Below are 115,343 nucleotides of genomic sequence, written 5' to 3'. Positions count from 1 at the left end.
CGGCGAGCCAGCCCCGGGTCTGCTCCATCACGTCGGCGAGCGCGGCCGGGGTCAGGTCGACGCCGTGCAGCGCGAACAGCGCCCGCGCCTCGCCGGCGTCCAGCGCCAGCTCGGCCCAGCGCAGCTCGCTGAGCTGGTCGGTCAGCCGGTAGCGGTGCAGCGGGAACCGTGGCCGGTGCCGGCCGACGAGCACCAGGCGGAGGTGGCTCTGCGCGTGCCGCAGCAGGAACTCGATCTCGCCCAGCTGCTCCGCGTCGAGCCAGCAGGCGTCGTCGAGGACGAGCACGATCGAGTGCTGCTGGTGGGAGAGGACGGCCGCCAGCTCGGTGACCGTCGCGTGGTCGGGCGCGCCGGTCAGGTCCAGCAGCGTCGCGGGCAGCAGCACCCCGGCGCCGCGCAGGGCCGCCAGCAGGTGCTGCCACAGGCGAGCCGGCTGGGCCTGGTCGTCCTGGTCGACGGTGAGCCACGCGATCGAGTCCCAGCCCGGACTGTCGTCGGCCCACGCGGCGACCAGGCGGCTCTTGCCGGATCCGGCCGGCCCCGTGACCACGGTGACCGGCAGGTCGGTCAGGCTCCACAACAGGTCGATGAGCTGCTCACGCGGCAGCGCCCGGTCCACCGGCTCGGGCCTGGTGAGCTTCGCGGACAGCAGTGGCGCTCCCTCCATGGAGGCCTCCATCTGTTTCGATACCCGACAGCATATGCGGAGAAGCTTGACCTTCCACCTACTGGAACAGGTTCACTCAATGGCATGACACGGGGCATGACACCGGGCGTCACCATCGGCGAGTTCTCGCGGCTGTGCCATCTCAGCGCGAAGACGCTGCGGTACTACCACGATATCGAGCTGCTGGTGCCGGCCGGTATCGACGAAGACACCGGTTACCGGCGGTACGCGCCGGGGCAGGTCGACGACGCGCACCTCATCCGGCGGCTGCGGGACCTCGACATGCCGATCGCGGAGATCCGCGGGGTGCTCGCCGAGCCCGACCCGTCCGCGCGGCACGAGGCCCTGGCCCGGCACCTGGACCGGATGGAGGCCGAGCTCACCCGTACCCGTGACGTGGTCCTGTCGCTGCGCCGCCTGCTGGGGCCCGAGCCCGAGCTGCCGGTCCGGCACCGGCTGTCGGCGGGATCGCCCGTGCTCCGGGTGTCGGCGCGGATCACCCGCACCGAGGTGACGGACTGGTGCGGGCGGGTCTTCCCCGAGCTGTACGCGACGCTCGCCGCGCTCGGCACCGATCCGGCCGGCCCGGCCGGCGCGACCTACTCCGCCGAGTTCTTCGAGGGCGAGATCGGGGAGGTCGTCGCGTTCGTGCCCGTTTCGGCGGACGTGGTGCGGGCGGGCGACGACCGGTTCGCGACCCTGCCGCCCGCCCGCTACGCCGTCGCCGTGCACAACGGCCCGTTCGCCGACTGCGACATCACGTACGGCCGGCTCGGCCTGCACGTCGCGTCCCACGACACCGCCCTGCCCGACCCGATCGTCGAGGTCTACCTGGTCGGACCCGACGAGACCACCGACCCGGCCGAGTTCCGCACCGAGATCTGCTGGCCGATTTCCGCCTGACCTTCGATTCCTCAGGAGAGAGAGCACATGACCGACCTCGCCATCGCCCACGTCACCGTCGACTGCACCGACGCGGCCGCCCTCGCCGGCTTCTACGCCGCGCTGCTGGACCGCACCGTCGACCCGGAGGCGACCCCGTTCTTCGCGACCGTGGGCCGCTCGACCGGCGCCCAGCCCGTCCTCATGTTCATCCAGGTCCCCGACAAGACCCCGGGCAAGAACAGCATCCACCTCGACCTGCACACCGCCGACCTGCCCGGCGCCGTCGCCCGCGCCGTCGGCCTCGGCGCGAAGCAGGTCGGCGACTTCAACGAGTACGGCGCCGTCTGGACGACGTTGTCGGACCCCGAGGGTAACCTCTTCGACATCGGCGCCGGCTGATCGTCTTCAGGGGGTTTCGCGATGGGCGGGGACCGGCGGCAGCAGTTCGTGGATCTGCACCGGGAGGGCTGCTTCCTGCTGCCCAACGCGTGGGATGCGGGCAGCGCCCGGGTCCTCGAGTCCGCCGGCTTCCCCGCCGTCGCGACCACCAGCGCCGGGATCGCGTTCTCCCTCGGCCGCCCCGACCACGACTTCTTCGCCGACCACGGTCCGCAGGCCCGCCTCGACCGCACCACGATGCTCGACCGGGTCCGCGAGATCGTGGCCGCGGTCGACGTGCCGGTGAGCGCCGACCTCGAGGAAGGCTTCGGCACTTCCCCGGAGGACGTCGCGGCCACCATCTCGCTGGCCGTCGCCGCCGGCGCCGCGGGCGGCAACATCGAGGACTTCACCGGCTCGCGGGCCCGGCCCCTGCACGACCAGGCGCTCGCCGTGGAGCGGATCCGGGCCGCCCGCGCCGCGGTCGACTCTTCCGGCGAGCCGTTCGTCCTCGTCGGCCGCACCGACGCGCTCATCGTCGGCGGCACCCTCACCGACGCCGTCGACCGGGCCAATGCCTACCTGGCGGCCGGCGCGGACTGCGCGTTCGTGCCGGGCGCCGCCGACCCGGCCACGATCGGCACGCTGGTCCGCGAGCTCACCGGCCCGCTCAACGTGGTCATGGGCCTGACCGGCGGCACCCTGTCCGTGGCCGCCCTGCGCGACCTCGGCGTCCGCCGCGTCACCGTCGGCGGCAGCATCGCCCGCGCGATGTATCACCACCTGCGCCGGGCCGCCCGCGAGCTGGCCGAGCACGGCACCTTCGCGTATGCCGACACCCAGCTCTCCCAGTCCGACCTGAACGACCTCTTCCGCCGTCCGTAGGCCGCCGCGGGCGCGTCGCGGTGACGCGCCCGCGGCAGCGCGATCAGGCGGGTCTGCCGAACCAGCGGGCGAGGTGGTCGTCCAGGTCCTGCTGGTCGTCGCCGACCCAGGCGACGTGGCCGTCGGGGCGGAGCAGGACGCACGGGGCGTCCAGCGCCGCGGTGGGGTCCCCGAGGTGGTCCACCCGGTCCGACCAGCCGCCGGCGGTCAGGCGTCCGGTGCGGTCCAGCAGCAGGCCGCGGCCGCGGTGCAGCAGGTCGTACAGGCGACCCTGGTGCACGTCGAGGTCGGGCAGGCGGCGGCCGAGCAGGTCGGGGCCCGGCCCGAAGTCGTAGCGGACGCCGATCGCGGTGATCTTCTCCATCAGGTGGCGGTTCACCTCGTCGAAGTCCATCAGCTCGGTGAGCAGCCTGCGCAGGGCCTGGGGGCCCGGTTCGGTGGAGAACAGCTCCATCTGGGCGCGGGTGTTGTCCAGCACGTCCGCGGCGACCGGATGCCGCTCGGCCTCGTAGGTGTCCAGCAGCATGTCCGGCGCCCAGCCGCGGATCTGCGCGGCCAGCTTCCAGCCGAGGTTGAACGCGTCCTGGACGCCAAGGTTGAGGCCCTGCCCGCCGATGGGTGGATGGATGTGGGCCGCGTCGCCGGCCAGCAGCACCCGCCCGACCCGGTACCGTTCGGCGAGCCGGGTGGCGTCGCCGAAGCGGGACAACCAGCGCGGGGAGTGCACGCCGAAGTCGGTACCGGCCATGGCGCGCAGCTGACGCTGGAAGTCCTCGATGGTGGGTGGCTCCGCGCGGTCGCTGACTCCCGCGCCGGGGATCACGACGCGATAGACCTCGCCGAAGGGTCCGAAGGTGAACCGCTGATCGATCTTGCGGACCTCGGCCACCCTGGCGGCGATCTCCTCCGGCGGCGCAGCCGCCTCCATCTCCCCCATCAGCGTGTCGGTCCGCGAGGGCTCGCCGGGGAAGCCGACGCCGAGCAGCTTGCGCACGGTGCTGCGGGCGCCGTCGCAGCCGACGAGGTAGCGCGATCGCAGTTGTTCCCCGCCGGCCAGCTCGACGGTCACGCCATCGCCGTCCTGTTCGAGGCCGGTCACCGCGCAGCCGCGCCGGACCTGCGCGCCCAGTGCGATCGCGTGTTCTTCGAGCAGGTGCACGATGACCGGCTGCGGGATGCCCAGCAGGTAGGCGTGCGCGGTGTCCAGATTCTCGGGCGCGGGCTTGTCGATGGCGGCGAAGAAGCCGGCGGCCGGACGCCGCCGTGCGCGTGCGGCGATGCGCTCCAGCAGCCCGCGCATCGCCATCAGCTCGATGCTGCGGACATGCAGGCCGACGATGCGGACGAACGACGCGGGCTCGGTCTCCTTCTCCAGGACGAGCACCCGCACGTCGTGCAGTCGCAGCTCGGCGGCCAGCATCGCACCGGCCGGGCCACACCCGGCAATGATCACGTCGAACATAGGTTGTTGCCTTTCGGGAGTGCCTGGTTGGCGGGGCGCTCCCGGCGACACCTACGTCAATCGCCCGGCCGTGACGGCAAGGGGGAGCACCCACTTCGATACAGCGTTCATGGGTCTCACCTCCTCGGGCGGTGTCACGGACAGCAGCAAGGTACAAGCCCGATCCTCATCCCGTCCAGTCCATTCCGGCCGCGACACCCGGACCGACCGCATGCCGTCCGCGTGTCGTGCGGCGTGTCGATCTGGTGTTCGAAGTCGGGTCGTGTCGGTGCTGTCGGCCGGGCGGGCGGTGGCCTACGTTCGGGACGTCGCCGGTCGTCGGGGGCCGGCGCGGAAACCGGACGGGGTGGAGCCATGGCTGGTGTTGTGCCGGGGCCGCGGGAGCGGCGGGCGGACGGGTGCACGGTGGAGTTCGCGATCGGCGGGGTGCCGGGGGCGATGACGACCGGGCACGGGATGGACGGCGGGCTGCGGCGGGTGGACCTGCGGGCGGGGGTGCACGGTTCCGAGCTGGCCGGGCTGGCCGACGCGCTCGCCACGGCGATCACGCTCGGGCTGCAGCACGGAGCGCCGCCGGCCGCGTACATCGACGTGCTGCGGCGGCTTGAACTGGACGCGCCGGTCGAGGACGGCAACCCGCTCGTCGAGGCGCTGGGGTCCGCACCCGAGTAGACGGCACGACAGATGGCGTCGCGAGGGGTACCGACGCGGAAACCCCTCGCGACGCGACCTGCGCCGACCTGAGCAGGCGCGACCTGCGCCGACCTGAGCGGGCGCGGCCTGCGCTAACCGAGCAGGAAGGTCATCTCCCGGCCGGTGGTGACGATGCCCCGGTCGTGGCGCAGGAACGTGCCGGGCGCCCCGGCGAGCTCCAGCGTCACGCCCGGGCCGCGGGTGGTGCGGCGGAACGCGGTGCCCGGGCCCGGTTCGAGGCGCACGCCGCCGCCGGCGACCGTGACGTGGCGGTCCGGGTAGTTCACCGACTGCAGCGTCTCCGTGCCGTCGGCGGCCGCGACGAACCGGAACTGGCTGTCGGCGAGCTCCCGCACGTCGGCGTCGACGCGCAGCACGAAGGAGCTGTGGCGCAGGAAGCCGCGCGGGACGTCGGACGGGGTGAGCCGGACGATCGGGCCGCCCGCGCCGACCGGCACGCCGAAGAGGGGCGTGCCGTCGCGGTGCCAGTACAGCTGCTGCACGCGGGTGTGGCGGTTCGGGTCGTAGAGCGGGTCGCCGGCGATGTCGCGGTAGTCGCGGGCGTGGTAGACCAGCAGGTCGGTGCCGTCCGGGGTGACGGTGAAGCTGTTGTGCCCGGGGCCGAACTGCCTGGTGTGCTCGTTGGAGACGAACACCGGGTCGGGGTTCTTCACCCACGACGCGCGGTCGAGCAGGTCCGCGCCGTCGTCCGCGGTGAGCAGGCCCATGCAGTAGCGCGAGTCGGTGGCGCTGGCGGAGAAGGTCACGAACACGCGCCCGTTGCGCACGATCACGGCGGGTCCCTCGTTGACCCGGAAGCCCTGGATCTCCCAGCCGCGGGTCGGCGTCGCGATCCGCGTCGGCTTCGTCGCCAGGGCGAAGGGTGAGGCCATCTCGGCGATGTACAGGCTGGTGTTGACCGCGATCTCCGGCTCGCTCTGCGCCCACACCAGGTATCGCCTGCGGCCGTGCTCGAAGGTGGTGGCGTCGAGGGAGAACCCGTCCCACTCGGTCTCGATCCGGCCGCGCAGGACCCAGCCCGACGGGTCCCGCGGGTCGGCGAGCGGCGACTCGAGCACATACATCCGGACCCGGAACACGTCGTCGGAGTCGCCGGCCGCGAAGTAGATGTACCAGCGGCCGTCGATGCGGTGCAGCTCCGGCGCCCAGATGTGCCCGGCCATCCTGCCGCCGGCGGGGCGCCGCCAGACGACGGTCTCGGCCGCGGTGGCGAGCCCCTCGATCGTGCCGGCGCCGCGGACCACGATCCGGTCGTACTCCGGGACCGACCCGGTGAAGTAGTACATGCCCCGCACGGGATGCGTGATGAACGGGTCGGCCCGCCGCTCGATCAGCGGATTTCGCGTCGGTACGAGCGGCAGCTCGCGCTCTGCGTGGGCGGAGGAGGCGAGGCCGGCCACGGCCCCGGTGGCGGCGAGCCCGCCCAGCATCAGCGTCCGCCGGCGGATCTGGAACGACATGACGGCCCCTTACCTGGTCCGGATCCGGATGAACGTGACGGAGTTCGGCGCGAACGTGTGCGTGAAGGCCGGCGCCACCTTCAGGTCGGTGGTGACCGGCTGGATCGGCTCGGCGGAGCGGGTGTTCTGCTCGCCGGGGTCGCCGCTGATGACGGTCATCCGGGCGGTGCCGCGGACCTTGCGCCGGCCGAGGTCGATCTTCGTGACGGCGGACGTGTCCTGCGCGTTGACGACCTTCACGATGAGGTCGCCGGTCGCCTCGTCCTGCGTGACCACCTGGGCGAAGGGCTCCGCGACCTTGTCGTCGTCGAAGCCGCCCCACAGCTCGCCGTTGAGGTAGAGCCTGACGCTGGTCCCGCGGACCTCGATCTTGATGTCGTACGTGACGCCGGTGGCGATCGTGTTGGGCTTGGAGATGACCATCTCCTTGCCGCCGCCGGCGCCCTTCTGGATGGCGCCGAGGGTGTTGTTCCAGCCGCCGAGGTTCCACCAGTACAGCTCGCCGGACTCCTGCACCCCGAAGGCGACGAGGAACCCTTCGGCGCCGGACCGCTTCGTGGCCTTCAGGGTGTAGTCGTAGTCGGTGGCGGTGATGTGGCCGGCCTTGATGAGCGTGTCGAGCGCCGCCGTGTCCGACTGCAGGAACCCGCCGTCGGCGACGGACCAGGTGCCGCGCGGCTCGACCGGCGTCCACTGCCCGGAGCCCGCGGAGAAGTCGTCGCTGAAGAGCACGGTCCCGTCGGGCGCGGTCACCTTCACGTCGTCGTACACCGCGGCGGTCGCCCACGTGGAGAGGCCGAGCGCGCCGGTGATCGGCTTCGGCTGGGCGAGCTTCCCGGTGGCCCGGCTCGGCACGACCCGGTCGCCGACGTTGTTCATGAAGAGCTTCTGCACCTGGTAGCTGGTGGTGCCCCACGACTCGTCGTTGTCGAACCAGATCATGTCGGGCCGCCACTGCACGTGGTCGATGTTCGCCAGCAGCGGCGCGTAGGAGGCCATCTTGACGACGTCGGCGTTGCGCTCCAGGCCGGTCATGTAGGCGGCCTCGGCGAGCGCGTTGTAGAGCTTGCCGTCCAGCGACGCGTACTCGCCGAGGAAGACCTTCGGGCCGTTGCGGTCGTAGGCGTCGTAGCGCTTGTTGTTCTGCAGGAACCAGGCGGGGCTGTTGTAGTAGTGCTCGTCGACCATGTCGACGCCGGCCTCGCGGTTGTAGCGCCACAGCAGGTCGAACACGAAACCCTGGTCGTCGGGGCCGGAGTTGCTGATGACCGTGATGTCCGGGTACCTCGCCTTGATGGCCGCCTCGTACTTGACGAAGTTCGCGAAGTACTCGTTCGGCAGGTTCTCCTCGTTGCCGACCGCGACGTGGGTGAGGTGGAACGGCGCGGGGTGCCCCATGTCGGCGCGTAGCCGGCCCCAGGTCGAGTCGGCCGGGCCGTTGGCGAACTCGATCAGGTCGAGGGTGTCCTGGATGTGCCGCCGCAGCAGCGCGTCGTCGACCGTGGCGCGGTTCTGCCCGCAGCCGGTGACCAGCGCCGGCACGACCGGCAGCGGCATCGCGCCGATGTCCTCGGCGAACTGCAGGTACTCGAAGTAGCCGAGGCCGTAGGACTGGTTGTAGCCCCAGAAGTTCGCGTTCGCCGCCCGCGTCTCGACCGGCCCGACGGTGTCCTTCCACTGGTACGCGCGGGCCCGCGGGAAGCCGGACGCGGCGTCGTAGCCGTACATGCTGCCGGTGTTGACCAGGCAGCCGCCGGGGAACCGGACGAACCCGGGGTGCAGCGCGGCGATCTTCTCCGCCAGGTCCTTGCGCAGCCCGTTGCGGCGGCCCTTGAACGTGTCGCGGGGGAAGATCGAGACCTCGTCGAGGCGGACGGTGCCCGCGCCGCCGCCGCGCAGCGTCAGCCGCCCGGCGTCGGTGGTGCGACCGGCCTTCAGGGTGCCGGTGTACTGCTTCCAGGCGTCGCCCTGCACGGCGATGGCGACCTCGTCGCTCGCGTCGCCGAGGCCGACCGTCAGCTGGGTGCCCGCCGGGGCGGTGCTGCGGGCCCAGACGGAGAAGTCGTAGGTGGCGCCGGCCCTGACCGCGAAGCCCTGGTCGTAGCCGGCGTTGGTGAGCGTGAACGGCGCCTCGACCTTGAGATAGGTGCGGTTGCGCTCGTTGAGCCGGGCGTCGTCGCTGGTCACCACCGCGGTCGCGCCGGTCCCGCCGGTCGCGGTCCAGGCGGTGAGGCCGGTGTAGGAGCCGTTGTCGGCGGGCAGGAACTCGAACGAGCGGTTGCGCACCAGCTCGGCGTAGAGCCCGCCGTCGGCGGCGAAGTTGATGTCCTCGAAGAAGACGCCGTACATGCTCCTGTCGATCCGCGGCCCGGTGGCGGCGGGGTCGACGGTGATCGTGTAGTCCGCCGGTGCCGCCGGCGGCTGCGCGACCGCGGGCGTGACGCCGGCGACCGAGGCGACGAGCAGCAGCGTCACCGACGCTCGTGCTGCTCTCTTGGCGCGGGCAAGGGACATCCGTCCTCCTGAGGGGCGTGGTGTCGGTCCGAGCGCGCAGCGGGCGTCAACACTGCTACGTGAGCGCTAACATTCCACTCACGGAGATTCCCTCCGTCCAGGCGGGAGTGCGATGTTAGCGGTAACGCGGGTCGAGTATGGTCGATCCACCCGCGGCGGTCAACCCGGCCCAGCCCGGCCCCAGCCCGGCCGGTCAGGCGGCGGGCTGGAACAGCTCGATCACGTTGCCGGACGGGTCCTGCAGGAGGATCTGGTGGCCGCCGGGGCCGCTCACGATGTCGTTGCGGAAGGTGAGGCCGGCGGCGCGCAGGCGGGCGACCTCGGCGGCGAGGTCGTCGACGAGGAGATGGATCCGGTTCCAGCCGCCGGGTCCGGGCACCGCGCCGTCGGGCATGGGGCGGCCGGCGGAGCTGGCGGGGCCGCTCAGCAGGAGGCGGAGCCGGCCGCGGACCACGTCGGCGAAGGCCGGCGCGGCGTCGGTCCTGACCGTGAAGCCCAGGTGGGTGGTGTAGAACGCGACGGCGGCCGGGACGTCGCCGACCATGTACCGGACGTGGACCAGATCCTTCAGTTCGAGGCTCATCACTGCGACCTTTCGAGGGTGCTGTCGATGGCGTGCAGCAGGAAGGTGATGCGGGTCGTCAGGTCTTCGGCGGTGCGGGCGAACGGCGACGGCTCGGTCGAGGTCGCCGGGTCGGGCAGGCTCCAGTGGGCGAGGGTGGGCGCGCCGGCGAACGCGGGGCGCAGCTCGCGGACGCGGTCGCACAGGCTGATCACGTGGTCGAAGGGCTCGTCCGCGAAGACGCTCAGGTGCTTCGGGTGGCGGCCGGCGATGTCGATGCCGGCGGCGCGCATGACGCGGACCGCCTCGGGGTGGACGGGCTTGGGGGCGCTGCCGGCGCTGGCGGCCCGGACCCTGCCGCCGCCCAGCCGCTCCAGCAGCGCCTCGGCCATCTGGGAGCGGGAGCTGTTGCCCGTGCACAGGAACAGCACGCGGACGGGGGTGCGGGGGAAGGACGGCGGCGGCTCCGCGGGGGCGAGGCGCACGCCGGGATGCAACGCCAGACCGGCCGAGGCGAGCTGTGAGCGGTACTCGACCAGGTCGAGGCTGTAATACGTGTCGCGCTTGTCGGCGGAGCTGCGCCGGGTCCGGACCAGGCCGCCGGAGCGCAGCTGGGCGAGGTGGTAGGAGGTCAGGCTCTGCCGCTGGCCGACCAGCGCCGCCAGCTCGCCGACCTGCCGGTCGCTGCGCGACAGCTCCCGCAGCAGCTGCCACCGCACGGGATGCCCGGCCAGGCGCAGCACGCCCGGTGGTGAATCCTCCACGAACACAGACTACATCAAATCAAACTGATGGTTACGCCGATCGCGGCGGCGATGAGGAGGGTGGGGACGACGCCCCGGCGCAGGGGTAGCAGCAGGACCGCGGCGCCGGCGAGGACGGCGTACTGCCACGGCTCGTGCAGCGCGAGGGTGAGCAGGATCGCGGAGCCGAGGATCGCGCCGATGGCGGCGGGGCCGGCGCCGTCGAGGAACGCCCGGACCCGCGCGTCGCCGCGCAGGCGGTCGAAGCGGTGCGCGCCGAGCAGGATGAACGCGAACGACGGGCTGAACGCCACGACCGAGGCGAGCACGCCGCCGCCGATGCCCGCCGCGGCGTAGCCGACCACCGCGACGGTGTGCACGACGGGGCCCGGCGTGATCTGCCCGAGCGCGACCGCGTTGAGGAACTGCGCGTCGGTCATCCAGTGGAAGCGGTCGACGGCGTCGGCCCGCATCAGCGGGATGATGACGAAGCCGCCACCGTACGACAGCGCACCGACCTTCAGCGCCACCCAGGCGATCGACAGCAGCACTCCCCCGCCCGCGCCGGCCGCGGCCAGCAGCGGCAGGCCGGGAGCGCTCCGGGGGCCGGCGACGGTGAGCGCGGCCTCCAGCACGCCGCAGGCGAGCAGGACGAGGACGAGCCACGGTCCGAGGGTCGCCGCGGCCACGATCCCGACGGCGACGTACAGCACCCAGCGCACCTTGCTGCCCGTCTGCCAGGCCCGCTGCCGGCTCGCCGGGAGGAGGCTCCAGCCGGCCTGGACCGCGACCGCCGCGACGGCCGCGCCGGCGCCGGCCCCGGCACCACGCACCCACGCGGGCGGCGACCCGGCCAGGAACAGCACGGACAGGGCGAGGATCAGGACCAGGCCCGGCACGATGAACGCGGCCCCGCCGACGAGCGCGCCGACCCGCCCGCGGACCCGCCACGCGCAGAAGATGGCGAGCTGGGTCGAGGCCGGGCCGGGCAGCAGGTTGCAGGCCGCGACCGCGTCCTCGAACTCGGTCGCGTCCAGCCACCGGCGGCGGTCCACGCACAGCTGCCGCAGCAGCGCGATGTGCGAGGGCGGGCCGCCGAAGCCGACGCAGCCGATCCGCCCCCACTCCTTGAGCACGGTGAGCAGTCCGACCTGAGGGTCCACGACGAGCACCATACACCAGTCCAGTTTGATGTACTTGCGCCCCGACGGCCGTCTGTCGCGGTCGGCCGGCCACCCCCGGCGGCGAGGTCGTCAGGCCCCGAAGGAACGGGCTGACCAGGGCGTTGAGGTTCCCGCAGGGTTTCGGCAGGGTCCCCGCGGCAACATCGCCGGTGACCACTGATCCCAGTGGGTCATCGGGGGAACGCGCGCCGGTCCCGGCCGGCGCGCGTTACGACCACGGGGATGCCGATGTCGTTCTCGTTCCAGATCCTCGGGCAGCTCACGGTGCGGTCCGGTGCGGTCCCGGTCGAGCTGCCCGCCGGCAAGCCGCAGGCGCTGCTCGCCGCGCTGCTGCTCAACGCCAACCGCCTCGTCCCGGTCGACCGGCTCGTCGCCGCGCTGTGGGACGAGGCGCCGCCCCGCTCGGCGGTGGCGAACGTCCGCACGTACGCGGTCCGCGTCCGCAAGCTGCTCGCCGACCCGGAGACGGTCGCCGGCTCGCGGCTGCTCGGCCAGGAGCGGGCCTACCGGATCGCGGTCCAGCCCGGCGAGCTCGACCTGGCCGAGTTCACGGAGCTGGCCGCGCAGGGCCGCGCGGCACTGCGGGCCGGCGACGCGTCGCGGGCGGTCGAGCGGCTCATCGCCGCCCTCGCGTGCTGGCGCGACGACCACGCGGGCGTCGGCCTGCCCCGGCCCGGCGGGCTCGGGCAGCGCCTCGCCGCGGTCGACGACGAGCGGCTGCGCACCGTCGAGGACCTCGTCGACGCTCGGCTCGCCCTGCAGCACCACGAGGTCCTCATCGGCGAGCTGCGGCGCACCGTCGTGGAGCACCCGCTGCGCGAACGCACCTGGGGGCAGCTGATGCGCGCCCTGTACCGCGCCGGCGACGTCTCCGGCGCGCTGCACTGCTTCCTGGAGGCGCGGGCCGCGCTGCGCGAGCGGATGGGCGTCGACCCGGGCCCGGAGCTGCGGCGCCTGCACGCGGCGATGCTGGCCCGCGACCCGGCGCTCGACGAGACCGCGCCGTGCCAGCCGTTCGCGGCGCATCCCGGGACGCCGGTCTTCGCGGCGCCGCCGACGCTCCCGGTCCCCGCGCACCGGCCGCGGCCGGAACCGCCGCGGCAGCTGCCGCCCGGCCCCGCGGTGCTGGTCGGGCGCGAGCCGGCGGTGGACGCCGTCCTCGCGGCGGTCGCCACCGGCGCCCGGGTCGTCTGCGTCTCCGGGCCGCCGGGCGTCGGCGCGTCCGCGTTCGCCGTGCACGCCGCACACCTGCTCGCCGACAGGTACCCGGACGGGCAGCTCTTCGTGCGGCTGGGCACCGCCGACCCGGCCGCGGCCGCGGCGCACCTGCTGCACTCGCTCGGCGTCGCCGACGAGACGGTCCCGCGCGGGCTCGCCGCCCGCACCGCCCGCCTGCGGACCGCGCTCGCGAGCCGCCGGGTGCTGCTGCTCGTCGACGGCGTCGACGACGTCGCGCAGGTCCGGCCGCTGCTGCCCGCCGCACCCGGGTGCCTCGCGGTGGTCGCCGCCAGCCGGCCGTTGCCGACGATCGACGGCGTCGCACTGGTGCCGCTGGACCCCCTGTCCCGGTCCGATTCCGTCGCGCTGCTGCTCGGCTCGCTCGGGCCCGCGGAGGATCCGGTGGCGCTCGACGAGGTCGCCGCCCACTGCGAGGGCCTGCCGGCGGCGCTGCGCATCGTCGTGGCGCGGATGCTGGGCCGCCCGGACCGGTCCGCGGCCGCGTGCGCCCGGCGGCTGCGGGCGCCGGAGCGCCGGCTCGACGAGCTGCGCGCGCACGACCTGTCGATCCGGGAGAGCCTCGCCGCCCGCTGCGCCACGGTCAGCGTCGCCGCGATGGACGCGCTGCGGACCCTCGCCAGTCTGCCGCAGCCGGTGACGACGCACGACCTCGCCGCCGCGTCCACGCTGAGCCCCGACCGGGCCGGCGACGCGCTCGACGAGCTGGTCGACGCGCGGCTCGTCACCGCCGACGGCACCGGCGGCCACCGTGCCGGCGACCTCGTCCGCCTGTTCGCCGCGCGGATGGCCCCGGCCGATGTATAGCGGTGCCGGGGACGTTGTATCCGCCCTGGACCCGCTCCGTCCGTAAGCCCCGCCGGGACCGGCCGCCGGACGGCCAGAACTGGCCGGTCAGGCGGTGGGTGCCGTGGCCGCCCGAGACGCACGGTGCCGTCGTCCCGCGGGCGATGCGGTGCTTCGCCGGCGCCGTCGCCCGCGAGGCCGGGCAGCCGGAAAGTGTCGTAGCCCGCGAGGCCGGGCAGCCGGTCGCCGATCTTGCGGGCGGCGCACGCACCGCCGTCCACCTCCCCCGATGCCGCGCCGGCGGTCTCCGCGCCGCCGGCACCTGCCGTAGGATGCGTCGATACGCCGGACCGGCATCGCCGATACAACGGGGGACGGGGAGGTCCATGGAGTTCCGGCTGCTCGGACCGATCGAGGCGTGGACCGCAACCCGACGGCTGGACGCCGGGCCGCCGCGCCAGCGCCTGGTGCTCGCGGCGGTGGCGGCCGACGCCGGCCGGCTCGTGCCGATCGAGACCATCATCGACCGGGTCTGGGCCGGCGACGCGCCCGACCGCGCCAGGCACGCGCTGTACGTGTACGTCGCCCGGCTCCGCGGCGCCCTGCAGGACGACGGCGCGTCGCCGCTGGTCCGCCGCTCCGGCGGCTACGTCCTCGACGTCGACCCGGAGGCCGTGGACCTGCACCGGTTCCGGGCCCTCGCCGAGCGGGCCCGCGACCCGCGGACCCCCGACCCCGCCCGGGTCGCGGCGCTGCGGCAGGCCCTGGACCTGTGGCGGGGCGCGCCGCTCGCCGACGTGGCCGGCCCGTGGGCCGAGCGCATGCGCGAGAGCTGGCGCCAGCAGCGCCTCGACGCCGCGGTCGCCTGGGCGCAGGCAGCGCTGCGGCTCGGCGAAGGCGGAGGCGCAGGCGGAGGCGCAGGCGGAGGCGCAGGCGGAGGCGCAGGCGGAGGCGCAGGCGGAGGCGGCGGCACGGGCGCGGTGGAACCGCTTATCGGACCGCTGACCGAGCTGGCCGCGGAGCACCCCTACGCAGAGTCCCTCGCCGCGGCCCTCATCGAGGCGCTGCACGAGAGCGGGCACCAGGCGGAGGCGCTCGACCGGTACACCAGACTCCGCCGCAAACTCGTCGACGACCTGGGCACCGAGCCGGGCGCGGAGCTGCGCGACCTGCACGCCCGGCTGCTGCGGCAGGCCGGCACCCCCGAAACCCCGGCGCCGCAGCCCGCCGCGCCCGTGCCGGCCGCCGCGCAGCTCCCCCTCGACCTGCACAGCTTCACGGGCCGGACGGCCGAGCTCGACCGCCTCGACGCGATCCTCGAGGAGGCCGTCGTCCTCGCCACGGTCACCGGCACCGCGGGCGTCGGCAAGACCAGCCTCACCGTCCACTGGGCGCACCGCGTCGCCGGCCGCTTCCCCGACGGGCAGCTCTACGCCGACCTCAACGGCTTCGGCGGCGCCGACACCGTCGTCACGCCCGCCCAGGCGGTCCGCGGGTTCCTCGACGCGCTGGGTGTGCCGCCGCGGCGCGTCCCGGCCGACCTGGCCGCGCAGACCGCGCTGTTCCGCAGCCTGACCTCGGGCCGGCGCATCCTCATCGTGCTCGACAACGCCCGGGACGCCGACCACGCCCGGCCGCTGCTGCCCGGCGGCCCCGGCTGCCTCGTCGTCGTCACCAGCCGGACCAACCTCGCGGGGCTCATCGCCGCCGAGGGCGCCCAGCCGGTCCCGCTCGACCTGCTGACCCACGGGGAGGCGACGCGCCTGCTCGCCCGGCGGCTCGGCCGCGCCCGCCTCGACGCCGAGCCGTCCGCCGTCGACGAGATCGTGGCCGCCTGCGCCGGCCTGCCGCTCGCCCTGGCGATCGTCGCCGCACGCGCCGCGCTGCGCCCGCACCAGCCGCTCGCCGACCTCGCCGCCGAGCTGCGCGACGACCTCGACCAGTTCGACGTCGGCGACACCCGCGGCGACGTGCGGGCCGTGTTCTCCTCGTCGTACCGCACCCTGAGCGACGCCGCGGCCCGCCTGTTCCGGCTGATCGGCCTGCACCCCGGCCCGGACATCAGCGCGCCGGCCGCGGCGAGCCTGCTCGGCGTGCCGGTGAAGGAGGCGAGGACGCTGCTCGCCGACCTCGTCCGGGCGCACCTGCTCACCGAGCCGGCCGCCGGCCGGTTCGCCGCGCACGACCTGCTGCGCCGGTACGCGGCCGAGCTGGCGGCCAAGGACCCGGCCGGCGAGCGCACCGCGGCGGTGCGGCGGCTGCTGGAGTACTACCTGCACACCGCGTTCGCCGCGACCACGCTCCAGCACCCGTTCCAGGTCCGCGTCCCCGACCCGGCGCCGCCGTCGGCCGGTGTCGTGCCGCCCGCGCTCGCCGACCAGGCGGCCGCGAGCCGGTGGATCGCCGCCGAGTACCCGGTGCTCATCGCCGCCGTCCACGCGGCCGCCACGACCGGGTTCGACTCGCTCGCCTGGCAGATCGCCTGGACGCTCACGAACTTCTTCCAGCGGCAGGGCCGCCACCACGACTGGATCGCCACGCAGCGCGTCGCGCTCGCGGCGGCGCACCGCTGCGGCGACCGGCACGGCGAGGCGCACCTGCAGCGGGTCCTGGGCCGCGGCCACCTCGCCCTGGCCAACTACGACGACGCGCACGCCGCGCTCACCGCGTCGCTGGAGCTGTTCCGTGGGCTCGACGACCCCGTCGGCCGGGCCGCGACCCACCTGAACCTCGGCGAGGTGCACGAGGCGCAGGGCGACAACGCGGCGGCGCTCGACCACGCCGAGCAGGCCCTCGCGCTGTACCGCACGACCGACCGGCCCTCCAGTCTCGCCTACGCGTTGAACGCGTCCGCCTGGTACCACATCGAGCTCGGCGACCCGGGCCAGGCGGTCGGGCACTGCCGGCAGGCGCTCGCCCTGCAGCAGAAGATCGACGACCGGCACGGGCAGGCCGCGACCCTCGACACGCTCGCCTACGCCCACCACCGCATGGGCGCGTTCGCGGACGCGATCGCCTGCTACCGCCGCGCCGTCGCCCTCACCCACGCCCTCGCCGACAGCCCCAACGAGGCCGGCATCGGCGACCGGCTCGGCGACGCCCTCTTCGACGCCGGCGACCTGCCGGCCGCGCAGGCCGAGTGGCGCAAGGCGATGAAGATCTACGACGAGCTGACCCACCCGGCGGCCGACAAGATCCGCGCCAAGCTGGCCGCGCGGCTGCCCCAGGGGGTGACCGGATGACAACGCACGACCGCGCGCCGCGGCGGCTCACCCTGGTCGCGGCCGGCTCGACGCTGCTGGCCGCGCTGCCGGTCGGCACGCTCTTCGACCACGCCACCTGGGCGCTGCACGCCGCCCTCGTCGTGGCCGCGATGTGCGCCACCGGCCTGCTCGTGCGCAGCGTCCGCGCGCCGTCCTGGGCGCCGACCCCGGCCATGGCGCTCGCCGGCCTGCTCGTCCTGACCTGGTCGTTCCGCAGCGGCCACGAGTACGCGGGGGTCATCCCCGCACCGGGCACCTTCGCCCACTTCCGTGACCTGCTGCGGACCGCCGCCGCCGACCTGGCCAGGTTCGCGCCGCCGGTCACCGACCGCGAAGGCCTCATGTTCCTGGCGGCCCTCGGCGTCGCCGCCGTCGCGCTCCTCGTCGACCTGCTCGCGGTCGTGCAGCGCCGGCCCGCCCTCGCCGGCCTGCCGATGCTGGCCGTCTACGCCGTGCCGGTCACCGCGAGCAGCGCGAGCACCAGCTGGCTGCCGTTCGTCCTCGGCGCCGCGGGCTTCCTGTGGCTGCTCGGCACCGACAGCCTCGACCGGGTCGACGGGTTCGGGCGCCGGCTCGGCAGCGCCGGGCCGCGGACGCCGTCGCCGCTCGCCGCGGCCGGGCGGCGGCTCGGCGCCGCCGGGGTGGGCCTCGCCGTCCTCGTGCCGCTGGTCCCCTTCGCGCTGCCCGGCATCGGCCTCGACCGGCTCGGTGGCGCCGGTGCCCCCGGCGGCGGCGAGGTGAGCATGGTCGCCGCGTTCGCCGCGCGGCTGCGGCAGGGCCCCACGACCGACATGGTGCGGGTGACGGGCGCGACCGACCCCGACCCGTACTACCTGCGCCTCGGCGTCCTGGAGCAGCTGACCCGTCAGGGCTTCACCGCCCGCCCGCCCGGCGACACCGGCCGGCTCACCGGACCGGACTGGGGCGCGTCGGTCCGCAGCACCGCCTACCGGGCCGACATCGAGATCGTCAGCGGTCTCGGCGATGGTCTGCTGCCGGTGTACGCCTGGCCGACGAGCATCACCGGCGCGGGCGCCGGCTGGCGCTTCGACGGGCGGACCGGCGTCGTGCACGCCGAGCGGCGGGCCGCCCCCGGGCTGCGGTACACGGTCGGCTACGTGCGGCCCGACGTCACGCCCGGCGACCTGCGCGGGGCCGCCCCGGTCGACCCCGGCGACCCGGCATTCAAGGACACCCTCGCCGTGCCCGACGACCCGGCCGTCCGGTCCATCGTGGAGCGGCTGGTCCAGGGCCGGGCGACGCCGTACGACCGGCTCGACGCGATCCACGCGTTCTTCGCGCCGTTCACCTACGACACGCGGGTGGACGCGGACCTCGACCTGGCCGGGTTCCTGCGGACCAGGCGCGGGTTCTGCGTCCAGTACGCCGCCGCGTTCGGCTGGCTGCTGCGCGCCGCGGGGATCCCGTCGCGGGTCGTGATCGGCTTCGCCCGCGGCACCCGCAGCGGCGGCACGACCACGATGACCAACCGCGACCTGCACGCCTGGACCGAGGCGTACTTCCCCGGCTTCGGCTGGCTGCCGTTCGACGCGACCCCGGCGGGGGCGATCGCCGGCTCGGCGTCCACCGCGTACCTGCCGGGCCCGGCCGCCACCGCCGCCCCCACCGCCGCTGCCACCGACGGGCGGCCGGGCGGCTCCGTGGCCCGCCCCACCACGTCCGCGGCGCCCGCTCCGACCGCCGCAGCGGAGCCGTCGGCGCCCGCCCCGGACGCTTCCGGCCCGGCGACGGCGGTCGTCCTGTGGGTGCTCGGCGGCGCGATCGCCGTGCTGCTCCTGCTCGTCCCGGCGGCGCTGCGCGGGCGGGTCCGGCGGGCGCGGCTGGCCCGCGCGTCGGCCGCGACGCCGGGCGAGGAGGCCGCGAGGGCGCGCGCCCACCACGCCTGGGACGAGCTGATCGACACGATGCTCGACTACCGGGTGCCCGTCCACGACGGCGAGTCACCGCGCGCCACCGTCGCCCGCCTGGTCGTCGACGGCCGGCTCCGGGTCGAGACCCGCGCCGGTGTCCGGCTGCTCAACGAGGTCGAGGAGCACGCCCGGTACGCCCGCCGCCCCCTGCCCACCCCCGAGCTGCGGGCCGCGCTGGGTGCGGTCCGCGCCGACCTGGCCGGGCACGCCACCGCCGCGACCCGGGTGCGGGCGGTCCTGCTGCCACCGTCCCTGCTCCGCCGCCGCCCACCGGCCGGCGCGGCAACCGCGCGGTCGTTGCCCCGGACCCCACCGCACGCGACCTCGCGCCACCGTCCGCCGCCTCGCTGACCGCCGCACTCGGTCGATCGCGCGCCTCGGCCCGCGACAGCAACGGCGCCAACGAGACCGCCACCAACCGCTGATGCGGTCGCCGCGCGGGGAGCCAAGGCTGCTTCAACCGTGCGGTCTCGAAGCGCCACGCGGAGCGCAGGCTGCCGACCCCGGTGCCCCGGCCCTCACCGGCGACGGACACCCGACGGCACCCCACGACCGATGGCCACCCCGGCAGCGACACCCGCGGACGGAGCCGTCGCGGCAGCGACGGCGGCGGGTGGGGCCGTCGTGGTGGCGGGTGTGAAGCGCGGTGGCGGCACGAGCAGCGGCAGCGTCGCCAGCAGGCGCTCGGGCGGGGTCAGCCGGCCGCCGCCGCGGGCCGCGCACCCGTCGCACGGCGGCAGGTGGCGGGCGATCCGCTTGCGCCACAACGGGTCCGGGCGGCCGTCCCAGGACGCCGTCAGGTCGGCCAGCGCCGGGCACCCCGGCCGGGCGTGCAGCACCGCCACGACCCGCCGGGCGGTGTCGAGCTGTTCGCGCATGCGCTGCACCCGCACCGCCACGTGCGCGACCGGCAGGGCCACCGCCGCCGCCACGTCGGCCCGGCTCAGGTGCCCGCCGACCTCGAGCCACCACAGCGACAGCAGGTCCCGGTAGGACGGGTCCAGCCAGCGCGTCGCGTCGGCGACGTCCCGCTGCTCGTGGGTCAGCGCCTGGCGCAGCATGACGAGGCCGATGAAGTCCGAGGCCGGGTCGGGCCGCTCGGCGAGGTCCCCGAACCGGCTCTCCCGGGCCAGCCGCCGGCGGCGCGCGGCGGCGCGGGCGTCGGTCAGGTGCCGCAGCGCGACCGTGACCACCCGGGCGCGTAGCCGGGCCGGTTCCCGCGCCACCACCGGCCCCGCCGCGAGGCCGGTCATCGCGTCCCGGACGATGTCGTCGACGTCCAGGTCCCGGTCCGCGGCCCGGCCCACCACGCTGTACACCAGCGGCAGGAACCGCGCGGCCAACTCCCGCATCGCCGCCCGGTCCCCGTCGCGGGCCGCCGCCGCGAGCTCGCCCTCGTGTCGTGCCGCTGTGTCCACTGCCGGCTCCCGGTCCGTCGCGCGCTGCCACGGGCGCCCGCGGACGCCCCCTTCGCGCACAACAGACCGGAACCGGGCCCACTGGATAACAGTTTCTTGCGCACGACGACGGCACCGGGGGCGCGTGCGGCAGGATGCGTTCGTGGGCGAGCAGGCATGGGACGGCACGACCAAGGCAGACACCACCGCGGGCACGACGCCGGCAGGCATGGCGCGACGGCAGCGGCTCGCCGACTGCGCGAAGCGCTACGACTGGGCCGGTGTCTTCGCGGTACTGGCGGACGAGCCCGGACTGGTGAACTCGGCCCGCCCCGGCGGCGCGTCCTGGTTCGCGCCGCTGCACCAGGCGGCGCACGGCGGCGCGCCCGTCGAGGTCGTGGAGCGGCTCGTCGCGCTCGGCGCCTGGCGCGGGCTGCGGACCGCCGCCGGGGACCGCCCCGCCGACCTCGCCCGGCGCGCGAACCACGCGCACCTCGCCGCGGTGCTCGAGCCGCCGCGGCGCTTCGACGTGCCCGCCGGGACGCTGCGCCGCATCCAGGTGTTCTTCCACGCGGTGGTCCGGGCCCGCGTGCAGCACCTCGTCGACCAGCACGCCCTGCGGCTGCCGGAGCTGGAGGTGCTGCTGGAGCTGGCCGAGCCGCGGATGTCGTTCCAGGTGCCGGGCATGCACGGGCGGTTCGAGCTCCGCCTCGACCCGGCCGGGCCGGACACCAGGTTGATCGTCGACGTGTTCGCCGAGCGGCACGAGGTCACCGCGCGGGAGGTGCGCGTGCGGGAGCGGCCCGACCCGCCGCTCGTCGCGGTGCCCGGGGAGGGTGCCGGGTTCCCGGAGCTGGTGACGTTCGCCCACACGTACAACGGCTACGACCTGCACGGTGGCTCCGAAGGCCTCGCCGAGGTGGTCGCCCCGGCGCGCCGCGACTGGGAGCGCACCGGCGACCTGCCCGGCGACCTCGACGTGCTGCGCGCGTGCCTGTTCTTCCAGCAGCGGTCGCACTACTGGGACGGCGGCTCGTGGGACTTCGGGACCGACCGGTTCGTCGTCGCGCTCCTCGCCCGCATCCGCGAGCTGTCCGGCGGCACGGTGCCGCACCGTTCCCTGAAGGACCCGGGCTGAGCGACGCCCTTACGCGGCCTGCCGCTTGCGGAGCGCGGCGACGGCCTTGTCGGCGTGCACGTCCATCCGGATCTCGCTCTTGATGACCTCGAGGATCGTGCGGTCGGTGTCGATGACGAAGGTGATGCGCTTCGTCGCGGTGAGGCCGAGGGGGCCGCGCCCGACGCCGAACAGGGCCCGCACGACGCCGTCGCGGTCCGACAGCAGCGGATAGCCGAGGCTGTGCTTCTTCGCGAACTCCGCCTGCCGCTCGACCTCGTCGCCGCTGATCCCGACCGGGTGCCCGCCGACGGCCTTGAGCTCGGTGTACACGTCGCGGAAGTGGCACGCCTCGGCGGTGCAGCCGGCGGTCAGCGCCGCCGGGTAGAAGAACAGCACCACCGGCCCGTCCGCGAGCAGGCCGGTGAGCGACCGGGTCACCCCCTGCTCGTCCGCGAGCTCGAAGTCCTCGACGACGTCCCCGACGTTCATGCCGACCATCCCCTCATTGAAGATCCGCGCTCATCCTGTTCGCCGCGCGGGGCGGGCGCAACCGGCGGCTCCCGGAAAGATGCCACACCCGCGGCGGCGGGCCGGCGGGCGGGAGCCGCGCGGCTACGGTCCGGACGTGACCCGATCCCAGTGGACGCGACGGATACGGCAGGCCGACCCGCGCCACGGCGCGCTGCTCGTCCTGTCCGTCGCCGCCGTGACCGCGTTCGCCGTGCTTCTCACGTTACTGGTGCCGCCGGCGCCCACGGCGTACGGTGCCGGAATCGCCCTCACCGGGCCGGTCGTCCGACCCGACGAGAACCCGCTGTTCGCGATCCAGGAGGTCCTGGCCCAGCAGTCGGCGGCGCTGCTGCGCGGCGACCGCGACGGCTACCTGCGGGCGATCGCCGCCGACGACGCGGCGCTGCGGGAGCAGGCCGGGCAGCGGTTCGACTCGCTCACGGCGCTGCGCGTGCGGCGCTGGACGATGGAGACCGCCGACCTGCCGTCCCGCACCGACGACACGTGGCGGGTGCCGGTCGACGTCGGCTACTGCTTCGCCGACGACGACTGCACGCCCGTCCGGCTGCGCGTCGCCACGACGTGGTCGGTGGCGCACGGCCGGCTGCGGCTCTCCGGATACGAGCAGACCCACCGCCCCTGGGACGCGACCACCCTCGCAGTCAAGGAGGGCAGCCGGGTCACCGTCGCCGGCCCGGCCGGCGACGCCGCGGGTGACCCGGTGGTGCTGGAGCAGGTGCTGCGCGCGGCGGAGGCGGCCACCGTCACCGACGACCGCTTCGCCGCCTCGTTCGGCGGCCCGCCGCAGCGGTACTTCGTCTACGTCGCGGGCGAGGAGCAGTGGAAGGACTGGTATGCGGGCGGCGCCGCCAACGCCGGTGCCTACACGATCCCGCTGCAGCCCGGCGCGGCCGACGTCGTCGTCGACCACAAGACGATGACCGACTCGTGGCTGCCCACCCTGATCACCCACGAATTCGCCCATGTCGTGACCCTCGGCGGGATCGCCCCGCCCGGCCCCGCGTGGTGGCTGACCGAGGGCGTCGCCGCGTACATCGCCAACGGCGAGGGTGGCGAGCTGCGCAACGACCTGCCGTCGGTCCGCCGGTACCTGGCGGCCGGCAAGTGGGACGGCTCGCTGATCCTCACCCGCCCGCCGGCGGACGCCACGTTCGACGAGACCGCGGCCCGCTACGGCATCGCCCTGCTCGCCGTCACGTACCTCGCCCAGCGTTACGGCGAGGCGAAGATGCTGGCCTTCTTCACGGAGGTCGTCCGCAAGCGCCGCACCGTCGACACCGCCGCCCAGTCGGTGTTCGGCACCCCCTGGCAGACCGTGTCCACCGACGCCACCGCATCCGTCCGTGCCGCAGCGAACTGAAGGGACATCGCCATGCGATCCGTCGCACCCGCGCTCCTGCTCACCGTGACCGCGCTCGCCGCCTGCTCAGGCACCGCCACCCCCGCACCGGCCGCACCGCGGACGACTGCGGCCGCCACCTCCAGCGCGACGCCAGCGGCGGCGTCACCGGTCGCCGGCTGCGAGTTCTATCAGGCGGCCGACGCGAAGGCCGTGCTCGGCGCCGAGCTCAAGCCCGCGCCGAAGTTCACCGACAACGAGCCCGGCAAGACCGACACGAAGTTCACCTCGTGCGTGTACTGGACCGCCGACGACCAGCGCTACGCCAACGTCGGTTACCGCCGCGCCCTCACGCCGGCCGGCGCCGCCGACAACCGCTCGCAGTTCACCCGGCAGCGCACCGCCGACGCCGTCACCGTCGCGGGCGTCGGCAGCGACGCGTACTGGGACACCCCCAACGGCCAGGTCCTCGTCCTGGCTGCCGGCGACGCCCTGCTCGTTATCTCCACCGGCGTGAAGGACGCGCCGAAGGCCGGCCGGAGCCGGTCCGACACGGAGAAGCTCGCCAGGCTCGTCGTCGACCACCTGCCCGGGTAGCCGTCAGGGGCCTCTCAGGGGCGCAGGGCGAGCTTGCCGGTCGTGGCCCGAGCCTGCAGTGCGGCGAGGACCTCCGGCCCGTCGGCCAACGGGTGTACGGCCGGGGTTCCGGGGGTCAGGACGCCGGCCTCGCGGAGTGCGGTGAGCTCGGTGAGCAGCGCCGCGTACAGGTCGGGTGCGGTCTCGATGAGGACGCCGAGGTGCAGGCCGATGACGTGGACGGGGTGGGTGAAGTTCAGCTCGCGGTTGCTGACCGTGGCGTCGCCGCCGGCCACGCCGTAGACGACGACCCGGCCGGTGACCCGGCGGGCCGCGGCGAGGGCGGCGCGGAACGACGCGCCGCCGGCCGACTCCAGCACCAGGTCGGCGCCGCGGCCCGCGGTGAGCCGCAGCGTGCCGGCGGCGACGTCGGCGGTCCGGGCGTCGAGGACGTGCGCCGCGCCCAGCTCTCGCACCAGGTCGTGCTTGCCGGCGGAGGCGGTGGCGATGACCGTCGCGCCGTAGTGGACGGCGAGGCGCGTCGCGGCCTGGCCGACGGCGCCCGCGGCGGCCGTGATCAGCACGGTCTCGCCGGCGGTGACGCGGCCGAGGGGGCGGAGCGCGGCGAGGGCGGTGGCCCAGTTGAGCACGAGCCCGAGGGCCTGTTCGTCGGTCCAGCCGGCCGGCACGGGCGTCAGCGCGGCCGCGTTCAGCAGCATGTACTCGGCGAAGGCGCCGGCGCCCGTACCGGCGACACGATCGCCGACATGGACGGCGGTGACGTGCGGTCCGGCCGCGACGACCTCACCCGCCGCCTCGAGCCCGGCGACGAACGGTGCCGCCGGGCCGCCCTCGTAGGTGCCGTGGGACCGCATGACGTCGGCGTAGTTGACGCCCGCAGCGCCGACGCGGATCAGGACCTCACCGGCGCCCGGGACGGGCACGGGAGCGTCGGTGACGAGCCGGAGGCCGGCGGGGCCGTGCAGGGAGGTCTGGAGAAGCGCTCGCATGGCGCGACCGTAGAACCCTCACGGTTGCGTGAGGGTCAAGCCCGCCCGCAGGTATGCGACGAGCGCGTCGTGGTTGCGGGTCAGGCTGTGGATCCGGCGTTCGAGCAGGTCGGCCTGCCGGGCGACCTCCTCGAGGAGGTACGCGCACGGCCGGACGGGCATGGTCTCCGACGGCCCGTCGAGGTACGGCAGCACCTCGCGGATGATCCGCACCGGCAGGCCGCTGTCGATGAGCGCCTTGATCTGCAGCACGGCGTCGACGGCGTCCTCGGCGAAGTCGCGGTAGCCGTTGCTGCGGCGGTCGGGCCGCAGCAGGCCTTCGTCCTCGTAGTGCCGCAGCGCTCGGACGCTCACCCCGGTCCGCCGCGACAGCTCCCCGATCTTCATTCCTCGAACATAACGCTCCGCAGGTAGGCGAGGCCGTCGAGCGCCAGCCGGTCCTGGGTCTCGGCGAGGGGGCGCCAGATCGACGCGGCGGTCGCGATCGTCGCGTTCTGCGCGGTGAACGACTCGATGCACAGCGCGCCGTTGTAGCCGGCCTTGTCCAGCGCCGCCAGGAAGCGCGGCCAGTCGAGGTGGTCGCGGCCCGGTGCGCCCCGGTCGGTGCCGCTGACCTGGACGTGCTTGATGTGCGGGCCGGCGACCGCCACGGCCGCATAAGGGTCACGTTCTTCGATGTTCATGTGGTACGTGTCGAGCATGATCCCCACGTTGGCCGGCAGGCCTTCGATCAGCTCGACGGTCTGCTCCATCGTGTTGACGACGCTCGTCTCGTAGCGGTTCAGGGCCTCGACGCCGATGGTGACGCCGAGCTCCCCGGCGTGGTCGGCGACGGGCGCGAGCCCTTCCCGGAAGTCCCGGTAGCAGGCCTGCCGCTCCGGCGGGGTCATCCGCCAGGTGCGGCCGACGGCGGCGTAGACGGGCCCGCCGACGCAGGGCGCGCCGACGGCCGCCGCCGCGTCGACGCAGGCCCGCAGGTAGGCCCGGGTCGACGCGACGGTGGCGTCGTCGGTGCAGACCAGGTCGCGGCCCGGCGGCGTGACCGCGCAGACCCCGGCGGCGTGCAGGCCGTGCGCGGCGAGAAGGTCGCTCGTGCGCGCCGGGTCCCAGTCACCGACCTGCTCGATCGGCAGTTCGACCGCGTCGAAGCCCCATTCGGCGAGGCGTGGCACGAGCACCGCGAGGGCGGCGTCGTCGACGGGTGAGGACCAGATCCAGGGGTTGGCACCGATGGCGCGCACGAGCGGCTCCTTCTACTTCCAGCGTTGGGGGTAGCCGGGCAGGTCGGTGCAGCCGCACATGGCGTAGTGCAGTGGCGGCATGTTGGCGTCGACGTACTTGTCGAGGTTGTCCTGGGTGATCGTCGGCTGGGGCAGCTTCCACGGGCTGGACACCTGCTCGCCGTTGAGGATCTTCAGGGCGGCGATGATCGGGGTGCGCCACTGGTAGGTCGGGTAGGTGGGCGCGATCGCGGTGAGCTTCTTGTCCTTCCACAGCTTCAGGAAGTCGAGCTGGTCCTCGCCGTTGATCGGCGGGACGGGCTTGCCCGCGTCCTGGAACGCCTCGACCGCGGCGACGGCGGTGGCACCGGCGTCCATCCAGATGCCGTCGATCGTGCCGTACCGCTGGATGTAGTCGTTGACGATCTTCTTCGTCTTCGCCGGGTCGCCGTCGGTGAACTCGACACCGACGACGTTGACCTTCGCCTTGTCGAACTGGACCTTCGCCGCCGACCAGCGGGTCTCCAGGACATCGACGCCCGGCAGGATCCGCAGCGCGAGAACCTTACCGCCGGGCTTGACCTTCTCCGACAGGAACGACGCACCGACGTGCCCGAAACCGTAACCACCGATCGGGTTGATGAACGTGACCGGGCACTTGGTGTCCACGCCACGGTCGAACACGATGACCGGCAGACCCTTCGCGCAGGCCGCCTCCACAGCGGGCGTCAGCGTGGCGGTCGTGTTGGGCGAGACGATGAGCGCGTCACAGCCCTTACCGAGCAGATCGTTGATGTCAGCGATCTGCTTGCTGTCCTTACCCTCCGCATCAACGTGCACGAACTCCTTGATGAGACTCTTCTGCTTCTCGACCTCGGCCTGCATCACCTTGAACCCGACCTGCCGCCACGGGTTGTTCAGCGCGGCATTGGAGAAACACACCTTGTACGGGCCGGCCTTCTTGTACTTCGCGGTGTCGACCAGCTTCGGGTTGAGCACCTGCTCCCACGGCTTGTCAGCCGGGCCGGTCGCCGTGGCCTGCAACAACGACAGCTCGTTGTCGTAATCGGCCTGCACGAAGAACTTCGACTGCTCACCAGTGCCGGACCCGGCGGCCGCGGTCGACGACGCGGCGCCGGAGGCGGTCGTGGTGGGCTCGTCGGTGGCACAACCGGTCAGAATCAGCAACGCAGCGCTCATCGCCGCGACGACGGACGTGGATCGTCTCACGTGTTCTCCTATGGATGGGGTGTGGAGTGCGTGCCTCAGCGGCGGCGCAGTGATCCGACTGCGACGGCGATGAGGATGATCAGGCCCTGGACGGTTGACCTGAGGGCGCCGGAGACGCCGTAGAAGTTGAGGAGGGCGAACAGCGTCTCGAGGGTCAGCGCGCCGAGCATGGCGCCCGCCACCGCCCCGCGGCCGCCGCCGAGGACGACCCCGCCGAGCACGACGGCGGTGATCGCGCCGAACTCGAGGCCGGCGCCGGCCTGGAACGACACGCCGCTGTAGCCGCCGAGCAGGATCGCGGCGACGGTGGCGAAGACGCCGCTGAGCACGAACGCGATGGTCTTGGTGCGCCACACGCGGACGCCGGTGAGCTCGGCGGTGCGCGGGTTGCCGCCGACGGCGACGAGCGTGCGGCCGAAGTCGGAGCGGGTGACGGCGACCGCGACGGCGGCCACGCCGAGGAGGATGAGCAGCGCGTAGGGCACCCGGCCGAGCAGCGGCACGTCCTCGAACGCGCGCCGGCCGAAGCGGCGGAACTCCTCGGACAGGCCGCCCTTGGGGGCGCCGTCGGACCACAGGTAGACGGCGCCGACGAGGATCAGATACATGCCGAGGGTCGTGATGAACGACGGGACCTTCAGCAGCGTGGTGACGAGGCCGTTGACGAGCCCGACCACGACGCCGAAGGCGAGCACGACGAGCACCACCGGCCACGTCCGGGACGGGTCGCTGTCGATGAGCCGGGCCGCGACGACGACCTGGGCGGTGACGAGCGAGCCGACGGAGAGGTCGAACTCGCCGGAGACGATGACGAAGTACTGCCCGGCGGCGAGCAGGATGATGGGCGCGGACCGGCCGACGAACGACAGCAGCGACGCCGGGGCGAAGAAGTCGGGCTGCCGGATGGCGACCAGCACCAGCAGGATCGCGAGGATCCCGACGATCGGCGCGATCCCACCGGGCTTGGTGAGATTGGCCCACCGACGCGGGCTGGTCTCGACAACGGTGGCCGTCATGCTGCCGCCTTCCGGGACGTCGTGCGGCGGCGGTGCATCCGCCGGGCGTAGACGGCCACCGCCGCGATGATGATCACGCCGCGGATGACCTGCTTGAAGAACGCGTCGACCTCGAGCTGGTTGAAGATGCTGTCGATGCTGGCCAGCAGCAGCACGCCGCCGACGGTGCCGAGGACGCCGCCGCGGCCGCCGGCGAGGGCGGTGCCGCCGAGCACGACGGCGGCGATCGACTCCAGGTCGTAGAGGCCCTCGACGCCGACGCGGGGCGCGCCGGAGCCGAGCCGGCTGGCGAGGTAGATCCCGGCGAGGCCGGAGCACAGCGCGCACAGCACGTGGGCGACGATGAGGATGCGGTCGTTGCGGACGCCGGAGAGCCGGGCCACGTCGGGGTCGCCGCCGACCGCGATGAGGTGGTGGCCGAAGCGGGTGTTGCGCACCGCGAACCAGGCCGCGGCGGCGACGGCGAGCAGCAGCAGGAACGCGACCGGCACGGGCCCGATCCGCTGGTAGCCGAGGCTCTGCACGAACGCGGGCGCGGTCTTGCCCGCCGGGCCGTCGTAGCCGTTGTCGAGGTACCCCTTGATCAGCAGCCCGACGCCGACGGTGGCGATGAACGCGTTGATCCGCAGCTTCGTCACCAGCAGCCCGTTGAGCAGCCCGATGGCGGCGGCGACGAGCAGCACGAGGCCGAGCGCCGGCAGGATGTTGCCGTCGCTTCCCGCCATCGTCTCGGCCGCGACGAGCGTGCTGATGCTGATCACGTACGCGACGGACAGGTCGAGCGAGCCGGCCAGGATCACGATGGTCTGGCCGACGGCGACGAGCCCGAGGCCGGTCGCGACGTGCAGCAGACTGACCACTGTGGACTGGTTGAACAGCGACCCGCCGTCGATCGCGACGACGATCCAGCCGATCACGAGCGTCAGCGCGAGGGCGATGTAGACCCCGCGGGCGGGCCCGGCGGCCGACATCTTGAGTCTGATCGTGGGGGCTTTCGCCGGTACCGGCGGAGCTACGGTCACGCGGTCACCTCTTCAACGGTCAACGCGCCGGTGGCGAGCCCGACGACGTCCTCTTCACTGGCGCCGGCGGGCAGCTCCCCGGCGATGGCCCCGTCGCGCATGACGACGATCCGGTCGCTCATGCCGAGCAGCTCGGGCAGCTCGGAGGAGATCATCAGCACGGCGGCGCCCTCGCGGGCGAGCTTGCGGACGAGGTCGTGGATGGCGGACTTGGCGCCGACGTCGATGCCCCGGGTCGGCTCGTCGAAGAGCAGGATCTTCGGCCCGAGCGCGAGCCAGCGGGCGAGGACGACCTTCTGCTGGTTGCCGCCGGACAGGAAGCGGATCTCCTGATCCTCGCCGGCGGCGTGGACCTCGACGGCGGCGAGCAGGTCGCGCACCTTGACGGTGCGGTCGGTCCGGCCGCGCCAGCTGGGGAAGACGGCACGGCCGGCGAGCAGGGCGTTGTCGAGCACCGACTGGCCGGCGACGATGCCTTCGCCCTTGCGGTCCTCGGTCACGTACGCGATGCCGGCCCGGATCGCCGTGCGGGGCGAGCGCAGCTGGACCTGGGTGCCGTCGAGCTCGACGGTGCCGGCGGTGAACGGGTCGGCGCCGAAGATCGCGCGGGCGAGCGCGGACCGGCCGGAGCCCTGCAGCCCGCCGATGCCGAGGATCTCCCCCGCGCGCAGCTCGACGTCGACGCCGCGCAGCTTGTGGTTCGCTCCACTGTGGACGGCGAGGCGGACCGCGCCGATGTCGCCGGGCTCGGCCCGCGGCGGGTAGTAGCTGGCCAGGTCCCGGCCGACCATGTGCTTGACGAGCTGGTCGCCGGTCGTGTCGCGGGTGGCGAGGGTGGTGACCCGGCGGCCGTCCTTGAGCACGGTGATCCGGTCGGACAGGTCGAAGACCTCGGTGAGGCGGTGCGACACGTACAGCAGCCCGATGCCGCGCTCCTGCAGCCGGCGGACGAGGGCGTAGAGCAGGTCGACCTCATGGTCGGCGAGGGCGGCCGTCGGCTCGTCCATGATGAGCAGGCGCGCGTCGAGGGCGAGCGCCTTGACGATCTCGACGACCTGCTGCTGGGCGACGCCGAGCCGGCCGACCTTCACGGCGGGGTCGAAGGACGTCTCGCCGGCGGCGGCGAGCAGCTCCGCGGTCCGCGCGTGCATGGCCCTGCGGTCGACCAGGCCGCGGCGGACCGGCTCGTGGCCGAGGAAGACGTTCTCGGCGACGGTGCGCTCGGGCAGCAGGTTGAACTCCTGGTGGATGATCCCGATGCCGGCGGCCTGCGCGTCGCGCGGGCCGCGGAAGGTCACGGCGCGGCCGTCGAGCTCGATCGCGCCGCCGTCGGGCGTGTACACCCCGGAGATGATTTTCATGAGGGTCGACTTGCCGGCGCCGTTCTCGCCGACGACGGCGTGCACTTCGCCGGCGCGGACGTCGATGTCCACATCGGACAGCACGCGCACGCCGAGGAAGGCCTTGCCGATCCCGCTCAAGCGGAGGAGCGGGTTCACGTCAGGCACCGGAGGTGTTTCGGGCATCGCAAACCCCTAACTGACCGTAACCATCGAAGGCGGCCGAGATTGCGGTCGAGCATCGGTGGAGCACGTAGCGTGGGGACTTTCGCCTTTGAAGTCCGTAACTTTTGCTGATTTCGACTAAAGGTCGCGGAGAGCAGAGTAAATGTTTCGATGATCGGCCGCAACGGCGCAACGTCACCGAAACAAAGCCGTTGCCTCACCTCCACCGATCAACTGATCTCGATCAGCCGAACGGAGGAGGGGCGCAGAGAGCGCTTCCCCGCCCCGTCGGCTCACAAGATGGCTTGCGACCTGCTGGTACGGGCCAATATATTGACATCCGAAGATGGCTCTACCACGCTTGGCGTCGCAGACAATGCTCGGGAACCATGAGTGTGACTGTCCGTCGCGGCGGGCGACAGTCGATCCGACCGGAATCTCACGCTTCGCGCAACCCTGCGCAGCCGCAGGGTCGATGTGTCGTGCGCCCGCGACTGCATCCCGTTGTCCCGCCGGGAGGAAACGTTCGAGACGTCGCCGAATCGCTCCCGGAAAAATTGTTATGTCCATCCGCCCAATGGACCGCTCTGCGGTGGGATCTTGACACCATCGCCTTCCGTCGCCACTGTGATGGGCCGATGCACGACCTGCGCATTCATGACAGCGATTGTGGGAACCTGATATGCACAGACAGCGAGCTGGTAGGTGCTCCATCGGCAGGCCGACAGCTGTCTCACTCGCCGCGCCGTGAACCAGGGCGGACCGGCACCCCGGCTGCGGAAGCCGTCATCTGTACCGCCCCCGACCTTCCGGGGCGACTTTGCGCCGCTGGTCATCGCCGCGCAGGCCGGCAGCAGGGACGCGCGTGACGAGTTGATCTCGGCGTGCCTGCCTCTGCTGTACAACATCGTCGGCCGGGCCGTGGGCAGCCCCGCCGACGTGGACGATGTCGTGCAGGAGACATTGTTGCTGGTGCTGCGAGACCTGCCGGGCCTGCGCAGTCCCGAGAGCTTCCGGCCGTGGCTGGCCGCCGTGGCGATGCATCAGATCGGCCGGCACAGGGACCGCTGGCAGTCCGCGGCAGCGCGGACCACCGCGATCGAGGAGGCGGCCGGCGTCGCGGACAGCGCGGCGGACATCGAGCGCACGACAGTGCTGCACATGCAGCTCGCCGAGCAGCGACGCCGGTTGTCCGAGGCGAGCCGATGGCTGGATCCGGACGACCGGACACTGCTGTCGTTGTGGTGGCAGGAAACGGCGGAACTCATGAGCCGCGCCGAGGTGGCCGAAGCCATGGGGGTGAACGTCGCGCACGCCGGTGTCCGTCTGCAGCGGATGCGCGAGCAGCTGGAGCGGTGCCGGGGGATCGTCAGCGCTCTGTCCGCCGAGCCTCGCTGCGCCCGCCTGGACACCGTCGTGTCCGAATGGGACGGGCAGCCGTCGACCGTCTGGCGCAAACGGATCGCCCGGCACATCCGCGACTGCGCCGTCTGCACCGCGACCACGGCAGACCTGATCAGGATCGACAAGATCATCACGGCCCTCGCCGTGCTCCCCGTCCCGGCCACGCTCATCGCCGCCCTCATGGCCAAAGGCCTGCTTCCGGCGGCCGCCACGGGCGCGGCGAGCTCGTTCGCGCACGCCGCCTCCGGCGCCGCCGCGACCGGCACCGTGAACTTCTCGCTGACCGGCAAGCTCGCGACTGCCGTAGCGGCACATCCCATCGTCTCCCTCGTCGCGGGCACGGTCATCGTGGCCGGTGTCGTCATCACGCCGATCGCGGTGTCCACGCCACCGGCGGAACCCGCACCCACCCGCGTCGCGGTGGCACCGCCCACACCGCCGCGACCACCGGCCACCGCCGGATCCACGACCAAAGGACCGGCACCGGTCACACGCGGGCCCACCGCATCCTCGACATCGGGACCAAGCCCTTCGGGCACCATGCCGGTCACCGGGCGGACGTGGACGCTGACCGCGGAGCACAGCGGCAAGCTCATGGACGTCGAGGCGCAGTCCGGCGCCGATGGAGCCCCGGTCGTCCAATGGCCCGGGACCGGCGCCGACAACCAGCGGTGGCAGGTCATCGACGCCGGCGGTGGCACCGTCATTCTCAAAGCCGTCCACTCCGGCAAGTGCCTGGACGTCGACGCCCGCTCCACCACCACAGGGGCGTACCTGCAGCAGTACCGGTGCCACAACGACGACAACCAGAGGTTCACCATCACACCGGTACCTGTCGCAACGCCGGCACCGACCCCGACGGCGACCGCGGGTGTCTACGTCATCAGGAACGTCCTGAGTGGACTGTGCGTCGACGTCTTCGGCAACGCGGCGACCGACGGCACACGGCTGGTCCAATGGACCTGCCAGGGCACCACCAACCAGCAGTGGCGATTCACGCAGGTCTGATCGGCGTCCCGACCCGACCTTACTTCCAGCGTTGGGGGTAGCCGGGCAGGTCGGTGCAGCCGCACATGGCGTAGTGCAGTGGCGGCATGTTGGCGTCGACGTACTTGTCGAGGTTGTCCTGGGTGATCGTCGGCTGGGGCAGCTTCCACGGGCTGGACACCTGCTCGCCGTTGAGGATCTTCAGGGCGGCGATGATCGGGGTGCGCCACTGGTAGGTCGGGTAGGTGGGCGCGATCGCGGTGAGCTTCTTGTCCTTCCACAGCTTCAGGAAGTCGAGCTGGTCCTCGCCGTTGATCGGCGGGACGGGCTTGCCCGCGTCCTGGAACGCCTCGACCGCGGCGACGGCGGTGGCACCGGCGTCCATCCAGATGCCGTCGATCGTGCCGTACCGCTGGATGTAGTCGTTGACGATCTTCTTCGTCTTCGCCGGGTCGCCGTCGGTGAACTCGACACCGACGACGTTGACCTTCGCCTTGTCGAACTGGACCTTCGCCGCCGACCAGCGGGTCTCCAGGACATCGACGCCCGGCAGGATCCGCAGCGCGAGAACCTTACCGCCGGGCTTGACCTTCTCCGACAGGAACGACGCACCGACGTGCCCGAAACCGTAACCACCGATCGGGTTGATGAACGTGACCGGGCACTTGGTGTCCACGCCACGGTCGAACACGATGACCGGCAGACCCTTCGCGCAGGCCGCCTCCACAGCGGGCGTCAGCGTGGCGGTCGTGTTGGGCGAGACGATGAGCGCGTCACAGCCCTTACCGAGCAGATCGTTGATGTCAGCGATCTGCTTGCTGTCCTTACCCTCCGCATCAACGTGCACGAACTCCTTGATGAGACTCTTCTGCTTCTCGACCTCGGCCTGCATCACCTTGAACCCGACCTGCCGCCACGGGTTGTTCAGCGCGGCATTGGAGAAACACACCTTGTACGGGCCGGCCTTCTTGTACTTCGCGGTGTCGACCAGCTTCGGGTTGAGCACCTGCTCCCACGGCTTGTCAGCCGGGCCGGTCGCCGTGGCCTGCAACAACGACAGCTCGTTGTCGTAATCGGCCTGCACGAAGAACTTCGACTGCTCACCAGTGCCGGACCCGGCGGCCGCGGTCGACGACGCGGCGCCGGAGGCGGTCGTGGTGGGCTCGTCGGTGGCACAACCGGTCAGAATCAGCAACGCAGCGCTCATCGCCGCGACGACGGACGTGGATCGTCTCACGTGTTCTCCTATGGATGGGGTGTCGGGAGCTCTTGCCATGAATGACCTTGGACAACACTTCGGAGCGTGAGCAACGAATGCGATGCCGCGGCGATTTCCCCTAACGCCGTGTCACCTCCGGCGCGACCGCGTCGACGTTCGCAGCCCGATGCAGCACTCAACGTAAGCAGCAAACTTCAAGTTGCTAGATCTTCCGGTCACCGGTGCAGCACTTCTGCTGGATGAGACAAAAGATCGTGTCCGTCACGTTAAAGGTCTGAGCGTCGGCTGGCAATGACGTAACCCGATCAAGACGAAACAGCTACGAAACCGTGCTCTCAGGGCGCAGAACTGAGCTGCAAAAAAGCGTTATGAGCTGCCTGTTTGTTGTCCGTATTGACTTCAAAAGGTTCGCCAGAGCACGCTTGGCGCCGCGAGCCATGACAGAAGAACCCATCGTTGTGACTCTTCGTCACGGCAGCTGACGCGTCTCCATCCAGCCGATGTCACTGTCCGTCGCGGCGGACGGCAGTCGACTCGACCGGATCACTCACACGTCACTCAACCCTGTCCACGGGTGGTGCTGTCGTGCGCCCATGGCCCGCATCGCGTTGTCCCGCCGAGAGGAAACGGCATGCGAAGAAGCACGTTGATCCTGGGCACCATCGTCGGCATGCTGCTGTCGATGGCGCTCGTCCAGCCCGCGCAGGCGGCACCCGCCTTCCGCGCGCTGGTGTTCACCAAGACCGTCGGGTATCGGCACGACTCGATCCCGGCCGGCATCCAGATGATCCAGCAGCAGGCCGCCGCCAACAACTTCGAGGCGGTGTTCAGCGAGGACTCGGCCGTCTTCACCCCGGCCAACCTCGCCACCTACGACGTCCTCGTCATGCTGCAGACGTCGGGCATGGCGTTCACGACCGCGGCCCAGCGCTCGGCCGTGGAGGGCTACCTGGCCAGCGGCAAGGGGATCGTCGCGATCCACAACGCCACCGACATGGGCATCGACACCGAGTACCCGTGGTGGGACCAGACGGTCAACGCGGGCGCGCACATGCCCGAGCACTCCCCCGGCGTCCTGGCCGGCCAGGCCATCGTCGCCGACAAGTTCCACCCGTCCACGGCGGGCCTGCCGGACCGGTGGAACCGCAGCGAGGAGTGGTACAACTTCGACAAGAACCCGCGCGGCGACGTCCACGTGCTCGTGACCGCCGACGAGCGCACGTACAACCCCGGACCCCGCGCGATGGGCAGCGACCACCCGATCTCCTGGTGCCGCAACACATCCGGCGGCCGGGTGTGGACCACCGCCATGGGCCACGCCATCGAGTCCTACAGCGAGACGTTCTTCCGCAACCACGTCCTGGGCGGGATCCGGTGGGCGGCGGGCAACCTCGCGGGCGACTGCGGCGGCACCGTCTGGGGCAACTTCGAGAAGCGCACCCTCGACGACAACACCGCCGACCCGATGGCACTCGCCGTCGCGCCTGACGGCCGCGTCCTGTACGTGCAGCGCGCCGGACAGGTGAAGGTCTTCAAGCCGAGCACCAACACCACCGTCACGGCCGGCACGCTGAGCGTCTACACCGGCGGCGAGGACGGCCTCACCGGCCTGGCCCTCGACCCGGCCTTCGCCACCAACGGCTACGTGTACCTGTACCACTCGCCGTCCAGCAGCACCACGGACATCAACCGGGTCTCGCGGTACACGCTGACCGGCGACACGCTGAACATGTCCAGCGGGGTCACCATCATCGACATCCCCGCGACCCGCGACCGCACCTCGCCGGAGCCCGGCCACACCGGCGGGTACATCGCGTTCGGGCCGGACGGCAACCTGTACATCGGCACCGGCGACGACGTCGCGCCGAACCTCGACAGCAACTGGCAGGGCTACGCCCCGCTCGACTGGCGGGCCGGCAAGTCGCACCTGGACGCCGCGAAGACCGCGGGCAACACCAACGACCTGCGCGGCAAGCTGCTGCGCATCCGGCCCGCGGCGGCCGGCGGCTACACCATCCCGGCGGGGAACCTCTACCCGCAGGGCACCGCGCAGACCCGCGCCGAGGTCTACGCGATGGGCTTCCGCAACCCGTTCCGCTTCTCCATCGACCCCGCCAACGGCTGGGTCTACCTGGCCGACTACGGCCCGGACCGGGGCCTGCCGACCACCAACCGCGGGCCCGAGGGCCTCGTGGAGCTCAACGTCATCAAGGCATCCGGCAACTACGGCTGGCCGTTCTGCCACGGTGACAACCAGCCCTACGCGCCCTACAACCCGGACACCGGCGTCGTCGGCGCGAAGTTCAACTGCGCCGCGCCGGTCAACAACTCGCCCAACAACACCGGCCTGGTCAACCTGAAGCCGGTCGTCGCGCCGAACATGTGGTACGGCTACGGCGCGTCGCCGAACTTCCCCGAGCTCGGCTCGGGCGGCTCGGCGCCGATGGGCGGTCCCGTCTACCGGTACAACGCCGCCAACCCCTCCTCGACGAAGTTCCCGCAGTACTACGACGGCGTCAACTTCTTCTACGAGTGGTCCCGCAACTACGTCAAGGAGGTCCACTTCGACGGCAACACCGCCGTCACCCGGACCAACACGTTCCTGCCCGGCGGCAACTTCAACAAGCCGATGGACATGGAGTTCGGTCCCGACGGCTCGCTGTACCTCCTCGAGTGGGGCTCGGCGTTCGGCGGCGGCAACAACGACTCCGGCCTCTACCGCATCGACTACGTCCAAGGTGGACGGTCGCCGATCGCCAAGGCCAACGCCACGCCCACCAACGGCAACGCCCCGCTGAACGTCCAGTTCTCCAGCAGCGGCTCGATCGACCCCGACCCGGGCAACACGATCAGCTACCTGTGGACGTTCGGTGACGGCACCACGTCGACGGCGGCGAACCCCGCCAAGACGTACACCGCCAACGGCAACTACACCGCGCAGCTGAAGGTCACCGACAACACCGGCAAGACCGGCTTCGCCAACGTGCAGATCACCGTCGGCAACACCGCGCCGACCGTCACGGTCAGCACCCCGGTGAACGGCGGCATGCTCAACTTCGGCGACCAGGTCGCCTACACGGTGACCGTCACCGACCCCGGCGGCGCCGCGATCGACTGCTCCAAGGTGTACGTCAACCCGGCCCTCGGCCACGACGACCACCTGCACGAGACCACGGAGTACCCGGGCTGCTCCGGGACCATCTCCACCGACCTGCTCGGCGGGCACCCCGACGGCGCGAACCTGTTCTACGCCCTCGTCGCCCACTACACCGACAACGGCGGCGCGGGCGGCGCGGCCCCGCTGACCGGCTACGGCCAGGCCATCCTGCAGCCGAAGCACAAGCAGGCGGAGTACTTCACCGCACAGTCCGGCATCCGGGTCATCGACCAGGCCGGCGCGGAGAGCACGAAGCGCATCGGCGACATTTCCAACAACGACTGGATCTCGTTCAACCCGATGAGCCTGCAGGGCATCACCAACGTCACCTACCGGGTCTCCTCGCCGACCGGCGGCGGCTCCATCGAGCTGCGCGCCGACTCGCCGACCGGCACCCTGCTGGCGACGACGACGATCCCGAACACCACCGGGTGGGACAACTACCAGAACACCGCGACGGTCAACACCGCCGCGCTGTCCGGCACCCACACGCTGTACATGGTGTTCAAGAACAGCGCGAACAACGGCTTCGACCTCGACTCGTTCACCTTCGGCGGGGCCGGCGTGGGCACGCCCGGCACCGGCGGCGTGGCCGGGAAGACGTGGACGATGACGGCCCAGCACAGCGGCAAGAACGTCGACGTCAACGGCGTCTCCACCGCCGACGAGGCCCAGATCATCCAGTGGGCCCCGACCAGCGGCAACAACCAGAAGTGGCAGGCGGTCGACGCCGGTGGCGGCGCCGTCTACCTCAAGGCGGTGCACAGCGGCAAGTGTCTCGACGTGGTCGGGGGCTCCACCACCGCGGGCGCCTTCCTGCAGCAGTTCACCTGCAACAACGGCAACAACCAGAAGTTCATCGTGACCCCGACCGGCACCTCCGGCGTGTACACGGTGAAGAACGTCCAAAGTGGACTCTGCATGGACGTCAACGGCAACTCCGTCGATGACGGCGCCCGCCTGCTCCAGTGGACCTGCCACGGCGCCACCAACCAGCAGTGGAGGTTCACCCTGGCCTGACCCCGCTGATCCCGGCGCCGGCCCCCGCAATGACGCGGGGGCCGGCGTCGTGCCTTAACGGGGCATGAAAGAACCATGCAATTTATTGCGGTCAATGCCGTTGATGCGTACCGTGCGGGATCGGTAACCCACGGAAGGAGCTCAACTGTGTCGATGCGATGGTGTGCGGGCCGCCGGGCGCTGCTCGCCGGGGCGGGTGCCACGGCCCTGCTCGCGGCCTGCGGCTCCGAGCCTGCCTCGTCCGGGGCGGCGGCCGCCCCGGCGACGTCCGCCCCTCCCGCCGAGGGCACGGCGCCCGCGCCCGCGGCCAGCCTGGCGAGCACCGCCGAGATCCCGGTCGGCGGCGGGGAGGTCGTCGGCGACGTCCTGATCGTCCAGCCGGTCGCCGGCACGTTCAAGGCGTACAACGCGGCCTGCCCCCACAAGGGCGTGAAGGTCACGGCGCCGAAGGACGGCGTCGCCACCTGCCCCGCGCACAACTCGACGTTCGCGATCGCCGACGGCGCCCGGATGAGCGGGCCGGCGACCACCGGACTGAAGGAGATCGCCATCAAGGTCGACGCCGGCCGGATCACCCAGGCCTGACCGGCGGGACCCCTGAGATGTCGTTCTGGTCGTCGTCGGCGCCGGCCAGCACGGCAGTTACAGATCCCGCTTCATGCCCTCGTGGCTGGCGACGAAGCCGAGCCGCTCGTAGAACCGGCGCGCGTCGGTGCGGCGCTTGTCGGTGGTCAGCTGCACCAGCGCACAGCCACGCTCGCCGGCCCGCGTCACGACCCACGTCATGAGCTCCGCCCCGAGCCCCTGCCCCCGCCGGTCGGCGCGGACCCGGACCGACTCGACGAGCGCCCGCTCCGCACCGTGCCTGCCCAGCCCCGGGATGTACGTCACCTGCAGCGCCGCCACGATCTCGCCGCCGTCGTCGGCGACGACCAGCTCGTTGCGCGGGTCCTCGGTCACGGCCGCGAACGCCCGCTCGTACACCTCGTCGACCACCGCCGTCTCCCGGTCCTTGCCCAGCACGTCGTCGCCCAGCAGCGCGACGATGGCGGGCAGGTCGTCGTGGACGGCTTCGCGGAACAGCACCCCGAAATCCTAGACGGGCGCCGGTACGATCCGTGCGGCAGAATCGGCAAGATCCTCCCTTCTCGCCCCGCTGGAGCGGCCCCGTGTCTTCCCTCCTCGTCCGGGCGCGGGTCGCGACCGCCCTGCTGTTCATGCTCTTCGGCGTCACGCTCGGCGTGTGGACGGTCCGCATCCCGGCGATCAAGCGGGACCTGGGGCTGGACGACGGAGCGCTGAGCGTGGCGCTGCTCGCCTTCGCCGCAGGGGCCATCACCGGCATGCAGGCCACGGGCCGGCTGGTGGACCGGTTCGGCAGCCGGCGGGTGATGCTGCCGGTCGCGGTCGCCGAGGGCCTGGTGCTCATCCTCCCCGCGTACGCGCCGGGACTGGTGACCCTCGCCGCCGCGCTGTTCGTCTTCGGAGCCGTGCACGGCACGCTGAACATCGCCATGAACGCCAACGCGATCGACGTGCAACGGGCCTGGGGCGCACCCATCATGTCCTCGTTCCACGCCGTGTACAGCATCGGCGGCTTCATCGGCGCGAGCACCGGCGGGCTCTTCGCGCACGCCGGCGTCGGGCCGCGGACGACGTTCACCGCCGTCGCGGGCGTGACGGTGGCCCTCGCCGCCTGGTCCGCGTGGTGGGCGCTGCCCGACGGTTCTTCGACCTCGTCCCGCACTTCGCCGGAAGAGGCTCGCGGGCCGGTCCGAGGCGTGCTCTTCCTCGGGGTCCTGGTCTGCTGCGCGCTCGTCGGTGAGGGCGCCGCCGCCGACTGGAGCGCCGTCTACCTCCGCGACGACCTGCGCAGCTCGGCCGGGTTCGCCGCGGCCGCCTTCGCCGCGTTCTCCGTCGCGATGACGCTCACCCGCCTCGTCGGCGACCGGCTCACCGCCCGCTTCGGCCCCGTCACCGTGGTCCGCGCCAGCGGGCTGCTCGCGGCGGTCGGGCTCGGCACGGCGCTGCTGATCGCCGAGCCGGTCGCGGGCGTCGCCGGGTTCGCCTGCCTGGGAGCGGGGATGGCGCTCATCGCGCCGCAGGTGTACTCGGCCGCGGGTGACCGCAACCCCGACGCCGCCGGCCGGGCCCTGGCCCGGGTCGTGGGCCTGGGCTACCTCGGCTTCCTGCTCGGCCCGGTGCTCATCGGCGCGGCCAGCACCGTCACTGGCCTGCCGGGCGCGCTCGCGATCCCGGTCGTGCTGTCGCTCTTCGTCGCCGCCACCGCGACCGCCCTCCGCCCCGCCTCCCGCTGACCTTCCTGGCGTCGTCAGGCATTGCATCCGCCCGCGGCGGTGTCTGAGTGGGTGAGGCACTGCCACGACGGAGAGGAACCTCGATGAGCCCGGAGGACGAGCGGGAATTCCGCGAGTTCGTGGCCACCCGGTCGGCCGCGCTGCTGCGCACGGCGTACCTGCTGACCGGCGACACCCATCTCGCGCAGGACCTGCTGCAGACGGCCCTGCTGGGCACCGTCCGGCGGTGGGCCGCGATCCGCCGGCGGGAGCATCCCGAGGCGTACGTGCGCACGGCGATGTACCGCCATCAGATCAACCGCTGGCGGCTGCGCTCCCGGCGGCCCGAGACGCTGGTGCCGGCGGCACCCGACCGGGCCGCGGGCGACGACCACGCCGCCGACACCGTCGTGCGGCACGGTGTCTTCGACGCGCTGCGCACCCTGCCGGCGCGGCAACGGGCGGTCGTGGTGCTCCGGTACTACGAGGACCGCTCCGAGGCCGAGGTCGCCCAGCTGCTCGACATCTCCCTCGGCACCGTGCGCAGCCAGGCGTCCAAGGCCCTGGCGAAGCTGCGGGCCGCATACCCCGACCTCGCGACCACCCCGATGGTGAGGACCGCGCCATGATGCACCTGCGAGACGTTCCGTTCCCCGCCGACCTCGTGCCGCCGCCGGGCCTGGCGGACACCGTCCTCGACACCGCCCGCCGGCGCCGCCGCACCCGCACCGTGGCGATCGCGGCCGCCGTCGCGGTCACCGCCGCCCTGGCGGTCCCCGCCCTGCTGCTGCGCGGGTCGGGCACGCCGATGGACCCCGGCGCGCCCGCGCCCGCCGCGCCCGGCGGCGGCCCTCAGGTGGCGCACGTCTACACCCGCGAGGAGCGCTCCAGCATCCTCGACCCGGCCCTCGGCAAGTACCGCGAGCTGCCGTTCACCGTGGTCCTGTCCCCCGACCTGACCCGCGCGGCGGTGAACGACAACGGCCGGCTGGGCCTCGCCGACCGGGCCGCGTTGCTGGACCGCGGCCGCGATGCCGTCGAATGGGTCGACGTCCCCGCCGGCAACGGCCCGTCGTGGTCGCCGGACGGCACCGCGGTGCTGTGGACCTCGATCGAGAAGGACCCAACGGTGCACTTCACCGCCCACCGCGTCGACGTGGCCGACCGGCACGTCACGAACACCCCTGTCCCGCTGGACCTTTTCGGCGCGACGGTCGGCTGGGCCGCCGACTCGCGCCGCTACCTGGTCCTCGTGCGCGGCACGCAGACCGACAACACGGTCGAGCCAGGCCCGCTGCAGTACCTGTCTCCCGACGGCACCCCCGGCGCGCGCCTCGACGGCACGGGCGGGTCGGTCGAGGGCGCCACGTGCTATTCGCCGTCTCGCCGGTACGTGCTGACGGACGCCTCGACCATCATGTCGGCGCAGCCCCACGCGTCGCCGGTGTACGACGCGACGTCCGGGAAGGTCGTCGCGACCGTGCCTGCCGGCTCGACGCCCGTCGGCTGGTACGACGAGACCACCGTCGCCGTGCTCGGCCGCGCCACGGACCGCAACGCCGTCATCGAACTGCTGGACATCACCACCGGCACGGTCGGCCGCAGCGTGCGCCTGCCCGGCTCCGCCGACGTGACCGCCGTGCAGCTCGGCCCGTCGGCCGGCCTCACCGGCGCGGCGGCCGCACTCAGCTTCTGACGCCGGAGGGGTCGGCCCGCACTGCGGGCCGGCCCTTTGCGGACGGGGCGGACGTCAATGGACCCGGTAGCCGCCCGTGGTGGCGGCCGACTCGTTGAAGCCGGCGAACTCCTCGACCCAGTCGCGCAGCTGCGTCGGCTGCTCGGGGTAGAAGAGGGCCATGTCGCCGATCAGGTCGGCGTCGAGGGCGGCCCGCAGCCGGCCGGCGATGAACGCGCACTGGTCCGGGGTCACCTGCCAGCCGCCCGGGGAGCTGAAGTGCGCGACCGGCAGCGACTCGGGCGACGGCGCGAACCGCTCGTTGCCGAACAACCGCTCCTGGCCGCCGCCGGCGATCGCACCGGCCTCCAGCATGACCAGCCGGACGGATTCCATCTGCCAGTCGTCGAGCGCATAGTCGCCGAAGTCGTAGCCCACCACGACCACCCTAGTGGCACCTTCAGTAGGCGGAGCGGCGAAGACATGTTCCGTGTCGGCAGCGGAGCTCATGACCTCACGGAAGCTGGTCGCTGCAGCCTGTCGCCTTCCTACGCTGCCGTCCGTTGTGTCCTGGTGGTGGGAGCGGGCGTACCCTGGGTGACCGTTTCCCGGAAACAGAACGTCAGGAGGAACGAGAGGCAGAAGGTGTAGAGCACCGGATACCAGATCAGGACATCGAACAGGACCGGTACAAACGCTGATCCGCTTTCTTCGCTCCATCCGCGGTACGGCAGCATGCTGACCCAGTACGCCAACCATGGGTTGCCCGTCGGCCCGCCGCCATTTATCAGCACCAGCATCGTCGTCGCGAGCTGGGGCAGCGCGAAGGCCCCGATCACTGCGGCGGTCAGCGCGGCCATGCGCCGGTTGCGGCGCACCAGGGCGACCACCAGTGCCGCCAGTCCGGTTGTGGCCGCAACGAACGCCGCCGTGCTCGCGACCTCCGCTGTTCGATCGATCCGCCCGACCAGCAACTGGACCAGGTGGGGCGAGGTGAAGAGCGCCAGCGTGGCGCCAGCGTGGCGCCGATGACCACGGCCGCCGAGCCGAATCCGCCGCCCCTTCTGGCGCACAGCATGCCGCCGGCGAGCCCGACGGGGACGATGACTGACGGCACCGCGCTGAACCCCAGCAGCGGCACTGCCAGGCACGCCAGTACGGCGACGGAGGCGACCGTCAACCGTCGGGGGGTGCGCTGTAGCGCATCGGGTAGGTCAGCGGTCATCATCTTCTCCGCTCGATCGGTCAGCGCGGACCAGGCCACGTCGGTGAGGTCGCGCACCGGGGTGCGCGACTGTTCCAGCAGCGCGGCGATCTCCTCGCCGTAGCGCTTGCGTACGGCTGGGGGGGTACAGCGCGAGCACAGCCGCGTGCAGCCGGCGCATCAAGTCACCGCCAGGCGACGCAGGCCCACTGCGGCCACCGACCTGGTGCGCTCCAGTTCCGCCCGCAGCATCCGCCTTCCCGCAGGAGTGAGCTGACAGGGCTTGCGTCTGTCCTGGGCTGCCAGGGCCTCGATGAGCCCACGCTCTTTCAGGCGCTTGATCGCCCCGTACAACGTGTCCGGTCCGGGGAGGTCGCCGGTAAGCATGCCGATGTCCTCCTGGATGGCATAGCCGCGCTTCGGCCCGTCTGCCAGGCTGACCAGGACAAGCAGCCTGCGTTGAGGCCTTCGGTGAGGCTGCTGCACTGTCCGTGGTGGATGCTTCGCGGTTGCGGTGGATGGCCGTCGTCAGCACGCCTCTTCGATGACGAGCATGACGTGACGCTGGTCGTTGCGGAACTCGGCCAGCCAGAACGCGCTATGGGCCGCAGCTTCGCCAGCGGAATATCGCTCTACTCGCAGGAGCAGCGCTTCGCGCTCCCGGCCGGAGACCTCACGCGGTTGGGGACCATACGCGTGCAAGATGCGCAGGTCGGGGTGCTTGAGGAGTCGTCGCAGGGCAGGACCGCCAGGCTCGACACCTCGCCCGCGGATGTGCCAGCAGGTGCCATCATCGTCGATCCACCGGCCGTCCTTGATCGGCTGCGGCCACGCCTGGGTAGCGGGCTCTTGGTCCGCGTCGCGCGATTGCGCTGTGCGGAGAAGTTCGGCGAACGACTCACTCTCCTGGCGGTGGCGACCCATGGCGCCCAGCTTGTCATGTTCGACCGCTGGTCGCCCGGCTAATCGATTGGGAGTCGGTGCGGCTGTCGGTCCTGCCGACGGGTCAGGAGGTGGGCCGAGGTTGCCAGGACGAAGGCGGCCAGGGTCAGGAAGCCCACGAACCGGACGGTCCACAGTGGACCGTGGTCGGGGCCGGCGAGGGGGAAGGCGGCACCGGCGGTCAGGAGGGCGGCGGCCAGCCAGCCGAGGGTAATGGTGGCCAGCGGGGCGCGGGCGTGGCGGAGGAGGGTCGCGGCGGCGGCGGCGAACACCGCGGCGGGGAGGCCGATGAGGGCGATGCCGGCGCTGTTGGCGTACAGGAGGGCGGTGACCGTCGAGTCGTCGAGGCGGGTGTCGCCGTGGGCCATCGCGACCGCGTCCAGGAACGAGGTGGCCGTGCCGCCGACCGTGACGAGGGCGGCGACGGCGCCGGTGGTGACGTATGAGCACAGTGGACGGTCGGGCAGGTGCAGGGCGCGCGGCAGGAGGGCGCCGAACGGCAGGAGGAGCAGCATGAAGGCGCAGCCCGCGACGTAGTCGCCGGCCAGGTAGCGGGTGCCGTGGGCGTGGAAGAAGGCGCGGACCTCGGCGACGGGGGCGCCGGCCGGGGGTGGCTCGCCCTGCAGGACGGCGGCGACGAGCAGGAACAGGACGAACCAGCCGATGCCGAGCAGGCCCACCCAGCGGCCGTTGGCGAGACGATGCATGCGACCCATGCTCAAGGCCGGAACTGTCGGGCGCGTCGTGCCGTGGTCTACATCGGACGGTCGTGCGCTGGTCGTACACCTGCCGCCGCCGCATCAATCGCGCGACGGACGTGGCCGGTCAACGGCTGCGACCGTGGTGGCAGCACGTGGACGGTCCCCCGGCCTGACGACCCCGCGGGGGCGGGCGGGCCACGATGCGGGGCATGAAGAATGCCATCAGGACACGCGGGCTGACGAAACGGTACGGCGGCCGGGCCGTCGTGGACGGGCTCGATCTGGACGTCCCGGCGGGCGTGGTCGCGGGGCTCATCGGGCCCAACGGCGCCGGCAAGACGACGACGCTGCGGATGCTGCTGGGGCTGGTACGGCCGGACGCCGGCGACGGCAGCGTGAACGGCGCGCCGCTCGGGCGGCCGGCCGCGTACCTGCCGTGGGTCGGCGCGATGATCGAGGGCCCGGCGTTCTACCCGGGGCTGTCGGGCGCGCGGAACCTCGCCGTCCAGGCCGCGCTCGGCGGTCTCGACCCGGCCGGGATCCCGGCGCTGCTCGCGCGGGTCGGGCTGACCGGCGACAAGCCGTTCCAGCGCTACTCGCTCGGCATGAAGCAGCGGCTCGGGATCGCGGCGGCGCTGCTCGGCGACCCGGCGCTGGTCATCCTCGACGAGCCGGCCAACGGCCTCGACCCGGCCGGGATCCGGGACATGCGCGGGATCGTGCGGTCCATCAACGACGACGGGCGCACGGTGCTGATCTCCTCGCACCAGCTGTCCGAGGTCCAGCAGGTCTGCGACTGGCTGATCGTCATCGGCGAGGGCCGGCGGCTGTTCCAGGGCCCGACGAGCGAGCTGCTCGCCGGTGGTGGCGACCTCGAGGAGCGCTACCTGTCGATGTTCACCGCCACGTTCACTGCCACGGAAGGGCGGTCGTCATGATGCGCGCGTTCAGGTCGGAGCTGCTGAAGCTGCGCCGGCCGCGGGTGTTGTACGGGGCGCTCGGCGGCCTGTTCGGCTTCACGGTCCTCGTGACGGTGCTGACGTTCGCGACCGCGCCGGTGCCGCCGGCCGGACTGACGGCGGGGTTCACGAACGCGTCGCGGCTCGTCGGCGTCGTGGTGCTCGTCGTGTTCCTCACCAGCTTCACCACCGAGCACGGCCTCGGCACGCTGCGGACGCTGCTGCTGCGCCAGCCGTCGCGGGACCGGCTCCTCGCCGGCAAGCTGCTCGCCCTTGCCGCCTGCACGGCCGGCGCGCTGCTCGTCGCGCTGGTGGTGAGCCTCGCGGCGGCCGCGGTCGTCACCGGCATCCGCGGCACGCCCACCGAGCCGTGGCTGGCGGACGCCGTGACCGGCTACCTGAACACGGTGCTCGCGGCCATCCTGTACGGCACCGTCGGGCTGGCGCTCGGGGTGCTGCTGCGCTCGACACCGATCGCGGTCGGGGTGGCGCTGTTCTGGTTCATCATGGTGGAGAACATCGTGCGCAACACGGTCCCCGCCGCCGGCCATTGGCTGCCCGGCCTCCTCGCCGGCGCGGTCACCGGCGCACCGGGCAGCGTCCCCTACAGCCACGGTCTCGCCGGGGTGCTGGTGTACGGCGCCCTCGCGCTGACCGCCGCCTTCGTCACCTTCGCCCGGCGGGACGTCACCGCCTGAACCGGTCACGTCATCCAGCCGGGTCGGATCAGGCCGGTCTCGTACGCCATGATGACCAGCTGCGCGCGATCCCTGACGTGCAGCTTGGTCATCGCCCGGCTGATGTGCGTCTTCGCCGTCGCCAGGCTGACGAACAGCCGCGCGGCGATCTCGTCGTTGGTGAGGCCCTGCGCGGCCAGCACCATCACCTGCCGCTCGCGTTCGGTGAGGCCGGCGAGCCGCTCGGCGGGCCTGGCCTCCTTGGCCCGCGACGCGAACTCCCGCACCAGCCGCCGGGTGACGCTCGGCGCGAGCATCGAGTCGCCGGCGGCCACCACCTGGATCGCCCGGATCAGGTCGTCGGGCTCGTTGTCCTTGAGCACGAAGCCGCTGGCTCCGGCCCGCAGCGCGTCGAACACGTACTCGTCCAGCTCGAACGTCGTCAGGATGAGCACCTTGACCTCGTCGAGCCTGGGGTCGGCGGCGATGCGGCGGGTCGCCTCGATGCCGTCCATCACCGGCATGCGCACGTCCATGAGCACGACGTGCGGGACCAGCTCGGTGGCCTTCTCGACCGCGACCCGGCCGTCGCCCGCCTCCGCCACGACGTCGATGCCACCGTCGTCCTGCAGCAGCGCCCGGAGCCCGGCCCGCATCAACGCCTGGTCGTCGGCGAGCACCACCCTGATCACGCGGTCCCCCGCGCAGACGGGCGTCTCATGGCAGCGGGCGGCACTGAGGTCGCGGCAAGCGCGACGGCAGGACGGGGCACGGTGGGACGGGAGCCGAGCCGATGTACAGCGCTTCGCCGTCCGGCCCGGTTCACGACGGTGTCCGGTAGGGCAGCTCGGCGTACACGCGGAAACCACCGCTCGGCGTCGGGCCGGACTCGAACGTGCCGGCGAGGCCCACGGCGCGCTCGCGCATGCCGGTGATGCCGTCGCCGTCGGGGTTGGGCAGGGTGGCGGCGGGGCCGTGGTCTTGGACGGTGACCGTCACGGCGTCGTCGGTGAACGCGATCCGCAGCGTCGCGGCGCCGGCGGCGCTGTGCCGGCGGACGTTGGTCACGGCCTCCTGGACGATGCGGAACGCGGCCAGGTCCACCGCCGTCGCCAGCTGCCGCGGCTCGCCCTCGACGGTCTTCGTGACGCGTAACCCCGCCTCGCCGGAGCGGGTCAGCAGCTCGTCGACCTGGGAGAGGCCCGCGCTCGGCCGCCGTGGCGCGTCGGTGTCGCGGCGCAGGACGGCGAGGGCGGCCCGCAGGTCGTCGAGGGTCTCCCGGCTGACCTCCTTGATCGCCGCGACCGACGCCCGCGCCTGCTCGGGGTCGCGGTCGAAGAGCCGCAGCGCCACGTTGGCCTGCATGTTGACCAGCGACACGTGGTGGGCGAGGACGTCGTGCAGGTCCCGCGCCACCCGCAGCCGCTCGTCGCTGACCCGGCGCCGCTGCTCGGCGACCCTGGCCCGCTCGGCGTCGGCGCGGCGCTCCCCCGCGACCCGGACGGCCTCGCCCACGGCGAGCACGAGCCCCAGCACGGCGGCGATCGCCACGACCGCGACCGGACCCGGCGCCGCCTGACGCCCGACGGCGGCGCTCACCAGCAGATACGTGGGCAGTCCGGCCGCCGTCACCACCCACGCCGCGCGCCGCCGCCCGGTCGCGACGGCGACGACCATCGCGACCGCGAGGCTCAGCGCGGCCGGCCCGAAGCGGTAGCCGAGCGTGTAGTAGGCGGCGGTCGCCGCGAAGTTGCCGGCGAGGACCAGGACCGGCGCGCGGTGCCACAGCCACAGCAGCGCCGGCCCTACCGCGAGCAGCGCGATCGCGAGTGCGTCGACGGGCCGCCGCTCGGTGACCCGTTGTGCCGCCGCGACGGTCGTGGCGATCTGCAGCACCCCGACCAGCACGGGCATCCACGGCCGCCGGCACCACCGCTCCCACGCCGCGCTGCTCCCGCCCCCGTCCACGGCTCCACGCTATGGGCGCCCGCCGCGCCGGTCGTCATCCTCGGGTCTTCTCGTCACCTACGACCCCAGGAGTACCAGGAGCCGCCCGGCTACGACTCAAGTCGCATTGCGCGTCAGGGTCTGATTCGTGTAGTACTTCATTATGCAGTACGGAACTGATGACGACGGCCTGCTGTACGACGAAGGCACCCGGGCCGCACTCACCGCGTTCGCGGGCGAGGAGGCACTGCCGCTGCTCGAAGCCGCCTCGGCAGTACGGTCGGCGGCGGGGGCGATCGAGCACCTCCGCTCGGCCGGGGCGGAGGGGCGCGGGCTCAGCGCCGGCGCGTTCGACCTGCTGGTGCGGCTGAGCCTGAGCGGCGAGGACGGCCTGCCGCTCGGCGAGCTGGCGCAGGCGCTCGGCGTCACCCCCCGCAACGTCACCGGGCTCGTCGACACCCTCGAACACAAGGGCCTGCTGCGGCGCGTGCCGGACCCGGCGGACCGGCGGTCGGTGCGGGCCGTCGCGACCGACGACGGGCGGGCGTGGCTGGCGACGTTCCGGGCGCCGACGCGGATGGCGATGGAGGCCGTGTTCGCCGGCTTCAGCGCCGCCGAGGCCGATCAGTTACGCGACCTGTGTCTCCGGCTCGTCCAAGGCGTTCGAAGGGTGCGATCACGATGAACACTGTCGATGTGGTGCGGGCGTATCACGAGGCCCGGTTCCGCGGGGACGTCCCGGCGGCCGTGGCGCTGACCGGCACGCCGTTCCGGTTCGAGAGCCCGATGCTGCGGTTCGACGACCCCGCCGCGCACCTGGCCGGCCTGCCGGACTTCCTGCGGATCGTCACCGGTGTCGACCTGCTCAGCGAGTTGTACGGCGCGGACGAGGCGACCCTCGTCTACGACGTCCACACGGCGACGCCGGTCGGCACGCAGCGCACGGCCGAGCACTTCCGCCTCACCGGCGGCCGGATCACGTCGATCAGGCTGATCTTCGACGCGACCCCGTGGCAGGCGCTGCACGCGGCGGTCGCGGGATGATCACCCCGCGACGATGATCGACTCCATGGTGCGGGCGACCGCCTCCGCGTCCGCACGGGACAGGAACGCGGTGTCCACATCGACGGTGAGCACCAGCGCGCCCGGCTCGTCGTCGATGTGCAGGAACAGCGGCTCGGTCGGCCCGCTCGACGCGCCGACCCACTCCAGCACGCCGTCGGCGGTCGTCGCCTCCACTGTGGAGGCCCGCTGCATGCGGCGGTCGTTGTAGCAGACGGTACGGGTGACGTCGGTGTCCGCGCCGGCGAGCACCTCGGCGAGCCGCATCGGGTCGTAGTAGGCGTGCTTGTGCGCGGCGAGCGACGCCCGCGCGACCCGGCCGAGGGCCTCGCCGAACGGCACCGACACGTCCGCGACGCACAGCCCCAGCTGCGCCAGCGGCGTGACGACCTCGGCCAGCCCCGAGCGGAACCGGTTGCCCACCAGGTGCCGCACCGCGACCTGGTCGGTGCCGGCGACCCGGCCGACGGCCATCATGAACGCGGTCGACAGGATCGTCGCCGGGTCGACCCCGGTGCGCGCGGCGACCAGCGGCAGCGCACCCGCCATCGCCGGCGAGGTGAACCGCGCCTTCGGATACCGCACCGGCTCCGGCGTCCGTGCCGGCGGCAGCACCGTCACCGACGGCAGGTGCCGCTCCCAATGGCGGACCGCGGCGGCACTCTGCCGGACCCCGGACGGCGAGCGCTGCCACTCGGCCAGTTCGAGCGGCTGCGGGCCGGTGACGGGCGTGGCGACGCGGGCGCTCGCCTCGGCCACCATCACCCCGGCGCCGATCGCGTCGGTCACCAGGTGCGGCATGATCGCGACGAGCCGCTCCGGCCGCCCGTCGCGGCACACGATCGCGGCGCGCAGCGGCCAGTCCGCCGCCAGGTCCGGCGCCGCGATCCGGTAGCCGTGCTCGACCTCGGCGGCGAGCCCGAGGGGGTCGGCCGTCTCGTACACCTCGACGGTCAGCATCCCCTCGGCGTGCACCTCCTGCAGGGTGCCCGCGCGCAGCCGCGTCCGGAAGGACTGGTAGCGCTCCAGCGAGTAGCGCAGCTCGTCGAGCACGTCCGCGACGGTCGCGCCGGGCGCCACCGGCTGGTGCCCGCCCATCGGCAGCCACGACCGCTCGCGGTCCATCGTCAGCAGCATCGACTGCTGGCCCCAGGTCAGCTCGGCCACGCCACTGCCCTCGCCGCGGAACGCGACGTCGACCCGATCCACCACGTCAACCATCGACGGATCCATTCTCGTCCGGCTCGCGACCAGAGACAGCGTAGCGGTCCGCGCTCACGGCACCAGATGGATACGGATCTTTCTTGCGGTCACCGCGGCCTCCTCGAGGACGGTGAGCCGCGGCTCGGCGACTTCGAGCAGGTGGGGGTGGCGCAGCGCGGCGACGGGCGCCAGCCGCGGATCCTCCAGGACGTGGTCGATCATCGCGCGGTCGCCGCCGCAGACGACCGAGGCGAGGCCCTCACCGCCGGACAGGACGCGCACCGCGATGTCCGCGGCCTCCTCGACCGCCGCGTCAGTCTGGTTGCCGCGGCGTCTGGCGTACCGCTGCTGCGACCACCCACCGGCAGCGGTGCGCCCCTGCACGTAGAACCGCTCGACCTTCGACGTCTCCAGCGTCGTGCCCTCGGCGACCCCGACGGCCGCGGCGCCCCTGCGCACGAGCAGCAGCCCGATCCTCGGCGGCCGGGCGATCCCCTGCAGCAGCGCGTCGATGTCGGCGACCCCGTCCAGGCCCGGCGGCGGGTGCAGCGTCGCGGTGTCGCCGTTGCTGGCGCCGGTCAGGGTGAGCGCGTCCTCGGTCGCGCCGTCGTGCCGGCCGTAGAACCCGTCGAGCCAGCCCTTGAGCCGCTCCGGGGAGATCTCGACCCAGCGTCCCCCGCCGGCCGCGGGTCTTGCCTTCACCATGTCCCCAGTTTGCCGTTGTGTCGCATGTACGAACAGCAGCGGGCCGCTCCGGTCTGTCCCGCGCCTCTGGTGGCGGCGCTGTCAGGTGCCGTGCACGAACAGCAGCGGGACCAGCACGACGACGCTGACGATCGCGACGGAGGACAGCACGCCGCGCCAGGTGCGCAGGAACCTCCGGATCCGCCGCCGCAGCCCGCCCCGGCGGGGGCGTGGGCTGGGGTCGTCGCCGGTGACCGCGAAGATCTCCAGCCAGAGCCCGCCGAGCAGCGCGATCGGCGACGCGACCGCCACGACGGCCAGGCGGACCCCGGTCAGCGGCGGCATGTGGTTGACGACGACGGCGGTCACCGCGGCGACGAGCACGGCGACGGCGAGCTGCGCGACGGCACGCAACCGTCCCTGCACCGCCACCTCCTCGTGTCGGTCCTCAGCCTAGGTCCTGCCGCTCCGCGCGGGCAGGTGCTTCACCCGCCGGCGTGAACTCGGCCGCCACCCGCCAGCCGGTTGCGGTGGGGCCGTAGGTCAGCGTCCCGCCGGCGGCGCGGACGTCGGTGTCGAGGCTGCGCAGGCCGTACCCACCGCCGCCCGCTTCTTCGGATGGCCCCGCTCCGGGTGGGCGCCGGGTCGTGACCCGCACGGCCGCCTCGTCGGCGGTGACGGTCAGCGTGGCGCCCGGACCGTCGTGGCGCAGCGCGTTGGTGGCGGCCTCCGCGACCAGCCGGGCGGCCACGTCGCGGACGGCGACCGGCAGGCGGGCAAGGTCGGCGCCTGGGTCGCCCGGCACCGACAGGCCGGCCTCGCGCAGCGCGGCGAGCCGCCCGGTCAGCGTCGCCCCCTCAGCCTCCTGCGCCTCTTCCGCCAGGGCCTGCCGCACCTCGGCGAGCGCGTCCCGGCCCGCCTGCAGCACGGTGTCGAGGCGCCGGCGGTCGGCGGGGGCCAGCTCGGCGGTCGCCCGGAGCGCCTCACCCTGCACCAGCATGACCGTCATCGTGTGGGCGAGGCTGTCGTGCAGCCTGCGGGCGAGCCGCTCCCGCGCGCGGGCCGTCTCCGCCGCCTGCTCGGCGAGGCGCCGCTCGCCGCGTTCGCGCAGGTGCTCGGCCCGCTCCCGCAGATGCTCGCCGCGCTCGACGCCGGCCAGCCAGGTGACCGTCAGCGCGACGGCCGCGAGCAGGCCGCCCTCGACCGGGCCGCGCCGGGCCGCGCCGGCGACCGTGACCAGCACCGTGGCGGCGGCGCAGACACCCCACCGCACCACCGGTGACCGTTGCGTCGCCGCCGTGTACATGGCGAGGGACACCGGCAGGTACCCGACGGCGCGCCCCATCCCGAGCAGCGAGTGCGCCGCCGTCGCCACGCTGATCACCGCGAGCACCGTCCCGGGTGCCCTGTTCCGCCACACGAGCGGCACCAGCTGCGCCACCGCGAGCGGCACCGAGATCACCGTGCCCGACAGGGCGTAGAGCACGATGAGGGTGGCGTACAGCGTCAGGTCGATCGCGATCCGCCAGTGCCGGCTCATCGGTGCTCCCCTTCCAGATCACTGGCATATCATCGGCCGGGTGATCCGGCTCGCCATCGTCGACGACCAGGCGCTCGTCCGCGAAGGGCTGGCCCTCATCCTCGGCGCCGAGCCCGGCATCGAGGTGGTCGCCGAGTTCCCGGACGGCGCGGCGCTGCTGCGCGACTTCGTCCCCGCCGACCTCATCCTGCTGGACCTGTACCTGCCGGGCGCCGACGGGGTCGCGACGATGCTGCGGCTGCGGGCCGAGCGGCCCTCGGTCAAGGTACTGATGCTGACGACCGTCGGCAGTGCCGCGGACATCCAGCGGGCCCTGGCGGCCGGCGCCGACGGGTTCGTGCTCAAGGACGCCACCGGCGCGGAGTTGGCCGCGGCGGTGCGGGGCGCGCACGCCGGGGTGCGGCCGCTGAGCGCGTCGGCCGCCGACCTGCTGTGGCCGCGTGCCGCTGCGCCCCGCCCTTCGTCTCCGGCCGCCGCCGATCTCAGCTCGCTCACGCCGCGCGAGCGGGAGGTGCTGGAGCTGCTGGGCCAGGGCCTGGGCAACCGCGAGATCGCCGGCGCCCTCTCCCTCGCCGAGCGGACCGTCAAGGCCCACGTCAGCAACGTCCTGGCGAAGCTCGACGTGGCGAGCCGCACCCAGGCCGCGCTGCTGGCCCGGGGGCTGCGCGGGTCGTAGGACCAAAGTCGCGGTCGGACCACGTACCTTTGCCCGTTCCGGCTGGCGGTGGACTGCGCGAGGCTGCTGTGGTGCTGACCGTTCCGCGCCGATGGCGTCGCCGCATCACCATCACCCTCGCGGTGCTGCTCGTCGTCGCCGGCGGCCTGTTCCTGCGCAACAGCTCGACGCTCGCCGGCCCGTCGAAGGGCCAGCGGCCGTTCCTGCTCGCGCACCGCGGGATCGCGCAGACCTTCGACCTCGCCGGCGTCACCGCCGACACGTGCACCGCGCGGATCATCCACCCGCCGCAGGTGCCGTTCCTGGAGAACACGCTGTTGTCGCTGCGGGCCGCGTTCGAGGCGGGCGCCGACCAGGCCGAGATCGACGTGCAGGTGACCCGCGACGGTCAGCTCGCGGTGTTCCACGACGCCACCCTCGACTGCCGCACCGACGGCCACGGCACCGTCGGCGAGCACTCGCTGGCCGAGCTGCGGAAGTTGGACGTCGGGTATGGGTACACCGCCGACAACGGCACGACGTTCCCGCTGCGCGGCACCGGGGTCGGCCTGCTCCCCACGGTGCCCGAGGTGTTCGCCGCGCTGCCGGACCGCGCGTTCAAGCTCGACCTGAAGCGCGACGACCCGGCCGACGGCGATGCGCTCGCCACGTTCCTCGCCACGCTGCCCGCCGCCCGCCTCGCCACGGTAACCGTCACCGGCGGCGACACCGCGGTCGCCGCCGTCGTGCGCCGCCTGCCCCAGGTGCGCGCCATCTCCCGCGCCATCATCAAGGACTGCCTGCTCGACTACGCCGCCACCGGCTGGACCGGCCACGTCCCGTCCAGCTGCCACCACCGCGAGCTCCCCCTCCCCGCCCACTACGGCCAATGGTTATGGGGCTGGCCCCACCTCTTCGTAGCCCGCATGCGCTCCGCCGACACCCGCGTCGTCCTGGTCCGCTCGGTGGGCGACTGGTCCGCCGGCTTCGACACCCAGTCCGACCTCACCGACCTCCCCGACGGCTGGTCCGGCGGCATCTGGACCAACCGCACCGACGTCATCGCCCCACTCCTCACTCCTCGCCGCTGAAGCCACCGACCCTCGGCGCCCGCCACCGGCCGGCAACACTTCCAGCCAACCGCACCCCCGCCGTCCCCGTCCCGCACCACACCCCGAACCAACGACCGGCCTGCCGAGCACCGCGACCTCACGAATCACGCCGACCTCGCACCACACCCGAACGCGCCGAGCCGCCCAGACCTCGACGCGTCGACCGCCGGCAGGGACGAGGCCCGGACCACGTCGCCGACCTCCCGGCAGTCGCTCAACCGCGAGTCCGGCGTCTTCTCCGGTGAGAGTCATCAAGGACTCGACGGACGGCAGGAGCGTGCAGCGCATCGCGGCCGGCACCGGCGCCGGCCGTCCACCCTGGCCTCAACCGCGTCGGATCTGAGGGACATCCGCGGCCCGGCAGCATCGCGGTGGCTCCTGGTTGCCGGGCCGTCCCGGCACCGTGGAGTTCGAGGGCCGCCGGGAGATACCTCTGCACGGCCGAACCGCCTGATCGGTGGAGGGTGGCGACCGTTCCGGGCGGGGTGCGGGCCTGTCAGGCGAGTGACCGGGTGATTGCCGAGTGTCATAGTGAGGCCGATGACGGACTCGCGCACCTATCTGGAGCTGCTCGCCCGGGGCGCCACGGCCGGCGGGCCGTTGGAAGGCGCCGGGCCCGGCGGTGGGGCGCTGCCCGATCGGCAGGGGCTGCTGGACCGGCTGCGGGAGGAGATCGCCTACGTCGAGCGGAAGGTCGGTGTGCGTGCCGACCCCGACGAGGTACGGCGGCTGATGAGCGGGACCGGCGAGGCGCTGCGCAAGGTCCTCGGCGACGGTGCCGACGCGCAGCTCGGTCCGGCCGATGTGCTGGGGCTGGAGGCGGTGGTGCGGGCCGACGGCTCGCGGCCGGTGCTCTTCGTCGAGGACGACTTCGTGGACCTGACGGCGCCGTCGGCCGGGTTGTGGGCCGCGGTGCTGGGCCGGTTCGAGGACCAGGTGCGCTCCGTCTGCGCCGCGGTCGGCCGGGTCGACGACCCGGCCGCGGGCGCGCTCGGGTACTGCGGCACCGCGTGGGTGGTCGGCGAAGGGCTCGTGGTCACGAACTTCCACGTGCTGCAGGCGATCGCCCGCGGCGGGGAGCGGCGTGACGGCCGGTTCGAGGGGCGGCTCAACACGGCCGTTGCCGTCCACTTCGGGCACGAGGTCGGCGTCGAGCGGCCGGAGCTGCGGTTTCCGATCCGGCGGGTGGTCGGGGTGGGGCGGCAGGGCGAGCCGCGGTTCGAGCACCCGGACCTGCGCGGGCTCAACTTCGACGGGCTGGACCTGGCTCTGCTGGAGTTGGAGCCGGTGCCGGGGCGGTCGTTTCCGGAGCCGGTCCGGGTGGCCCGGGGCGACGACCCGCTGACCCGCGGCGGCCTGGCCAGCGCCGGGCGGACGATCTACCTCGTCGGCTATCCGGGCGACCCGACCAGCACGACGGCGGACCTGTTCGTCCGGCTGTTCGCCGGGGTGCGTAGCTACAAGCGGCTGGCGCCGGGGCAGATCATGGCGGCGGCCGGCGGCGTGCCGCTCGACCCGCGCGGGTGGGTCCTCACACACGACGCCAGCACGCTCGGCGGCAACTCCGGCTCGGTGCTGGTGGACCTCGACGCCGACGGGCGGACCGCGCTCGGGCTGCACTTCGCCGGGCAGCCCGATCGGCAGAACTGGGCGCACGCCCTCGAGCGGATCACCGCCGACCTGGACCGGTTGTCGCATGGGGGTCCGAGGTGAGCTCGGACGAGGACGGCTCGTGGTGTCCGCAGGTCCGGGACCTCGCGACCGCCGTACGGCCCCAGTGGGCACGCATCGACGCGATCTGGGGGCCGTTGAAGACCGCGCACGGCCTGCACCTGCGCCGGGACACGGACGGGGACGCGTTCGGGTTCCTCTGTGAGGCGATCGCCGTGGCGCAGCAGCACGGGTTCCTCCGCGCGTTCGCGTTCCAGCTGGTCAAGGACGACCTGGTCGGGGACGGGTTCGACGAACACCTGGTGGCGTTGCTCGGCGAGTCCGCGGCGGGCCTGCACGCGTTCCAGAACGGTGTGTTCAGCCCGGCCAGCGCCAGGATCGCGGCGCAGGGCATGCTGCGGGCGTGTGACCTGGTGTGCCGGATCGACATCGGCGAGCAGCACATCGGCACCGGGGTGCTGGTGCGGCCGCAGCTCGTTGCCACGGCCGCGCACGTGTTGTGGGATCTGTTCGCCAAGCATCCGGACGGGTCGCTCGTGCTCGGCCCCGACGGCTCGCCGCAGGCCGCGGAGGGCAGCCTCGCCCGGCTCACGCTGACGTTCGGCGACGTCGAGGACAACCTGCCCGACGATCCCGGCACCACGGTGCGGCTGGCCGGCACCGTCGCGGCCCTGCACCCGCAGTGGCTGGCCAGGTCCAGCCCGCCGACCCCGCTGGAGCGGTCGAAGGCGCTCGCCGACGTGAGCGACATCAGCGGCATCGAGGCGCCCGAGGGGCCCTGGGACCTGGCGCTGATCCGGTTGGCGCAGCGGCGCCCGATGCCGCGGCCGGTGCTGCGCGGCCGGGCGTCGCGGCAGCCGTTCCAGATCCATGTGCTGCACCATCCGCAGGGCGGCGGGCTGCTCGGCCAGCCGCTGCTGTGGTCGATCGGCAAGCTCGACCGGCAGCTCGGGACGCCGCCGGTGCGTTGGCTGCACGACGCGAACACGCTCGCCGGCTCGTCCGGGGCGCCCGTCTTCGACCGGTACTGGCGGATCGTCGCGCTGCACCAGGGCGGGTCGCGCGTGGTGGACTGCGCCGACGACGCGGCGGGGCTGCCGGCGGCTTCCCGCAACCGGGCCGTGCCGGTCCGCGACTGGTGCGAGCGGCTCGACGAGCTGGATCTCGTGGAACTCACGTACCTCACCGAACTGCGCCGCTCGCCGGAGCTCGGCGCCGGGCCGCACCCCGTCATCGGCCGGCAGGCGACGCAGGACTGGGTGCGGCTGTCGCTGGAGCCGGCCGCCACCGCCGCGCAGCGGCTGCTGATCGTGCGCGGGGCGCCCGGCACCGGGCTGCACTTCACCAAGTTCCTGGTCCGGGAGATGGTGGAGGACGCCGGCGGGGTCATGGTGAGCCTGGACCTGGCCAACGCCCTCGACGACGACGCCGCCGCGTTCGCCGGGAGGGTCGCCGGCGCCCGATCGGCACCGGCCCGCGCGAAGGTCGGCGCCAGCGGCCTGACCACCACTCAGCGCGACATCCGCCGGCAGGTCACCGGAGTCCTGTACGGCGCTGGCTCCCGCCCGACCTGGCTGGTCCTGGAAGGCTTCGGCGGTGCCGCGCTGGACGTCCCGGTCGACGTGCGGGACCTGCTCATGGACCTGATCCGCAACCTTTCCGCGTACCCGTCGCTGCGGCTGGTCGTGATCGGCTGGCTGGAAGAGCCGCCGCCCGGCGTCGAGGCGTTCGTCGACGAGCTGACCGACCCGGACGCGGCGGACATCGCCGCGCAGATCCTGCCCGTGGGCAGTGCGCTGCTGCCGGTGGCGACGCAGATGGCGCAGGCGGAGCTGAGCCTCGAACATTTCCAGGGCGTGCTCGGGTACGCCGCCGCGCGCCGGGTCCTCGAGCGTCTCGGGCAAAGGCTGCGCGCCGCCGCGGAGGGTCCGGCATGACAGAGAACCTGGACGCCCTGGCCGAGCTGGTCGCCCGCGAGTGGTCGTCGCGGTCCGCCGCCGAACGGTCGGCGTTCCTGGACCGGCTCCCCGGCGGCACGCCGGCCCCGGCGCCGCCGCCGGCCGACGCGGTCCGGCTGCTGCGGCAGCGGGCCGCGCTGTCGGGCGCGGTCGCGCCCCGCGACCTCCTCCGCGGCGTCGCCGAGGCCGACCGGGACCGCCTGCTCGACCTGCTCGCGCCGCAGTTCGACCGGGCGTCGCTGAGCGAGGGCTGGCGGTGGACACTGCGCAGCGGCCCGCGGCAGGAGGTCCTGGCCCGGCTCGCCGCCGACGGCACCGTCCGGGACGCGGCCGACGACGTCGCGGACGTCCCGACCGACGCCGCCGGTGATCTGCTGCGAGACCTGGCCCGCCGCGATCGCACCGAGCGAGGCGCGGCGCTCGCCGGGGCGGCGCCGGGCACGGCCGTGCAGGCGCTCGCCTGGGCGCTCCCCCTCGGCGGCCTGTCCGGGCACCTCGCCGAGGCGCGGCGGCAGGCCCGGCTGCGCGCCATCGCCAACGGCTACCAGGTGCTGGTGCAGCACGGCGTCTTCGGCCGCGACGCCGACCTCGCCCGGCTCCGGGCCTTCGCCGACGCGCCCGCCGAGGACCGTGACCCGCTGCCGCTGCTGTCGATCGTCGGTGTCGGCGGCAGCGGGAAGTCGACGCTGCTGGCCTCGTTCATCGCGCCGTACCTCGACCGGATGGCCCGCGGCGACGAGACCGGCCCGGCCGTGGTCGTCATCGACTTCGACCGGGTGCTGTTCCGCGCCGACGCGGAGCTGGAGCTGTCCTACGAGGTGACCCGCCAGCTCGGCGCCGCCGCACCGGTCGCGTCCGCGGACTTCTCCGCCCTGCGGTTCCAGCACCGGGTCGCCCGGCGCGAGGCCGGTTTCGACCGTTACCGCGGCAGCGCCCACCTGTTCGCCGAGAGCATGTCCCACTCGGTCAGCACGTTCGAGTACGACGCGTCCGAGATCATCGGGCTGCACCGGCTCGACCAGCGTCCGGTGCTGCTGGTGTTGGACACGTTCGAGGAATGGCAACGCGAACACCGGTACACCTCCCGCTGGAGCGACGCCGAGTTCCGCATCCTCGACTGGGTGCACCAGCTTCGGTCCGGCATGGGCCTGGCCGGCCTGCGCGTCGTGGTGTCGGGGCGGGCCGAGCTGTCCACGGTGCGCAACGTGGTGCAGTCGGTGGTCCCGCTGGGCGACCTGGACCGGTCGGACGCCGCCGCGGTGCTGCACGCGCAGCGCATCGACCAGCCGGCGGCGTGCGCCCTGGCGGACATCGTCGGCGGCAATCCCCTGACGCTGCGGGTCGCCGCGCGCTTCTACAAGCGGCTCAGCGTCGCCGCCCGTACCGATTTCCTGGCCGGCGACGACGCGGTGACCGGGCAGCTCGACGCGCGGGTGCGCCGCGCGGTGCTCTACGACCGGTTCCTCAACCACATCGCCGACCCGCGGGTGCGGCAGCTGGCGCACCCGGGGCTGGCGCTGCGGCGCGTCACCCCACCGCTGGTCCGGCACGTCCTGGCCGTCGCGTGCGGCCTCGGCCCGGTCGACGACGACACCGCGCGGCGGCTCACCAAGCAGCTCGCCGGCGAGGTGTGGCTGGTCAAGGACACCCCGGACGGGCTGCGCCACCAGCCGGACGTGCGGCGCGGCATGCTGCGGATGATGTCGGCGGATCCCAAGTACGGCGAAACCGTGCGGCGCATCCATGAGGCGGCGGTCCGCTGGTACCGCGACGGCGGCGAGGACGAGTTCGGCGCCGGCGACTGGCAGCCCTTGCCGCCCGAGCAGGCACGGGTCGAGGCGCTGTACCACGCGCTGATGCTGGTCCCCGAGGACGGCTCCGTGGACCGCCTGCGGCGCGCCGAGCCCGCATGGGACCGGCTGACGCTGGCGCTCGGCGAGGCGGTCGGCGACCTGCCGGCCGGGGTCGCGGCGCAGGTGCGGGCGCTGCGCGGCGAGGACCTTTCCGCCGCGGACGCACTGACGCTGCCGGACGGTATCTGGTGGGAGTGGGTCAAGCACAAGGGAGACGACCTGGTCCGCGAGGAGGCGCCGGCCGAGGCCCTGGACCTGCTGCACGCGGGCTGGGCGGCGGGCCGGGAGCGGCGGGAGCCACCGTGGCTGGCCCAGGCGTACTGCGACACGCTGCGGTGGAGCGAGTACCGGCCCACGCTGGAGTTCCGCTCCAGCCGGTACGCGATGCTCGACGTCCTGCTGGCCGGTGGCCCGCCGGGTCTCGTGGAGGCGCGGTTCCCCGGCCCCGCAGAAGTCGGGGAGCTGTTCCTGGACCTCCTGCTGACGGTGGCCATAGGCGAGGAACCCGCCCGGTGGGCGGATCGCCGCCGCCCTCAGCTGCAACAGTTCGCGACGGAGAAGCCCGGCGACGACCTGTTCCCGGTGGACCAGCTCCGTCGCGCGTTGATCCTGCTCGCGGCCGACGAGGGTCGACCGATCCGCATCGAGCCGAATCCCGGCGCGATCTTCCGGCCCGATTTCAGGTGGTTGGAGGCAATCACGCGGCTGGCCCGGAGCCCGCGGGATCTTTGGCCGACGCAGATCGAAGTCGACGGGACGCCCCGTAGCGACGACGTGCTGGAGACGTGGGCGTCGCGGTTCAGCCGGGCGGCCGGCCGTGCGATCACCCTCGACCGCGACGCGCTGCGGTCCGAACCCGCGCTGGTCGAGGTCCTCCGCGGCGACAATCCCGAGCTGCGGCCGGCGGTCTGCAACGCGCTGGGGATCGTGGTGGAGCAGACCGGGATGGCCGTCCTCGGCCGGGTCGCCGAGTGGGTGCTGCCGGTGCCGGTCGCCGACCTGCATCCGGACGCGCTCGCCGCCGCCGACCCCAGCGCGGTCCGGCGGACGATCAAGAGCCTCGTCGTGTACGTCGACCGGTCCGGCGTCCTGATGCCGTTCCTGGACCGGATCCTGGCCGAGCTGCCCGACCACCCGGCGCTGCTCCGTATCCACGCCACGGTGCGCCGCTGGGAGCAGGTGCACCGCAGGCTGCTGGACGCGCTCGCGGAGCAAGTAGCCGTCAGGTAGCGAGCCAGGCCGGGACGTTGGCGGGAGCGTATCGCTCGTACCGCTGCAACAACCGCTGCGCGTTGCGGTTCTGCGGGTCGTCGAAGCCGAGGAAGGTCAGCGCGTTGCGGCCGGCGAACGCGTCGCGGGCCTCGTCGCCGAAGCCGGCGAACAGCGTCAGGTAGCGCTCCAGGAAGAGGTCGTCGTCGGGGTACAGGGCGAGCATGTACCAGTCGCTGCCGTACATCACCCGCTCCGCGACGGATCGGGTCGCCGCACCGGCGCGCATGCTCCGCAGGGTCTCGGCGTAGCCGGCGCGGATCGCGGGATCGTGGATGCGGTGGTTGCCGACGTCGGCGAAGAGGCCGGGGTGGGCGGCCATCGCCTGGGCCATCCGCCACGGCCAGCCGTCGGCGGGCTCGGTCTGCTGGGCGCCGCCGAAGTGCCCGAGGTTCAGCCGCAGCCGCGGGTGCGCGGCGAGCACCGGCAGCCAGTCGTCGGGGCCGCCGTAGCCGTCGAAGGCCGGGTCCGCGTGGTTGGAGTTGTTGGCGTGCGCCGTGATCGGCACATCCTGCTCCGCGCACCACGCGGCCAGGTCGCCGACGATGCGGTCCAGCTCGGCGGCGTCCTGCGCGGTGTGCCGGCCGTCGGCGACGTTGCCGCTCGGCCGCCAGCCCATCGGCGGGTACACCTTGACCCCGACGAACCCGTAGCGCAGCACCGCCCGCTTGACCAGGTCCAGCGGCGTCTCGACATCGTGGGTGCGCCGGGCGAGCAGCTCCCGCAGCGGATCGAACCCGATGAACGGGTGCAGCCGTGCCTTGCCGGCGCCGGGCAGCACCCCGAGCATCGTCGCCCGGCTCAGCTTCTCGAACAGCTCCACCTGTTGCTGCTGCGTGGTCCGGGACCGGTCGGCGAGCCCGCTGTCGAGGTCCACCAGCAGCGGCACGGCCAGGTCGAGCCGGTCGCCGCTGACCCGCACCAGCTCGGCGACCAGGTCCAGCCGGGACCGGCCGAACAGCTTCACCCACCGCACCGCCCGCCGCGCGGTGCGGGTCGCGTCCCCGATCCCTTCGAGCCCGCCGGCCGCCCCGTCCTCCTCCGCGAGCGCTGTCCCGATCCTGGTCAGCAGCTCCGGCTGGGTTCCCCACAGCTCGGCGACGGCCAGGTCCACCTCGTGTTCGAAGGACTCCTCGGGCGCCGGCCCCAGCCCTTCGAGCCCGCCGCCACCACCGCCACCGCCGAGCAGCGTGTTGAGCCGGCCGAGGTCCGCCTCGAACGACGGCGCGGCGCCCTGGATGAGCGTGTCGGCCAGCCCGGAGAGCAGCCCGCCGAGCGCCGCGTTGCGCAGGTGCAGCCGGTGGATGAACCCTTTCACCGGCAGGTCCGCCGCGTTGAACACGTGACAGTGCACGTCGACGACCGTGCTCATCGAGCCCTCCCGGGTGCGCACGCTGAGTGACCACCTCAGCCTCGCACCGTCACCGCAGGCGGACTGCGGCCTTCCGGTCCGACTCCGCCGTCAAAAGGACAGGGCCGCCGGGTCGATGAGAACCTTCGCGGAGACGGCGGATGGCGCTGGTCAGTGCTGCCACGGCGAGCGGGAGCGGGACGGTGAAGGCGATGAAGCCGAGGACGCGTTTGACGGCTGTCGCCGTGCCGGCGGCGGCGATCACTACTGGGTGGAGTTCCGGCCAGTCCAGCAGGAGGGTCCAGACGCCGACGTTCTCGATGTAGTCGAGGACGGTCATGATCGCGGCCGGGAGCAGGACTGGCCACCAGCGTTCGCCGAATCGCCGGACCAGCAGCCCGGTCGCCAGGAGCAGGACGGCGGCCAGCGCGACCGGGTAGAGCAGGTCGAGCAGTTGCTGGTGGATGTACGCGGTCCGTCCGGCGGGTCCGCAGGCGGCCATCATCGCCTGGGCGTCGCGGGTCGACCACCAGCCGCGGACGTCAAACGGGGCGAGGCCGCCGCACGCTCGGCGCACCGCGGCGAGTGATCCAGTCCGGCCGCCGAACATGAGTGCCGCGACGGGCAGGTAGATGGCGGCGGCGATGGCGAGGTGCCGCGGCCGGACGTGGGTGATCAGGGAACGGAGCATGGCTATCACCGATTCTGTATAGTGCTGTATCGTAGTACTTATGCAACGTAACAGCAGCACATCGAAGCCGTCCAGCGTGTTGTTGGACGTGTGGCTCCTTACACACCTGACGACGAACCTGCTCGATGGCATGCTGCGCGAACTCGCCATCACCGCCGACGAGTTCGGCCTGTACTCGCTGCTCAATGAGCTCGGGCCCACCACACCGACGCAGGTCGCGCGGTGGACCGGGATGGCGCCCACGACCGTGTCGGGGATGGTCCGGCGGTTCACCGCCCGCGGGCACCTCGCCCAGGTCGCCAATCCCGAGGACGCCCGCTCCCGCCTGATCGGACTCACCGACGAGGGGCGGCGGGTCGCCCGTGACGGCAATGCCCGGCTGGCCGAGGTCATGCCGGACATCCTCGGCGCGCTCGAGCCGCATGCCGCCGCGACCCACCTCGGTCTGCGCCGGCTCGACCGGGCACTGCGCACCCTGGTCGGTGCGGCCGACCGGCCGGACCAGCCGCTGCCGGGCGAGTCCGGCGAACCCGGTTCCGATGCCGGTCAGCTCACCGCGGCCCAACAGCGGGAGGTCCAGCAGTACATCCGCTGGATCCGGCATCGCGACGCCACGTCGTCGTAGCCCGCGGTCGTCCGCCCGGTGAGGCTGACGAACGACCGGGTGACGTCACTGACCGGCCCGACGGTCGCCCCAGCCCGCCCGCCGGCATCGACCGCAAGGACTTTCGCCTCTGTGCGGCGCTTCGGGAGGCCAGCCACGATGGAGTCGTGAGCGATCATCCCAGACACCGGCCCGAGCCCCGGTGCCCGGTGCGGCCGGGTGAGCCCTGCACGCTCTGCCATCCCGGCGCGAGCGGGCCGCAGGACTGCGGGCTGGTCTACCTTGTGATGAGCGACCCGCAGCTGCGCGAGGCGGTGCGGGTCGGCACGCGGGCGAGCTGACCGGAACTGCGGCGGCACAGGTATACCCGGCGGTGCTCGACGTGAGTGCCGCGACCCGAGATCACGTGGCCCATGTCGGCTGCGGCTGGGATCGCTGAAGGTTCTGTACCGCGGCGCGGGTGGTTACAGCGGCTGCACAAAGTACGGCGTGACGCCCATCCAGCCGTTGCCGGCCGCGCCGGTGAGGTGGCCGCTGCTGGCGGTGGACAGCGTGTACCAGGAGTCGACGTAGTCGGGATCGTCGGTGTACCACGAGCTCGGCAGCGCGGCGAGGATGGCGTCGACGATGCTGTAGATCTCGGCGCCGCCCTTGAACCACGGCTCCTGGTCGTTGCTCAGCCGGATCGCGGTGACCTTGGTGGCCCAGTATCCGGTGGCCGCCGCCACGGCGTCCGTGCCCGCACCGCCGAGCCGCTGCCGGACGACCTCGATACCCAGGGGCATGGCCTTGGCGGTGTCGACCTCGACGAGCAGCACCGGTCGCTGCGGCGCGTGCGCCGCGGCGATGCGCACCGTCCGCCCGGCGGGGTCGTAGCCGATCAGGCTGGTCGGCGTGTCGTCGGTCGGGGTCGCCGCCACGACCGGGACCGCGCCGCGCCGCAGCACCGGCAGCATGTCCGGGTGCGCCAAGCGCACCTGCAGCAGCGACACATCACCGGGCAGCCCTTTGGCCGCGTGTACCGCGGTGTTGGCGGCCCGCACCGACGTGGCGAACGACGCGCCGAGCCGGACCGTCGCGAGGCCGACCGGCCCGGCCGTCACGGCGGCCACGACGCGATCCCGCTGGCCCGAGTCGCGCAGCGACACCGCGAGCTGGCCTGATGCATGCATCCATCGATGGCAGTGAGCCTTCCCGCGTACCGCTGCGGGTGCCTCACGAGGCGGCCCGCAAGTGCCATCAGGCGGCGGCGCTAGCGCCTGGTCGATGAGACCGGCCAGCCCGGACGCGTCCGAGCGGTGGCGTCGCTCGCCATCCCCCCGCGCCGAGACAGAGCCCTTCAGGCGATTTGTACCGATAGATCCGTCTGGTCAATTGGCGCGAATGGATCTATCTGCCGCATTCATAGCTTGGTATCAATCTCCGGACACACACCCCCCTACAACAGGAGTGCGACGTGCGGAGATCCCGACTCGTTACCCTCACCCTGAGCCTGGCGGCCGCCCTCGGCGCCACGTTCGCGGCCGCGACGCCCGCCAGCGCCGCCACCACCGGTCGCTACGTCGCCCTCGGCGACTCGTACGCCTCCGGTGTCGGCGCCGACAGCTACACCGCCGAGAGCGGCTCGTGCCAGCGCAGCACCAACGCCTACCCCGCCCTGTACAACACCAACGTCAAGCCCGCGTCGTACCGCTCAGTCGCCTGCTCCGGCGCCACGACCACCGATGTCATCAACACCCAGCTCTCCGCCCTGTCGTCGACCACCACCCTGGTCAGCGTCACCATCGGCGGCAACGACATCGGGTTCTCCAGCATCATGACCACCTGCGTGCTGTACGGCGAGACCGACTGCATCGCGGCCGTGCAAGCCGCCGAGGACAAGGTGCGCAGCCAACTGCCGGCAAAGCTCGCCAGTGTCTACAACGGCATCAAGAGCCGCTCGCCCTCGGCCCGCGTCGTGGTCGTCGGCTACCCCGTCTTCTACCAGCTCGGCACGTTCTGCGTCGGGCTGAGCGCCAACTCCCGCGCGAAAATCAACGAGGGCATCAACCTGCTCGACGACGTCACCAGGACGGCCGCCGCCACGGCCGGGTTCACCTTCGCCGACGTGCGCTCGGTGTTCGTCGGACACCAGCTGTGCAGCTACGGCGAGAAGTGGTTGCACGCGCTCAACTACGCCAACCTCGGCATCTCCTACCACCCCACCGCCGCCGGCCAGTCCGGCGGCTACTACCCGGTCTTCCGCTCCGCCGCCGGCTGACCGGCACTCACGTCCGGGTAGGCCCGCCCGCCCGAACGCACGCAGGTCCGGCACCTCCCCTTCCCCGCCGCCGCAGTGGTCGACTCGCCGCGGGGCTGCGCTCGCTGGGCGTCCGGGCCGGTGACCGGGTGGCATTGGTCGGCGCGAACTCCGACCGGTACCGCCCGGGGCGGACGGGCTCGCCGTCATCGTCATGGGCGACGGGCCCACCCCGCCCGGCACGCAGGCGTTCGAGGACGTCGTCGCCGGTCACTCGCCGATACCCGACACCGAGCGGGGCGGCGAGGAACTGTTCGGTGTCTTCTCCACCGGCCGACCCAAGGGCGTCATGCTCAGCCACACCAACCTGCTGACTTCCGCGTGGGGCTGCCTGGCCACCGGGCAATTCATCACACCAGGCGGCCGGCTGCTGCACGCGGCGTCGATGTTCCACCTGGCCGACCTCGCCACCTGGGTCGCCGGCCTGCTCACCGGCGCGACCCACGTCATGGTCCCGGGCTTCACGCCCGGCGGCACATCGACGGGCGCCCGTCCGCTCGATGGCTTCGGACGGACCGTGACCGGCTCCGCACCAGTACCGGCCGCGATCGAGTGCTTCAATCGGGACCATGGCCCTCGACGAGTTGCGCGAACTCCTTGCCCGCCATGCTCGGATCGACCTGAGCACCCGTATCGGGGATGTCCGCATCTTCCGGGCGGACCGTCCGCACCCGCCGGTACCGACCACGTACGGCAAGGTCGTGGCCCTCGTTGGTCAAGGCACGAAGCGCTTCGCGCTGGGCGACCGCGTGTACGACTACCACGCGGGGCAGTACCTCGTCGCATCGGTCGACATGCCCGTGACCGCCTACTTCGCGAAGGCCAGTCCGGAGCTGCCCGGGCTCGGTGTCGGGTTGGACCTGCACCCGTCCGCCATCGCCGAGCTGCTGTTGCAGGCAGCTCCGGGTGACCTGCCGGACCTGGGCCGCGGCGTCCCGTCCGGGTTGGCCGTCAGCACCGCCTCCGCCGAGCTGGTCGAGGCTTTCGTCCGGCTGCTGCGCCTGCTCGACCGGCCGCGCGACATCAGCGTGCTCGCACCCCTGATCAAGCGTGAGATCCTCTGGCGGCTGATCACCGGTGAGCACGGCGCCATCGTGCGTCAGTTCGGCCTGCCCGACAGCAGCCTCAGCCACATCGCCCGGGCCGTACAGTGGATCCGCGACCACTATGCGCAACCCTTCCGGGTGGAGGAGGTGGCTCAGCAGGCGGGCATGAGCGTCTCTGCCTTCCACCGCAACTTCCAAGCCGTCACCGCGATGAGCCCCATCCAGTTCCAGAAGCAGATCCGGCTGCAGCAGGCCCGGCTGCTGCTGGTCGCAGACCCCGGCGACATCGCCGCGATCAGCCGGCGCGTCGGTTACGAGAGCCCCGCACAGTTCAGCCGCGAGTACCGCCGGCAGTTCGGCCAGCCACCGAGCCGGGACGCCGCCCTGCTGCACGCGCTTCCCGGACCGCCACGCCTGCCTGACCGGACGACTGTTGATCAGAGCTCGCGAAGTCTTGCCTGATCCTGCCTGCGGCCCGACCGGAGTTTCCGGATCATCGACAGGCCGATATAGCGTGCCGGCACATGCTTGCGGTCGCCTGCGCAACAGGGGCCGGCCGATCGGGTAACGGACAACGACAGGCGCGTGAGGTACGTGTGGCCACCATTGGACTCTTCGGACGCCATGCTGAACTCGAGCGGCTCGCCGGCTTCCTCGAAGGCGTCCGGCAGCACGGCGACGCGCTCCTGGTCTGCGGCGACCCGGGGGTCGGCAAGTCCGCCCTGATGACGGCCGCGGCCGAGCTCGCCGGCGCCCGGGGGATGCGGGTGCTGCGCGCTTCCGGCTCCGAGTTCGAGGCCGACGTCAGCTACGCCTGTCTCAACCAGTTGCTTCTGCCCGTGCACGCTGACCTCGAGCGGCTTCCGCCCGGTCCGCGGGAGGCGCTGTCGGTGGCGCTCGGCTTCGGCGCCGGTACACCGCCGGAAGTACTGCTGGTCTGCAATGCGGCGCTGCTGCTCATCACCGAGTTGGCCGCCGACGTGCCGATCGTCCTGCTGGTCGACGACGTGCACTGGATCGACCGGGCGAGCGCCGTGGTCCTGGGCTTCATCACCCGGCGGCTGGAGGACCGCCGCGCCGGCCTGCTGGCGTCGGCCAGAGCGGGGACGGCGAGCTTCCTCGACCGGCGCGGCCTGTCCGAGCAGGTCGTCGAGCCGCTGGACAGCCAGGCGGCCGGACAGCTGGTCGCGGCCAACCATCCGGAGATGCCGGCGCGGGTTCGGCACCGGCTGCTGGACCTCGCGCAGGGTAACCCGCTCGCCCTGATCGAGCTGCCCGCCACGTTGCTGGGCGCCGCGCGGCGCGCGGTGACGCAACCGGAGGTGATCCCACTCAGCGACCGGCTTCAAGGAATCTTCGCCGCGCGCCTCGTGGGCCTGCCGGAACCCACTCGGCAGCTGCTGCTCCTCGCCACCTTCGAGAGCACCGGCGATGTCCGGGTGCTCAGGGCCGCCCTGCCCGACGGGGTGAGCCTGGCCGACCTGGCCCCGGCCGAACGGGAGCAGTTGGTCCGCGTGGACGACGCCACGGCGCGGATCGCGTTCCGGCATCCGCTGATCCGGTCGGCCATCGTGGCGGCGTCCACCCACGAGGAGCGCCGCAAGGCGCACGCCGCCCTCGCCGATGCCCTGACCGACGACCAGGAACGCCGCGCGTGGCACCTGGCGGCGGCCGCTGCCGGCCCGGACGAGATGGTGGCGGAGTTGTTGGAGGCCGCGGCGCACCGGGTGATGCTGCGCGGGGACGCGCTCGCCGCGATCGCCGCCCTGATCCGCGCCGCGGAGCTGAGCACGACGAGCGCGGGACGGGGGCGGCGGCTCGGTGAGGCCGCGTACATCGGTGCGGAGGCCAGCGGCGCCGACGACGCCGAGTCGTTGCTCCGCAATGCCCGACGGGCGGCCCCGGACGCCGCCGGCTCCCTGCACGTGGCCAACGCGGCTGCCTTCCTCATGCTCAACGGCGACGGCGACGTCAACACCGCGCACCGGCTCCTGGTCGGGGCCATCGAGGCCGGCGACCACGGCTACCGGGCCGACGATCCGGCACTGATCGAGGCCGTCCACACCCTGCTGCTGGTGAGCTGGTACGGCAGCACGACGGAGTACTGGGAGTCCTACTTCCGGGTGCTGCGCAGACTGCGGCCTGGGCCGCCGGAGGTCCTCGCGCTGGTCAGCGAGACTTTCCCCGATCCGGTACGCACCGGTGCGGCGGCGCTGCCGCGGATCGACGCGATCCTGCGGTCGCTCGCCGACGAGGCCGATCCCACCCGGATCATGCGGATCGGCACGGCCTCGGTCTATCTGGACCGGCTGGGCGACTGCCGCGAGTCCTCCTGGCGCCTCGTCCGGCAGGGACGCGACGGTGGGCCGCCCCGCCGGCACCTCGGCGCCCTGATGCATCTGTGCCTGGACGACTTCCTGGTCGGCCGGTGGGACGAGGACGAGGAACTCGCCCTGGAAGGGCAACGGATCTGTGACACCAGCGGCTTCCCGTTCTTCGCGTGGTACTTCCGGTACAACCGGGCGCTCGTCGCCGCCGGCCGGGGCCGTTTCGACGAGGCGTACGCGCTCGCCGACGAGATCACTCACTGGGCGCTGCCTCGCGGCGTGTCCGCCGCGGCCCTGTTCGCTCATCAACCGCGCGCGCTGGCGGCGTTGGGACAGGGAGACTACGAAGCCGCCTTCCGGCACGCCGCCGCCATGAGCCCGCCCGGCGTCCTGGCCGCGCACGTGCCGCACTGCACCTGGGTCATGTTCGACCTGGTCGAGGCGGCGGTGCGGACCGGGCGCACGGTCGAGGCCAGGGCACACGTCGAGGCGATGCGGGCCGCGGACGTGGGGGCGTTGTCGGGCCGGATGGCCCTTGTCCAGGCCGGCGCCGAGGCGCTGGTCCTCGACGGCGACGAGCCGATGACCCGCCTGGAGGCGCTGCTGGCCGGGCCCGCCGCAGAGCGCTGGTTGTTCGACGTCTCCCGGGTCCGGCTGTCGTTCGGCGAGAGGCTGCGCCGCGCCAGGTTGTCAGCGCAGGCTCGCCGGCACCTGCTCGCCGCGTACGACGGCTTCGCCGCCATGGCGGCCGAGCCGTGGCTCGCGCGCACCCAGGCCGAGTTGCGGGCCGCCGGGCACCGGACGGCCCGGCAGCCGGCGGGTGAGCTGACCGCCCTGACGGCACAGGAACGCCAGATCGCCCAGCTGGCGGCGAGCGGCCTTACCAACAAGCAGATCGCGGAACGGCTGTACCTCTCGCACCGCACGATCGGTGCCCACCTGTACCGGATCTTTCCCAAGCTCGGCGTCACGTCACGCGCCGGCCTCAGGGACGCCCTTCCGCCGGTTGCTGGTGGGAAGACTGGGCGCTGAGCTGGCCCGCCTGGCTTTCCTTGTCCTCCAGCAGCCGCTCCAGCAACCGCCTGGTGGTGGGATCGTCGTCGCCCACCCAGCGCACTGCCTCCTGCAGTGTCTGGACGAGGATCCGCACGCCGACGAGGTTCTGCGTCACGATGCCGGTGAGGTCGCCGTCGGGGAATGCGCGGAAGGCGATTCGGGACCGGGCACTCAGGTGCTGCGGTTCGTACTCGCCGACGGCGCCGAGGTGCCCGATCCGCGCCGCGAGGAGTCGCGCGCTGCTGCGGTCCCGGTCGGCGCAGGCGCAGAGAAAGTCCGCGAGGGGGCGCGCCGAGGGCGCGGGGACGGCCTGAGCGTGCTGCTCGTACTGCAACGAGGACACGATCAGACTGGCCAGCAGCTCGTTGAGCAGCCGCGTGGTCGCCGTCAGGTCGGCGCGGTTCGACGGCGTCACCGGCCCGTCGTCCAGGTCGAACAACGCGCGGTCGCGGACCTCACGCGTGCGCAGCACGGCCGGCTGCGACGCGGGGTGTTCCCGTCCTGAAGGCATCGTCACGGCTTCGATGGTTGAGCACGGCACGCCGCGGTGCATCTGTCAGATGACCTAAGACCCGGGGTTCACCGGCCTGTCCACCCCTGCTGAGCGGCCCCGGCAACCGCGAATCCGGGGTTGCCGCGGTCCCACGGCGGAGACCGGTGGTCGGCTGCACGGCCGGACTTGTTAGGTCACCAGCCGCGTCCACCGGATTCCTCGAAGTCAGATGACTGAACGGGATCCGCCCGGGCGCTCAGAGAGTGGAGCTGCGACAAGCGGAACCAATCGAGGAGTTGCCCGATGACCATCAACCACGGCTTCCACGCCACCATGACCGCGCAGCCCGGCCGGGGCGACGAACTGGTCCACCTCCTGCTCGACGCACCGACGCTGGACAACGACGACTGCGTCGTCTTCCTGGTCGGCCGCTCGGCCGGCAACCCCGACGTCGTCCACGTCACCGAAGGCTGGACCACTCCGGAGGCGCACAGCAGATTCTTCGCCACCGCCCAGGCCCAGGACCTGGTGGCGAAGCTCCAGCCGCTGCTGGCCGGCGAGTCGCAGTACACCGACGAGGTACCGGTCGGCGGCAAGGCCGCGATCTGAGCACCCGCTCCTCCCTCGACGAACCCACAGGACAGGACTCCACCATGACTCAGCAACGTCCCCCGTTCGACCCCGAGCTGGGCAGGCTCCTGGCCGAGATGCCGCTCCTGGCGGAACTCGACACCGAGGTTCTCGCCCAGATCCGCCCGTTCTCGTCGGTTCCCGTCGAAGCCGCCCTCGCGGGCCGCGCCGTCCACCGGCACGAGGTCAGCGTCACCGATACGGGCGGTACCCCGATCACACTGTCGATCTTCAGCCCGGCCGGTACCGGTCGTCCGGCCGACGCACCCTGCGTGTACTGGACGCACGGTGGTGGCATGGTCATGGGTGACCGCTTCGCCCAGATCGACATCCCGCTGGACTGGCTCGAAGCGTTCGGCGCCGTCGTGGTTTCCGTGGAATATCGGCTGGCGCCCGAAGCCACTGGCACGAGCCTGGTCGACGACTGCTACCGCGGCCTGCTCTGGGTCGCCGAGCACGCCGGCGAGCTCGGCATCGATCCGGCCCGCATCGTCGTGGCCGGGGCCAGCGCCGGCGGTGGCCTCACCGCCGGAGTCACCCTGATGGCACGCGACCGCGGCACCCCGGCGTTGGTGGCCCAGGTGCTGATCTGCCCCATGCTCGACCACCGCAACAACACCGTCTCCAGTCGGCAGTACGCCGGCGGGCCGGGCGTCTGGACCCGCGAGATGAACGAGTTCGGCTGGCGGTCGGTGTTGGGCGACCTCGATCCTGACGCCGTGCCCGGCTACGTTTCCCCGGCACTCGCCGACGACTTGTCCGGCTTGCCCGCCACCTACGTCGACGTCGGTACGGCGGAGGTCTTCCGCGACGAGGACGTCGCCTACGCCACCCGCATCTGGGCCGCCGGCGGCCAAGCCGAGCTGCACGTCTGGGCCGGCGGCTGGCACGGCTTCGACGCGCTGTACCCGCACGCGCGGCTGTCGGTGGCGGCGCGCCGTACCCGCACCGCATGGCTCTCCCGGATCCTGGTGCCGGCCGACGCGGCGCCGGTTGCGCACGACGCCAAGCAAGGGGACGTGCGATGACCTCCGAGCACCGTGCCGCGTTCCTGCGCGAGTTTCTGCGTGACCCGTTCACCGTCGCCGCCGTCGCCCCGAGTGGCGTGCCGCTGGCCGACCTCATCACCTCGCCCGCACCGCGCAGCGGCGACCCGGTGGTCGTCGAGCTCGGCCCCGGCACCGGCGCGTTCAGCGGCGCCGTCCAACGGCGGCTCGCCGGTCGCGGGCACCACATTGCCGTCGAGGTCAACGAACGGTTCGCGGGCCTGCTGGCAGCCCGGTACCCGCAGATCGACGTCGCTGTCGCCGACGCCCGCAATCTCCGCGAAGTGCTGGCCGAACGCGGTCACCGGCACGCGGACGTGATCGTGAGCGGGCTGCCGTGGGCGGCGTTCGCCGGTGGCCAGCAGGACGAGCTGCTGGGCGCGGTCACCGACACCCTCGCCCCCGACGGCGCGTTCACCACCTTCGCCTACACGCTCGCCCGCTGGGCCCCGCCCGCCCGCCGGCTGCGCCGGTCCCTGGGCGCCCGGTTCGAGGAGGTCGTGGCCAGCCGGACGGTGTGGGCCAACGTGCCGCCGGCCTTCGTCTACTTCTGCCGACGGCCCCGGGTGCCGGCACAGCAGCGGGCCCTGATCCCCGCCTAGCAGCGGCGCAGAATAGGAGACGTGCCCATGACGCGGCACAGAGTCGCGCGGGCCGTGCGGCCGGCCGACGAGGGTCACCGGGCGACACCGTTCGAGCTCTTCTTCGACCTGGTGTACGTCTTCGCGACGACGCAGATCACTGCCTATCTTGCCCACGAGCGCACCGCATATGGCGTGTTGCAGGGGTTGCTGGTGCTCGCGCTGCTGTGGGGGACCTGGTCCGGCTACACCTGGCTGGGCAACTACTCACGGGCCGACCAGGGTCCGCTGCGGGCGGGCATGGCCGTCGCGATGGCGGCCATGTTCGTGGTCGCCCTGGCCATCCCCGAGGCGTGGCACGACGTGCCCGGCGGCCTGCCCGGACCGCTGGTGCTGGTGTGCGCCTACCTGCTCGTCCGGGCGGTGCATCTCACGGTCTACGCCGTGGCCGCGACCGGTGACGCTGGACTACGGCATCAGATCACCATCACCTGGCTGCCGCTGTTGGTGGGCGCAGTCCTGTTGGTGGCCGGGGCGCTGCTGGGCGGCTGGATCCAGCTGCTGCTGTTCGCCCTCGCCCTGCTGGTGGACTGGGCCGGCATCTACCTCACCGCCCGGCGCGGCAACTGGCGGCTGCTCAGCCCGGCGCACCTGACCGAACGACACGGCCTGTTCATCATCCTGGCCCTCGGCGAGTCGGTCGTCGCGATCGGTGTCGGTGCGGCCGGCCAGCCGGTCAGCGTGTCGCTGCTGGTCGCCGCCGTGCTCGGCGTCGGCGTCGCCGTCTGCCTCTGGTGGCTGTACTTCGACGTGGTGTCGTCCGCGGCCGAGCGCCGCCTCCTCCAGGCGCGTGACCGGGCCCGGGTCAGCCTCGCCGTCGACGCCTACACGTACGGGCACTTCCCCCTCGTCGCCGGCATCGTGCTCACCGCACTCGGTGTCGAGGGGGTGCTGGCCCACGCCGGCGACACCTGGGCGATGGGCGCCTGGTACGCGCTGCCGCTCTTCGGTGGCGCGGCGCTCCACCTCGGTGGGCATCTGCTGTTCGCGTACCGCATGCACGGTGTGCTGAGCGTGCCCCGGCTGGTGACGGCCGGAGTCCTTCTCGCGGCCGTTCCGGCTGCCGCGGCCCTGCCCCCGATGGCCGGACTGGCCGGCCTGGTCGCCGTCCTGACCGTTCTGATCGTCGTCGAGACGACCCGGTACGCACGGCGGGCGGGCGAGGAGGAATAGGCAAGCATCCGCAATCAACGGACAAGATCCTCCCCTCGGTAACTGCTTGAATCAATTGTTCGCGGCAACGCACCTTCGCCGCGGACGTCGAGAGGAAACGCGATGACCGGAACCCTCAGCAGCGATATCACGCTGCACGTAAACGGCACCGACCACGAGCTCACTGTGGACAATCGCAGGACACTGCTCGACGCACTACGGGAGAACCTCGGCCGGACCGGGCCGAAGAAGGGCTGCGACCACGGCCAGTGCGGCGCCTGCACGGTGCTGCTCGACGGCCGGCGGGTGGTGTCCTGTCTGACCCTGGCGGTCGCCGCCGAAGGCGCCGCCGTGACCACCGTCGAAGGCATTGCCGGCGACGGGGCCCTGGGCCCGATCCAGCAGGACTTCGTCCGGCTCGACGGTTTCCAGTGCGGGTACTGCACACCCGGGCAGATCTGCTCGGCTGTCGGGATGCTGGCCGAGTACGCGGCCGGCCGGCCCAGTGCGGTCACCGCCGACGTCTCGCCGGACGGCCCGGCGCGCGAGCTGGACACCGCGGAGGTGCGCGAGCGGATGAGCGGCAACCTGTGCCGCTGCGGTGCGTATCCCTCGATCGTGCGCGCGGTGCTCGAGACCGCCGCCCGCGAGGAGGCAGTCCGATGAGGGAGTTCGCGTACCAGCGTGCGATCCAGGTCCGCGAGGCACTCACGGCGGTCGCGGAGCACGCCGGCGCCCGCTACCTGGGCGGTGGCACGAACCTCGTCGACCTGATGAAGGACGGGGTCGAGGCGCCGACCCGGTTGGTGGACGTCCGGCATCTCCCGCTGGACGGTGTCAGCGAGACACCGGACGGTGGACTCGTAATCGGGGCGACCACGACCAACAGCGACGCCGCCGCCCATCCCGAGGTCCGGCGCCGGTATCCGGCGCTGACCCAGGCCGTCCTGGCAGGCGCGTCGGGGCAGCTCCGAAACATGGCTACGGTGGGCGGCAATCTCCTGCAGCGAACCCGGTGCCCCTACTTCGCCGATCTCGCGCAGCCGTGCAACAAGCGCGTTCCCGGCAGCGGCTGTCCCGCGATCGCCGGGGAGCACCACAACCACGCGATCCTGGGCCGGTCCGACCACTGTGCGGCGACTCACCCCTCGGACATGGCGGTGGCGCTGGCCGCCTTCGACGCGGTGGTGCGCTACGAGACTCTGAACGGCCCCGGTGAGATCCCCCTGTCACGGTTCTACCTGCCGGTCGGTGACCGCCCGGACCGCGAGACGGCGTTGCCGCCCGGCGCGCTGATCACCGCGGTCGTCCTGCCCGGACTCGCGGTCGCCCGGCGGTCGCGGTACCGCAAGGTGCGCGAGCGGGCGTCGTACGCCTTCGCGACGGTCTCTGTCGCCGCCGCCCTCGATGTCCACGACGGTCTGGTGCGCGACGTGCGGATCGCCCTCGGCGGCGTGGCGTCGCGGCCCTGGCGCGCCCGCGCTGCCGAGGAGTTCCTCCGGGACGGACCCGCCACCGCCGACCGGTTCCGGCTCGCCGCCGAGGTGGAATTGGCAGCCGCGGAACCGCTCCGCGACAACGGATACAAGGTGGCCCTGGCCCGCAACCTCATCGAAGCCGTGCTCAGTGAGCTGGCCGGAACGGAGATCGAGCGATGAGCGGCGAACCGATCACCGGTGCCGTCGGTGCGCCGCGCCCACGGATCGAGGGGCCGCTCAAGGTCACCGGCACCGCCCGCTACGCCGCGGACGTCCCCATGCCGGGCCTGGCCCACGGCTGGATCGTGACGGCCACCGTGTCCCGGGGGCGCCTGCGCGCCATCGACACGTCCGCCGCGCTCGGCATGCCCGGCGTGCTGGGTGTCCTCGACCACCGCGATGCACCCCGCCTCAACCCTGAGGCCGGCAACTACTTCGGTCCCGACGGCAGCCTGCGACTGCTGCAGGACGACGTGATCCCGTACGCGGGCCGGCCGATCGCCCTCGTGCTGGCGGAGACCCTGGAGCAGGCCCGGGCGGCGGCAGGGGCCATCCGCGTCGACTACGACGTGCAGCCGCACGACGTGGACTTCCACCTCGACCATCCGGCTTCCCGTCCGGCGTCGACCGCGTTCGGGCCGGAGGCGGACACCGGCGACGTGGACGCGGAACTGGCCGCCTCCGCGGTCGTGGTCGACGAGCGTTACCGCACGCCGGAGGAGTGCCACAGCGCCATGGAACCCCACGCCGCAACAGCGTGGTGGGAGGACGGACATCTGTACGCCGTGGACTCCAACCAGGGTGCGTTCAGTGTGTCCCAGGTTCTGGCCGCGTTGTGGTCCATCGACCGGGACCGGGTGCATGTCCGCTCCGAGCACGTCGGCGGCGGCTTCGGCGGCAAGGGTCTGTGTGGCCCGCAGGTGATCCTCGCCGCGATGGCCGGCGAGCGCTTCGAGCGTCCCGTGCGGGTCACCCTGACCCGGGAGCAGGTCTTCGAGGCGACCGCGTCGCGGCCGCCGACCGACCAGCAGGTCCGCATCGGCGCCGACGCCGACGGCCGCCTGCGCGCCGTCCACCACCGGGCGGCGTACGCCCTCTCACCCCTCGCGGAGTACATCGAGTGGTGCACCGAGCAGGCCAAGATCCTGTACGCGGCACCGGCGATCCGCACGCAGCTCACCGCGGTGCCCCTCGACGTCCTGCCGCCGGCCTCGATGCGGGGACCCGGTGCGACGCCCGGCTCGTTCGCCCTGGAGTCCGCCATGGACGAGGTTGCCGAACGGCTGGGCCTTGACCCGCTCGAACTGCGCCTGCGCAACCAGCCCACCGCGGCCCCCGTCTCGGGGCGCCCGTTCAGCAGCCGGCGTCTGATCTCCTGCCTGCAGGAGGGCGCACGCCGGTTCGGCTGGACGGCGCGCGACCGGCACCCCCGGACCCGGCGTGAAGGTTCGCTGCTGATCGGCAGCGGCATGGCCGCAACCTCGTTCAGCGCCGGGGTGTTCCCGTCGACCGCCTCGATCACCGCCGAGACCGACGGCACGTTCACGGTCGGCATCGACGCGAGTGACATCGGCACCGGCGCCCGTACCGCCCTGACCGCGGTCGCCGCCGACGCGCTCGGGGTCGGCACAGAGCAGATCCGGATCCGGATCGGCGACAGCGACCTCGGCATGGCCTGGGGCGCGGGCGGCTCCCGCGGGACGACCTCCTGGTCGTTCGCCATCATCGAGGCCGCCAAAAAGCTGCGAGAGAGTCTGGACGACCCGGCACGTCCGGTGACCGCGACGATGGACACCTCGGCGTTGATCGACTACCAGCCGGCCCGGGAACGGCAAACGTTCAGCGCCGTCTTCGCGGAGGTGACCGTCGACCCGGCCACCGGCGAGGTACGGGTACGCCGGTTGCTCGGGATGTTCGCGGTGGGCCGGGTGATCAACCCGATGCTGGCCCGCAGCCAGGTGGTCGGCGGGATGATCATGGGCTTGTCCATGGCCCTGCACGAGGAGAGTGTCCGGGACCCGGGAACCGGCCGGCAGGTCAACGGCGACTTCGCCGGCTACCACATCGCCGCGCACGCCGACGTGCCCGACGTCGAGGCCGACTTCGTGGCCGACTACGAACCGCAGGACCCGTCCGGATTCAACGGCCTCGGCGAGATCGGCACGGCCGGCACTGCGGCGGCGATCGCCAACGCCGTCTGGCACGCCACCGGCAGACGGCAGCGGAGCCTGCCCATCCGCCTGGACCGGGTGCTGGAGGCGGTCCCCGCGCAGCCACCGGCGGCGCCGTTGCATTGAGCGCTGGCACGATCGAGGCAGACCTGAGCGGTGAAGTCATCGATGGTGGCGAGTTGGGCGATCGTTGGCACAGGGTTGACACTGGTGGGGTGATCGTGGAGCTGCGCGCGGTGCCGGACTGCCCGAACCTGGACGCCACGCGGGACCTGTTGCGCGCATGCCTGGTGGAGGCCGGCCTGCCGGTGACGGTGCTCGAGCGGATCGGGGACTACCCGTCGCCGTCGGTGCTCGTCGACGGGCGTGACGTCACCGGCGCCGACCCGCACGGCCCAGCCGCGTGTGTGCTGCGCCCGCCGACCGGTGAGCAGATCCGTGCCGCCCTGCGCGCGGCGGCGACCGGGCCCGGCGCTTGAGTCGGGAACGGCGGCCGCCCCGGTTCGGCTGGGTCTGCGTCGGCGGCGACGCAGGGCGGCCCGGGTGAGGCGATCAGGGCGGCTCCCGGGGTCCGCTGAGCGCGTCGGTGTCGGCGTTCATCGCATGCCTGTCGCAAGCGCGCGTTCGGCGGCTGCACGGACCGCCGCGTCGTGCTCCGGCAGCAGCGGCATGCGGGGAGGGCGGCAGACGCCTCCGCGGTGTCCCGTGAGGTCCATGGTGAGTTTGATCGCCTGGACGAACTCGGTCCTCGCATCCCAGCGCAGCAGCGGGTGCAGCGTCCGATACAGCGACAGTGCCGTGTGCTGATCGCCGCTGACGGCGGCTCGGAACAGTCGCACGCAGGCTTCCGGCAGCGCGTTCGGGAAGCCCGCGATCCAGCCGGTCGCCCCGGCCAGGGCCATCTCGACCACGAGATCGTCGGTGCCGATCAGCACGTCCAGTTCGGGGGCCAGCTCGGCGAGCTGATAGCCGCGACGTGCGTCACCGCTGAACTCCTTGACCGCGACGATGGAGCCCTCGGCATGCAGTCGCGCCACCAGCTCCGGGGTGAGGTCGACGCGGGTGTCGTAAGGGTTGTTGTACGCCACCACCGGTAGGCCCACCTTGGCCACCTCGGCGAAGTGCGCGAGCACGGCACGCTCGTCGGCGCGGTAGGCGTTGGGAGGGAGCAGCAGCACGGCGTGCGCTCCGGACTCAGCGGCCTGTTCGGCCCAGCGCCGCGCGTCGCGGGCGCCGTAGGCGGCGACGCCGGGCACGACGGAGAATCCGTCCGGGGCCGCGGCGACCGCGGCGCGCACCACGTCGGCGCGTTCGCGTTCGTCGAGCACCTGGTACTCGCCCAGGGAACCGTTGGGCACGACACCGTCGCAGCCAGCATGCGCGAGCCAGCGCACGTGCTCTGCGTAGCCGTCCAGGTCGACGGACAGGTCGTCCCGGAACGGCAGTGCGGTCGCTACGACGACACCGTGCCAGGGCATGGTTGCCATGGTGGTTCTCCTAGGGTTGGGGTGCGGACGGATCTGGTGCGGCGTCTGCGAGCAGTCGCAGCGGCACCGGCTGGGCGATGGGCCGGTTGGCCCAGGTCGCGAGGTCCGCCGGCGACGGCGGCCGTCCTCCGTGGTGGCTGATGAGCGTGGACACCGCGTGCGCACAGACGCGTCCTTGGCACCAGCCCATGCCGGCTCGGGTGAGCAGTTTGCCGGTCCGCGGTTGGGTGGCGCCGTCCTGCTCGACGGCCGCGCGCACGCGTTCGGCGGGGACCTCCTCGCAGCGGCAGACGATCGTCTCCGGCGTGAGCCAGTCGACCCAGCCGGCAGGGATCCGGTAGACGTCATGCATGGCGGCGGCGAAGCGGCGCAGTGCGGTCCGCCGGGACAGCAACCGGCGGGGCACCCGGCTCGGCTTCCCGGCGCCGGCTCGGATCGCGAGGCCGGCGATGACGCCTTCCACCTCGGACAGTGCCGCGCCGCCGATACCGGTCACCTCGCCGGCGGCGTAGACCGACGGCACAGTCGTGCGCTGCTCGGTGTCGACGTCGGCGACCACGCTGCCGTCGACGTCGACCCGCGTGGCGCAACCGAGCTGCACCAGCAGCTCGGTCTGCGGCGTGAACCCGTAGCCGATCGCCACGGTGTCGCACGGCATACGGCGCCGGGTGCCCGGCACAGGATTGCCGGCGCGGTCCAGTCGTGCGACCGTGACCGCGGCGAGTTGGGTGTCCCCGTGCGCGGCGACGACCGCCCAGCCGTTGTGTGTCGGGATGCGGTGGCGCAGCAGTGTCGCGTGGTGTCTCGCGGCCTCGACGAGCTTGCCGGCGTTCTGTGCGAGGGTCGTCGCGTGGCGTAGAAACCGGCCGGTGCGCGCAGCCTCGTAGACCCCGACGACGGTGGCGCCGGCCCGGCCCAGCCCGGCGGCGACCGGCAGCAGGAACGGTCCCGATCCGGCGACCACCACCCGCTGGCCCGCGAGCACGAGGTTTCCTTTGAGCAGCGCCTGCGCTGCGCCGGCGGTGAGCACTCCGGGGAGATCCCAGCCGGGGAACGGCAGTTGCCGGTCGTAGCCACCGGTGGCGATCAGCAGCGCCCGCCCGCGGATCGTGACGCCCACGGGTCGGCGTGGGTCGGTTACGGCACGCACAGTGATCAGGCCGTCCGCTTGTTCCACCGACCAGACGTGGTGGTCGGGTAGGTGGGTGACTCCGGGTAGACGGGCGAGGCGATCGCGTAGGGCGGAGAAGTGCCGCCAGCCGTGGTGCAGCGCCTGCGGGCGGGTGGCGTGGAACGTGGCCGGCGCGTGACGGTGGTACTGCCCGCCCAGGCGCGGTCCGGCGTCGACGAGTGCCACCCGGAGACCGGCCTGCCCGATGGTGTGGGCGCCGGCCATGCCGGCCGGGCCGGCGCCGATGACGACCGCGTCGTAGGTCGTCATCACATGGTCCCGGTGTGCACGACGTCGCCGGGGCGGGCCTCGATCTGGCATGCGCGCAGCGCCGGACTGTCGTTGACGGTCATCAGGCAGTCGAAGCAGATCCCGATGCCGCAGAACATTCCTCGGCGGCGGCCGGTGCCGCGGGTGTGCCGGGTGCTGCGCCACCCGGCCGCCCACAGCGCGGCACCGATCGTCTGCCCTGGGACGGCGCGCACCGGCTGGTCGTCCACGATGATCTCGAATGGCGGATCAGGGTCGGCCTGGACGAGCCGCCAGGGCTCGGGTGGTGGATTCACATCGCCTCCTCGGTGGGCGCACCGTCTGCCGGGTCGCTGAACCGGTCGGGCCGGAACGGATACAGGTCGAGGGTCGGCTCGGCGCCGGTGAGCACCTGGCCGATGAGGTGGCCGGAGGCAAGGGCGAGCCCGATCCCGGCGCCCTCGTGGCCGCACGCGTGCAGCAGTCCTGGCACTCGGGGGTCTGCTCCCAGCGCCGGCAGGTGGTCCGGCATGTACGGCCGGAAGCCCAGGTAGGCCCGGATGACCGAGACGTCGGCGAGCACGGGGAACAGCTCCGTCGCGTGTCTGGCGAGCCGTGCCAGCACCGGGATCGGCATGGCGCGGTCGAACCCGACCCGCTCCCGGCTGGCGCCGATGAGGACGGTCCCGGCGCGGGTGCCCTCGATGACGGGTGACACCTGCAGGTCGGTGGAGTCGCTCATGACGTCGGTCGTGTAGCCGGCGCTGTACACCTTGTGCCGGACGATCGCCGGTAGCGGCTGTGTGACGAGGATGCATCCGCGTCGCGGGAGCACCGGCATCCGTACACCGGCGAGCGCGGCCATCTGGCCTGCCCAGACGCCCGCCGCGTTGACCACGAACCCCGCCGGGATCGTGCCGCCCGGCGTGCTGACGCCGATCACCCGTCCGTGCCCGTCACGACGCATCGCGATCACCGGAGTGTCGGGGTGGATGGTGGCTCCGCGTTCACGGGCGAGGCGGAGCAGCAACGCGGCGGCAAGCATCGGCTGCACCTGGGCGTCCTGCGGGTATCGGACCGCACCGGCGAGCCCCGGGGCCAGGTGCGGCTCGAGTTCGGCCAGGTCGTCCGCCGTGACGACCTGGGTCTGCACGCCGCCGGCTCGCTGCTCGGCGGCGAAGCGGCGCAACGCCTGCAGGTCTGCCTCGCCGGCCGCGACCACCAGGCCGCCCTTCGGCTCGTACTCGATGGCGTCGCCGTGCTCGGCGCCGAGCTGCCGCCACAGTGTGCTGGACAGCATGGCGAGGTCGAGCTCTGCCCCTGGGCCTTTGTCCGAGACGAGGATGTTGCCTTCCCCCGCGCCGGTCGTGCCGCCGATGACCGGTCCACGATCGAGCACCGCCACCCGAAGGCCCGCGCGTGCCGCGGCGAAGGCGCAGGCAGCGCCGACGATTCCGGCGCCGATCACCACCACATCGGTTCCACGAGCCACATCCGACACAGCAGTAATATGTCACACACTACTGATGTCCACAACATCCCGTGCGGCCGGGACCCCGCATGTCCACCGTGCCGGGAGTAGGCGAAAATGCCAGGACACCAAGCACATCGAGGGTGGAAGGTGGCACGCAGATGAGTCCGGGAGATCCATCGGAGGCGGGCGGACCCGCCGGCCTCGGCCTGCCGGTCATGCGTCACCGTCGCAGCCTCCGAGAGGACATCGCCCAAGCGCTCCGGGCCGCCATCATCGCCGGGCGGCTGCGCCCGGACGTGCTGTATTCCGCACCCACGCTGGCGAGCGAGTTCGGCGTGTCCCCCACGCCGGTGCGCGAGGCGATCCTCGACCTCGCGAAGGAAGACCTGATCTCCATCGCCAAGAACAAGGGCTTCCGGGTCAACTCCATCTCCGACGAGGAGCTGGACGAGATCACCCAGATCCGCGAACTGCTCGAAGTACCGACCGTCGCGGGACTCGCCGGCCGGCTGACCGACGAACAGCTCGGAAACCTGCAGTCGCTGGCAGACACCATCGTCGCGGCGGCGCAAAGGTCAGACGTCGTCGGATACATCGAGGCCGACACCGCGTTCCACCTGACGTTGCTCGGCTTCGCCGGTAACGCGCGACTGACCGCGCTGGTCGCCGACCTGCGCAACCGCAGCCGGCTCTACGGTCTCGGCACGCTGCTGAACGAGGGCACGCTGATCGACTCGGCGAACGAACATCTGCAGCTGGTGGAGCTGCTGCGCGGCAAGAACGAACGCGCGATCGGGAAACACCTCCGCGGCCACCTGCGGCACGTCCGCGGAATCTGGGCGGATCGCCCCGAAACCACCCATCCGCTCCCCGTCGTTCCGAACTGACGTCGCCGTGCGACACGCAACGCCGGCCGGGGATCGGATCAGGTGGGCGCTCAGGTGCGGCCGGACCCCGCCGATGAGCTGATCGCCGTGTAGCCCTGAGCTCCCGGTGCGGCAGGAAGGCCCGAAGCGGACGAGGTGATCCGATGAGCGCGGTGCAGCCCCCGGAGCAACGAACGGCGTTTCGAGCCTTCACCGCGGTGTCAGCCGTCATCGGTGTCGCCGTCCTGGTGCTGTCCGGGACGCAGTGGGCCGAGAAGGTCGGCCGGCCGCACGTGCTGCAGATGGACGCGGCCGCTGTCGCATTGACCGCGCTCGCGCTCGCTGTGCTCGCCCGATCGCCGCTGGTGATGTCGGGCCTGCGCGCCGAGGTGACGATGCTGCTCGACACCACGGTGTACGTCGTCGTGGCGCACATCGTGCCGTTCAGCGTCGCCGTGCAGTGCGTCGCCGTCGGGATGATCGTCGCGTGCTGGACCCTGTCCATGAACACCATGGTCAGGATCGCTCACCTCACCGCCGCGACGGCGGTGTGGGCAGGTGTCATCGCGGTCAAGCCGCTCGTGGAGATGTGGCTGAGCGGCTTTCCTCAGCTCCTTGCCAGCACGCTGGTGCTGGGCGTGCTCGGTGAGACCGGCACGCTCGCCGTCGTCGCCGTGACCGCCTACTTCGCTCGCGGCCGCAACCCGGTGGCGCTGTTCACCGCGAGCGTCGGCGTCGAGTTCCTGGTCGGGTGCGCGCAGGGCGCGCTGGCGTGCCTGACGGTCGCGATCTTCCGCGCCGCGCCGGCCGCCACGCCGCTGCTCATCGTGCCGATCGGGATGCTGATGGTGATCTCCCGTGCGCTGGTCCGCTCACAGCTGGCCAACATTCGCAGCACGGTGCTCTCAGACGCCGTGCTGCACCTGCAACGGTGCACGGACCCGGTCGCGATCCAGCACGCCACGCTCGACTACGCGGCACGCATGCTGCGCTCCAGGCACACCGTGTACACCGACAGGCCGGCCGCCAAGGGCGAGATCTGCGCGGTGGTCCACCAACCGGACGACACACCGCTGCGGCTGCTCGCCGAACCACGCACCACCAACGAACGGTTCCGCGCCGAGGACGAGCAGGCGCTGGCCGCCCTCGCCGCGACCTCGTCCGCCGCGCTGCGGACCATCGATCTCATCGCCACCATGCGCTGGCGGGCCATGCACGACGCGCTGACGCAGCTGCCCAACCGGGCACTGTTCCTGGAGCGCGCCGACGACGCCCTGGCCCGACGCCGGCAGGACGAGGCGGTCGCGATCCTCTTCGTGGACCTGGACGGGTTCAAGGCGGTGAACGACACGCTGGGGCACGACGTGGGCGACATCCTGCTGCAGCAGACAGCCACCCGCCTTGCCGAGATCGTCCAGGCACCGAACACGGTCGCCCGGCTCGGCGGCGACGAGTTCTGCGTGCTGCTGCGCGACGTCGTCGCACCCGCGGTCATCGACGGCATCGTCGACGACATCTGCCGGCGCGTCGCCGAACCCGTCGTCGTCGCCGGGCGGCAGGCACGTGTCGGCGCGAGCATCGGCATCGCGATCGCGCCGGACGACGGCACCACCACCTCCGCGTTGATGCACCATGCCGACGAGCGGATGTACAGCCGCAAGCGCTCCCGGCGCGGCGCCGCGACAGCCGCGTCGGACACCGGTCAGCTGTCGCAGACCGCAGCGCCGTAGCGTCCGTCCTGCGGTATCGCGCCGGGCCGCGGATACAGTGGGCGCCGGGACGCCGGTCCGCTCATCCGGGCGCGTAGCAGCGAGGTCCGTGGTGTCTAGCCCCGGCCGCGGCGGTTCCGCGACGGCATCGAGGGGCGCTGTGCACGACGAGATCGACGAGCTGGTCGACGACCTGGCGGCGGAGGCCGGGCTCGCCGTGCAGCTCACCGACACCAACTTCAACTCCCTCACCTTCGGCCCTCACCGCGGCGAAGTCGACTGGATCCGGCGCGAGACACTGCTGACCCGGACCACGTCGGCCGAGATCCGCCGGTATCTGGACACCTTCAACGTGCGCACCGCCATGGGACCGCTGCACATCCCGGCCGACCCGTCCCGCGACACGATGGCCCGGCTGGTCGTGCCGGTCCGCGGCAACGGGCGCACGGTGGGCTTCCTGTGGTTTCTCGACGACGGCACCGCCGCGCAGCCGGCCGTCCTCGACCGGATCGTCGTGGCCGCCGAACGGCTCGGCCGGCTCCTCACCCGTGACGCGCACCGCCAGCAGCTCGTCGCCGACCGGCTGCGCGACCTCGTCGGCGAGCACGAACCGAGCCGGCAGGAGGCGATCCGGTTCTTCGAGGACCAGGGCTGGTCCGCCCGACGGGTGGCGGTGACGGTCGCCGCGGCCGTCGATCCGGTGGCACAGCCGATGGACCACACGGCGGTCACCGAGGCGTTGGACGCGCCGCGGGGCCTGGACCGGAAGGTGCTGCGGGCCGTCCACGACGACGCTGTCGTGCTGCTCACCCCCGCGCCGGCCGCGGACGACCCGCGCCGCACGGCCGAACGCGCACTGGATGTCCTCGCCACGGGCGGTGTCGCCGGCTGGGTCGCCGGGGTCGGCGGCGGGCATCCGACGCTCGCCGGTGCGGCGGACAGCTACCGGCAGGCGCGCTGCGCGCTGCGGGTGGCCCGGTCGATGCCCGAACACCGCCCGATCGCCGACTGGCCGCGGCTGGGGGCGCTGCGGGTGCTCACGCTGCTGCCCGTCCAAGCGCTCCGGCAGGCGATCGAACCGCGGCTGCTGCCGGTCCTCGCCGACGCCACCCTCGTCGAGACGCTGCGCACGTACCTCGTCGAGGCCGGCGACATCCGTCGCACCTGCGCCGCGCTCCACGTGCACCGCGGCACCGTCTACTACCGGCTGCGCAAGATCGAGCAGCTGTCGCAGCTGTCCCTTCGCGACGGCGACGATCGGCTCACCATCCACACGAGCCTGCACATGGCGCGGCTCGCCGGCATGGCCTGACCGGCGTTCGACAATTGTCGAAAACGTGCCCGGCACCGTTCGACAGCCGGCGATAGCCCGAGCGCCGGGGCGAACCTACGGTGAGCTCATGCCGAACCAGCTGCTGCTCGCCGCATCCCGTAGCCCGCGCACCCGCACGGCGGTGTCGCGTCTCCGCCTCACCCGGCGGCTGGTCGACCGGTTCGTCGCCGGCGAACGCGAGCAGCAGGTCGTCTCGGTGGCGGACCGGCTGGTCCGGGCCGGCCTCACCGTGACGGTCGACCACCTCGGGGAGGACACCCGCACGGCGCAGCAGGCACGGGCGACCCGCGACGCGTACACCGCGCTGCTGGCGGCGCTGCACAGTGCTGGTCTCGCCGCGGCGGCGGAGGTGTCGGTGAAGCTGTCCGCGCTCGGCGCCGCGGTCCCCGGCGACGGCGGCCGGTACGCGGACGAGTACGCCCATGATGTCTGCGCCGCCGCGGCCGCCGTCGGCACGACGGTCACGTTCGACATGGAGGACCACACCACCGTGGACACCACCCTGGCGATGGTCGGCCGGCTGCGCCAGCGGTTCCCCTGGGTCGGCGTGGCGGTGCAGACCTACCTGCGGCGCACCGCGGCGGACTGTCAGGATCTCGCGTTTCCGGGTAGCCGGGTGCGCCTGGTGAAGGGCGCGTACGCCGAACCCGCCTCCGTGCTCGTCCGTAACGCACGGGAGGTCGATGCGGCGTACCGTGCGTGTCTGGAGACGCTGCTGCGCGCCGGCGCCTATCCGATGGTCGCCACGCACGATCCGGCGCTGATCGCCCACGCCTCGGCGCTGACCGGTGAGCTGTCCGTGCCGTCGGACGGATACGAGTTCCAGATGCTGTACGGCGTCCGTTCACAGGAGCAGCTGCGGCTCGTGCAGGCCGGCCACCGGATGCGGGTGTACCTGCCGTACGGCGACGACTGGTACGGCTACTTCATGCGCCGTCTCGCCGAACGGCCCGCGAACCTCCTGCTCCTGACGCGTTCCCTGCTGCCCGGCGCGCACCGATGACATCCGTGCCCGCGGCGGGTCAGCCGGGCTGGACGGTCACCGTGCGCACCGTGGTGTAGAAGTCCATCGCCGCCTTGCCCTGTTCCGGCGGGCCGTAGCTGGAGGCCTTGACGCCCCCGAACGGCAGGTGGAAGTCGACGCCGGTGCTCGGCGCGTTCACCTTCACCAGCCCGGTCCCGAGCTCCTCCACGAATCGCAGCGCGTGTCCCAGGTCGGTGGTGTAGACCGCGCTCACGAGCCCGTACGCACCGCTGTTGGCCATCGCCACCGCGGTCGGCACATCCGCGGCCGACTGCAGCAGGCAGAACGGACCGAACGTCTCGTGCCGCGCCAACGCATGGCCTTCGGAGAGCCCGCCGACGAGGATCGGCGCGACCAGGTTGTCCGATGCGGTGCCGCCCGCCAGCACGGTGCCTCCCGACTGGCGGGCCTCACGGGCCGCGGCGAGCATGCGGCCGCGGGCCGCGTCGTCGATCACCGGGCCGCACATGGTCTTGGGGTCGCCGGGATCCCCGCACGGCAGCTCGTCGATCGCCATGAGCAGCGCCTCACGCAGTGGCTCGCTCGCCGCGCCGACGCCGATGATCCGGCGCGTGGCCGTGCACTTCTGTCCCGCGTAGCCGTAGGCAGCGGCCACGATGTGCCGGGCGGCCCGGTCGAGGTCGGCGTCCGGCAGGACGATCGCCGGGTTGTGCCCGCCCATCTCCGCCTGCACCGGGACGCCGGTGGTGACCGCGCGCGCCGCCACCACCGTTCCGGCCTGCACCGAGCCGGTGAAGGACACCACGTCGGTGGTGGAGGTCAGCACCTGGCCTTCGCTCGCATGCCCGGGGACCACCTCGACGAGCCCGTCCGGCAGGGGGCCGGCCAGCAGTTCGAACAGCCGCATGGCGCACGCGGTCGCCTGCGGCGCGGGTTTCAGCACGACCGCGTTGCCCGCGGCGAGCGCGGGCGCGGCCTTCCACAGGGGGATGGCGAACGGGAAGTTCCACGGCGTGATGAGCCCGGCGACACCGAGCGGGCGGCGGCGGGTGTACAGCAGCCCCGTCCCGGTCGGCTCGTGTACGGCACCCGCCGGGTCGAAGACCTGTTGCGCGTAGTACCGCAGGATCGCCACGGTCCGGTCCACTTCGGCGGTCGCCTCGGTGATCGGTTTGCCGACCTCCCGGACGGCGAGCGCGATGAGCTCGTCCCGGGCCGCGTGCACCCGTCCGGCCGCCTCGGTGAGCGCGGCGGCGCGTTCGCCGGCGCGGCATCCGCCCCATTCGCGCTGCGCCAGGCGGGCCCGCTCCACGGCGGCGACGACGCCGCCCATGCCGGCGGCGGGAACGGTGACGACGACGTCGTCGGGTTGTTGTGGTGATCGGCTCTGCACGGATCTCACAGCAGGAAACCCTTCGGGAATGGGTCGGTCGGGTCGAGCAGGTACTGCGCGGTCGCGGTGATCCAGGCGCGGCCGGTGATCGCCGGGACGACCGCGGGCCGACCGGCCACGGTCGTCGCCGCGACGAGCCGTCCGGTGAACTCGCTGCCGATGAACGACTCGTTGCGGAACTCGGCGTCCAGCGGCAGCTCGCCGCGGGCGTGCAGCTGGGCCATGCGCGCGCTGGTGCCGGTGCCGCACGGGGACCGGTCGAACCAGCCTGGATGGATCACCATCGCGTGCCGCGACCGTTCGGCGTCCGAACCCGGCGCGGCGAGGTACACGTGCCGGCAGCCGGCGATGCCCGGATCCTCGGGGTGGACGGGTTTGCGCTGCTCGTTGACCGCCGCCATGACCGCGAGTCCGGCATCGAGGATGCTGCCGGCGGCGCTGCGTTCGAAGGGCAGTCCCAACCGCTCCAGCGGCAGGATCGCGTAGAAGTTGCCGCCGTACGCCATGTCGTAGCGGACGTCGCCGTGCCCGCCGACGGTGACGGTCAGGTCCGCCGCGTCCAGATATGCCGGCACGTTGGTGAGGGTGACGGCGGTGGCGGCGCCGTCCTGGACGTGCACGTCGACGACGACGAGGCCGGCGGGGGTGTCCAGGCGGATCGTGGTGACCGGTTCCACCACCGGCACCATGCCGGTCTCGACCAGCACGGTCGCGACGCCGATCGTGCCGTGCCCGCACATCGGCAGGCAGCCGGACACCTCGATGTACACCACGCCCCAGTCCGCGTCCGGGCGGATCGGCGGTTGCAGGATCGCACCGCTCATCGCGGCGTGGCCGCGCGGCTCGAACATCAGCAGGGTCCGCACGTGGTCAAGGTGTTCGATCACGTATCGGCGGCGCTCAGCCATGCTGTTGCCGGGAATCACACCGACTCCCCCGGTGATCACCCGGGTCGGCATGCCTTCGGTGTGCGAGTCGACGGCGTGGAACATGTGTCTGGAACGCATCGGGTGGCCTCCGCGGCGCTGGTTCGGTCGTGACGGTGCTGGGGGTCGTCGGTGGCTCGGCGGTTCGTCCGTGGGGCCCGGCACGGCGGTCAGCGCACACCGTTGCCCCCTGTCCAGGCACCCGGACAGGGGGCAACGGCCCCACCCCACGGAAAGGTCTCGGCGGACGCCCGTGCGTCAGGCGGCTGTGCGGTGCATCCACGACTCGACATCCGCCGCGGTGCGCGGCAGGTCGGCCGACAGGACCCGGTGACCGTCGGCGGTGATGAGGATGTCCTCCTCGATACGGAATCCCATGCCCCGCAGTTCAACCGGGATGAGCTCGTCGTCAGGCTGGAAGTACAGGCCCGGTTCGACGGTCAGGACATGCCCCGGTTCGAGCACCCCGTCGAGGTACCGGTCGGCGGGCGCCAGCGCACAGTCGTGGACGTCCAGGCCGAGCATGTGACCGGATCCGCACAGGGTCCACCGGCGGTAGACGCCGGACTCCTCCTCGAGCGCCTCGGCGGCCGTGCACGGCAGGACCCCGAGGTCCTCCAGACCCTGGGCCAGCACCGCCATGCCCGCCCGGTGGAAGGCGCGGAACGGTGCGCCGGGGCGCAGGCAGGACAGGGCCACGTCGTTGGCCCGCCGGCACAGCTCGTACAGGTCGCGTTGCAGCGGGGTGAACCGGCCCGAGATCGGCAGGACCCGCGTGATGTCGGCGGTGTACAGCGTGCGGGTCTCGACGCCCGCGTCGAGCAGCAGCAGGTCGCCGTCGCGGACCGGGCCGTCGTTGCTGGTCCAGTGCAGCGTCGTCGCGTGGGCGCCGGCCGCGACGATCGAGTGGTATCCGACGTCGTTGCCCTCCACGCGCGCCCGCGTCCAGAAGACGCCTTCCAGGTATCGCTCCGAGGTGTCACGGGCCTGCGGTAGGGCTCGAACCACGTCCTCGAACCCGCGGGTGGTCGCGGCGACCGCGTGCTCCAGCTGCGCGATCTCCCAGTCGTCCTTGATCAGGCGCAGCTCGTCCAGCGCCGCGGCGAACTCTGCGTCGGCGCCGCTGTCGTCCGCCGGAACGAGCCGGTCGACGCGCGGATCGACGTCGCGCAGGACGAGCGTCGGCGCCGCCAGCCGCAGCTCGTGCTCCAGCTCGGTGATGTGCCGGGTGGGGAGGTCGCAGCGCCGCGCGGTTTCCAGCAGCGTGGGACGCCGGCCGTTCCACAGCTCGCCGTAGCGGCGGTCGCGGTAGAACTCGTCGTCCTTGCGGTCGCTGCGCGGACGCAGGAACAGCGTGGCGGACCCGTCCGGCGAGATGACCAGGACCCCGTCGGAGGTCTGATCGCCGGTGAGCCAGGTGTAGTTGGAGTGCGGGCGGAACCGGAAGTCGGTGTCGTTGCTGCGGCGCAGGTCGCCGCCGGCGGGCACGAGGAGCCGATGACCGGCGAACTGGGCGTGGAGCCGCTCCCGACGTGCACGGGTGAACGGCGCGACCGGGTCGGCCGGCAGGTCGGCCCGCTCGGTGTCCGCCCAGCCGGTTCGCATGAACTCGGCCAGTGTTCGGCTGACGGCTAGGTCATGGCTGCCGGTACGCAGCGGCGGCTGTGTCACGAGGTCCTTCTACGAGGTCGATGGCTGGGGACGCCTGCGCCGCGCTGGTCGCAGTCGCGGCAGACGCGGCGGGCGTGCAGCCAGAGTCGCACCACCGGCGCGGGGCGGCTCATCAGCCGAGACATAGAAATTCGCTATGGCATCGCACGGTCGCACCGGTTCGGCCTCCGGTCGCGTCCACGTGTCACCGAGCCGGGTCCGAGCATGGACACTGTAATATGTTACAGATAACATCGCACGCTGCACGGGGGCTAATCCCACGCGGGCCGCACCGGCCCGGTCCAATCGAGGGGTCGCCATGCAGCTGCCGCACCCGAAACCGCCGGCAACCGTCCCGCCGGTCCTTCCAGCGCCGGTCCGAGCACGATCCGACCCGCCGCCGTTCCCGGCCGGCGGCACGACCCGACCCGGGATCGGCTTCGTGCTCGTCGCGGCGCTCGCGCTCGGCGCGTGCCAGGACGACGGCGGCGGGCGGGAGCTCGTGCCCCATGACGGCGGAACCCTGCACGTGGTGATCGGCGGGGCGCTGGCGCATCTCGACCCGCAACGGGTGTACGCCGTCACCGAGGCCAACGTGAGCCGGCTGCTCACCCGGACGCTGACGACGTTCAGGTCGGTGCCGGGGGCGGCCTCGAGCGAGGTCGTCGGTGACCTGGCCACGGACGCGGGCCGGCCGAGCGAGCGCAATCAGGTCTGGGACTTCACGCTCAAGGACGACGTACGGTGGGAGGACGGCGCCCCGGTGACGTGCACCGACGTGAAGTACGGCATCCAGCGCAGCTTCGCACCGCAGTTCGACGACGGGGCGAAATATCCCGGCCAGTACCTGCGACCGAATCCGAAGCCGTACACCGGCCCGTTCACGGCCGGCGGCGACGGCGGGGGCCTGCGCTCCGTCGAGTGCCTGACGTCGCAGAGCATCCGCTTCCACCTCAAGCAGCCCGTCGGCGACTTCGGCTACGCCGTCGCGCTGTCGGTGTTCGCGCCGGTGCCCGCCACGAAGGACACCGGGGAGGCCTACGACCGGCGGCCCTTCTCCAACGGGCCGTACAAGGTCGAGTCGTCGACGGCGCAGGAACTGGTGCTGACCCGGAACCCGTTCTGGCGACGCGGCTCCGACACCGTTCGCGGCGCGCACCCGGATCGCGTGGTGGTCACCTGGCGCAACGACACCACGGCGGTGACCGCGAACCTCATCGACAGCGACGGCGCGTGGGCGGACACGATCGCCATCGACCGGGACGCCGCACCGAACTTCGTCCAGCAGATCATCAACGATCCGGTGCTGTCCGGACGGGCGGTCATCGGCAGCACCGGCGGGGTGCGGTACTTCGCGCTCAACACCCGCACCTTGCCGGACCTCGCCTGCCGGCAGGCGCTCACCTACGCGTTGAACAAGCGGCGGTTGCGGGCCTCGCTGGGTGGCTTCGTCGTCGGGGAGTTCGCGACGACCATGCTGGCGCCGCAGTTGAAGTCGCACCGGGCGTTCGATCTCTACGGTTCGGCGGCGAACCCGGACGGCGACCCGGAGCGGGCGCTGCGGTTGCTCCAGCAGGCGGTGGCGGCCGGCCGGCCGTGCCCGGCGCGTATCCGGCTGGCGTATCCGAACTCCAGCGACGTCGCGCGGGCGATCAGCACGGTGGTGGAGTCGTATCAGCGCATCGGTGTCGAGGTGGTCCGCAGGCCGTACCCGTCCCAGTCGTACTACTCGACCGGTATCGGTGACCCCGCCAACGGCAACGACATGATGTGGGCCGGCTGGGTGCCGGACTGGCCGAACGGCTCGGCGGTGATCCCGCCGCAGTTCGACGGCCGGAACGTGCCGAGGGACGGCTCCGCGGGCAACACCGACTACGCCAACTTCAACGACCCGCAGATCAACGCCATGATCGACGAGGCGCTGGCCGAGTCGGACCTGGAGCGGCAGTACCGGTTGTGGGGCGCGTTGGACGAGGCGATCCAGGCCCGGGCGGTCAGCATCCCGGTGTTCTACATCAAGGCGTTGCGGATGGCCGGCGCCAACGTCCGCAACGGGTTCATCCACCCGCAGTTCGGCCAGCCGGATCTGTGCGCGTTGTACCTCTCCTGAGGGCGACACCCGCCACGCGGAGCGGCTCCCCGCGCCGGGTGCGGCGCGGGGAGCCTCGTTGCGGGATGCCGGTCAGTACCGGGTGCTGACCGTGACGCCGGAGCAGGCGGTCCGGCCGTACAGGCTGATGTAGTTGTAGCCGGCGGGCGGGTTGGTGATGGTCAGGGTTTCGGCGTTGGTGCCGCCGGTCGAGGACCGGGAGTAGTTGGTGGTCGTCGCCCAGCTGGTCGGGCTGTAGTACAGGTCGCAGTTGCCGGTCCCGCCGCTGGCGGCGATGGTGAGGGTGGTGACGCCGGACGGCAGGTACATGTACAGGTAGTTGTAGTTGCCGGCGGTCGCCGAGCGCGCCGAGCGCTGGCAGTTGCGGTCGAGGGTGCGTGTGTCGGATCCGGTGCACTCCGGCAGCGTGGTGCCGCCGCCGGTGGAGACGGAGACCGACTGGGTCGTCGTGGCGGTGGCGCCCTGGTTGTCGGTGACCTTCAGGGTGACCGTGTAGGTGCCGGCCGCGGTGTAGGTCTTGCTCGGGTTGGCGGCGGTGGAGGTGGTGCCGTCACCGAAGGTCCACTGGCGCGACGCGATGCTGCCGTCGCTGTCGGTGGAGCGGTCGGTGAAGGTGGCGGTGAGTCCGCTGGTGGCGACGGTGAACGAGGCCGTGGGCGGCTGGTTGGTGGGCGGAGTGGTGCTGCCGCCGCAGTCGCCGGCGGCGCAGCGGGTCAGCCACGCGTCGAAGTCGGCGTCGTACCGGCTGCCGATGCTGCTGGTCAGGTAGCTGCGGGCGGTGGTGTAGGCACCGGTGCGGTAGTAGCCGAGGAGGGTCATCATCTCGGCGCGGTGCGACTGGAGCATGTACCGGACGGCCAGGTAACCCCAGTTGTAGATGCGGGTCTGGTCATTGCTGTAGGTGGTGTCGAACAGCGTCCGCAGCGTGTAGGTGTGGTAGCCGGCCTGCGTCTGCGCGGAGGTGTAGGCCACGTTGCGGTACGAGTACGAGATGTACTCGGCGAAGCCCTCGATCCACCAGATGGTCGGGGTGGTGACGTTGGCGTTGAAATCGCCGTACATGTCGAAGCGGCCGTCGAGGAAGTGCGTGTACTCGTGGTTGAGGTTCCAGATCTGGAACACGGGCCGGACCCACTCGGCCTCGTAGGCGATGAACCGCGCCTGGTTGTTGGGGTCGGACGGGGTGCCCTCCAGGTACATGCCGCCGTTGTTGGTGTCGATGCCGTAGATCGCGCCGGCGTACGTCTGGTAGTCGGTGCTGGAGTCGAACACCACGACCTCGATGTCCGAGTTCACGTCGCCGGCGACGGGCCCGCTGTCGGCGACCACGCCGTGGAAGTACGCGTCCTGCGACAGCAGGCTGCTGCACGACTGGCTGAGCTCGGCCGAGGTCATGCTCTGCGCGACGATCCGGATCGACGCGCTGCAGGTGTAGTTGATCGGCAGCACCGAGCTGGACAGCCGGGCGGAGAGGTTGCAGGTGTTGTAGTAGCTGCAGTTCGCCGCGTCGTAGTACTGCGTCATCTCGGCCACGCCGACCCACAGCGGCGCGGTGCGGCCGGTCATGCTGCTGCTGGACAGCAACCCGCCGGCCAGCGGCCGGACGGTGGGCTGCAGCGCGGTCTCCTGCAGGAACCGGCCGAGCTCCCGGCCCGCGTTGGAGGTGAGGTAGGCGTTGTCGGTGCCGAGCAGGTCGAGGTGGCCCGACGCGAAGTTGTACAGGTTGTTCAGCACGGTGCGGTCGGACTGCACCGCCGTGACGAACGCGGGCACCTGGTGGCCCCGGAAGAGCACCGTGTAGACGTTGTTGACGGCGCTGAGCATGTACCACGACGCGTTGTACGACGAGTTGTAGCCGGTCAGGAGCCGGTTCACGACGTACAGGTAGCGTGCGTTCTCCTGGGCGCTGTCGATCAGCGTGACCGCCTCGGCGAGGGTTTCGCCGTTGGCGTCGGTGACGTCCCAGGCGCGCGAGCTGGCGAAGAACGCGTCCAGGCCGGACCGGATCGCCGTCTGCAGTGACGTGCCGTAGGCGCCGACGGAGGTGTCGTACCACTGCACGTAGTAGCCGGCGCGCAGGTAGAGCACCAGCTGCGGCATCCCCGTGCTGGAGTTGCCCGGGTAGCTGGACGCGCCGTCCCGCACCGCGTACGCGACGCTGGCCATCTGCGCCTCGCGGAAGGCGTTGTACGCGTCGCTGCCGGAGAGGCTGAACAGGCTGTTGACGCAGTCCACCGACGCCGCCTTGATCTGGCTCACCAGCGCGGATCCGGTCCGGCTGGTGAAGTCGGAGGTGTTGCAGGCGGCCGCCGCGAGCGAGGTGCGGTCCGACGGGCGGGCCTGGCGGACGGTGGCGGCCGGCCGGTCGTAGTCGGTGCGGGTGACGGTGTTCGCGGCAGGTTGCGGTGCCCGGCGGTTCACCGGCTGCGCCTGCCTGTCGAGATGCCGGTCGGTCGTGGCGAGGTCGGCCGCGGCGGGCGGGGCCTTGGTCGTGCTCGCCGCGGCGGCCGCCGCACCGGACGGTGAGGCGGGGCCCGCGGCCGCCGGCACCGCCGTCAGTCCGCTCGCGAGAGCGAGCAGCAGCGCGGCGCCGGACAGCCGGGCGATTCTTCGCCGGAGCTGGCTTGTGGTCATGCGATCTCCTTGGGGGTTTGGCGAGCCGAAGCACGGACCACAGGTCACGTGATTACGTGCTTCGATGCGTTGCTCGGCGCTGGACGCTAACCAGAGCGGGAGATCGGCGACAACCGGTCCACATGGGACAGTCAGGTTCGACGGGGCGCCAGCTTTCCGCAACCTTTACGGCACCCGGCCGGGCCGCGGGGCGAGCCGCTGCGATCAGTGGACGCTATGGTGCCGGCTATGAGGATCGGGGCCGCCGACGTGAAATTCTGCGGACGTTCGAACCCCGACCTCGGATGGCTAACGTGGCGAACCTCCTGCTCATCGACGAGGACTCCGCATACCGGCGGACCCTGGCGAGTGGGCTGGCCCAGCACGGACACGTCGTGTCGGACGTGTCGCTGCACGCGGCCGGCCGGGTGCTGGCCGACCTCACCTGCCACACCCACCAACGGCCCGACGTGGTGCTCATCGACCCGTTCCTGCCGACGGTGGACGGATTGCTGCTGCTGCGGCTGATGTGCCTCGGATCCCGCCGGCCGGTCATGCTGCACACGGCGGAGTGCGCCGAGGAGCAGGTGCTCCAGGCCCTGCGCGGTGGCGCGGACGGCTACCTGCCCAAGCCGGCCCAGCCGGCGGTGGTGGACGCGAAGATCGGTGCGCTGCTGCGGCGGGTGCCGGCCGCGCCGCCACCGGCGCCCTGTGTCGTCGGCGCGCTGCGGGTCGACGTCGCCGAGCGCCGGGTGTCACTGCACGGCGTGCCGGTCGCCGTCACCCGCAGCGAGTTCGACCTCTTGGCCTGCCTCGCCGAGCATCCCGGACGCGTCGTGTCCCGCACCGCCTTGCGGGCCCGGCTCGGCCGCGGCGGGACGACGTCGGTCAACGGCATCGACGTGCTGGTGCACCGGCTGCGCGCCAAGCTCGGTGAGCCGGCGGCGCCGGTGCGCTACCTGCACACGGTGCGCGGCAAGGGCGTGTCGCTGCACGCCGCCGACGGCGGGGTCCAGCATCACCGGATGTGACAGGCCGCCCGGTGCCCGCCGGCACGAAGTGTGAGCGCCGGTTCCGACTCGGCGCACACCGGTGCGGCCACCGGGCAGCGCGCCCGGAACCGGCATCCCGACCGCTGCGCGCCTGTCTCCGCGGCGACCGGGGACGCCGACGGGACACGGGTGCGCCGCGGGCTTCCCCCGCGCAGCCAGGCGATGTCCGGGACCGCGGCCATGAGGGTCTGCGTGTACGGATGGCGCGGGTCGGCGTAGATCTGCTCGCGGGCGCCGATCTCCACGATCCGGCCCATGTACAGCACGGCGACCCGGTCGCAGAAGTGCCGCACCACGGCGAGATCGTGGGAGATGAACAGGAACGCCAGGCCGAGCTCGGCGCGCAGGTCCTCCAGCAGGTTCATCACCTGCGCCTGGATCGACACGTCCAGCGCCGACACCGGCTCGTCGGCGACGATGAGCCGCGGCCCGACCGCGAGCGCGCGGGCGATGCCGATGCGCTGCCGTTGCCCGCCGGAGAACTCGTGCGGGTAGCGGCCGGCGTGGGCCGGGTCGAGGCCCACCTGGCCGAGCAGTTCCCGGATCCGCGACGCGACCTGCGACCTGGGCACCGTGTCGTGGACCCGCAGCGCCGTGCCGAGGATGTCGCCGACCGTGTGGCGCGGGTTGAGCGAGGAGTACGGGTCCTGGAAGACCAGCTGGACGTCGCGCCGGAACGGGCGCATGGCCCGCCCGGACAGCGTCGCGATGTCGCGCCCGGCGAGCCGGATCTCGCCGCGGTCCGGGCGCAGCAGCCGGGTCACGAGCTTGCCGATGGTCGACTTGCCGCTGCCCGACTCGCCGACCAGGCCGAGCGTCTCACCTGGACGCAGGTCGAACGCGACACCGTCCACCGCCGTGACCGTGCGCCGGCCGCAGGGTCGCGCACTGAACTGTTTGACGAGGTCTCGAACCTCGAGCAACGGGACGTCGGGCACGGTGTCAACCTTTCGGGCGCTCAGATCGGTGCTCAGATCAGACGGGGTGCGATCTCGCCGGCGAAGACCGCGGCGGGAGCGGCGAGATGGCAGCGGGAGCGGTGCGCACCATCGCCGGCGCGGACGGCGAGGTCGGGCAGCACCGTGCGGCAACGGCCGCCGGCGACCCGCTCGTGAAACTCGCACCGCGCATGGAACGGGCAGCCGGGCAACGGCTCCAGCGGGTCCGGCGGCGCACCCGGGATCGGGTGCAGCCGGCCACCCGCCGGCCCGGACAGCGAGGGCAGACTTTCCAGCAGACCCCAGGTGTACGGATGAGTCGGGCTGCCCAGGACGCTGCGGACAGGTCCGTGCTCGACACTGCGGCCCGCGTACATGACCAGGACGTCGTCGCACACATCGGTGACGACACCGAGGTCGTGGGTGATGAGGATGATCGCCGAACCGAACTCGTCGCGCAGGCCCGCGATGAGCCCGAGGATCTGCGCCTGGACGGTGACGTCCAGCGCCGTGGTCGGCTCGTCGGCGATGAGGAGCTTCGGATCGTTGACCAGCGCCATGGCGATCATGACGCGCTGGCACATGCCACCGGAGAACTCATGGGGATAGTCGCCGGCGCGCCGGGCCGGGTTGGCGATCCCGACCCGGCCGAGCATGTCGACGGCGTGCGCGCGGGCGGCCCGCCAGGTCGTGCGGTGGTGCAGCCGGTAGGCCTCGGCGATCTGGTAGCCGACCGTGAGGTACGGATGGAGGCTGGCCCGCGGATCCTGAAAGATCATCGCGGCGGTGTTGCCGCGGTGGTGGCGCAGCTGCTCCTCCGGCATGCCGATGAACTCGCGACCGCCGATCGTGACCGAGCCGGTGACGATGCTGCGCCGCCGGTCGTGCAGCCCGAGCAGGGCCAGGCTGGAGGCGCTCTTGCCGGAGCCGGACTCGCCCACGATGGCCAGCGTGCGGCCGAGCCCCACGTCGTAACTGAGCCCTTGGACGGCGCGGACCACGCTGCCGGCAACCGGGAACCGCACGGTCAGGTCCCGCACTTGAACGAACGAGTCAGTCATGCGAGCCGCACCCTCGGGTCGAGCACCGTGTACAGCAGGTCGACGAGGAGGTTCATGGCGACCAGCACCACGGCGCCGACCAGGACCCCGCCCATGAGCACCGGCAGGTCGAACTGGTTGAAGGCGCGCAGCGTGAGCACGCCGAGCCCGGGCAGGCCGAAGATGCTCTCGGTGAAGATCGCACCGGTCAGCTGCAGCGCCAGGTCCAGGCCGAAGATCGTGGCGACCGGCGTGAGCGCGGCTCGCAGGCCGTGCCGGTAGACGACCCGGCGCGGCGAGGCGCCCTTGGCCCGGGCGGTCCGCAGGTAGTCCTCGCTCAGGATGTCGACCATCGCGGCGCGGGAGTAGCGGGTGTACGCGGCGGCGTTGGCGAGCCCGAGCGTGAGCCACGCGGCGCTGAGCCCGCCGGCCCAGGCGAGCGGGTCGTCCAGCAGCGCGTGGTAGGCCGAGCGCGGCAGCGCGGTCGCGTACAGGGCGACGATCAACGCGACCACGAAGTAGGGCACCGAGCTCACCGTGAGGGTGACCCCGACGGTGGCGCGATCGATGAACGTGCCGCGCCGGCGGGCGGCATAGGTCCCGGCGAGCACGCCGACACTCAGGTACACGACGGCCGCCCCGACGACGATCGACAGCGTCACCGGCACAGCCTGGGCGAGCAGGGTCGTCACGGGTTGCCCGAGCGTGTACGAGTAGCCCAGGCACGGCGCGGTGCAGTGCACGACGGTACCGCCGATCATGAAGTCCCGGCCGGCGACGATGCCCGCGACGTAGTCACGGAACTGCACCGCGACCGGTCTGTCGAGGCTGAGACTGCGTGTGATCTCGGCGACCCGCTGCGGCGTGCAACGGTTTCCGCAGATCGCGGCGGCCGGGTCGGTTGGCGCGACGAAGAACAGGGCGAAGCTCACCACGAGGGTGGCCACGATGACACAGACGGCGCTGACGAGCCGTTTGAGGATGTACAACAGCACGGTGTCCTGCCTGGGTGGCTGCCAGGCCCGGCCCGACGAGTTGAACGCCTGACCGGGCCCGGGATCGGGTGGCGGTCAGCCCTTGAGGAACATGCTCTTGTAGTTCGGCATGCCCATGGTGGAGTCGACGAGCGCACCGCCGATGTTGGTGCCGATCACGACGGCGACCTTGTAGTAGTACCGCGGGAGCACGACGTAGCGGCTCATGATCTCCCGGTCCAGGTCGGCCCACTTGCCGACCGCTTCGTCCGGCGGGAGCGCGGCGATCGCGTTGATCCGGGCGTCGAGATCCTTGTCGGAGAGCATGCCGATGCTCTGGCCGTCGGCGATGCTGTGCGTCTGGAACAGCACCGGGAACCAGCTGCTGCCGGAGGGCCAGTCGGAGCACCAGCCGGACGGCGAGGCGCCGAGGTTCGTCGGGGCGTTGTAGTCGCCGATCTTGCCGCGCAGCTCGGCGGTGGAGACACCGATCGGCTTGGCGGTGAACCCGGCAGCGGTCAGCGCGTCGGACAGGATCTGCGTGGTCTGCTGGGTCAGCGGCTTGGTGTTGTCGTAGTACCAGCTCACCTCGAAGCTGAGCTTGCCGGCGTCGGTGAGCATCTTCTTCGCCGCGGCGGGATCGCCGGCGCCCTTGCCGGACAGGCCCGGCAGCGGCTGGTAGGCACGGTAGCCCGGGACGCTCGGCGGCATGATGGTGCTGGACGCCTGCTGACCGTAGTCGTTGAACCCGGAGGCCTTCCACAGCTGGTCGTACGGGTAGGCGACGGCGATCGCCTTGCGGACCTCGAGCGGGATCTTGCGCGAGTCCAGCTGGGTCATCTGATGGCACGGGCTGGCGCCCCGCAGCAGCTGGCCGGCCTTGGCACCGGTGAGCTGAGGCACCAGCGACGCGTCGATGTTCTGGTAGTTCAGCGCGTTGGCGTCGGCGCCGTTGCTGTTGAGCACCTGCTGTTGGGTCTTGACGTCCTGCTCGCCGAACTTGAAGTCCCAGCCGTCGACGTACTGGTGCCGGGCCGGGTCGGTGTTCGCGTCCCAGTGCGGGTTGCGCTTGAGCTTGAGCTGCGCCCCGGGGGTGTAGCTGTCGAACTCGTACGGCCCGGTCGCCATCGGCTTGTTCTTGTAGTCCTGGCGGGTGTCCTTCGCCTTGGGAATCGGCGTGAACAACGGGTAGCTCAGGTAGAACGGCAGGTCCGGGAACGGCTGCGCGAGATGGATGACGAGGGTGCCCGGGTCGGGGGTCTCGACGCCGGCGTACGTGTCGCCGCTGGTGTACGGGCCCTTGTACGCACCGGGTTTCGTCGGGTCGCCGTCCTTGAAGTAGGTCATGTGGTACGTCGGCCCATTGGGGTACACGTCGTGCGCGAAGGACCGCTTGATGGCGTACGCGAGGTCCTCGACCTTGACCTCGCTGCCGTCGGCGTACTTGATTCCGCGCTGGAACCGGAACGTCCAGGTGAGCTTGTCGGCCGACACGGTGCCGAGGTCGGTGAGATCGGAGACGAGCACCGCGTCGCCGTTCGGGCGGATGTCGAACTGGGTGGGGGTACGGAAGATCAGCTTGTCGATCTCGTTGGCGTCGACGTAGTACGTGTCGGTCGGGTCGAACGTGTTGGGTGTCGGCTGGGAGTACACGGTGATCGTGCCGCCCTTGCGAGCCCCGGGGGCGTCCTTCGCGGGTCCCTTCGCGTCGCGGTCCATGATGACCTTGTCGGTGGCGATGGCCGATCTGCCGTCGTCCGCGGTGGTCCGCTTCGACGACGGGCTGCCGCAACCGGTGGCCGCGGCGGCCATCACGGCAGCCACCACCACGACCGATCTGACGTGCTTCATGCAATGCCTCGATTTCTGCGGGAATGTGTGCGGACACCAGTGCGCCCGCGGGTTCTGCGCGATGTGTGCGGACACCAGCGCGCCCGCGGGTTCTGCGGGATGTGTGCGGTCAGCGGTGCGCCTGCGGGTTCTGCGGGATGTGTGCGGTCAGCGGTGCGCCCGCGGGTTCTGCGGGTGGTCAGCGGTGCGCCTGCGGATTCTGCGGGTGGTCAGCGGTGTGTCTTCGGGTCGAAGGCGTCCCGGACGGCGTCGCCGAGCAGACTCAGGGTGAGCACGAGCGTGGTGATGCCGAGCACTGGCAGCCAGAGGTACAGCGGATCGGCGCGGTAATAGTTCTGGGCCGCCGCGACGGTGACTCCCCACGACGGCGTGGGCTCGGTGAGCCCGACCCCGAGAAAGGTCAGACCGGCCTCCGCGACGATGTAGCCGGGCAGCGAGAGCGACGCCGACACCACGACCGGCGCCACGAGATTGGGCAGCAGCTCCCGCACCAGCACGGTGCGGGTCGGCAGGCCGAGGACCGCCGCGGCGGCGACGAAGTCGAGCTCGCGCAACGACAGCACCTGCCCGCGCACCAGCCGGGCCAGCCCGGCCCAGCCGAAGAACGACAACACGACGATCAGGGAGATGAAGCGAACCCTGGCAACCTGTTGTGGCGGCGCCTCCGCGCCGCCGGTCACCGACAGCAGCACCGCCGGGGTGGCGATCGCGAACAGCAGGTACGGCAGGCTCAGCACAAGATCGATGAGCCAGGACACGATCCGATCCAGCCAGCCGCCGACGAAACCGGCGAGCATGCCCGCGATCAGACCGACAACCGTGGCCACGAGCGTTGCCGCCCCGGCGACCAGCAGCGAGGGCCGGGCACCGTAAACCCAACGGGCGAACAGGTCCCGGCCCAGACGGGGTTCGACGCCGAACCAGTGCTCGGCGCTCGGCCCGACGGTCGGGAAGCCGTAGTCGTCGATGAGGTCCTGATGCAGCGCGGTGGGACTCTGGCCTTCCAACGCCGCCAGCACCGGCGCGAAGACGGCGACGGCCACGAACAGCACGACGATCCCGACGCACACCATCGCGACACGGTCGCGACGGAGCCGGCCGAGTGCCATCCGGGTGGGTGACCGGCCCGCCGCCGCGGTGGTGGCGGTGCTGGGCCGGTCGGTCGGCGGACCGGGGTGCGGTCCTTCGGCGGCCACGACGATCGGGTCCATTCGCGGCGCCCTTACGGTCGGGGATGGAGGCGGACTGTGTGCCGGGGTGTCCGGCGTGGTGCGTGTCGGAGTCTCACAGCGGTTGTGGGTGTGGGGTCATCGTCGGCGGCATAATGTTTCGCTATGGGCATTGACGTGCGGCATCTGCGCGCGATCTGCGTCATCGCCGAGGCGGGCAGCGTGACCGCCGCGGCGGCGCAGCTGAACCTGTCCCAACCGGCGTTGACCGCGCAGTTGCACCGGATCGAGGAGTTGCTCGGCGGGGTGCTGTTCGTGCGGAGCCGTGCGGGTGTCGAGCCGACCGAGCTCGGCCGGCGGGTCCTGAGCCGCGCCCGGGTGGTGCTGAACGAGGTTGACGCGTTCGTCGACGACTTCCGTGAGCCGCACCGGGCGCCGGGGTTCGTCCGGTTCGGCACGGTCCATCTGGCGTGTGCCGCGAGCCTGGTCGACCGGGTCAAGGAGGCGTTTCCGGACACCGAGGTCGCGTTGCGGATCGAGCCGTCGTCGCGGCTGCTCGTGGACGCTGTCACGCACGGGCAGCTCGACGCCGCCCTGATCGGGATCATGGAGGGGTTCGACATTCCGCTCGGCGGGATGTTGGCCAACCGGACGCTGATCCCCCGGTACCCGATCTTCATCGCGTTGTCCGCGTCCCACCGGCTCGCCGGGCAGGACAGCGTCGACCTGGCCGATCTGCGTGACGAGCGGTGGGTCGGGCCGCCCGGCCCGGACGACGGCTCGCTCACGTCGCTGCGGCGGGCGTGCCGGGCGGCCGGGTTCGAGCCCGACATCCGCTACGACGCCCCCAGCGGCGCCGGCCAGCCCTTGGTGCGCTCCGGCAACGGCGTCCGTCTGGTCGACCCCACCTGGCCCCAGCCTCCCGGCACCGCCGTCCTACCCCTGCGCGGCGAACCGCAGATCGCCCGTCTCCTCGTCATCTGGCGCCGCGACGCGTTCAGCCACACCGAATGCGATCAGCTCTACCGCGCGGTCACCCACGCGTTCCTCGACCACGTGCCGAACAACCCCGCCTTCGAGCGCTGGTGGAACGCCAACCCGCAGACACACCCGATCGTCACGGAGCCATCGGAAAGTCGCTGACCAGCCGCTCACCACTCCCGGGCGGCGCCCCAAGCGTGCGATGTGCGATCAGCCTGGCATCACAGCGCTACCGGTCCGGCTCTGGCCTGAGACCCATAGCCAAACATTATGGCGCCGACGATGACCCCAGACCCACACCCACTGTGAGACTCCGGCACGCACCACACCTCCCGCCACCGCGACCACGCGGTGCGGCGGTCCTGAGCCGGAAGGAATCCAGTTGGGCGGACGGAGATGGCTCCGGGTCGCGGCAGCCACGGTCCTGGCACTCGTCCCTGCGGTCGCGTCGGCATGCGACGCAAGCATCGGCAACGGCACCCCCGACGCCGTTCGCCGGCAGGTCGACGGGCTGAGGATCCTGGTGCCGAACAGCCCGGGCAGCGGCTACGACACCACGGCACGGACGGCGGCGAAAGTCATGCAGGACGCCGGACTGGCCCGGAACGTCACGGTCTTCAACGTCGCCGGCGCCGGCGGCACGACAGGGCTGCGCCGCGTCGTCGACGACAAGGGCGACGAGAACCTGCTCATGCAGATGGGGCTCGGCGTCGTCGGCGCCGTCCACACCAACAGGTCCCAGGTGACCCTGATGGACACCCTGCCCGTTGCGCGGCTCATCGAAGAGATGGAAGCGGTGGTGGTGCCGAAGGACTCGCCGTACAACACCCTGCAGGATCTCGTGACGGCCTGGAAGGCCGATCCCGCAGGGGTTCCCGTCGGTGGCGCGTCGGCGCCGGGCGGGCCGGACCACCTGATGCCCATGCTGCTGGCACAGGCGGTCGGCGTGGCGCCGACGAGCGTCAAGTTCGTCAGCTACGGCGGCGGCGCCGAACTCCTGGCCGCGGTGCTCGGCAACCAGGTCGCCTTCGCGGCCACCGGCATCGGTGAGGTCGCCGAGCAGGCCAAGGTCGGCGCGGTGAAGATCCTCGCGGTGACCGGGGCGCGGCGGACCGGCGGCCTTGCCGCACCGACGCTGCAGGAGCTGGGCGTGGACCTGGTCTTCGCGAACTGGCGCGGACTCGTTGCCACGTCCGGCCTGACCGCCGTGCAGCAGCAACGGCTGGTCGACCTCGTGACGTCCATGCACGACTCGCCGGAGTGGAAGGTCGCGCTGGCCACGAAGGGCTGGACCGACGCCTTCATCACCGGCGACGAGTTCGCCGCGTTCGTCGCGAGTGAGAACGACCGTGTCGCCAAGGTGCTACGAGAGCTGGGACTCGGATGAGCGCTGACATCAGCATCGCGCACGAAACCGTGGTGGCGGCGGCCAGGGCAAACCTTGTCCGGCAGGCGCGACGTCGTCGCATCGTGCATCGAACGGCACAGCTCGCCGCCTTGACCATGGCGATCGCCGGTTGGCAGCTGGCCGGGATGTACTGGCTCGACGCCTACCTCTACAGCACACCTGCTGCGGTATGGCAGCGCCTGGTGGAGTGGTTCACCGTCGGCACGCCGATCGGCTCCGTCTGGAAGCAGATCCTGACATCCTTCCTGGAGTCCGCCGTCGGCTTCGCCGTGGGCGCGATCGTCGGCGTTTCGTGCGGCGTCCTGGTCGGCGCCAGTCGCCTGCTCTCGGACTTCTTCGGCCCGTTGATCAGGGCCGCCAACGTCGTCCCCAGCATCGTCCTGGTCACGCTGCTGTTCATCTGGTTCGAGCTCGGCACGTCCTCGAAGGTGGCGACCGTCATCGCCATGGTCTTCTTCGCCACGTTCTTCGCCACGTACAGCGGCATCCGCGACGTCGACGCGCGAATGCTCCAGGAAGCCGACCTGTTCGGCGTGGGCGCCGTCGCCCGAATCACCACGGTGATCGTGCCGCTCGTCGCCCCGCGCATCGTCGCCGGGCTGCGCTCGGCCGCCGAACTTGCCTGGATCGGAGCGATCATGGCGGAGTTCATCGGCGGCCGGCAGGGCCTGGGACTGCTGGTCCGCTACGGGGAGGCGACGTTCGACGCGACCGGCATCCTCGCCGGGATGATCGTGATCACCGTGATCGCGGTCGCCGGCAAGGTCCTCCTGACCAGCATCGAGCGGTGGCTCCACCGGGCACACTGAGCGCCGCGAACCTGCGGGCACGGGCATGGGCCGCGCCGGTCGATCGATCCACCGGCCGCTGGTGAGCTGCGCTCACGTCCGGTCAGGCCACCGTCCGGTACCGCTGGAGCACCGACGGTATCGAACCTCGACACTGGACCGATGCCACCGCGTCAGTGGAATTCAACATCAGCGGCCGCGTGGTCTTGAATGGCGATCATGTGGTGTGGATTCCATGACTCAAGCAAAAACGTCGTAATAAACACACCTCGGTGCCTGACCCACTTGGGGACAACAGGTCCAACGAGCATCGGTCCGGTGTTGAAGACCGGTGAGCAGCAGCTGACGCCGAGTGAGCACAATCAGTTTCCTTCCCCGCGGGTGCGCCACCGTCCGCCGGACCGGGGCGGCGCCAGTCCAGCGAGCACCGGTCCGCGAGGGCGACGTCCATATGATTGGATCGACCGAAGTTTCTCGCGACGGCGCAGCGGTTGACAGCGGCAGGAGGTAGCGGCAGGTGACGACCGACTCCCAGGGGCCGGTTCGGGCTTCGGCCCGTGTCGGTGTCGGACCCGCATCCGACCCGTCCCCGGCGACCCTTGCCCCGCGGCGGCGCCCCAGCCACCTCGGGCCGGTCCACGTGCTGCAGGTCGTTGCCGTCGAGGCGGCGATACTCGGCCTGCTCGCCGCGCTCGACCAGGGTGTCCTGGTCATCGTGCCGGTCGCGCTCGCCGGGCTGCTCATCGCCGTCGTCGCCCTCGGCCGGCAGAAGAGCCGCTGGTGGCTGGAGCGCCGGGTCCTCGCGTGGCACTTCAACCGCCGCGCGAAGCGGCGCCCCGCCGGGCCGGTCACCGATCCGCGGCTCGCCCCGCTGCGCACGCTCGCGCCGCGGCTGACCGTCCAGGACGTGCCGGTGTCCGACGACTCCGTGATCGGGGTGGCCCGCGACGACGCCGGCTGGTTCGCGGTGGCGGAGGTCACCCCGGCGGCCGCGATGGCCGACGGGCCGTCCGGGCACCTGCCGCTGGAGTCGCTCGTCACCACGCTCACCGGCACCGGCCAGCCCGGCTCCGCCCTGCAGGTGGTCACGCACACCCTCGGCTCCCCCAGCCACGACCTGCAGCAGGCGCTGCCGGCCGCGTACTCCTACCGGGAGCTGGTCCAGCGCTTCGGTGCCGCCCCGATCCCGGCCGACCGGGTCACCTGGGTCGCCGTCCGCCTCGACGCGCGGGCCCTCGCCGAAGCCGGCGCGGAGAGCGCCGAGAACGCCGTCGACGTCGTCGCGGCGATGCTCCGCAAGGTCGCGCGGACCCTGCGTGGGGCCGGGGTCAACGTGCGGATCCTCGACCGTGGCGGGGTCCTGACGGCCCTGGAGCGCTCCTGCGACTTGCAGCGCACCGACGACACGGCGCCGCCGCCCGAGCCGCGGGAGACGTGGGACGCGTGGCACTCCGCGGGCCTTGCCCACCGGTCCTACTGGGTGCAGGACTGGCCCTCGATCGACCAGGACGGGGCCGTCGGCGCCCTCGGTGACCAGCTTGCCGCCGTGCCCGGCTCGTTCACCAGCGTGGCGTTCGTCATCGTCCCCGGTGCCGCCGCCGACGCCCAGGTCGATGTCAGGTGTCTGGTACGTATCGCGGCACCCGCCGAGACGATCGCCGCCGTCTGCCGGGTCCTCGAAGGCGGCACCCACGGCGCGCACCTTCTCCCGCTCGACGGCGAGCAGGGTCCTGCCACGTATGCGACCGCACCGACGGGCGGAGGGCCCCGATGACCCGCCCCATCGAACCGGTTCAGCAGCGCGGTGTCCTCGGCGCACCCGCACCCGCACCGGCTCCCGGACCTGCCCAGGGGCAGCCGGCAGGGCAGGCGGACGGGCAGGCGCCCCACGTACGGGTCGCCGGGCCGCAGCCGGCACCCGGCACACAGGCCCAGCCCGACACCGGGCGCGCCGCCGAAGCCCATGCAGCCGCCGAGGCGGAGGCCGACGCGTCGGCGCAGACCCAGCGGGTCGCCGGGCTCATCGCCGCCGCCCCGATGCCACCGTCCAGCCCGCCCGGCGGCACCGTCTACGGCAACCGTGACAACGAACGCGACGCCGCTCCCGGCGGCAGACAGCCGGGGCTGCGCATCGGCTGGCACACCGCGTCGCTGACCGCGCTCAACACGATGGGCGTCAGGTCTGCCGGCACCGGGCTCATCCTCGGCGCGGACCACAGCCAGCAGCCGGTCCCGATCCGGCTGTTCCGGCCCGAACCCACCCGCGTCACGCTCGTCGGCGGGGTGTGGGCGGCGCAGATGCTCGCGTTCCGGGCCCTGGCGCTCGGCTCGCAGATCGTCGTGATGACGGTCGACCCGGCCGCGTGGCACGGCTTCGGCGAACGGGCCGTCAGCCGCGCCGACCGGGTCGCGGTCCTGCACGGTGAGCAGCCGGCCACCATCACCGCGACCGCCCGCCGGCCCGCCCTCGTCATACACGACCTCGGCACCACCGGCCCGTCGAACCCACCGGCGGCCGGTCCGTGGCAGACGCAGCTGACCGTCCTGCGGCGCCTCGAGGAGCCCGGCGCACCCGCGGTGCGGTCGGGTGATCTCGTGGTCCTGCAACGGTTGCACGCCACCGAGGCCGCGGTCGCCGGGACGGCGTTGCAGTTGGACCCGCATACCGTGCAGCGGCTGCAGATGCTGGAGAACGAGATGCTCGCGCTCATCGGTGGCGGCGCCAACCGGTACCTGTGGCTGCACCCCACGTCGACGGAGCGTCAGACCATGGGCGACGCATGGCGATGAGGACGTTGCGCTTCCGGGCGTTCTGTTACGTTGTTTGCCGTCGTCGCCGTCTGTGCAGCCATGACGCAGTGAGGAGATCGCCGTGACGCCCCGGATCGGCATCGGGCTGGCCCGAGTGACCGTCGCCACCCCGAAACGGCGCATCGACGTCGCACTGCCCGACAACGCCATCGTCGCGGAGCTCCTGCCGCACCTGCTGCGCCACGCGGGTGAGGACATGGGCGACACCGACCACAACTCCGGCTGGGTGCTGCGCCGGGCCACCGGCGCGCTCGTCGAGCCGGCCCGCAACCTGACCGTCCAGGGGGTCCGCGACGGCGAGATCCTGCACCTCATGCCGGGGCGCACCGACTGGCCGGAGCTCGCCTACGACGACGTCGTCGAGGTCATCGCCAACGGCGCGCGGCGCACCGGTCGGTCGTGGAGCGGCCCCGCCACCCGCCGCGGCGGAATCGCTATTGGTGTCGTCACGTTCACACTCGGCGTCTTCACGATCGCCCTGTCCGGACCGCCGTGGACGATCCCGGCGGCCGTCGCCGGCGGGATCGCGCTCGTGCTGGCCCTCGCCGGGCTTGTCGTCGCCCGCGCACTCGGCGACGCGCCCGCCGGAGGCGCCGTCGCCGGTGCCGCCCTGCCCTACGCGTTCGCCGCCGGCGCCCTCGCCGTCGTGCCCGACGGCATCGGCGTCACCGGGCTCGGCGCGACCAGCGTGCTGCTCGGGTCGGCGGCGCTGCTGGCGGTCAGCGTCCTCGGGTACGTCGGCACGGCCGCCGTGCGGTGGCTGTTCATGGCCGGGCTCGAGGTCGGCATCACCGGGATCATCACTGGGCTGCTCGTGCTGGCCGGGATGTCGGCGGCCGGGTCCGCCGCGTTCGCCCTGACCCTCGTCATCGGCCTGCTGCCCGGCTATCCGCTGATCGCGAGCTGGCTCGGCAAGCTGCCCGTGCCGGCCCTGCCGGACAAGCCGGAGGACATCCTCGTCGACCAGCCGGTGCCGAGCCGAGCCGGGGTGTTCGCCGCTGTCGCCCGCGCCACCGAGCTGCTCACCGGCATGCTGCTGGCAGCCGCCGTCGTCGGTGCCGTGACCATCGTCATGCTCGGCGTCGACGGCCACACCACGAGCATCCTGCTCGCCGCCAGCGCGTCCGCGGCACTGCTGCTGCGGGCCAGGCTCTTCCCGGCCGCCCGGCAGCGGGTCCCGCTGCTCGCCGGCGGTGCGTTCGGCGTCGCGGTGCTGCTGCTCGGCCTCGTCCTGCGCACCGACCCCGGCGGCGGGCGCCTGGTGATCCTCCCGGCGCTGCTGCTTGTCGGGGGTGCGATCGTCGCCGCCGGGCTGATCTACAGCAGACGGACACCGACGCCGTACATCGGCCGCATCGCCGACATCACCGACGTCGTCGCGATCATCGCGCTGATCCCCCTCGCCTGTGGCGTGATCGGCGTCTACGGCTCGATCCAGGCGCTGTTCGCCTCGTTCGGCAGCTGACATGGCGACCCGCCGGGACCAGCTGCAGTCCTACCAGTACTTGACCCAGCGGGTCCTGTCCGCGTTCGTCATGCGCGAGACCGACCCGGCCCAGTCGCCGCTGCGGCGCGGCATCGGCGCCGTCTTCGCCGGCATCATGGTCGCCGTCCTCGTCGGTGCCGGCTTCGGCGTCTACGGCATCCTCACGAAGGTCGGCGGCACCGCCTGGAAGGCCGACGGATCGATCGTCATTGAGCGCGAGACCGGCGCGACATTCGTCTTCATGGACGGCCGCCTCCACCCGACGCTCAACTTCACCTCCGCACTGCTGGCCTCCGGGCGGGGCGCATCGCAGCTGTTCCGCGTGTCGCAGAAGTCTCTGGGATCCGTGCCGCGCGGCATCACCATCGGCATCACCGGCGCACCCGACTCGCTCCCCCCGGCCGGCAAGGCCGTCGGGCTGCCGTGGACCGTCTGCTCCACAGCGGGCACGTCGAGCTCCGGCGGGCAGACGGCAACGGTCAGCCTCATGGCGGGTGAGGCGACGGCCGGCGCGCGTGCCAGCGGAAACGGCCAGGGCGTGCTCATCAAGGACGTCACGGCCGGCCTGACCTACCTCGTCGTCAACGGTCACCGGCACCAGCTGTGGGAGTCGCGGACGGTCATCCCGGCCCTGTTCGGCGCCGTCGTCACCCCGGCCCCGGTCGGCACCGCCTGGATCAACACCCTTCCCGCGGGTGTGCCGATCAGCCCCATCACCATCAACAACCGCGGCACCGACAGCAAGAGCGTCACCGGCCGCAAGATCGGCGACCTGCTGGTCGTGCAGACGGGCTCCGGCCCGCAGCACTACCTCGTCTTCGACGACGGCATCGCCCCGATCACCCAACTGCAGAAGAACATCATCGACGCCCAGTTCCCCGGCAAAGACCCGGCACAGGTCTCCATCGGCGACATCAACAAGGCCAAGCACAGCTCCCGCCTGACCGCCCCCGAGGGCAACGACGCCGCGGCCCCGTCCGAGCCGCCGAAGCTGGACCTGCAGCCCGGCTCCCCCGGCGACCTCGTCTGCGCCACGACGACCGACCCGCGCAACGCCCCGCAGATCACCGTCGGCGGCACCATCCCCTCCATCGACGCCGGGGTCCCCACGATCGGCCGCTCGACCGCCGGCACCGCCCTCGCCGACCGCGTCTCCGTCCCGGCGGGGCGGGTCGCCATCGTCCGCGTCCTGCCGTCCGCGACTGCCACCTCGGGTGCCTACGCGATCATCACCGACATGGGCGTCCGCTTCTCCGTGCCGTCGGCGGAGGTGCTGCGGATGCTTGGCTACGCACCGGACAAGGCGACCGACGTGCCGAGCTCGCTGGTGACCCGCATTCCGGCCGGTCCGGTCCTCGACCCGGCGGCAGTGTTCCAGCCGCAGGTGGCCGGTGCTCCGGCCGCACGGTCCTCACCGTCCCCGTCCACGTCCGGCTCCCCGTCCCCGAAGCCATCCGCCAGCTGACCCCTGCTCGTTCGCTGCTTGATCAGGTCCCGGGAGACGGGTGGGCGCTGGACGACAGTGCCACCGGCACTGACAAGGTCGACGCGCCCGGTTCTTCGGCTCGACGGGTGCTCGACGGGTGGTGGTGTCAGTCGCTCGACCTTGCCGTCACCAACCAGCGCGGCGGCTTCGATGCCGACCCGGAAACGCTGGCAGTGCAGCTCGAGCAGCTGCGGTTCTGTCGGCGCCCCGACCTGCTGATCGTCATCAGTCAGGAGACCGTCAGTCGAAGAGCATCGCCGGCGGCCCGGGCTCCTCTGGCTCGTCGCGGACCCGGGCCGGAGCCGGATGCTCCGCCCGCCAGCGCCGGCGGCGGCCCCGCGGCAACGCGACGGCGAGGGCGGCGATCACGACCGCGAGCCCGAGCGCGCCGGCCGTGCCGATCAGGGCCCAGCGGCGACTCCCGGCCCAGATGGAGGCGCGGGCAGGCGCCGGGCCGTCGACCGGGCCGATGACCGCCGGTGGCTGCTCGACGACCTGGTCGGTGAGGGCACCTGCCGGATTGACGATCCCGTGGCCGTAGAACTGGCTGCCGGGGCCACCTGCGGCGGGGACGGCGGTGCCGGTGAGCCTGCGGGTCACCTCCGCGACGGTCGCCCGCGGGATGAAGGCGCGCACGAGAGCGACGACGGCACTGACGAATCCCGATGCCACACCCGTACCGTTGACTACCGTGAGACCGGAGGCCCGCTGCAGCGTGAGGATGTTGCCGCCGGGTGCGACGACGTCGACATACTCGCCGAACTGCGAGCTGTCCATCCGGATGCCGCGCTCGTCGACGGCGCCGACGCCGATGACACCGTCGTAGGCGGCCGGGTAGGGGGTCGGGTTCTGCTGGTTGGCGCCGCCGAGGTCACCGACGGCCGCGACGACCACGATCTGCTTGTCGAGGGCCTTCTGCACGGCGGCGCGGACGGCCGGGTCGTCGGTGTAGGTGGGCACGGCCACGTCGATGACGTGGGCGCCGGCGTCGACGGCCGCGTTGATGCCCTTGGCGAGCTGGGCCGCCTGGGCGCCGCCGGTCTGCCGGTCGGCGACGACGCGGACCGGCAGGATGCGGGCGAGCGGGGCGACACCGGTGAAGCCGATGCCGTTGGTCACCTTGCCGACGATGACCCCGGCGACCTGTGTGCCGGTGCCGACGCAGTCGGTGTTGGCGGGTCCGGTGCCGGCCACCGCGTCGACCCCCGCGTCGACCCGGCCGCTGAGCTGCGGGTGGGCGGCGTCGACCCCGGATTCGAGGACAGCGACGGTGACGCCGCTGCCGCGGGTGAGGGCCCAGACACTGCTCGCGCCGAGGTTCTGCTGCGCCCACGGCACGGTGGTGATGTCCTGCCCGGGATCGGTGCACTCGGCCGCCGCCGCGGGGGCCGCGAACGGTCCGACCACCGCCACAACGCCGACCAGTGCGACGGCGAGGATCCGGTGCAGCCACATGAGGGATGCGCTCCACATCGTCGTCATTGCGGGGGCGGTGTCCACGGCGTCTGGATGAGCCGGCCGCTCTCGCGCCGCGTGAACAGATAGCCCCGCCCGGGCGGCAGGAACTGCGGCCGCATGTTGCCGAAGAGCGGACCCTCCTCCCGGGAGCCGGACATCATGATGCCCGGTGAGGCAAGCTCACGGATGCGGGTGATGATCGGGTCGAACATCGCCCGCCCGGCGCCACCGATCCGGCGGGTCAGGATGAGGTGCAAGCCGATGTCACGGGCCTGGGGCAGGAACTCGAGCAGCGGCGCCAGGGGGTTGGCCGCAGCGCCGGCGACGAGATCGTAGTCGTCGACCAGCATGTACAGCTCGGGCCCCTTCCACCAGCTGCGGTTGCGGAGCTGGTCGGGGGTGACCTCCGGCCCGGGGAGCCGTTCGCGCATGACGGTGACGACCTGCTTGACGAGGTCGAGGGTGACCTGTTGGGAGGTGCCGTAGCCGAGGAGGTGCTCGGGGCTGACCGCACCGAGGAGGCTTCGGCGCAGGTCGACGAGCATGATGCGCGCCTCGGACGGCTGGTATGCCTGGGTGATGCTGCGGGCGAGGCCGCGCAGGAAGGCGCTCTTGCCGCACTCGAGGTCACCGAAGAGCAGCAGGTGCGGGTCGGCGTCGAAGTCGAGGGAGACGGGCAGCAGGTCGTTCTCCGCGATGCCGATCGGGATGCGGCCGCGCACCGGTGCCGGCAGCGACTCGAACGGCAGCTGGTCGGGCAGCAGCCGCACCTTCGGGGCGGGTGCCGCGGTCCAGTAGGCCTGCATGTGCTTGACGAACTCGGTGACCGCGTCGGACAGGTCGTCGACCTGCTGCTGGCCGTCGATACGGGGCAGGCCGGTGAGGAAGTGGAAGCCGTCGGCGGTGAGGCCGTGGCCGGGTGCCTGCTCGGGGACGTTGACGGCGGCGCGGCGGTTGATCGCCGAGTCGCTGGGGTCGCCGAGGCGCAGCTCGACCTTCGTGGTGAACATGTCGCGGGTCGCGGTGCGGATGTCCATCCAGCGGTTGGTCGAGGCGAGGATGTGGATGCCGTAGCCGAGGCCGCGGTTGGCGATCTCCGACACCATCGGCTCGAGGTC

At 72.4% G+C, this 115,343-nt stretch carries 99 protein-coding genes and 1 pseudogene (2 of these 100 cut by a window edge); 53 read left to right on the top strand and 47 right to left on the bottom strand.

Going from position 1 to position 115,343, the window contains the following annotated elements; all coding sequences use genetic code 11:
* Positions 1–667, bottom strand: partial view of a LuxR C-terminal-related transcriptional regulator gene (locus AB0J72_RS06360; protein ID WP_363395037.1) — the 5' end (the start) only. The gene continues 1,865 nt to the left of window position 1, outside the view; the window shows 667 of its 2,532 coding nt (coding positions 1–667); its start codon is at positions 665–667; the stop codon falls past the left edge of the window.
* A gap of 84 nt (positions 668–751) precedes the next feature.
* Between AB0J72_RS06360 and AB0J72_RS06355 the strand changes: the two genes are divergently transcribed.
* Genes AB0J72_RS06355 through AB0J72_RS06345 form a run of 3 tightly spaced genes read left to right on the top strand, consistent with a single transcriptional unit; the run spans position 752 to position 2,815 of the window.
* Complete coding sequence (locus tag AB0J72_RS06355) at positions 752–1,570, top strand: MerR family transcriptional regulator (RefSeq protein WP_363395035.1); 819 nt, start codon at positions 752–754, stop codon at positions 1,568–1,570.
* Positions 1,571–1,597: 27 nt separating this feature from the next.
* Positions 1,598–1,951, top strand: a complete 354-nt coding sequence (locus AB0J72_RS06350) for a VOC family protein (protein ID WP_363395032.1) — start codon at positions 1,598–1,600, stop codon at positions 1,949–1,951.
* A gap of 21 nt (positions 1,952–1,972) precedes the next feature.
* Positions 1,973–2,815: an isocitrate lyase/phosphoenolpyruvate mutase family protein gene (locus AB0J72_RS06345; RefSeq protein WP_363395029.1), complete on the top strand. Its 843-nt coding sequence runs from the start codon at positions 1,973–1,975 to the stop codon at positions 2,813–2,815.
* A 43-nt stretch (positions 2,816–2,858) separates the two neighbouring features.
* Here the strand turns inward: AB0J72_RS06345 and rox are convergent, their stop codons facing one another.
* Complete coding sequence (rox, locus tag AB0J72_RS06340) at positions 2,859–4,277, bottom strand: rifampin monooxygenase (RefSeq protein WP_363395026.1); 1,419 nt, start codon at positions 4,275–4,277, stop codon at positions 2,859–2,861.
* 354 nt (positions 4,278–4,631) lie between these two features.
* On the opposite strand from rox, the gene AB0J72_RS06335 reads away from it, so the two are divergent.
* Entirely contained in the window at positions 4,632–4,949 is a 318-nt protein-coding gene (locus tag AB0J72_RS06335; RefSeq protein ID WP_363395023.1) for a hypothetical protein, read from the top strand.
* Between the two features lie 113 nt (positions 4,950–5,062).
* On the opposite strand, the gene AB0J72_RS06330 is transcribed toward AB0J72_RS06335, so the two are convergent.
* The 5 genes from AB0J72_RS06330 to chrA all read right to left on the bottom strand — a co-directional run bounded on the left by AB0J72_RS06330 (position 5,063) and on the right by chrA (position 11,433).
* Positions 5,063–6,451 (bottom strand): family 43 glycosylhydrolase, encoded by a 1,389-nt coding sequence (locus AB0J72_RS06330; RefSeq protein ID WP_363395020.1) that lies wholly within the window; start codon positions 6,449–6,451, stop codon positions 5,063–5,065.
* A gap of 9 nt (positions 6,452–6,460) precedes the next feature.
* On the bottom strand, positions 6,461–8,965 hold the full coding sequence (locus AB0J72_RS06325; protein ID WP_363395017.1) for an alpha-L-arabinofuranosidase C-terminal domain-containing protein: 2,505 nt from the start codon (positions 8,963–8,965) through the stop codon (positions 6,461–6,463).
* A gap of 193 nt (positions 8,966–9,158) precedes the next feature.
* Positions 9,159–9,548, bottom strand: coding sequence for a VOC family protein (locus tag AB0J72_RS06320; RefSeq protein ID WP_363395014.1), 390 nt, complete (start codon positions 9,546–9,548; stop codon positions 9,159–9,161).
* Positions 9,548–10,291, bottom strand: a complete 744-nt coding sequence (locus AB0J72_RS06315; RefSeq protein ID WP_363395011.1) for an ArsR family transcriptional regulator — start codon at positions 10,289–10,291, stop codon at positions 9,548–9,550. Before AB0J72_RS06315 ends, AB0J72_RS06320 begins: the two co-directional genes overlap by 1 nt.
* A gap of 14 nt (positions 10,292–10,305) precedes the next feature.
* Positions 10,306–11,433 (bottom strand): chromate efflux transporter, encoded by a 1,128-nt coding sequence (gene chrA, locus AB0J72_RS06310; RefSeq protein ID WP_363395008.1) that lies wholly within the window; start codon positions 11,431–11,433, stop codon positions 10,306–10,308.
* A gap of 243 nt (positions 11,434–11,676) precedes the next feature.
* Between chrA and AB0J72_RS06305 the strand changes: the two genes are divergently transcribed.
* The 3 genes from AB0J72_RS06305 (at position 11,677) to AB0J72_RS06295 (ending at position 19,021) form a co-directional block, all read left to right on the top strand.
* Complete coding sequence (locus AB0J72_RS06305; RefSeq protein WP_363395005.1) at positions 11,677–13,497, top strand: BTAD domain-containing putative transcriptional regulator; 1,821 nt, start codon at positions 11,677–11,679, stop codon at positions 13,495–13,497.
* Between the two features lie 365 nt (positions 13,498–13,862).
* The gene (locus AB0J72_RS06300; protein WP_363395002.1) at positions 13,863–16,718 is read left to right on the top strand and encodes a BTAD domain-containing putative transcriptional regulator; all 2,856 of its coding nucleotides are present in this window, start codon (positions 13,863–13,865) and stop codon (positions 16,716–16,718) included.
* Entirely contained in the window at positions 16,715–19,021 is a 2,307-nt protein-coding gene (locus AB0J72_RS06295; RefSeq protein ID WP_363394999.1) for a DUF3488 and transglutaminase-like domain-containing protein, read from the top strand. The genes AB0J72_RS06300 and AB0J72_RS06295 overlap by 4 nt, the downstream gene beginning before the upstream one ends.
* Before the next feature lie 167 nt (positions 19,022–19,188).
* On the opposite strand, the gene AB0J72_RS06290 is transcribed toward AB0J72_RS06295, so the two are convergent.
* Positions 19,189–20,088: a hypothetical protein gene (locus AB0J72_RS06290; protein WP_363394996.1), complete on the bottom strand. Its 900-nt coding sequence runs from the start codon at positions 20,086–20,088 to the stop codon at positions 19,189–19,191.
* 142 nt (positions 20,089–20,230) lie between these two features.
* Here AB0J72_RS06290 and AB0J72_RS06285 point away from each other — a divergent pair, with 142 nt between their 5' ends.
* Positions 20,231–21,205 (top strand): hypothetical protein, encoded by a 975-nt coding sequence (locus AB0J72_RS06285; protein WP_363394993.1) that lies wholly within the window; start codon positions 20,231–20,233, stop codon positions 21,203–21,205.
* A gap of 9 nt (positions 21,206–21,214) precedes the next feature.
* Here the strand turns inward: AB0J72_RS06285 and AB0J72_RS06280 are convergent, their stop codons facing one another.
* Complete coding sequence (locus AB0J72_RS06280) at positions 21,215–21,676, bottom strand: peroxiredoxin (protein ID WP_344509434.1); 462 nt, start codon at positions 21,674–21,676, stop codon at positions 21,215–21,217.
* A gap of 136 nt (positions 21,677–21,812) precedes the next feature.
* Between AB0J72_RS06280 and AB0J72_RS06275 the strand changes: the two genes are divergently transcribed.
* Positions 21,813–23,078: a hypothetical protein gene (locus tag AB0J72_RS06275; protein ID WP_363394990.1), complete on the top strand. Its 1,266-nt coding sequence runs from the start codon at positions 21,813–21,815 to the stop codon at positions 23,076–23,078.
* 12 nt (positions 23,079–23,090) lie between these two features.
* Positions 23,091–23,654, top strand: a complete 564-nt coding sequence (locus tag AB0J72_RS06270; RefSeq protein WP_363394987.1) for a hypothetical protein — start codon at positions 23,091–23,093, stop codon at positions 23,652–23,654.
* 14 nt (positions 23,655–23,668) lie between these two features.
* On the opposite strand, the gene AB0J72_RS06265 is transcribed toward AB0J72_RS06270, so the two are convergent.
* Genes AB0J72_RS06265 through AB0J72_RS06235 form a run of 7 tightly spaced genes read right to left on the bottom strand, consistent with a single transcriptional unit; the run spans position 23,669 to position 30,630 of the window.
* Entirely contained in the window at positions 23,669–24,643 is a 975-nt protein-coding gene (locus tag AB0J72_RS06265) for a zinc-binding dehydrogenase (protein ID WP_363394984.1), read from the bottom strand.
* Between the two features lie 18 nt (positions 24,644–24,661).
* A complete protein-coding gene (locus AB0J72_RS06260; protein WP_363394981.1) occupies positions 24,662–25,030 on the bottom strand; it encodes a MerR family transcriptional regulator in 369 nt (122 codons plus the stop codon).
* A complete protein-coding gene (locus tag AB0J72_RS06255; RefSeq protein ID WP_363394978.1) occupies positions 25,027–25,884 on the bottom strand; it encodes a sugar phosphate isomerase/epimerase family protein in 858 nt (285 codons plus the stop codon). The genes AB0J72_RS06260 and AB0J72_RS06255 overlap by 4 nt, the downstream gene beginning before the upstream one ends.
* A gap of 12 nt (positions 25,885–25,896) precedes the next feature.
* Positions 25,897–27,093 carry an ABC transporter substrate-binding protein gene (locus AB0J72_RS06250; protein ID WP_363394962.1) on the bottom strand — a complete coding sequence of 399 codons (1,197 nt, stop codon included), beginning with the start codon at positions 27,091–27,093 and terminating at the stop codon, positions 25,897–25,899.
* 35 nt (positions 27,094–27,128) lie between these two features.
* Positions 27,129–28,109: an ABC transporter permease gene (locus AB0J72_RS06245; protein ID WP_363394975.1), complete on the bottom strand. Its 981-nt coding sequence runs from the start codon at positions 28,107–28,109 to the stop codon at positions 27,129–27,131.
* Positions 28,106–29,131, bottom strand: coding sequence for an ABC transporter permease (locus tag AB0J72_RS06240; protein WP_363394972.1), 1,026 nt, complete (start codon positions 29,129–29,131; stop codon positions 28,106–28,108). Before AB0J72_RS06240 ends, AB0J72_RS06245 begins: the two co-directional genes overlap by 4 nt.
* Positions 29,128–30,630 (bottom strand): sugar ABC transporter ATP-binding protein, encoded by a 1,503-nt coding sequence (locus AB0J72_RS06235; RefSeq protein WP_363394969.1) that lies wholly within the window; start codon positions 30,628–30,630, stop codon positions 29,128–29,130. Before AB0J72_RS06235 ends, AB0J72_RS06240 begins: the two co-directional genes overlap by 4 nt.
* Positions 30,631–31,383: 753 nt before the next feature.
* Here AB0J72_RS06235 and AB0J72_RS06230 point away from each other — a divergent pair.
* Positions 31,384–33,048, top strand: a complete 1,665-nt coding sequence (locus AB0J72_RS06230) for a sigma-70 family RNA polymerase sigma factor (RefSeq protein ID WP_363394965.1) — start codon at positions 31,384–31,386, stop codon at positions 33,046–33,048.
* 19 nt (positions 33,049–33,067) lie between these two features.
* On the opposite strand, the gene AB0J72_RS06225 is transcribed toward AB0J72_RS06230, so the two are convergent.
* Positions 33,068–34,264 (bottom strand): ABC transporter substrate-binding protein, encoded by a 1,197-nt coding sequence (locus AB0J72_RS06225; protein WP_363394962.1) that lies wholly within the window; start codon positions 34,262–34,264, stop codon positions 33,068–33,070.
* Between the two features lie 613 nt (positions 34,265–34,877).
* Between AB0J72_RS06225 and AB0J72_RS06220 the strand changes: the two genes are divergently transcribed.
* Positions 34,878–38,423 (top strand): ThuA domain-containing protein, encoded by a 3,546-nt coding sequence (locus tag AB0J72_RS06220; protein ID WP_363394959.1) that lies wholly within the window; start codon positions 34,878–34,880, stop codon positions 38,421–38,423.
* A gap of 153 nt (positions 38,424–38,576) precedes the next feature.
* Entirely contained in the window at positions 38,577–39,008 is a 432-nt protein-coding gene (locus AB0J72_RS06215; RefSeq protein WP_363395322.1) for a Rieske (2Fe-2S) protein, read from the top strand.
* A 57-nt stretch (positions 39,009–39,065) separates the two neighbouring features.
* Here the strand turns inward: AB0J72_RS06215 and AB0J72_RS06210 are convergent, their stop codons facing one another.
* Positions 39,066–39,509: a GNAT family N-acetyltransferase gene (locus AB0J72_RS06210; protein WP_363394957.1), complete on the bottom strand. Its 444-nt coding sequence runs from the start codon at positions 39,507–39,509 to the stop codon at positions 39,066–39,068.
* Between the two features lie 83 nt (positions 39,510–39,592).
* On the opposite strand from AB0J72_RS06210, the gene AB0J72_RS06205 reads away from it, so the two are divergent.
* From AB0J72_RS06205 to AB0J72_RS06195, 3 genes are all read left to right on the top strand, one after another.
* Positions 39,593–40,741, top strand: a complete 1,149-nt coding sequence (locus AB0J72_RS06205; protein ID WP_363394955.1) for an MFS transporter — start codon at positions 39,593–39,595, stop codon at positions 40,739–40,741.
* Positions 40,742–40,824: 83 nt separating this feature from the next.
* Positions 40,825–41,349 carry a SigE family RNA polymerase sigma factor gene (locus AB0J72_RS06200; RefSeq protein ID WP_363394953.1) on the top strand — a complete coding sequence of 175 codons (525 nt, stop codon included), beginning with the start codon at positions 40,825–40,827 and terminating at the stop codon, positions 41,347–41,349.
* Positions 41,346–42,416, top strand: coding sequence for a hypothetical protein (locus AB0J72_RS06195; protein WP_363394951.1), 1,071 nt, complete (start codon positions 41,346–41,348; stop codon positions 42,414–42,416). Before AB0J72_RS06200 ends, AB0J72_RS06195 begins: the two co-directional genes overlap by 4 nt.
* A 54-nt stretch (positions 42,417–42,470) precedes the next feature.
* Here AB0J72_RS06195 and AB0J72_RS06190 read toward each other — a convergent pair whose 3' ends face one another.
* The 3 genes from AB0J72_RS06190 to AB0J72_RS06180 form a co-directional block, all read right to left on the bottom strand.
* Positions 42,471–42,842: a hypothetical protein gene (locus AB0J72_RS06190; RefSeq protein ID WP_363394949.1), complete on the bottom strand. Its 372-nt coding sequence runs from the start codon at positions 42,840–42,842 to the stop codon at positions 42,471–42,473.
* Between the two features lie 101 nt (positions 42,843–42,943).
* Entirely contained in the window at positions 42,944–43,468 is a 525-nt protein-coding gene (locus AB0J72_RS06185; protein WP_363394947.1) for a hypothetical protein, read from the bottom strand.
* 311 nt (positions 43,469–43,779) lie between these two features.
* Positions 43,780–44,085, bottom strand: a complete 306-nt coding sequence (locus tag AB0J72_RS06180; RefSeq protein ID WP_363394945.1) for a PadR family transcriptional regulator — start codon at positions 44,083–44,085, stop codon at positions 43,780–43,782.
* A 72-nt stretch (positions 44,086–44,157) separates the two neighbouring features.
* On the opposite strand from AB0J72_RS06180, the gene AB0J72_RS06175 reads away from it, so the two are divergent.
* A complete protein-coding gene (locus tag AB0J72_RS06175; RefSeq protein ID WP_363394943.1) occupies positions 44,158–44,565 on the top strand; it encodes a hypothetical protein in 408 nt (135 codons plus the stop codon).
* On the opposite strand, the gene AB0J72_RS06170 is transcribed toward AB0J72_RS06175, so the two are convergent.
* The gene (locus AB0J72_RS06170) at positions 44,562–45,248 is read right to left on the bottom strand and encodes a hypothetical protein (RefSeq protein ID WP_363394941.1); all 687 of its coding nucleotides are present in this window, start codon (positions 45,246–45,248) and stop codon (positions 44,562–44,564) included. The genes AB0J72_RS06175 and AB0J72_RS06170 overlap by 4 nt on opposite strands.
* A 203-nt stretch (positions 45,249–45,451) precedes the next feature.
* Between AB0J72_RS06170 and AB0J72_RS06165 the strand changes: the two genes are divergently transcribed.
* A complete protein-coding gene (locus AB0J72_RS06165) occupies positions 45,452–46,180 on the top strand; it encodes an ATP-binding cassette domain-containing protein (RefSeq protein WP_363394939.1) in 729 nt (242 codons plus the stop codon).
* The gene (locus AB0J72_RS06160) at positions 46,177–46,899 is read left to right on the top strand and encodes an ABC transporter permease (RefSeq protein WP_363394937.1); all 723 of its coding nucleotides are present in this window, start codon (positions 46,177–46,179) and stop codon (positions 46,897–46,899) included. Before AB0J72_RS06165 ends, AB0J72_RS06160 begins: the two co-directional genes overlap by 4 nt.
* Positions 46,900–46,904: 5 nt before the next feature.
* Here AB0J72_RS06160 and AB0J72_RS06155 read toward each other — a convergent pair whose 3' ends face one another.
* Together AB0J72_RS06155 and AB0J72_RS06150 are read right to left on the bottom strand one after the other, a co-directional pair.
* Positions 46,905–47,570: a response regulator transcription factor gene (locus AB0J72_RS06155; protein WP_363394935.1), complete on the bottom strand. Its 666-nt coding sequence runs from the start codon at positions 47,568–47,570 to the stop codon at positions 46,905–46,907.
* 130 nt (positions 47,571–47,700) lie between these two features.
* Positions 47,701–48,846, bottom strand: a complete 1,146-nt coding sequence (locus tag AB0J72_RS06150) for a sensor histidine kinase (RefSeq protein ID WP_363394933.1) — start codon at positions 48,844–48,846, stop codon at positions 47,701–47,703.
* A gap of 142 nt (positions 48,847–48,988) precedes the next feature.
* Here AB0J72_RS06150 and AB0J72_RS06145 point away from each other — a divergent pair, with 142 nt between their 5' ends.
* Positions 48,989–49,510 (top strand): MarR family transcriptional regulator, encoded by a 522-nt coding sequence (locus AB0J72_RS06145; RefSeq protein WP_363394931.1) that lies wholly within the window; start codon positions 48,989–48,991, stop codon positions 49,508–49,510.
* Positions 49,507–49,869, top strand: coding sequence for a hypothetical protein (locus AB0J72_RS06140; protein ID WP_344509389.1), 363 nt, complete (start codon positions 49,507–49,509; stop codon positions 49,867–49,869). The genes AB0J72_RS06145 and AB0J72_RS06140 overlap by 4 nt, the downstream gene beginning before the upstream one ends.
* Here the strand turns inward: AB0J72_RS06140 and AB0J72_RS06135 are convergent, their stop codons facing one another.
* The 4 genes from AB0J72_RS06135 to AB0J72_RS06120 form a co-directional block, all read right to left on the bottom strand.
* The gene (locus AB0J72_RS06135) at positions 49,870–51,108 is read right to left on the bottom strand and encodes a condensation domain-containing protein (RefSeq protein ID WP_363394929.1); all 1,239 of its coding nucleotides are present in this window, start codon (positions 51,106–51,108) and stop codon (positions 49,870–49,872) included.
* A gap of 54 nt (positions 51,109–51,162) precedes the next feature.
* A complete protein-coding gene (locus AB0J72_RS06130; protein WP_363394927.1) occupies positions 51,163–51,795 on the bottom strand; it encodes an acVLRF1 family peptidyl-tRNA hydrolase in 633 nt (210 codons plus the stop codon).
* An 81-nt stretch (positions 51,796–51,876) separates the two neighbouring features.
* The gene (locus tag AB0J72_RS06125; protein WP_363394925.1) at positions 51,877–52,200 is read right to left on the bottom strand and encodes a hypothetical protein; all 324 of its coding nucleotides are present in this window, start codon (positions 52,198–52,200) and stop codon (positions 51,877–51,879) included.
* Positions 52,201–52,222: 22 nt separating this feature from the next.
* Complete coding sequence (locus AB0J72_RS06120; protein ID WP_363394923.1) at positions 52,223–53,314, bottom strand: histidine kinase; 1,092 nt, start codon at positions 53,312–53,314, stop codon at positions 52,223–52,225.
* Between the two features lie 40 nt (positions 53,315–53,354).
* On the opposite strand from AB0J72_RS06120, the gene AB0J72_RS06115 reads away from it, so the two are divergent.
* The 5 genes from AB0J72_RS06115 (at position 53,355) to AB0J72_RS06095 (ending at position 61,793) form a co-directional block, all read left to right on the top strand.
* Complete coding sequence (locus tag AB0J72_RS06115) at positions 53,355–53,990, top strand: response regulator transcription factor (RefSeq protein WP_363394921.1); 636 nt, start codon at positions 53,355–53,357, stop codon at positions 53,988–53,990.
* Between the two features lie 71 nt (positions 53,991–54,061).
* Positions 54,062–55,060, top strand: coding sequence for a glycerophosphodiester phosphodiesterase family protein (locus AB0J72_RS06110; RefSeq protein WP_363394919.1), 999 nt, complete (start codon positions 54,062–54,064; stop codon positions 55,058–55,060).
* Positions 55,061–55,621: 561 nt separating this feature from the next.
* A complete protein-coding gene (locus AB0J72_RS06105; protein WP_363394917.1) occupies positions 55,622–56,794 on the top strand; it encodes a serine protease in 1,173 nt (390 codons plus the stop codon).
* Positions 56,791–58,689 (top strand): trypsin-like peptidase domain-containing protein, encoded by a 1,899-nt coding sequence (locus AB0J72_RS06100; RefSeq protein WP_363394915.1) that lies wholly within the window; start codon positions 56,791–56,793, stop codon positions 58,687–58,689. The genes AB0J72_RS06105 and AB0J72_RS06100 overlap by 4 nt, the downstream gene beginning before the upstream one ends.
* Positions 58,686–61,793 (top strand): ATP-binding protein, encoded by a 3,108-nt coding sequence (locus tag AB0J72_RS06095; protein WP_363394913.1) that lies wholly within the window; start codon positions 58,686–58,688, stop codon positions 61,791–61,793. Before AB0J72_RS06100 ends, AB0J72_RS06095 begins: the two co-directional genes overlap by 4 nt.
* Here the strand turns inward: AB0J72_RS06095 and AB0J72_RS06090 are convergent.
* On the bottom strand, positions 61,786–63,225 hold the full coding sequence (locus tag AB0J72_RS06090; protein WP_363394911.1) for an amidohydrolase family protein: 1,440 nt from the start codon (positions 63,223–63,225) through the stop codon (positions 61,786–61,788). The two genes, AB0J72_RS06095 and AB0J72_RS06090, sit on opposite strands and share 8 nt — an antisense overlap.
* 28 nt (positions 63,226–63,253) lie before the next feature.
* On the bottom strand, positions 63,254–63,874 hold the full coding sequence (locus AB0J72_RS06085) for a hypothetical protein (protein WP_363394909.1): 621 nt from the start codon (positions 63,872–63,874) through the stop codon (positions 63,254–63,256).
* A 40-nt stretch (positions 63,875–63,914) separates the two neighbouring features.
* Between AB0J72_RS06085 and AB0J72_RS06080 the strand changes: the two genes are divergently transcribed.
* Together AB0J72_RS06080 and AB0J72_RS06075 are read left to right on the top strand one after the other, a co-directional pair.
* A complete protein-coding gene (locus AB0J72_RS06080; protein WP_363394907.1) occupies positions 63,915–64,499 on the top strand; it encodes a MarR family winged helix-turn-helix transcriptional regulator in 585 nt (194 codons plus the stop codon).
* A 146-nt stretch (positions 64,500–64,645) separates the two neighbouring features.
* Complete coding sequence (locus tag AB0J72_RS06075; protein ID WP_363394905.1) at positions 64,646–64,819, top strand: DUF6767 domain-containing protein; 174 nt, start codon at positions 64,646–64,648, stop codon at positions 64,817–64,819.
* Positions 64,820–64,942: 123 nt separating this feature from the next.
* Here the strand turns inward: AB0J72_RS06075 and AB0J72_RS06070 are convergent, their stop codons facing one another.
* On the bottom strand, positions 64,943–65,650 hold the full coding sequence (locus AB0J72_RS06070; protein ID WP_363394903.1) for a DUF3103 family protein: 708 nt from the start codon (positions 65,648–65,650) through the stop codon (positions 64,943–64,945).
* 284 nt (positions 65,651–65,934) lie between these two features.
* Between AB0J72_RS06070 and AB0J72_RS06065 the strand changes: the two genes are divergently transcribed.
* The 4 genes and pseudogenes from AB0J72_RS06065 (at position 65,935) to AB0J72_RS06050 (ending at position 71,182) form a co-directional block, all read left to right on the top strand.
* On the top strand, positions 65,935–66,738 hold the full coding sequence (locus AB0J72_RS06065; RefSeq protein WP_363394901.1) for an SGNH/GDSL hydrolase family protein: 804 nt from the start codon (positions 65,935–65,937) through the stop codon (positions 66,736–66,738).
* Between the two features lie 193 nt (positions 66,739–66,931).
* Positions 66,932–67,234 (top strand): annotated as a pseudogene (locus AB0J72_RS06060) (AMP-binding protein); the annotation flags it as partial.
* A 112-nt stretch (positions 67,235–67,346) separates the two neighbouring features.
* On the top strand, positions 67,347–68,285 hold the full coding sequence (locus AB0J72_RS06055; protein ID WP_363394899.1) for an AraC family transcriptional regulator: 939 nt from the start codon (positions 67,347–67,349) through the stop codon (positions 68,283–68,285).
* Positions 68,286–68,419: 134 nt separating this feature from the next.
* Complete coding sequence (locus AB0J72_RS06050; RefSeq protein WP_363394897.1) at positions 68,420–71,182, top strand: AAA family ATPase; 2,763 nt, start codon at positions 68,420–68,422, stop codon at positions 71,180–71,182.
* On the opposite strand, the gene AB0J72_RS06045 is transcribed toward AB0J72_RS06050, so the two are convergent.
* Positions 71,136–71,759 carry a ferritin-like domain-containing protein gene (locus AB0J72_RS06045; RefSeq protein WP_363394895.1) on the bottom strand — a complete coding sequence of 208 codons (624 nt, stop codon included), beginning with the start codon at positions 71,757–71,759 and terminating at the stop codon, positions 71,136–71,138. The genes AB0J72_RS06050 and AB0J72_RS06045 overlap by 47 nt on opposite strands.
* 243 nt (positions 71,760–72,002) lie before the next feature.
* On the opposite strand from AB0J72_RS06045, the gene AB0J72_RS06040 reads away from it, so the two are divergent.
* The 8 genes from AB0J72_RS06040 (at position 72,003) to AB0J72_RS06005 (ending at position 79,296) form a co-directional block, all read left to right on the top strand.
* Positions 72,003–72,308 carry an antibiotic biosynthesis monooxygenase gene (locus tag AB0J72_RS06040; RefSeq protein ID WP_363394893.1) on the top strand — a complete coding sequence of 102 codons (306 nt, stop codon included), beginning with the start codon at positions 72,003–72,005 and terminating at the stop codon, positions 72,306–72,308.
* A 44-nt stretch (positions 72,309–72,352) separates the two neighbouring features.
* Complete coding sequence (locus tag AB0J72_RS06035; RefSeq protein ID WP_363394891.1) at positions 72,353–73,357, top strand: alpha/beta hydrolase; 1,005 nt, start codon at positions 72,353–72,355, stop codon at positions 73,355–73,357.
* Positions 73,354–73,977: an SAM-dependent methyltransferase gene (locus AB0J72_RS06030; protein ID WP_363394889.1), complete on the top strand. Its 624-nt coding sequence runs from the start codon at positions 73,354–73,356 to the stop codon at positions 73,975–73,977. Before AB0J72_RS06035 ends, AB0J72_RS06030 begins: the two co-directional genes overlap by 4 nt.
* Positions 73,978–74,004: 27 nt before the next feature.
* Entirely contained in the window at positions 74,005–75,189 is a 1,185-nt protein-coding gene (locus AB0J72_RS06025) for a low temperature requirement protein A (protein ID WP_363394887.1), read from the top strand.
* Between the two features lie 102 nt (positions 75,190–75,291).
* Positions 75,292–75,834, top strand: a complete 543-nt coding sequence (locus AB0J72_RS06020; RefSeq protein ID WP_363394885.1) for a 2Fe-2S iron-sulfur cluster-binding protein — start codon at positions 75,292–75,294, stop codon at positions 75,832–75,834.
* Complete coding sequence (locus AB0J72_RS06015; protein WP_363394883.1) at positions 75,831–76,826, top strand: xanthine dehydrogenase family protein subunit M; 996 nt, start codon at positions 75,831–75,833, stop codon at positions 76,824–76,826. The genes AB0J72_RS06020 and AB0J72_RS06015 overlap by 4 nt, the downstream gene beginning before the upstream one ends.
* The gene (locus AB0J72_RS06010; protein WP_363394881.1) at positions 76,823–78,943 is read left to right on the top strand and encodes a xanthine dehydrogenase family protein molybdopterin-binding subunit; all 2,121 of its coding nucleotides are present in this window, start codon (positions 76,823–76,825) and stop codon (positions 78,941–78,943) included. Before AB0J72_RS06015 ends, AB0J72_RS06010 begins: the two co-directional genes overlap by 4 nt.
* Before the next feature lie 89 nt (positions 78,944–79,032).
* Positions 79,033–79,296 (top strand): alkylmercury lyase, encoded by a 264-nt coding sequence (locus AB0J72_RS06005; RefSeq protein WP_363394879.1) that lies wholly within the window; start codon positions 79,033–79,035, stop codon positions 79,294–79,296.
* Between the two features lie 117 nt (positions 79,297–79,413).
* Here AB0J72_RS06005 and AB0J72_RS06000 read toward each other — a convergent pair whose 3' ends face one another.
* Genes AB0J72_RS06000 through AB0J72_RS05985 form a run of 4 tightly spaced genes read right to left on the bottom strand, consistent with a single transcriptional unit; the run spans position 79,414 to position 83,216 of the window.
* Positions 79,414–80,295 (bottom strand): dihydrodipicolinate synthase family protein, encoded by an 882-nt coding sequence (locus AB0J72_RS06000; RefSeq protein ID WP_363394877.1) that lies wholly within the window; start codon positions 80,293–80,295, stop codon positions 79,414–79,416.
* Positions 80,296–80,314: 19 nt separating this feature from the next.
* Complete coding sequence (locus AB0J72_RS05995) at positions 80,315–81,745, bottom strand: FAD-dependent oxidoreductase (RefSeq protein WP_363394875.1); 1,431 nt, start codon at positions 81,743–81,745, stop codon at positions 80,315–80,317.
* Positions 81,745–82,041, bottom strand: a complete 297-nt coding sequence (locus tag AB0J72_RS05990) for a (2Fe-2S)-binding protein (protein ID WP_363394874.1) — start codon at positions 82,039–82,041, stop codon at positions 81,745–81,747. The genes AB0J72_RS05995 and AB0J72_RS05990 overlap by 1 nt, the downstream gene beginning before the upstream one ends.
* The gene (locus AB0J72_RS05985) at positions 82,038–83,216 is read right to left on the bottom strand and encodes an FAD-binding oxidoreductase (protein ID WP_363394873.1); all 1,179 of its coding nucleotides are present in this window, start codon (positions 83,214–83,216) and stop codon (positions 82,038–82,040) included. Before AB0J72_RS05985 ends, AB0J72_RS05990 begins: the two co-directional genes overlap by 4 nt.
* 122 nt (positions 83,217–83,338) lie before the next feature.
* Here AB0J72_RS05985 and AB0J72_RS05980 point away from each other — a divergent pair, with 122 nt between their 5' ends.
* The 4 genes from AB0J72_RS05980 to AB0J72_RS05965 all read left to right on the top strand — a co-directional run bounded on the left by AB0J72_RS05980 (position 83,339) and on the right by AB0J72_RS05965 (position 88,109).
* A complete protein-coding gene (locus tag AB0J72_RS05980; protein ID WP_363394872.1) occupies positions 83,339–84,085 on the top strand; it encodes a GntR family transcriptional regulator in 747 nt (248 codons plus the stop codon).
* 143 nt (positions 84,086–84,228) lie between these two features.
* Positions 84,229–85,794, top strand: a complete 1,566-nt coding sequence (locus AB0J72_RS05975) for a GGDEF domain-containing protein (RefSeq protein WP_363394870.1) — start codon at positions 84,229–84,231, stop codon at positions 85,792–85,794.
* Positions 85,795–85,933: 139 nt separating this feature from the next.
* Positions 85,934–87,085 carry a helix-turn-helix domain-containing protein gene (locus tag AB0J72_RS05970; protein WP_363394868.1) on the top strand — a complete coding sequence of 384 codons (1,152 nt, stop codon included), beginning with the start codon at positions 85,934–85,936 and terminating at the stop codon, positions 87,083–87,085.
* 88 nt (positions 87,086–87,173) lie between these two features.
* Complete coding sequence (locus tag AB0J72_RS05965) at positions 87,174–88,109, top strand: proline dehydrogenase family protein (RefSeq protein ID WP_363394866.1); 936 nt, start codon at positions 87,174–87,176, stop codon at positions 88,107–88,109.
* 19 nt (positions 88,110–88,128) lie between these two features.
* On the opposite strand, the gene AB0J72_RS05960 is transcribed toward AB0J72_RS05965, so the two are convergent.
* The 3 genes from AB0J72_RS05960 to AB0J72_RS05950 form a co-directional block, all read right to left on the bottom strand.
* Complete coding sequence (locus tag AB0J72_RS05960) at positions 88,129–89,493, bottom strand: aldehyde dehydrogenase family protein (protein WP_363394864.1); 1,365 nt, start codon at positions 89,491–89,493, stop codon at positions 88,129–88,131.
* Positions 89,490–90,491 carry a proline racemase family protein gene (locus AB0J72_RS05955; RefSeq protein WP_363394862.1) on the bottom strand — a complete coding sequence of 334 codons (1,002 nt, stop codon included), beginning with the start codon at positions 90,489–90,491 and terminating at the stop codon, positions 89,490–89,492. Before AB0J72_RS05955 ends, AB0J72_RS05960 begins: the two co-directional genes overlap by 4 nt.
* Before the next feature lie 177 nt (positions 90,492–90,668).
* Positions 90,669–92,015, bottom strand: a complete 1,347-nt coding sequence (locus AB0J72_RS05950) for an aminopeptidase P family protein (RefSeq protein WP_363394860.1) — start codon at positions 92,013–92,015, stop codon at positions 90,669–90,671.
* 364 nt (positions 92,016–92,379) lie between these two features.
* Here AB0J72_RS05950 and AB0J72_RS05945 point away from each other — a divergent pair, with 364 nt between their 5' ends.
* Entirely contained in the window at positions 92,380–94,170 is a 1,791-nt protein-coding gene (locus tag AB0J72_RS05945; RefSeq protein ID WP_363394858.1) for an ABC transporter substrate-binding protein, read from the top strand.
* A 72-nt stretch (positions 94,171–94,242) separates the two neighbouring features.
* Here the strand turns inward: AB0J72_RS05945 and AB0J72_RS05940 are convergent, their stop codons facing one another.
* Positions 94,243–96,804 (bottom strand): collagenase, encoded by a 2,562-nt coding sequence (locus AB0J72_RS05940; RefSeq protein WP_363394856.1) that lies wholly within the window; start codon positions 96,802–96,804, stop codon positions 94,243–94,245.
* A 293-nt stretch (positions 96,805–97,097) separates the two neighbouring features.
* On the opposite strand from AB0J72_RS05940, the gene AB0J72_RS05935 reads away from it, so the two are divergent.
* Positions 97,098–97,814: a response regulator transcription factor gene (locus AB0J72_RS05935; RefSeq protein WP_363394854.1), complete on the top strand. Its 717-nt coding sequence runs from the start codon at positions 97,098–97,100 to the stop codon at positions 97,812–97,814.
* Here AB0J72_RS05935 and AB0J72_RS05930 read toward each other — a convergent pair.
* The 5 genes from AB0J72_RS05930 to AB0J72_RS05910 form a co-directional block, all read right to left on the bottom strand.
* A complete protein-coding gene (locus AB0J72_RS05930) occupies positions 97,802–98,758 on the bottom strand; it encodes an oligopeptide/dipeptide ABC transporter ATP-binding protein (protein WP_363395319.1) in 957 nt (318 codons plus the stop codon). The two genes, AB0J72_RS05935 and AB0J72_RS05930, sit on opposite strands and share 13 nt — an antisense overlap.
* A gap of 47 nt (positions 98,759–98,805) precedes the next feature.
* The gene (locus AB0J72_RS05925) at positions 98,806–99,834 is read right to left on the bottom strand and encodes an ABC transporter ATP-binding protein (protein ID WP_363394852.1); all 1,029 of its coding nucleotides are present in this window, start codon (positions 99,832–99,834) and stop codon (positions 98,806–98,808) included.
* Complete coding sequence (locus AB0J72_RS05920; protein ID WP_363394850.1) at positions 99,831–100,808, bottom strand: ABC transporter permease; 978 nt, start codon at positions 100,806–100,808, stop codon at positions 99,831–99,833. Before AB0J72_RS05920 ends, AB0J72_RS05925 begins: the two co-directional genes overlap by 4 nt.
* A 75-nt stretch (positions 100,809–100,883) precedes the next feature.
* Entirely contained in the window at positions 100,884–102,638 is a 1,755-nt protein-coding gene (locus AB0J72_RS05915) for an ABC transporter substrate-binding protein (protein ID WP_363394848.1), read from the bottom strand.
* 209 nt (positions 102,639–102,847) lie between these two features.
* Entirely contained in the window at positions 102,848–103,849 is a 1,002-nt protein-coding gene (locus AB0J72_RS05910; protein ID WP_363394846.1) for an ABC transporter permease, read from the bottom strand.
* A gap of 123 nt (positions 103,850–103,972) precedes the next feature.
* Here AB0J72_RS05910 and AB0J72_RS05905 point away from each other — a divergent pair, with 123 nt between their 5' ends.
* The 7 genes from AB0J72_RS05905 (at position 103,973) to eccB (ending at position 112,746) form a co-directional block, all read left to right on the top strand.
* Complete coding sequence (locus AB0J72_RS05905) at positions 103,973–104,950, top strand: LysR family transcriptional regulator (RefSeq protein WP_363394844.1); 978 nt, start codon at positions 103,973–103,975, stop codon at positions 104,948–104,950.
* A gap of 220 nt (positions 104,951–105,170) precedes the next feature.
* A complete protein-coding gene (locus AB0J72_RS05900; protein ID WP_363394842.1) occupies positions 105,171–106,175 on the top strand; it encodes a tripartite tricarboxylate transporter substrate binding protein in 1,005 nt (334 codons plus the stop codon).
* An 83-nt stretch (positions 106,176–106,258) separates the two neighbouring features.
* Positions 106,259–107,005, top strand: coding sequence for an ABC transporter permease (locus AB0J72_RS05895; RefSeq protein WP_363394840.1), 747 nt, complete (start codon positions 106,259–106,261; stop codon positions 107,003–107,005).
* Between the two features lie 619 nt (positions 107,006–107,624).
* Positions 107,625–108,758, top strand: coding sequence for a type VII secretion protein EccE (locus AB0J72_RS05890; protein WP_363394838.1), 1,134 nt, complete (start codon positions 107,625–107,627; stop codon positions 108,756–108,758).
* Positions 108,755–109,774, top strand: coding sequence for a hypothetical protein (locus AB0J72_RS05885; RefSeq protein ID WP_363394836.1), 1,020 nt, complete (start codon positions 108,755–108,757; stop codon positions 109,772–109,774). Before AB0J72_RS05890 ends, AB0J72_RS05885 begins: the two co-directional genes overlap by 4 nt.
* Before the next feature lie 82 nt (positions 109,775–109,856).
* Positions 109,857–111,260 (top strand): type VII secretion integral membrane protein EccD, encoded by a 1,404-nt coding sequence (eccD, locus tag AB0J72_RS05880; protein ID WP_363394834.1) that lies wholly within the window; start codon positions 109,857–109,859, stop codon positions 111,258–111,260.
* Between the two features lies 1 nt (position 111,261).
* Positions 111,262–112,746, top strand: coding sequence for a type VII secretion protein EccB (gene eccB, locus AB0J72_RS05875; RefSeq protein ID WP_363394832.1), 1,485 nt, complete (start codon positions 111,262–111,264; stop codon positions 112,744–112,746).
* Positions 112,747–113,007: 261 nt separating this feature from the next.
* Here eccB and AB0J72_RS05870 read toward each other — a convergent pair whose 3' ends face one another.
* Both AB0J72_RS05870 and eccCa read right to left on the bottom strand, forming a co-directional pair.
* Positions 113,008–114,249, bottom strand: coding sequence for a S8 family serine peptidase (locus tag AB0J72_RS05870; RefSeq protein ID WP_363394830.1), 1,242 nt, complete (start codon positions 114,247–114,249; stop codon positions 113,008–113,010).
* Positions 114,246–115,343, bottom strand: partial view of a type VII secretion protein EccCa gene (gene eccCa, locus AB0J72_RS05865; protein ID WP_363394828.1) — the final stretch only. Its footprint extends 2,865 nt past the window's final position; the window shows 1,098 of its 3,963 coding nt (coding positions 2,866–3,963); its start codon lies off the right edge, out of view — the gene reads right to left on this strand; the stop codon is at positions 114,246–114,248. Before eccCa ends, AB0J72_RS05870 begins: the two co-directional genes overlap by 4 nt.

Source organism: Dactylosporangium sp. NPDC049742 (genome assembly GCF_040674675.1).
Lineage (GTDB): Bacteria > Actinomycetota > Actinomycetes > Mycobacteriales > Micromonosporaceae > Dactylosporangium > Dactylosporangium maewongense.
This window is presented reverse-complemented; position numbering and strand designations above follow the sequence as displayed.

Coding starts and splice junctions, on each gene's coding strand:
- AB0J72_RS06015 (WP_363394883.1), top strand. CDS start 75,831: ATGAGGGAGTTCGCGTACCAGCGTGCGATCCAGGTCCGCGAGGCACTC.
- AB0J72_RS06055 (WP_363394899.1), top strand. CDS start 67,347: ATGGCCCTCGACGAGTTGCGCGAACTCCTTGCCCGCCATGCTCGGATC.
- AB0J72_RS06325 (WP_363395017.1), bottom strand. CDS start 8,965: ATGTCCCTTGCCCGCGCCAAGAGAGCAGCACGAGCGTCGGTGACGCTG.
- AB0J72_RS05905 (WP_363394844.1), top strand. CDS start 103,973: ATGGGCATTGACGTGCGGCATCTGCGCGCGATCTGCGTCATCGCCGAG.
- AB0J72_RS05885 (WP_363394836.1), top strand. CDS start 108,755: ATGACCCGCCCCATCGAACCGGTTCAGCAGCGCGGTGTCCTCGGCGCA.
- AB0J72_RS06025 (WP_363394887.1), top strand. CDS start 74,005: ATGACGCGGCACAGAGTCGCGCGGGCCGTGCGGCCGGCCGACGAGGGT.
- AB0J72_RS05910 (WP_363394846.1), bottom strand. CDS start 103,849: ATGGACCCGATCGTCGTGGCCGCCGAAGGACCGCACCCCGGTCCGCCG.
- AB0J72_RS06270 (WP_363394987.1), top strand. CDS start 23,091: ATGCGATCCGTCGCACCCGCGCTCCTGCTCACCGTGACCGCGCTCGCC.
- AB0J72_RS06160 (WP_363394937.1), top strand. CDS start 46,177: ATGATGCGCGCGTTCAGGTCGGAGCTGCTGAAGCTGCGCCGGCCGCGG.
- AB0J72_RS06135 (WP_363394929.1), bottom strand. CDS start 51,108: ATGGTTGACGTGGTGGATCGGGTCGACGTCGCGTTCCGCGGCGAGGGC.
- AB0J72_RS05995 (WP_363394875.1), bottom strand. CDS start 81,745: ATGACGACCTACGACGCGGTCGTCATCGGCGCCGGCCCGGCCGGCATG.
- AB0J72_RS06265 (WP_363394984.1), bottom strand. CDS start 24,643: ATGCGAGCGCTTCTCCAGACCTCCCTGCACGGCCCCGCCGGCCTCCGG.
- AB0J72_RS05870 (WP_363394830.1), bottom strand. CDS start 114,249: ATGACGACGATGTGGAGCGCATCCCTCATGTGGCTGCACCGGATCCTC.
- AB0J72_RS06320 (WP_363395014.1), bottom strand. CDS start 9,548: ATGAGCCTCGAACTGAAGGATCTGGTCCACGTCCGGTACATGGTCGGC.
- AB0J72_RS06095 (WP_363394913.1), top strand. CDS start 58,686: ATGACAGAGAACCTGGACGCCCTGGCCGAGCTGGTCGCCCGCGAGTGG.
- AB0J72_RS06335 (WP_363395023.1), top strand. CDS start 4,632: ATGGCTGGTGTTGTGCCGGGGCCGCGGGAGCGGCGGGCGGACGGGTGC.
- AB0J72_RS06200 (WP_363394953.1), top strand. CDS start 40,825: ATGAGCCCGGAGGACGAGCGGGAATTCCGCGAGTTCGTGGCCACCCGG.
- AB0J72_RS06000 (WP_363394877.1), bottom strand. CDS start 80,295: ATGCCCTGGCACGGTGTCGTCGTAGCGACCGCACTGCCGTTCCGGGAC.
- AB0J72_RS05945 (WP_363394858.1), top strand. CDS start 92,380: ATGCAGCTGCCGCACCCGAAACCGCCGGCAACCGTCCCGCCGGTCCTT.
- AB0J72_RS06040 (WP_363394893.1), top strand. CDS start 72,003: ATGACCATCAACCACGGCTTCCACGCCACCATGACCGCGCAGCCCGGC.
- AB0J72_RS06355 (WP_363395035.1), top strand. CDS start 752: ATGACACGGGGCATGACACCGGGCGTCACCATCGGCGAGTTCTCGCGG.
- AB0J72_RS05975 (WP_363394870.1), top strand. CDS start 84,229: ATGAGCGCGGTGCAGCCCCCGGAGCAACGAACGGCGTTTCGAGCCTTC.
- AB0J72_RS06010 (WP_363394881.1), top strand. CDS start 76,823: ATGAGCGGCGAACCGATCACCGGTGCCGTCGGTGCGCCGCGCCCACGG.
- AB0J72_RS06045 (WP_363394895.1), bottom strand. CDS start 71,759: ATGCACCGCGGCGTGCCGTGCTCAACCATCGAAGCCGTGACGATGCCT.
- AB0J72_RS05915 (WP_363394848.1), bottom strand. CDS start 102,638: ATGAAGCACGTCAGATCGGTCGTGGTGGTGGCTGCCGTGATGGCCGCC.
- AB0J72_RS06030 (WP_363394889.1), top strand. CDS start 73,354: ATGACCTCCGAGCACCGTGCCGCGTTCCTGCGCGAGTTTCTGCGTGAC.
- AB0J72_RS06145 (WP_363394931.1), top strand. CDS start 48,989: ATGCAGTACGGAACTGATGACGACGGCCTGCTGTACGACGAAGGCACC.
- AB0J72_RS06260 (WP_363394981.1), bottom strand. CDS start 25,030: ATGAAGATCGGGGAGCTGTCGCGGCGGACCGGGGTGAGCGTCCGAGCG.
- AB0J72_RS06330 (WP_363395020.1), bottom strand. CDS start 6,451: ATGTCGTTCCAGATCCGCCGGCGGACGCTGATGCTGGGCGGGCTCGCC.
- AB0J72_RS06350 (WP_363395032.1), top strand. CDS start 1,598: ATGACCGACCTCGCCATCGCCCACGTCACCGTCGACTGCACCGACGCG.
- AB0J72_RS06215 (WP_363395322.1), top strand. CDS start 38,577: ATGCGATGGTGTGCGGGCCGCCGGGCGCTGCTCGCCGGGGCGGGTGCC.
- AB0J72_RS05955 (WP_363394862.1), bottom strand. CDS start 90,491: ATGCGTTCCAGACACATGTTCCACGCCGTCGACTCGCACACCGAAGGC.
- AB0J72_RS06105 (WP_363394917.1), top strand. CDS start 55,622: ATGACGGACTCGCGCACCTATCTGGAGCTGCTCGCCCGGGGCGCCACG.
- AB0J72_RS05965 (WP_363394866.1), top strand. CDS start 87,174: ATGCCGAACCAGCTGCTGCTCGCCGCATCCCGTAGCCCGCGCACCCGC.
- rox (WP_363395026.1), bottom strand. CDS start 4,277: ATGTTCGACGTGATCATTGCCGGGTGTGGCCCGGCCGGTGCGATGCTG.
- AB0J72_RS06280 (WP_344509434.1), bottom strand. CDS start 21,676: ATGAACGTCGGGGACGTCGTCGAGGACTTCGAGCTCGCGGACGAGCAG.
- AB0J72_RS06195 (WP_363394951.1), top strand. CDS start 41,346: ATGATGCACCTGCGAGACGTTCCGTTCCCCGCCGACCTCGTGCCGCCG.
- AB0J72_RS06070 (WP_363394903.1), bottom strand. CDS start 65,650: ATGCATGCATCAGGCCAGCTCGCGGTGTCGCTGCGCGACTCGGGCCAG.
- AB0J72_RS05940 (WP_363394856.1), bottom strand. CDS start 96,804: ATGACCACAAGCCAGCTCCGGCGAAGAATCGCCCGGCTGTCCGGCGCC.
- AB0J72_RS06220 (WP_363394959.1), top strand. CDS start 34,878: ATGCGAAGAAGCACGTTGATCCTGGGCACCATCGTCGGCATGCTGCTG.
- AB0J72_RS06305 (WP_363395005.1), top strand. CDS start 11,677: ATGCCGATGTCGTTCTCGTTCCAGATCCTCGGGCAGCTCACGGTGCGG.
- AB0J72_RS05950 (WP_363394860.1), bottom strand. CDS start 92,015: ATGCGAACCGGCTGGGCGGACACCGAGCGGGCCGACCTGCCGGCCGAC.
- AB0J72_RS06020 (WP_363394885.1), top strand. CDS start 75,292: ATGACCGGAACCCTCAGCAGCGATATCACGCTGCACGTAAACGGCACC.
- AB0J72_RS06140 (WP_344509389.1), top strand. CDS start 49,507: ATGAACACTGTCGATGTGGTGCGGGCGTATCACGAGGCCCGGTTCCGC.
- AB0J72_RS06130 (WP_363394927.1), bottom strand. CDS start 51,795: ATGGTGAAGGCAAGACCCGCGGCCGGCGGGGGACGCTGGGTCGAGATC.
- AB0J72_RS06080 (WP_363394907.1), top strand. CDS start 63,915: ATGCAACGTAACAGCAGCACATCGAAGCCGTCCAGCGTGTTGTTGGAC.
- AB0J72_RS06170 (WP_363394941.1), bottom strand. CDS start 45,248: ATGCATCGTCTCGCCAACGGCCGCTGGGTGGGCCTGCTCGGCATCGGC.
- AB0J72_RS06300 (WP_363395002.1), top strand. CDS start 13,863: ATGGAGTTCCGGCTGCTCGGACCGATCGAGGCGTGGACCGCAACCCGA.
- eccB (WP_363394832.1), top strand. CDS start 111,262: ATGGCGACCCGCCGGGACCAGCTGCAGTCCTACCAGTACTTGACCCAG.
- AB0J72_RS06345 (WP_363395029.1), top strand. CDS start 1,973: ATGGGCGGGGACCGGCGGCAGCAGTTCGTGGATCTGCACCGGGAGGGC.
- AB0J72_RS06120 (WP_363394923.1), bottom strand. CDS start 53,314: ATGAGCCGGCACTGGCGGATCGCGATCGACCTGACGCTGTACGCCACC.
- AB0J72_RS06295 (WP_363394999.1), top strand. CDS start 16,715: ATGACAACGCACGACCGCGCGCCGCGGCGGCTCACCCTGGTCGCGGCC.
- AB0J72_RS06245 (WP_363394975.1), bottom strand. CDS start 28,109: ATGACGGCCACCGTTGTCGAGACCAGCCCGCGTCGGTGGGCCAATCTC.
- AB0J72_RS05925 (WP_363394852.1), bottom strand. CDS start 99,834: ATGACTGACTCGTTCGTTCAAGTGCGGGACCTGACCGTGCGGTTCCCG.
- AB0J72_RS06085 (WP_363394909.1), bottom strand. CDS start 63,874: ATGCTCCGTTCCCTGATCACCCACGTCCGGCCGCGGCACCTCGCCATC.
- AB0J72_RS06165 (WP_363394939.1), top strand. CDS start 45,452: ATGAAGAATGCCATCAGGACACGCGGGCTGACGAAACGGTACGGCGGC.
- AB0J72_RS06035 (WP_363394891.1), top strand. CDS start 72,353: ATGACTCAGCAACGTCCCCCGTTCGACCCCGAGCTGGGCAGGCTCCTG.